This window comes from Bacillus sp. DC4300-2b2 (genome assembly GCF_049895685.1).
GTDB lineage: Bacteria > Bacillota > Bacilli > Bacillales > Bacillaceae > Bacillus > Bacillus safensis.
Window position 1 is genome coordinate 57,672 of record NZ_JAFCSW010000004.1, and the last position, 115,343, is coordinate 173,014.

General features: G+C 42.9%; 73 protein-coding genes and 1 riboswitch (2 of these 74 cut by a window edge). Of the genes, 28 read left to right on the plus strand and 45 right to left on the minus strand.

From position 1 onward, the window contains the following. On the plus strand, positions 1 to 140 hold the end of the coding sequence (locus ACP69X_RS14390; protein ID WP_041089082.1) for a GAF domain-containing protein. 706 nt of this gene lie to the left of the window's left edge; the window shows 140 of its 846 coding nt (coding positions 707–846); its start codon lies beyond the left edge, outside the window; its stop codon occupies positions 138 to 140. 38 nt (positions 141 to 178) lie between these two features. On the opposite strand, the gene ACP69X_RS14395 is transcribed toward ACP69X_RS14390, so the two are convergent. The 10 genes from ACP69X_RS14395 to ACP69X_RS14440 all read right to left on the minus strand — a co-directional run bounded on the left by ACP69X_RS14395 (position 179) and on the right by ACP69X_RS14440 (position 11,277). Beyond that, the gene (locus ACP69X_RS14395; protein ID WP_305960820.1) at positions 179 to 1,606 is read right to left on the minus strand and encodes a sensor histidine kinase; all 1,428 of its coding nucleotides are present in this window, start codon (positions 1,604 to 1,606) and stop codon (positions 179 to 181) included. Continuing rightward, positions 1,596 to 2,288, minus strand: coding sequence for a response regulator transcription factor (locus tag ACP69X_RS14400; RefSeq protein WP_269103816.1), 693 nt, complete (start codon positions 2,286 to 2,288; stop codon positions 1,596 to 1,598). The genes ACP69X_RS14395 and ACP69X_RS14400 overlap by 11 nt, the downstream gene beginning before the upstream one ends. Positions 2,289 to 2,655: 367 nt before the next feature. Continuing rightward, a complete protein-coding gene (locus ACP69X_RS14405; RefSeq protein WP_426052778.1) occupies positions 2,656 to 3,990 on the minus strand; it encodes an MmgE/PrpD family protein in 1,335 nt (444 codons plus the stop codon). Further along, positions 3,981 to 5,138, minus strand: coding sequence for an amidohydrolase (locus tag ACP69X_RS14410; RefSeq protein WP_426052779.1), 1,158 nt, complete (start codon positions 5,136 to 5,138; stop codon positions 3,981 to 3,983). Before ACP69X_RS14410 ends, ACP69X_RS14405 begins: the two co-directional genes overlap by 10 nt. 33 nt (positions 5,139 to 5,171) lie before the next feature. Further along, entirely contained in the window at positions 5,172 to 5,918 is a 747-nt protein-coding gene (locus tag ACP69X_RS14415; protein WP_039176505.1) for an amino acid ABC transporter ATP-binding protein, read from the minus strand. Positions 5,919 to 5,930: 12 nt separating this feature from the next. Then, on the minus strand, positions 5,931 to 6,605 hold the full coding sequence (locus ACP69X_RS14420; RefSeq protein ID WP_041089072.1) for an amino acid ABC transporter permease: 675 nt from the start codon (positions 6,603 to 6,605) through the stop codon (positions 5,931 to 5,933). A 24-nt stretch (positions 6,606 to 6,629) separates the two neighbouring features. Further along, entirely contained in the window at positions 6,630 to 7,424 is a 795-nt protein-coding gene (locus ACP69X_RS14425; RefSeq protein WP_041089070.1) for an amino acid ABC transporter substrate-binding protein, read from the minus strand. Positions 7,425 to 7,445: 21 nt separating this feature from the next. Continuing rightward, complete coding sequence (locus tag ACP69X_RS14430) at positions 7,446 to 7,949, minus strand: GNAT family N-acetyltransferase (protein ID WP_039176502.1); 504 nt, start codon at positions 7,947 to 7,949, stop codon at positions 7,446 to 7,448. 16 nt (positions 7,950 to 7,965) lie between these two features. Next, a complete protein-coding gene (locus tag ACP69X_RS14435; protein ID WP_218676949.1) occupies positions 7,966 to 9,291 on the minus strand; it encodes an LLM class flavin-dependent oxidoreductase in 1,326 nt (441 codons plus the stop codon). Between the two features lie 198 nt (positions 9,292 to 9,489). Next, on the minus strand, positions 9,490 to 11,277 hold the full coding sequence (locus ACP69X_RS14440) for a right-handed parallel beta-helix repeat-containing protein (protein WP_075610879.1): 1,788 nt from the start codon (positions 11,275 to 11,277) through the stop codon (positions 9,490 to 9,492). A 263-nt stretch (positions 11,278 to 11,540) separates the two neighbouring features. On the opposite strand from ACP69X_RS14440, the gene ACP69X_RS14445 reads away from it, so the two are divergent. Beyond that, positions 11,541 to 13,034 carry a peptide MFS transporter gene (locus ACP69X_RS14445; RefSeq protein ID WP_024425520.1) on the plus strand — a complete coding sequence of 498 codons (1,494 nt, stop codon included), beginning with the start codon at positions 11,541 to 11,543 and terminating at the stop codon, positions 13,032 to 13,034. A 71-nt stretch (positions 13,035 to 13,105) separates the two neighbouring features. Here the strand turns inward: ACP69X_RS14445 and uxaC are convergent, their stop codons facing one another. From uxaC to ACP69X_RS14460, 3 genes are all read right to left on the minus strand, one after another. After that, positions 13,106 to 14,557, minus strand: a complete 1,452-nt coding sequence (gene uxaC / locus ACP69X_RS14450; protein ID WP_426052780.1) for a glucuronate isomerase — start codon at positions 14,555 to 14,557, stop codon at positions 13,106 to 13,108. A gap of 82 nt (positions 14,558 to 14,639) precedes the next feature. Next, positions 14,640 to 15,737 (minus strand): Gfo/Idh/MocA family protein, encoded by a 1,098-nt coding sequence (locus ACP69X_RS14455; RefSeq protein WP_426052781.1) that lies wholly within the window; start codon positions 15,735 to 15,737, stop codon positions 14,640 to 14,642. Between the two features lie 58 nt (positions 15,738 to 15,795). Then, the gene (locus ACP69X_RS14460) at positions 15,796 to 16,962 is read right to left on the minus strand and encodes a Gfo/Idh/MocA family protein (protein ID WP_423359229.1); all 1,167 of its coding nucleotides are present in this window, start codon (positions 16,960 to 16,962) and stop codon (positions 15,796 to 15,798) included. Positions 16,963 to 17,320: 358 nt separating this feature from the next. On the opposite strand from ACP69X_RS14460, the gene ACP69X_RS14465 reads away from it, so the two are divergent. From ACP69X_RS14465 to ACP69X_RS14480, 4 genes are all read left to right on the plus strand, one after another. After that, on the plus strand, positions 17,321 to 17,998 hold the full coding sequence (locus ACP69X_RS14465) for a GntR family transcriptional regulator (protein ID WP_039176486.1): 678 nt from the start codon (positions 17,321 to 17,323) through the stop codon (positions 17,996 to 17,998). 38 nt (positions 17,999 to 18,036) lie between these two features. Next, on the plus strand, positions 18,037 to 19,134 hold the full coding sequence (uxuA, locus tag ACP69X_RS14470; protein WP_426052782.1) for a mannonate dehydratase: 1,098 nt from the start codon (positions 18,037 to 18,039) through the stop codon (positions 19,132 to 19,134). Next, positions 19,128 to 19,982 (plus strand): SDR family oxidoreductase, encoded by an 855-nt coding sequence (locus ACP69X_RS14475; protein WP_426052783.1) that lies wholly within the window; start codon positions 19,128 to 19,130, stop codon positions 19,980 to 19,982. Before uxuA ends, ACP69X_RS14475 begins: the two co-directional genes overlap by 7 nt. An 84-nt stretch (positions 19,983 to 20,066) precedes the next feature. Then, positions 20,067 to 21,620: an MFS transporter gene (locus ACP69X_RS14480; RefSeq protein WP_426052784.1), complete on the plus strand. Its 1,554-nt coding sequence runs from the start codon at positions 20,067 to 20,069 to the stop codon at positions 21,618 to 21,620. A gap of 123 nt (positions 21,621 to 21,743) precedes the next feature. Here ACP69X_RS14480 and ACP69X_RS14485 read toward each other — a convergent pair whose 3' ends face one another. Next, on the minus strand, positions 21,744 to 23,177 hold the full coding sequence (locus ACP69X_RS14485; protein ID WP_080967161.1) for an amino acid permease: 1,434 nt from the start codon (positions 23,175 to 23,177) through the stop codon (positions 21,744 to 21,746). A gap of 314 nt (positions 23,178 to 23,491) precedes the next feature. Between ACP69X_RS14485 and tcyA the strand changes: the two genes are divergently transcribed. The 6 genes from tcyA (at position 23,492) to ACP69X_RS14515 (ending at position 27,991) form a co-directional block, all read left to right on the plus strand. Continuing rightward, complete coding sequence (gene tcyA / locus ACP69X_RS14490; protein ID WP_426052785.1) at positions 23,492 to 24,307, plus strand: cystine ABC transporter substrate-binding lipoprotein TcyA; 816 nt, start codon at positions 23,492 to 23,494, stop codon at positions 24,305 to 24,307. Further along, entirely contained in the window at positions 24,294 to 24,986 is a 693-nt protein-coding gene (locus ACP69X_RS14495; protein WP_024424286.1) for an amino acid ABC transporter permease, read from the plus strand. Before tcyA ends, ACP69X_RS14495 begins: the two co-directional genes overlap by 14 nt. 12 nt (positions 24,987 to 24,998) lie before the next feature. Then, positions 24,999 to 25,742 carry an amino acid ABC transporter ATP-binding protein gene (locus ACP69X_RS14500; protein WP_041089051.1) on the plus strand — a complete coding sequence of 248 codons (744 nt, stop codon included), beginning with the start codon at positions 24,999 to 25,001 and terminating at the stop codon, positions 25,740 to 25,742. A gap of 144 nt (positions 25,743 to 25,886) precedes the next feature. Further along, positions 25,887 to 26,531: a YczE/YyaS/YitT family protein gene (locus ACP69X_RS14505; RefSeq protein ID WP_041089049.1), complete on the plus strand. Its 645-nt coding sequence runs from the start codon at positions 25,887 to 25,889 to the stop codon at positions 26,529 to 26,531. A 73-nt stretch (positions 26,532 to 26,604) separates the two neighbouring features. Then, positions 26,605 to 27,204: a hypothetical protein gene (locus tag ACP69X_RS14510; RefSeq protein ID WP_426052786.1), complete on the plus strand. Its 600-nt coding sequence runs from the start codon at positions 26,605 to 26,607 to the stop codon at positions 27,202 to 27,204. Between the two features lie 94 nt (positions 27,205 to 27,298). After that, the gene (locus ACP69X_RS14515; RefSeq protein WP_075610871.1) at positions 27,299 to 27,991 is read left to right on the plus strand and encodes a 4'-phosphopantetheinyl transferase family protein; all 693 of its coding nucleotides are present in this window, start codon (positions 27,299 to 27,301) and stop codon (positions 27,989 to 27,991) included. Here ACP69X_RS14515 and ACP69X_RS14520 read toward each other — a convergent pair. After that, a complete protein-coding gene (locus tag ACP69X_RS14520; protein ID WP_426052787.1) occupies positions 27,988 to 29,325 on the minus strand; it encodes a PLP-dependent aminotransferase family protein in 1,338 nt (445 codons plus the stop codon). The genes ACP69X_RS14515 and ACP69X_RS14520 overlap by 4 nt on opposite strands. 130 nt (positions 29,326 to 29,455) lie before the next feature. On the opposite strand from ACP69X_RS14520, the gene ACP69X_RS14525 reads away from it, so the two are divergent. The 6 genes from ACP69X_RS14525 to ACP69X_RS14550 all read left to right on the plus strand — a co-directional run bounded on the left by ACP69X_RS14525 (position 29,456) and on the right by ACP69X_RS14550 (position 34,233). Beyond that, positions 29,456 to 30,370 carry a DMT family transporter gene (locus tag ACP69X_RS14525; RefSeq protein WP_075610869.1) on the plus strand — a complete coding sequence of 305 codons (915 nt, stop codon included), beginning with the start codon at positions 29,456 to 29,458 and terminating at the stop codon, positions 30,368 to 30,370. A gap of 326 nt (positions 30,371 to 30,696) precedes the next feature. Beyond that, on the plus strand, positions 30,697 to 30,996 hold the full coding sequence (locus ACP69X_RS14530; RefSeq protein ID WP_126682192.1) for a hypothetical protein: 300 nt from the start codon (positions 30,697 to 30,699) through the stop codon (positions 30,994 to 30,996). Positions 30,997 to 31,060: 64 nt separating this feature from the next. Beyond that, positions 31,061 to 32,485 carry a hypothetical protein gene (locus ACP69X_RS14535; RefSeq protein ID WP_426052788.1) on the plus strand — a complete coding sequence of 475 codons (1,425 nt, stop codon included), beginning with the start codon at positions 31,061 to 31,063 and terminating at the stop codon, positions 32,483 to 32,485. 8 nt (positions 32,486 to 32,493) lie between these two features. Continuing rightward, positions 32,494 to 33,183 carry an ABC transporter ATP-binding protein gene (locus tag ACP69X_RS14540; protein WP_269103831.1) on the plus strand — a complete coding sequence of 230 codons (690 nt, stop codon included), beginning with the start codon at positions 32,494 to 32,496 and terminating at the stop codon, positions 33,181 to 33,183. Beyond that, positions 33,140 to 33,673: a stage II sporulation protein M gene (locus ACP69X_RS14545; protein ID WP_411243125.1), complete on the plus strand. Its 534-nt coding sequence runs from the start codon at positions 33,140 to 33,142 to the stop codon at positions 33,671 to 33,673. The genes ACP69X_RS14540 and ACP69X_RS14545 overlap by 44 nt, the downstream gene beginning before the upstream one ends. Before the next feature lie 20 nt (positions 33,674 to 33,693). Further along, positions 33,694 to 34,233 (plus strand): hypothetical protein, encoded by a 540-nt coding sequence (locus tag ACP69X_RS14550; protein ID WP_218676963.1) that lies wholly within the window; start codon positions 33,694 to 33,696, stop codon positions 34,231 to 34,233. Between the two features lie 30 nt (positions 34,234 to 34,263). Here ACP69X_RS14550 and ACP69X_RS14555 read toward each other — a convergent pair whose 3' ends face one another. The 12 genes from ACP69X_RS14555 to ACP69X_RS14610 all read right to left on the minus strand — a co-directional run bounded on the left by ACP69X_RS14555 (position 34,264) and on the right by ACP69X_RS14610 (position 87,219). Next, positions 34,264 to 35,004: a thioesterase II family protein gene (locus ACP69X_RS14555; protein WP_073979272.1), complete on the minus strand. Its 741-nt coding sequence runs from the start codon at positions 35,002 to 35,004 to the stop codon at positions 34,264 to 34,266. A 6-nt stretch (positions 35,005 to 35,010) separates the two neighbouring features. Further along, positions 35,011 to 43,206 carry an amino acid adenylation domain-containing protein gene (locus tag ACP69X_RS14560; RefSeq protein WP_426052789.1) on the minus strand — a complete coding sequence of 2,732 codons (8,196 nt, stop codon included), beginning with the start codon at positions 43,204 to 43,206 and terminating at the stop codon, positions 35,011 to 35,013. A gap of 13 nt (positions 43,207 to 43,219) precedes the next feature. Further along, the gene (locus ACP69X_RS14565) at positions 43,220 to 53,353 is read right to left on the minus strand and encodes an amino acid adenylation domain-containing protein (protein WP_426052790.1); all 10,134 of its coding nucleotides are present in this window, start codon (positions 53,351 to 53,353) and stop codon (positions 43,220 to 43,222) included. A 63-nt stretch (positions 53,354 to 53,416) separates the two neighbouring features. Continuing rightward, positions 53,417 to 57,250, minus strand: coding sequence for a non-ribosomal peptide synthetase (locus ACP69X_RS14570; protein ID WP_426052791.1), 3,834 nt, complete (start codon positions 57,248 to 57,250; stop codon positions 53,417 to 53,419). Between the two features lie 46 nt (positions 57,251 to 57,296). Continuing rightward, positions 57,297 to 67,991 (minus strand): amino acid adenylation domain-containing protein, encoded by a 10,695-nt coding sequence (locus ACP69X_RS14575; RefSeq protein ID WP_426052792.1) that lies wholly within the window; start codon positions 67,989 to 67,991, stop codon positions 57,297 to 57,299. A 21-nt stretch (positions 67,992 to 68,012) separates the two neighbouring features. Further along, positions 68,013 to 78,719 carry an amino acid adenylation domain-containing protein gene (locus ACP69X_RS14580; protein ID WP_426052793.1) on the minus strand — a complete coding sequence of 3,569 codons (10,707 nt, stop codon included), beginning with the start codon at positions 78,717 to 78,719 and terminating at the stop codon, positions 68,013 to 68,015. Between the two features lie 144 nt (positions 78,720 to 78,863). Next, positions 78,864 to 78,957: riboswitch (cyclic di-GMP riboswitch) on the minus strand. A 367-nt stretch (positions 78,958 to 79,324) separates the two neighbouring features. Then, positions 79,325 to 80,128 (minus strand): ABC transporter permease, encoded by an 804-nt coding sequence (locus ACP69X_RS14585; protein WP_041089016.1) that lies wholly within the window; start codon positions 80,126 to 80,128, stop codon positions 79,325 to 79,327. Continuing rightward, the gene (locus ACP69X_RS14590) at positions 80,121 to 80,990 is read right to left on the minus strand and encodes an ABC transporter permease (RefSeq protein ID WP_041089014.1); all 870 of its coding nucleotides are present in this window, start codon (positions 80,988 to 80,990) and stop codon (positions 80,121 to 80,123) included. The genes ACP69X_RS14585 and ACP69X_RS14590 overlap by 8 nt, the downstream gene beginning before the upstream one ends. Then, complete coding sequence (locus ACP69X_RS14595) at positions 80,990 to 82,081, minus strand: ABC transporter ATP-binding protein (RefSeq protein WP_426052794.1); 1,092 nt, start codon at positions 82,079 to 82,081, stop codon at positions 80,990 to 80,992. The genes ACP69X_RS14590 and ACP69X_RS14595 overlap by 1 nt, the downstream gene beginning before the upstream one ends. A gap of 8 nt (positions 82,082 to 82,089) precedes the next feature. Continuing rightward, on the minus strand, positions 82,090 to 83,175 hold the full coding sequence (locus ACP69X_RS14600) for an ABC transporter substrate-binding protein (protein WP_073979740.1): 1,086 nt from the start codon (positions 83,173 to 83,175) through the stop codon (positions 82,090 to 82,092). Next, positions 83,172 to 85,160, minus strand: a complete 1,989-nt coding sequence (locus tag ACP69X_RS14605; RefSeq protein WP_426052795.1) for a hydantoinase B/oxoprolinase family protein — start codon at positions 85,158 to 85,160, stop codon at positions 83,172 to 83,174. The genes ACP69X_RS14600 and ACP69X_RS14605 overlap by 4 nt, the downstream gene beginning before the upstream one ends. Continuing rightward, entirely contained in the window at positions 85,150 to 87,219 is a 2,070-nt protein-coding gene (locus ACP69X_RS14610; protein ID WP_426052796.1) for a hydantoinase/oxoprolinase family protein, read from the minus strand. The genes ACP69X_RS14605 and ACP69X_RS14610 overlap by 11 nt, the downstream gene beginning before the upstream one ends. 367 nt (positions 87,220 to 87,586) lie before the next feature. Between ACP69X_RS14610 and ACP69X_RS14615 the strand changes: the two genes are divergently transcribed. The 3 genes from ACP69X_RS14615 (at position 87,587) to ACP69X_RS14625 (ending at position 90,348) form a co-directional block, all read left to right on the plus strand. Next, positions 87,587 to 88,015, plus strand: a complete 429-nt coding sequence (locus tag ACP69X_RS14615; RefSeq protein ID WP_041089004.1) for a NucA/NucB deoxyribonuclease domain-containing protein — start codon at positions 87,587 to 87,589, stop codon at positions 88,013 to 88,015. A gap of 128 nt (positions 88,016 to 88,143) precedes the next feature. After that, the gene (locus ACP69X_RS14620) at positions 88,144 to 89,841 is read left to right on the plus strand and encodes a methyl-accepting chemotaxis protein (protein WP_426052797.1); all 1,698 of its coding nucleotides are present in this window, start codon (positions 88,144 to 88,146) and stop codon (positions 89,839 to 89,841) included. 120 nt (positions 89,842 to 89,961) lie between these two features. Further along, a complete protein-coding gene (locus ACP69X_RS14625) occupies positions 89,962 to 90,348 on the plus strand; it encodes a competence protein ComJ (protein WP_041088999.1) in 387 nt (128 codons plus the stop codon). 1 nt (position 90,349) lies between these two features. On the opposite strand, the gene ACP69X_RS14630 is transcribed toward ACP69X_RS14625, so the two are convergent. Together ACP69X_RS14630 and ACP69X_RS14635 are read right to left on the minus strand one after the other, a co-directional pair. Beyond that, on the minus strand, positions 90,350 to 91,156 hold the full coding sequence (locus ACP69X_RS14630; RefSeq protein WP_041088997.1) for an aminoglycoside N(3)-acetyltransferase: 807 nt from the start codon (positions 91,154 to 91,156) through the stop codon (positions 90,350 to 90,352). Positions 91,157 to 91,184: 28 nt separating this feature from the next. Next, positions 91,185 to 91,601, minus strand: coding sequence for an Lrp/AsnC family transcriptional regulator (locus ACP69X_RS14635; protein WP_039176401.1), 417 nt, complete (start codon positions 91,599 to 91,601; stop codon positions 91,185 to 91,187). A 115-nt stretch (positions 91,602 to 91,716) separates the two neighbouring features. Between ACP69X_RS14635 and ACP69X_RS14640 the strand changes: the two genes are divergently transcribed. Then, the gene (locus ACP69X_RS14640) at positions 91,717 to 92,481 is read left to right on the plus strand and encodes an MBL fold metallo-hydrolase (RefSeq protein WP_041088995.1); all 765 of its coding nucleotides are present in this window, start codon (positions 91,717 to 91,719) and stop codon (positions 92,479 to 92,481) included. 42 nt (positions 92,482 to 92,523) lie between these two features. Here ACP69X_RS14640 and ACP69X_RS14645 read toward each other — a convergent pair whose 3' ends face one another. Next, a complete protein-coding gene (locus ACP69X_RS14645; protein ID WP_041089315.1) occupies positions 92,524 to 92,853 on the minus strand; it encodes a YckD family protein in 330 nt (109 codons plus the stop codon). Positions 92,854 to 93,034: 181 nt separating this feature from the next. Between ACP69X_RS14645 and ACP69X_RS14650 the strand changes: the two genes are divergently transcribed. Continuing rightward, positions 93,035 to 93,907, plus strand: coding sequence for a transporter substrate-binding domain-containing protein (locus tag ACP69X_RS14650; protein WP_041088993.1), 873 nt, complete (start codon positions 93,035 to 93,037; stop codon positions 93,905 to 93,907). A 12-nt stretch (positions 93,908 to 93,919) separates the two neighbouring features. Further along, the gene (locus tag ACP69X_RS14655; RefSeq protein ID WP_041088991.1) at positions 93,920 to 94,597 is read left to right on the plus strand and encodes an amino acid ABC transporter permease; all 678 of its coding nucleotides are present in this window, start codon (positions 93,920 to 93,922) and stop codon (positions 94,595 to 94,597) included. 117 nt (positions 94,598 to 94,714) lie between these two features. On the opposite strand, the gene ACP69X_RS14660 is transcribed toward ACP69X_RS14655, so the two are convergent. The 5 genes from ACP69X_RS14660 to ACP69X_RS14680 all read right to left on the minus strand — a co-directional run bounded on the left by ACP69X_RS14660 (position 94,715) and on the right by ACP69X_RS14680 (position 100,925). Further along, positions 94,715 to 96,013: an arsenic transporter gene (locus ACP69X_RS14660; protein ID WP_039176390.1), complete on the minus strand. Its 1,299-nt coding sequence runs from the start codon at positions 96,011 to 96,013 to the stop codon at positions 94,715 to 94,717. 132 nt (positions 96,014 to 96,145) lie between these two features. After that, positions 96,146 to 97,378, minus strand: a complete 1,233-nt coding sequence (locus ACP69X_RS14665; RefSeq protein WP_426052798.1) for a PucR family transcriptional regulator — start codon at positions 97,376 to 97,378, stop codon at positions 96,146 to 96,148. A gap of 126 nt (positions 97,379 to 97,504) precedes the next feature. Beyond that, positions 97,505 to 99,052 carry an L-glutamate gamma-semialdehyde dehydrogenase gene (gene pruA, locus ACP69X_RS14670; protein WP_426052799.1) on the minus strand — a complete coding sequence of 516 codons (1,548 nt, stop codon included), beginning with the start codon at positions 99,050 to 99,052 and terminating at the stop codon, positions 97,505 to 97,507. 23 nt (positions 99,053 to 99,075) lie between these two features. After that, positions 99,076 to 99,993: a proline dehydrogenase family protein gene (locus ACP69X_RS14675; RefSeq protein ID WP_099662881.1), complete on the minus strand. Its 918-nt coding sequence runs from the start codon at positions 99,991 to 99,993 to the stop codon at positions 99,076 to 99,078. 161 nt (positions 99,994 to 100,154) lie between these two features. Continuing rightward, positions 100,155 to 100,925: a nucleotidyltransferase domain-containing protein gene (locus ACP69X_RS14680; RefSeq protein ID WP_426052800.1), complete on the minus strand. Its 771-nt coding sequence runs from the start codon at positions 100,923 to 100,925 to the stop codon at positions 100,155 to 100,157. Between the two features lie 92 nt (positions 100,926 to 101,017). On the opposite strand from ACP69X_RS14680, the gene ACP69X_RS14685 reads away from it, so the two are divergent. Continuing rightward, the gene (locus tag ACP69X_RS14685; protein ID WP_024424319.1) at positions 101,018 to 101,332 is read left to right on the plus strand and encodes a hypothetical protein; all 315 of its coding nucleotides are present in this window, start codon (positions 101,018 to 101,020) and stop codon (positions 101,330 to 101,332) included. A 35-nt stretch (positions 101,333 to 101,367) separates the two neighbouring features. Here the strand turns inward: ACP69X_RS14685 and ACP69X_RS14690 are convergent, their stop codons facing one another. Further along, a complete protein-coding gene (locus tag ACP69X_RS14690) occupies positions 101,368 to 102,324 on the minus strand; it encodes an acetylxylan esterase (protein WP_426052801.1) in 957 nt (318 codons plus the stop codon). 247 nt (positions 102,325 to 102,571) lie between these two features. On the opposite strand from ACP69X_RS14690, the gene ACP69X_RS14695 reads away from it, so the two are divergent. After that, positions 102,572 to 103,357: a carbon-nitrogen family hydrolase gene (locus tag ACP69X_RS14695; protein WP_426052802.1), complete on the plus strand. Its 786-nt coding sequence runs from the start codon at positions 102,572 to 102,574 to the stop codon at positions 103,355 to 103,357. A 243-nt stretch (positions 103,358 to 103,600) separates the two neighbouring features. Here ACP69X_RS14695 and ACP69X_RS14700 read toward each other — a convergent pair whose 3' ends face one another. After that, on the minus strand, positions 103,601 to 104,518 hold the full coding sequence (locus tag ACP69X_RS14700) for a LysR family transcriptional regulator (RefSeq protein ID WP_426052828.1): 918 nt from the start codon (positions 104,516 to 104,518) through the stop codon (positions 103,601 to 103,603). Between the two features lie 116 nt (positions 104,519 to 104,634). Here ACP69X_RS14700 and ACP69X_RS14705 point away from each other — a divergent pair, with 116 nt between their 5' ends. Further along, positions 104,635 to 105,408: a class I SAM-dependent methyltransferase gene (locus ACP69X_RS14705; RefSeq protein WP_039176365.1), complete on the plus strand. Its 774-nt coding sequence runs from the start codon at positions 104,635 to 104,637 to the stop codon at positions 105,406 to 105,408. A gap of 226 nt (positions 105,409 to 105,634) precedes the next feature. Here ACP69X_RS14705 and ACP69X_RS14710 read toward each other — a convergent pair whose 3' ends face one another. From ACP69X_RS14710 to ACP69X_RS14730, 5 genes are all read right to left on the minus strand, one after another. Beyond that, positions 105,635 to 107,011, minus strand: a complete 1,377-nt coding sequence (locus ACP69X_RS14710; RefSeq protein ID WP_410558878.1) for an MFS transporter — start codon at positions 107,009 to 107,011, stop codon at positions 105,635 to 105,637. Positions 107,012 to 107,131: 120 nt separating this feature from the next. Beyond that, positions 107,132 to 108,139, minus strand: a complete 1,008-nt coding sequence (locus ACP69X_RS14715) for a LacI family DNA-binding transcriptional regulator (RefSeq protein WP_039176360.1) — start codon at positions 108,137 to 108,139, stop codon at positions 107,132 to 107,134. Between the two features lie 77 nt (positions 108,140 to 108,216). Next, complete coding sequence (locus ACP69X_RS14720; RefSeq protein WP_144490702.1) at positions 108,217 to 109,164, minus strand: dihydrodipicolinate synthase family protein; 948 nt, start codon at positions 109,162 to 109,164, stop codon at positions 108,217 to 108,219. A 344-nt stretch (positions 109,165 to 109,508) separates the two neighbouring features. Next, a complete protein-coding gene (locus tag ACP69X_RS14725; RefSeq protein ID WP_003214270.1) occupies positions 109,509 to 110,066 on the minus strand; it encodes a shikimate kinase in 558 nt (185 codons plus the stop codon). 85 nt (positions 110,067 to 110,151) lie between these two features. Next, positions 110,152 to 110,925: an IclR family transcriptional regulator gene (locus ACP69X_RS14730; RefSeq protein ID WP_039176354.1), complete on the minus strand. Its 774-nt coding sequence runs from the start codon at positions 110,923 to 110,925 to the stop codon at positions 110,152 to 110,154. 148 nt (positions 110,926 to 111,073) lie between these two features. Here ACP69X_RS14730 and ACP69X_RS14735 point away from each other — a divergent pair, with 148 nt between their 5' ends. After that, complete coding sequence (locus ACP69X_RS14735; RefSeq protein ID WP_426052803.1) at positions 111,074 to 112,432, plus strand: hypothetical protein; 1,359 nt, start codon at positions 111,074 to 111,076, stop codon at positions 112,430 to 112,432. Between the two features lie 44 nt (positions 112,433 to 112,476). On the opposite strand, the gene ACP69X_RS14740 is transcribed toward ACP69X_RS14735, so the two are convergent. The 3 genes from ACP69X_RS14740 to ACP69X_RS14750 all read right to left on the minus strand — a co-directional run. Further along, positions 112,477 to 113,790: an MFS transporter gene (locus ACP69X_RS14740; RefSeq protein WP_039176349.1), complete on the minus strand. Its 1,314-nt coding sequence runs from the start codon at positions 113,788 to 113,790 to the stop codon at positions 112,477 to 112,479. A 45-nt stretch (positions 113,791 to 113,835) separates the two neighbouring features. Beyond that, positions 113,836 to 115,038 (minus strand): CaiB/BaiF CoA transferase family protein, encoded by a 1,203-nt coding sequence (locus ACP69X_RS14745; protein WP_080772300.1) that lies wholly within the window; start codon positions 115,036 to 115,038, stop codon positions 113,836 to 113,838. Positions 115,039 to 115,162: 124 nt separating this feature from the next. Continuing rightward, positions 115,163 to 115,343 carry the 3' end of a cupin domain-containing protein gene (locus ACP69X_RS14750; RefSeq protein WP_041116575.1) on the minus strand. Its footprint extends 200 nt past the window's final position, so 181 of the gene's 381 nt are visible here — the last part of the coding sequence; its start codon lies off the right edge, out of view; the stop codon is at positions 115,163 to 115,165.

The following is a 115,343-nucleotide window of genomic DNA, read 5'->3' on the forward strand; positions in this document are numbered from 1 at the left end:
CGGCAGTTTTAACAGGCATTAAACAAGACCTTGCTTTAAGTGCGATTCAATCTAATATATCGTTTAAAGACATCACCATCCGGAAAGATTTACCGCAGGCACTTGCTCATATTGGATTGACGTTTACAAAAAATGAATAAGTGGTGATTCACCAAAAAGGGCTAAAATGAACTTCATTTTAGCCCTTTTGTTCTGGAAACGGCAGTCGAATGGTAAATGTTGTTCCATTGTTTTTTTCACTTTTCATATCAATATGCCCTTCATGCAGGTCCACAAGCTGCTTCACGATGGACAAGCCCAATCCGTATTCTCCATACGGTGTATTCGTTCTTGAGATATCTGCTTTATAAAAACGTTCCCATATGTGTTTGACTTCGTCTGGCGCAATGCCAATGCCTGTGTCTTCCACTTCAATGATCGTCTCTTGATTTTCTTGTTTTCCTCTTAAGTAAATACGGCCGCCTTCTGTGAATTGAATCGCGTTCTTTGTGATATTGACAAGCATTTGAATGAGCCTGTCATAATCTGCATAAACCTTTAGCTTGGGATCAACGTCCACGATCAACTGATTGTTTTTCTCTTCGGCGATTCGGCTCAGCTGCTCTTTCATCACTTCAAATGTGTCAATGAGTGGATAGTGAAATTTCTGAAGGGTAATTTGATTCGATCTAATTTTCTCATAATCCATATTTTCATTGACGAGGCGCAGCATACGTTTTGTCTCGTCAGTGATTAAGGCATAGCATTTCTCTTTCTCTTCTGCTGACACATCCGCGGTGTTCAGCCATTCCACCAGTCCTCGAATGGTGGTCAGCGGTGTTTTCAATTCGTGAGACACATCTGCGATGAATTGGCGTCTGCGCTTTTCGAGCCGGTCAATTTCCTCTCTTGATTGCTGAAGACGCTTGGCCATCATATTAAAATCTTCACCAAGTGTGCCAATTTCATCAAGGTGTTTGTTTTCAAGCTTGATGTTGTAATCACCTTGCGCAATCTTTTCAGTCGCCTCTCTCAACTTTTTGATGCGGTTCACATGAAATTTAGACAAGAACAGGCTGAGAATAAAGGTGATCGTCAGTGCCACAAATACGATGATATACAGATAACGATTCATTTGGGCGATGAGCTGTTCAGCGCCTTGAATCGGGGCAATAAGGACGACTCCGCCCTTTAGCTTACCATCCTCCATGACAGGGAGTGCCACAAGTGATGCCTCTTGATCAAGGCGGCGTGAATCACTTCGCTTGTCAATGATTTGCTCTCCTTTTGAGAGTTTGGCCCATAAATCCTTTGTCAATAATACTTCATGCGGCGGCATCTCTTGCTGCTGAGAGAGAATATCTCCTTTTTCATCAAACACGAAAAAACGAATTTGCCTCGTCGAAAGAATATCTTCAAATGGACGCAGACGAAAGGTCATCTCGCTTTTAGGAAGTCGTTTATAATCTTGCAAGATTTCATTCCCATAGGAGCTCATTTCATTCACTCTGTTTTGATAGGCAATATCTTTCACAAAATGAGATAAAAGGGTGCTGATAATGACAATGGCGATGAGCAATAACCCAAGATGACTGATCAGCAGCTGATAAAAATATTTAATCTTCATCGAACTTATACCCTACGCCCCATACTGTATACAAAAAGGGCTTAGGCCCGTCCCCAATTTTTTGACGCAGCCGTTTAATATGAACATCTACCGTTCGTTCATCTCCATAAAATTGGTATCCCCAAATATGCTCAAGCAATTGTTCTCGTGAAAATACTTGCCGAGGATGCTGAATAAAAAAGCACAGCAGATCGTATTCCTTCGGTGTGAGGTTCTCTATTCGCTCTCCATCCAGGAAAACTTCCCTTGTTTTCTTATCCAACTGAAAATGTGCTGTCTCCAGCCGTTCGCCCTCATTCACCTTTTCTTGAGTCGTTGTATGATCAAAGCGTCGTTTCACCGCTTTAATTCTTGCCATCAAGGTTAGTGGACTAAAGGGCTTGGTCACATAATCATCTGCCCCAAGATCAAAACCAAGCACTTGATCAGATTCGGTTTCCTTTGCTGTCAGCATGATAATCGGAACATCACTGATCTGGCGCACCTTTTGACAAATGGTCAGACCATCCATTGAAGGAAGCATGACATCTAAGATGAGCAGATCCCAATCCTCCTCTTGCTGAAAGCGATTCAATCCTTCTAAACCATCATGGACGAATTCCGCTTGAAATCCCTCCCGTTGAAAAAACATATCCGTCATTGTACAAACACTCTGATTATCTTCAATCATTAATATTTTCATCATCAGCCTCCGCTGCTGCCATTGTTTTTCTTTATGTAGCTTTATTTTACATCTTCCCTCTCAAATCTCAATTGGATTCCACTGTTTTCATGAACTTATCATCGTTTGGTCATCTTTTATTCATACTTTTTGAAAGAACTAATACTGCGGTGAATCACCTGAGTTTTTTTATGATGGAATTGCAGAAGATGGTCAAGATGTTAGTTGAGTTATGATTCAACATTACTTTACAACATATCAAGATGAGGACAGTGTCATTTATGGTTCTTTAACTCATGAGGAAGTCTCATATATTTATATAAAGAACTTCCTGACAGTTTATGATAGATCTATTTAAAAAGCTCATCTCTATCGATGAGCTTTTTTATCATGCAAGCAACTTCAAATACGCAGCGTCGTTTCCCTCTTCAACCGCCTGTAAAATCTGCTGTGCTTGTGATGCGCTTCTGACGCTGCTTAACTTTTGTATGATATCTTCTTTCGATAACGCACAGCCTGGTGCTCCCTGAGGTACATCAACTCGTTTGCTGATGGTGGTGCCGTCAGATAAGGTGAGCTTCACAATCGTAAAGCGTCCTTTTGGAACAGCATCGGGATGGGGCTCTATCGTTTGATCATATCCTCTGCTCACCCGCTTCATCCATATCCGCATGTCTGATGGAATGCTTTTTTTCGTAAAGGCATCCAGCGTAAGCGTCTGTCCAAACACTGAAAGTGCGATGACGTATTCGACACTGAATCGTCCTTCTTCCCCGGTTAAAGGTGTCCGCTCAATAAGCGCTGCATCTCCGCCTGGCGGGAATATGACATCGACCTGTTTTACCTGCTCCGGCAAGAAAGACCGCTCTTTCATTAAAGATTGGATCGCATCTGCCGCATGGTGGGCTGCTGAGCAGAATGGATATACTTTGAACCACAGCCCAGGTGAAACGATACGCCATGTAGAACCATAGCCTTCTAGCAAACGGCTTTCCGCACGCTCCTGATCTCCATAGAGTGAAAAGAAACCAAGTGCGCCATCAAGAACCGAGTCATTCCCGCCAAAACCTGAACAAGCTAAATCCATAGACCAAACGGCTGTTTTAGCAGCTAAGCCGGCTTGTAATGGTTTCATATCAGAGCCAAATTGCTTTCGCATTCCGGCTGATTGCGCTCCGGCAAAGCCGATTGCTTTCATCAGTTCTTCTCGTGTGACCTGCTTCAAATAGCCAATCGCACACACTGCCGCAATGGCACCGAGTGTTCCCGTATTATGCCACCCCCGCTCATAATGTGCTTTGCCGATGGATTCGCCAAGTCTTGCCATCACTTCAACGCCTGTAATGTAGGCTGCTAAAAACCGCTCGCCATACCCTTTGCCGTCTGTCAGCTGTGATAGCAGCGCCGGAATGATGACCGCACTTGGATGTCCTCTCACATCTGAGTGCACATCATCATAATCAAGGGCATGGATGAGGTAGCCGTTCAGCATTGCTGCGGATTGGCGGCTCACCTCCCTCCCTTTTCCCATGACAGGAATCTGAGCGGCTCCGCCTTCCTTTTCAACAAGCGCCATCAGCTTCTGAATCCCTTCATCCTCTTTCGCAGCAAGCGCTGATGCCGCAGCATCCAACAGGCCATTTCTAGCCATCTGAATGGCCCGTTCATCTTGCAGCGGATCAGCAGAAAGCACTGCCTCTGCCAACTGTTTTGTTAATTCCATGATCGAGACTCCAATGCCCGAACGGCAAGCTCAGCAAAGAAGGCAGCAGCAACCGGAAGTGCGTCTTCATTTAAAGTAAACGCAGGGTGATGCCACTCCTTCGTACCACTGGTCCCCATCCATACAAAAAAGCCTGGAATGCGTTCTTGATAAAGGGCAAAATCTTCTCCGCCCGGTGACTGCTCTGCCTGCACGACATGTAAGTTAAGCGAGCCAGCCGTTTCTTCTACTATCTTTGTCAGACGCTCATCATTCATGACAGAAGGCAAATACGGATGCCATCTCACTTCAGCCTCTGCTCCAAATCCCTCTGCAATCCCGCTAACGATTTGTTTCATAAGCTCTGGAATCATCGCTCTTACTTCAGGCTCAAACGTCCGCACCGTTCCTTCCATCTCGACACGGTCGGGTATGACATTCCATGATGTACCGCCCTGAATACGTGTGATACTGACAACCGCATGATGCAAGGAGCTGATGCGGCGGCTGACGATTTGCTGAAGGGCACTTGTCATCTGCCCGCTGATGGCAATGGGGTCCACTGTGTGATTTGGAATTCCGGCATGACCTCCCGTTCCTTTAATATCGATTTCAAACCGATCCACACTCGCCATCAATGCTTTTTCTCTAATGCCAATCGTGCCAACTGGCAGGTCAGGTTTGTTGTGCATACCAAAAATCGCCTCGACTCCATCTAAAACGCCTGCTTCTATGACGTGCTTCGCTCCTTGAGCAACTTCCTCAGCCGGCTGGAACAAAATACGGACCGTTCCTTTGATTTCGTGTTTCCGCTCCTTTAATAAAAGTGCCGCTCCAAAAATAGAAGCTGTATGGAAATCATGACCGCATGCATGCATTTTGCCCGGTACCTTTGAAGAAAATGGTTCGCCAGATGCTTCTTCAATCGGAAGTGCGTCAATATCGGCTCTCAGAGCAATCGCCGGTCCTTCTTGTTCTCCTTTGATTTCACAGACAACGCCTGTTTGCAGGGCTGGGAAATCAAGTACAGTGATCCCTTCCTCTTCTAACCAGCGGCGCAGTTTCTTTGTCGTTTCATATTCTTCAAACGCCAGCTCTGGATGCTCATGAAGCGCTCGGCGAATGTTGATTAAACGTTTGTTTAAAGCTTCATTTCCTATTGATTTCACTATCAATCACCCCTCTAAAGAATAAAAAGCAGCTTATGCTTCTTCAGCCGCTGCTTCTTTTTGGATAAATCGTTTCGTCCGTTCATTCTTCGTTTCATCAAATAACTCAGTTGGCGTCCCCTGCTCAATAATATGACCATCTGCCATGAAAATCACATGGTCTGCCACTTCTCTTGCAAACGCCATTTCATGTGTAACGATGATCATCGTTGTTTCTTGAATCGCAATGGATTTAATGACTTGAAGCACACCTGAGACAAGCTCTGGATCAAGCGCTGACGTTGGTTCATCCAGCAAAATCGCATGTGGATCAACCGCTAACGCGCGGGCAATCCCAATCCGCTGCTGCTGCCCGCCAGATAATGTGACTGGATAGCTGTCAGCCTTTTGCTCTAGCCCTACCTGCTTCAGCAGTTTCATACCGATTTCATTCGCCTGCTGCTTTGTCATTTTTTTCGTCACAAGCAATGATTCTGTAATGTTTTGCAGTGCTGTCTTGTTTTTAAATAAATTATAGTTTTGAAACACCATAGCCGTTTGTTGACGCAGGTGATGGGCTTCTTTACGTGAATATTTAGACGCATCGAGCTTCGCATCGCCAATTTCAATCGTGCCTTCATCTGGTGTTTCTAATAAATTTAAGCAGCGCAGCAAGGTGGATTTACCGGAGCCAGAAGGTCCGATAATGGCCACAACCTGCCCTTTTTGCACGTCGAGATTGATTCCGTCTAAGACGACAAGGTCGCCGAATGATTTCTTCAAATTGGTGAGCTTGATCATGTCCACACCTCCTTAATTCCGGTAAGGTTTGCTGATTTTTCGTTCAAACAGGTCTTGCAGGAAGCTATAAATAATCGTCAGCACCCAATACACAATCCCTACGGCTAAATAGGTTTCAAAGTATTTATAGTTCGCCGATGCAATCATCTTCCCTTGTGCAAACATTTCTGCCACGCCAATCGTAAAGGCAAGAGATGTTTCTTTTAAAAGACCAATAAAGGTATTCCCCGTCGCTGGAATCGCATTTCTGATGGCCTGCGGGAAAATAATTCTGACGTAAGACTGCCATCTTGTCATGCCGACAGATAAGCATGCCTCAAGCTGCCCTTCATCCACTGAGTTCAGAGCCGCTCTGAAAATTTCTGCTAAGTATGCTGAGTTTTTAATACTTAATCCGATAATGACCGCTGTTAAAGCATCCATTGAGGTCATCGCAGGGAATAGCTGCGGGAGACCAAAATAAATGAGAAAGAGCTGAACCAAGGTTGGAACCGCTCTGAAGAAAGAAATATACAGCTTGGCAAATTGGTATAAAACAGGTATCCGGTTTTTCGTAATAAGAGCGAATACCACACCAATGATAATGGCAAATACCATGGAGACAATCGCCATGAAGATCGTTATCGGCAAGTATTGAAGCAGTGTCGGAAAAACCGTCACCATATACTGCCAATCAATTTTGTTCATGTCTGCTCTTCACCGCCGCTGCTGTTATTTTTTAATTGGCACTGTGACATCGTCTTTGAAATATTTCTCAGACAATTTCTTAAGTGTCCCGTCTTCTCTTAATTCTTTGATGGCTTTGTTAAATTCTTCTCTTAGTTTGTCATGCTTTTTATCTTTCGCAAATGGGTAGCCTACTTCTTCATACACAATTGGGTTGCCTACGATTTTCAGCGGCAGACCTGTTTTTTCAATTTGAGCAAGTAATACACTGCGTCCATTGACATAAGCATCTACGCGGCCATTTGCCACTTCATTTAATACGCCGTCTTGCGTTTCATATGTTTTAATCTTGATTTTCTTATCTGGGTCTTTGCTCTCTAAGTTTTTAGCATGGTTAGAGCCAAGAACCGCCGCCACTGTTTTTCCTTTTAAATCATCAAGACCTTTGATGTCGTTGTTGTCTTTTTTCACGATGATTTGTGTTCCTGCGTATGCGTACGTATCAGTAAAGTTAAATGTTTGTTTACGCTCGTCTGTAATGGCAACTTGGTTTGACACCGTATCGAGCTTACCAGATGTCAGCTGTCCCATTAGTCCGCTGAATTCACTCAGCTGCCAGTCTAGTTTGTAGCCAAGCTTTTTCGCAATGGCTTCTGTTACTTCAACATCGAATCCGACAAGCTTGCCATTGTCTTTATAAGCAAATGGATAGCTTTGTCCAGTAGCGCCTACTTTTAATACTTTTTCGTCTTTGCCTTCACTTTGATTGTTACCGCCGCAAGCTGCTAAAACTGCCAGCATTGCTGCAAAAAGAACGACTAGCCACTTTTTGTGTTTCATGTTCGAAACCCTTCTTTCGTCTTATGGTTGTGTGATATCTGATCTTAATTGTTTTTTTAAATAAACCGTGATATGACCTTTGCCTAAATCCTTTTCTCCTGCTCTGACATAGCCTTTGCGCTCATACATTTCTACGAGCCACGGGTGCTTATCAGCTGTACCGAGTGACACGTACGGTACCTTTAGTGTATCCCTTAGCACTTCGGTTTCAACCCATTCCAGCAAGGCAGAGCCTGTCCCTTTTTTGGCGGCTGGTTCTGAGGCAAACCACCAGATGTGAGGGACGCCGAACGGTCCTGGCTGCTCTCCCCAAGGCATACGGAGTGATAAGGTGGATAGAAGCTCTCCGTTCTCTTCCATCACATAGCAAAGATTCTTTTGTACATTATTCTGAACGAGAGCGAAATCGGCATGTGCTGCTTGGAACTGAATGCCGAGCTCACGAATTGGCTCATAGGCTCTTGTTGTTAGTTCAAGCAGCGCCTCTATATCTGCCTCTGTTGCCAGACGAAACGTGTATCCCAACGTTAGTCACCTCACCTTATGTCGTGTAGCGATTTTTTGGCTCTGTTAGTCCGAGATTTTCTCGTAAGGTTTGTCCTGTGTAATCGGTTTTGAATAAGCCTCGTTCCTGAAGGATTGGGACGACGCGGTCTACAAACACATCCAGCCCTTCTGGCAAGAGCGGCGGCATCACATTAAAGCCGTCTGCTGCTTCTTCAACCAGCCATGTTTCCATGACATCTGCCAGCTGCTCCGGCGTTCCAATGAAAATATTATGACCGCGTGAGCCGGCAACTGATTGATAGAGCTGGCGAATGGTCAGGTTATCCTTTCTCGCCATATTCATCACGAGATCAAAACGGCTTTTTACCGCATTTGACGTGCTCGGGTCAATCTCTGGAAGCGGTCCGTCTAACGGATACTGAGACAGATCAATCCCGCCTAAGTAATTTTGCAGAATGCTCAGTCCAATCTCAGGAACAATCAGCTCCTGTAATTCTTCATATTTCGCTCGGGCTTCTTCCTCTGTCTCAGCAATGATCGGGAAGATACCCGGCATGATGCTGACGTCCTCTCTAGCACGGCCAGCAGCCTCTACTTTCCCCTTCAAGCTTTGATAAAATTCCTTCGCTTTTTCGAGATCGTTTTGTGCAGTGAAAATGAGCTCTGCTGTTTTTGCTGCAAGCTTTTGACCATCTTCGGAAGATCCTGCTTGAATGATCACGGGCTGCCCTTGCGGCGTACGTGATACGTTGAGAGGCCCCCTGACTGAGAAGAACTCACCTTTATGCTGGAGCTCATGAAGCTTACTAGATTCGAAGAATTCTCCTGTTTCCTTGTTTCTGACAAGGGCGTCTTCCTCCCAAGAATCCCAGAGACCTTTGACGACTTCGACGAACTCCTCTGCCCGCTCATAACGTTTATGGTGTGCTAAATGCTCTTCTCCGCTAAAATTTTTCGCTGTTTCTTCAATAGAAGATGTGACCACATTCCATGCCGCTCTTCCGCCTGATAAATGATCAAGGGAGGCAAACTGTCTTGCAATATGGAAAGGCTCACTGTATGTAGTGGATGCTGTTGCTGCTAAACCAATGGTTGAAGTAGACTCAGCAATCGATGAAAGCAGCGTAAGCGGTTCAAATCTCGTTAATACGTTCGGATGAGAGGTTTGATTAATGGATAAACTGTCAGCTAAAAAGAGCAAATCCAGCTTTCCTTCCTCTGCCTTTTTCGCTAATTGTTTAAAATAATCTAGGTTCATGGCTGCGTCTGGTACTGCATTCGGATGTCTCCAAGAGGCAACGTGATGTCCAGTTCCTGCGATGAATACGCCTAGCTTGAGCTCCCTTTTCGGCTGTGACACTTGTTCTTCATCCTTTCTATATCCTACATGTATCAAACTGAAGTCCTTAGAAGATACATTTTTCTGATTGAATTAATCGGTTTTATTAATAAAAAAAGGGCAAATGTTGCGAAAAATGAAAAATAATTATTACTATATGCCCTTTTTACAGGATTGTCAACCGCCTTCTGAACCTCCAAAATAAGGGATTTCAAACGCTCATGACGGTGTATCAATCTCAATATTTCCGATGAGCCGGTCTGTGGTATGTGTCAACAATTGACTGCGTTCCAGCATGTTGTGAGCGATGACAGAATGAGTGGAATTTGCGGTGCGGACGGCAATCGCTTTTTGAGGAGATAGATTGATGATGTTATTGCGTAGCACACGAGCTGACGAAGCCTGGTCAATAAAGATTGCTGTCGGCTGTCCGATCGATCGATTCAAATAGAAGCGGTTATCTCCAATTTGTGGTGAACCATTTTTAATATACATCACCACATATAAGGATGTTTCTTCAAAGGAATTGTCTTTAATTTCTAATGCCCCTGTCGTGCTGCTGTATACAGCGTAGTTTTGATAGTTTTTAAAGCGATTCTGCCAGATGAAAGCCTTTGCATTTCCGGTGACACTGATCGTATAGGAAGAATCTAGCTCCGGGTGTCCTTCTTGAATAAAGTGGTTGCCGTTGATCCCCGCTTCCCCTTCCTGCACCCAGATTCCTCTGCTGAATTCTTTGAATTGATTGTGCTGGATGAGGATATTCGTTCCTCTCACCACGGCCGCATCGATAACAGAATAGACCGTATTGTTTGAAAAGACGACACTATCCGATTGATAGATACGCAGCGAGGCGCTCCTTTTTCCGGTATTCGTTCCTGATTCAATATGGTTTCCTTCTATTAGAATACGATTCGCCATATAAACGGACACAGCCGCATCTTCAAAAAGACTAATTTTATTACCCGTAATGTGTACGCTGTCTCCCCTCACGTCAATCCCTTTTTCAAACCCCTCAATCATATTGCCAATAATAATCACATTGTTTTCCGTTTGACCAAGTGAGACACCTAAGCTCGTAATCCCTGCTTTTGTAACACCTCCTCCTACTGCACGAATCAAATTGTTGGCAATGATCGTTTCGGTGGAGAAGCCGTAGGAGATACTGCTATCTGTATGATTGCCTTCAATGATCACACCATAACCGTTAAAGTTATAGATGGAGCTCGCAGCACCTCCTCTGACGATGTTGTTTCGAATCTGAATATTCAGCGGTTCTTCCATATTAACGGCATTTTCTCCATAGCCTTCAATATCAATGCCCATTCTTGGCTCGACCCCATTTACTCCTGCTCTTTCCAAGAGACAGTCCTCCACAATGACCCCATCACAGCCTGTAATCGAAATATTGTTGCGTCTCGAATCTGTGATGGTGCAGCCAGAAATATCAATAGATGCAGCAGGCGAGTATGGTTCACCCTCTGTCAGTAAACCATGGGGACTGACAATAATGCCGTCTCCCGTACAATTTTTTATGTGGACATGATTCACCTCGACATGGGAGGCACCTTCAATGCACACCCCAAAGCCCCATTCATGGGTTTTTCGTTCAGAGGGGAGCGGCTTGTATACATGCTCATGACGATCCCCTTCAATACGTCCGCCTCGGATGGTCACATTCTGAACCTTTCCTATATAAAAGGCTGCATACCCCCATGAATCATTTGGTTTTACCTTTATCACAGCGTCTGACGCCATCTCAATGCATATATGACTTGGCACCCGTATACCTGCACCTCGGAAAGGAAAAAATGAATCACCTCTATACACCGCATCTATTAAATATGTGCCGCTCGGCAGCCAGACATGGGAATACCCTTGTGCTTTTGTCCATTCTAAACATTCATTGAGCTTGGCCGTGCAATCCGTTTTCCCGTCAGCAATCACGCCAAAATCTAGTACATTGACAACAGGTTTTTTTAGATCAGCTTCATTCAATTCCCCCAACCTAAATCACTCCTTTTCACACATGTTCTCTCGTCATCCTATGCATGTGGTAAAGGTTTGCTTGTACATTGCTTCAAATTTTAAATAAATTCTTTCGGAATAACTTTCCGATAATTTTCACTTCAATGAATTTTCCATCTTTTTGAGTCTTTACACCTATTGAACTAACATTTTCCTGATTTAGAATAGTTTTATATTGACACAAGAACTATACAAGAATATCATTTTTCTCATATCTCTTTTTTTAAGAAAGGATCTATGCCATGTCTACAATTGACCACGATAAAATTGTTAAAAGTGTTCCTCAAAAAGGGTTTTTTGGGCATCCAAAAGGACTTTACACACTGTTTTTCACTGAATTTTGGGAGCGTTTCTCCTATTATGGCATGCGTGCACTGCTTATTTATTATATGTACACAGAGGTGACAAAAGGCGGTCTAGGCTTTGACCAGACGACAGCCAATTCGATCATGTCTGTCTACGGTGCGCTTGTCTATATGTCAGGAGTTATTGGCGGATGGCTCGCCGACCGGGTATTTGGTTCGTCCAGTACGGTGTTTTATGGCGGAGTTTTCATTATGCTTGGCCACGTGATTTTGGCTTTGCCAAGCGGAGCAACAGCGCTCTTTATTAGTATGGGACTGATTATTATTGGGACAGGTCTTCTTAAGCCAAACGTTTCAAACATTGTTGGTGACCTGTATACAAAAACAGATCCACGTAGGGACTCTGGATTTAGTATTTTCTACATGGGGATCAACATGGGTGGCTTTATCTCCCCATTAATTGTCGGAACACTCGGTCAAAAAGTGAATTTCCACCTCGGGTTCTCACTCGCTGCCGTTGGGATGCTTGTTGGACTCATTACATTTGTAGTCACAAAAAAACCGAACCTTGGTCTTGCCGGCACTTATGTGACAAATCCATTATCAGCTGCCGAACGTAAGAACTTCAAAATTTACGGATCATTGGTTGTGATTTTGCTCGCAGTTTTTGCTGTCATTGGCATTCAAACAGGCGCGCTCACAATTAATCTATTCACTTGGTTTGTCAGTGCCCTTGGTGTACTCATTCCGATTGTTTATTTCATTGTCATGTATTTCAGTAAAAAGACGAGTGCAGTGGAGCAATCCAGGGTTCTCGCTTATATTCCATTGTTCCTTGCTGCCGTGATGTTCTGGGCGATTCAAGAACAAGGCTCAAACATTTTAGCGACATATGCAGATCAACGAACAAACTTGAATTTCCTTGGGATGACACTAGCGTCTTCATGGTTCCAATCATTGAACCCAATCTTTATTGTGCTGCTGTCTCCAGTCTTTGCTTGGTTATGGGTCAGACTTGGGAAGAAACAGCCGTCTACCCCGATTAAATTCTCACTCGGCCTTCTGTTTGCAGGGTTATCCTTCATCATCATGATCATTCCTGCATACATGTCCGGTCCGAACACACTTGTGAGCCCATTATGGCTCGTTCTGAGCTTCTTCCTCGTCGTGATCGGAGAGCTCTGCCTATCACCAGTTGGACTGTCAGCGACAACAAAGCTCGCACCTGCTGCCTTCTCAGCGCAAACGATGAGCCTTTGGTTCCTTTCAAATGCGATGGCACAGGCGATCAATGCGCAAGTAGTCAAACTGTTTGATAAAGTGCCAGAAACCGTCTATTTCGGTATCATCGGATTGCTGGCCATCGTTTTATGCGTTGTGATGCTATTACTGACACCAGTGATTAAGAAAGCGATGAAAGGCGTTCATTAATAAAAAACTGGACATGAGTACATCATGTCCAGTTTTTCACTTTATTGATAATCATCCTTCATATAGAAATTTTATATCTTACTGCATGATTCATTCGTTTTCATTGGTACTGTCTCATTTATTTCAATATTAAAATAATTCACGGCATTGTGATAACAAATATCTTTGACTATTTTCCCTATAAATTCGTAATCCCTTGGAAGCTCCCCATTTTCTATCCAAGTCCCAAATAAATTGCATAAAATTCTTCTGAAATATTCATGACGAGGGAACGATAAAAAGCTCCTTGAGTCTGTAAGCATACCTACGAAAGTGCTAAGCAAACCTATATTAGATAATGTTTTCATTTGATCTAGCATGCCGTCTTTTTGATCATTAAACCACCACCCGGATCCAAATTGAATTTTTGCTCTGGCATCAGAAGATTGAAAATTCCCTATAGTAGAGGCCACAATCGCATTATGAACGGGATTTAAATTATAGATAATGGTTTTAGGTAAAAGGTTATCTTTGTCCAATTCATTCAAAAAACCATTTAAATGTCTTGCTAGGTGGAAGTCAGACATAGAGTCGTACCCACTATCTTTTCCCGTTAACTTGAACATTCGTGTGTTATTATTCCTTAAAGCACCTATGTGTAATTGCATGGTCCAATGAAGAGAATGATATTTTTTACTCAGGTGAAGAAGAGTGTTTGTTTTAAATTTATTGATATCCTCTTGGGATAGTGTTTTTCCTTGCAGCGCACGTACAAATATAGAAGACACTTCTTGTTCAGTAGCTGGTGAAAATGGAAATATTTCAAAACCATGATCAGAAATTCTGCATCCATTCGCGTGGAAATAATCAATTCGTGAATGTAATGAAGCGATAAAGTTTTCATATGTTAAAACAACGCCGTTGATTGACTCACCTAATTTTTCTATATAATTCACAAAATTTGATTGTTCAATATTTAAAGCTTGATCCGGTCTAAATGTAGGTAGGACCCTAGTAGTAATTCCTACATCTTTACGTATGATTTGATGAATTTCTAAAGTATCGATTGGATCATCAGTCGTACATACAACTTTTACATTAAATTTTTCTAAAATTCCATTTGTGGACATGTTACTTTCATTTAATCTCTCATTACAGATATCCCAAATTTTATGTGCATTTTTTTCTGAGAACAACTCATTTATATTGAAATAACGACTTAATTCTAAATGTGACCAATGATAAAGAGGGTTTCCTATTGTATATGGAACCGTTTGGGCCCAAGCTAAGAATTTTTCCTTGTCACTTGCATTCCCCGTGATCAATCTTTCTTCTACACCTAACCATCGCATAGCCCTCCATTTATAGTGATCTCCATTCAGCCAAATATCAGTCATATTTTCATATTTTTTGTTAGTAGCAATATCATCAGCCATTAAATGCGTATGAAAGTCATAGATTGGCATATTTTTCGCGTAATCATGATAAAGAACTTTTGAACTTTCGTGATTAAGCATCATATCTTCGCTTAGGAATGTAGACAATATAGTCACCTCTATACTTATGTTTAGAAAATCTCAATTAAATGAAATAAGGTGTTATTAACAAAAATAACACCTCACTTTTTTAGATCTTACTTAATTCAAACTCCGTATTTACATAGATTGCGTCTCGTTGTGCAATTAAGCATAGTTCTGCGGCTTTAAAAGTATGTTCTTGAGTCATAGCATTTTCAGTATCGTTTAAACAATCTAAAATAAGTTCACCAAAGTAAGGGAATCCTACTTCTCCATTTAGAGAAAAATGTTGCTCTGTCTGTTGATTTACTAAGTATAAATGGTCTCCTGTTTTATCCCTTGCTATGTCTACGTATTTGCGAATTTCAATATACCCATCTGTTCCAAGAATGAATGTACGCCCATCCCCCCAAGTGCTAAGGCCATCAGGAGTCAGCCAGTCTACTCTAAAGTAGTTTGTAGCTCCATTATCCGCAATTAAAGTAGCATCGCCGAAGTCTTCCAATTCTGGATATTGATGATGTTTGTAATTGCCCACTTTACTATGTACAACTTTTGCATCTTTTGCGCCAGAATAGTAAAGGAATTGTTCAATTTGGTGACTACCAATATCACATAGAATACCTCCATAATACTCCTTTTCAAAAAACCAGCTTGGTCTGCTTTCTACATTACTACGATGTGGGCCAGTTCCAAGAACTTGTACCACTTTTCCAATGGCTCCTTGTTCAATCAATTGTCCAGCAAATACGGCACTCTCCACGTGCAAACGTTCACTATAATAAACAGCCCATTTAAGCCCTGTTTCAGCTGTTTTTTTACAAGCAAGCTCCAATTGTTCTAACGTTGTAAAAGGTGATTTATCCGTAAAATAATGCTTACCATAATCTAAAACACGCAGCCCTAAATCACAGCGTTTAGATGTAATGGCTGCGCCTGCCACGAGCCTTACATCAGGATCTTCTAGAACTTCTTTCTCACTTTTGGCTGCCTGTACCTCCGGATATGCCTTACAAAATTCTTGTACTTTTTTCTGATCATGATCATACACCCATTTTAATGTAGCCCCAGCCTCGGTTAATCCATTGCACATTGCATAGATGTGTCCATGATCAAGACCTATAGCTGCCATTACGAATTGTCCTTCTGTAACGACAGGGGCACTTTTTCCCTTAGGAGCATAATTCATTCCATCACTTTTCTGCATGATTGTTCCTCCTCTAGCTAGCTTCCAGTTTATTTTTAATAATTTAATAACGTTAGACTCATAGTTTCTCGTAATTTCCTCCAACGGTTATCGTATCGTCTGAAAAATTTTCTACACTGCTTTGTTTTTCATAAAAATGCTTAACGTTCGCGAGCATGCCTTCACGTGTGTAAAAAGGATCATCTGCTAAAAGAGGAAGCTGCACATGAACACCTAGGTTTGCAGATTTATAGATGGCTGTAATAAGTTCTAGTGTATTTCTTCCTTCTGTTCCATCAATTAAAAGCTTCTGGTTACCCTTGATAGCCATTAAAAAATTATTTATTTGTCCTTTATGCCCTTCAAATAGCAATTCCGGATACTGATTAAAAGCTTCCTGAATACGATTTTCTAAATCCTCATCATTTTTCTCTTGAGGAAACCCATTTTCTTTAGCTATTTGAGCATTTACTTTCCACGGGACAGATACTCTAGCTTTTTCACCTTGAAAAATCAATTGTTGTTCTTCTCCATGATGAACAACAGAACTGGTTACTTGTGCTAAGCTGCCATTTCCATAGCGAAGTACCGCAATAGAAAGGTCTTCAACCTCTGCATTATCATGCAAGGTATTACTAGTTGCTGCAAAAATGTCAGTCGGCAATCCTAACATCCATTGCAACATATCAATATGATGGACAGCATGATTAAGTGTACAACCTCCACCTTCTTTTTCCCATGTACCGCGCCACCATAAATCATAGTAACTATGACCACGCCACCAAAAAGAATCAACTTGAGTATGAGCGATTTTTCCAATGAGGTTTTGATCAAGGACATGTTTTAATCTCATAATGGGCGTCATAAACCTGTTTTGAGCAACAACGGATAAAAGCTTTTGGCTTTCAATAGATGCTTTTATCATTTCGTCACATTCTTTTAGAGAAGAAGCCATAGGTTTTTCTACTAAGACATGTTTGCCTGCTTTAAGAAAATCGATGGCAATGGTTGCGTGCATATAAGGAGGTGTACAAATGGAAACGGCATCAATCGTAGGATCATTCAATAACTCTTGGTAGTTAGCGACAACTCGTGCTTCTAGGTTATATTTTGTTGCTGCAGACATTGCTTTTTCAGGATAAATATCAGCTAAAGCTACAATCTTACTGATTTCAGGCATTGCAAGATAAGCCTCGATATGGGCAGTTGCAATAGATCCAGTTCCTATAATTGCGATGTTGGTCATATCAATCTTTCCCTTCTGCAAGAAGATAAATTTTCACTTCTAATAATGAGATAGCGCTTTCAAAAAAATTAATGACTCACCTAACTGATAGATCAGAGTACCGTTCGTTCTATTAATATTCTAGTTATACTAGTATGGTAGCTCAAAAACATTATAACTCAATCTTTTTGAATTTTGTATAGTTTTTTGAATTTTCTTTTTAATCTCTCACACTTTTATGATTGATCATGGCTTACATAGTTAGATTCATCAAGAGTTATATAAATGCTCACAGGATAAATATTCAGAAAAATTAAATTAGTGTCTACCATTCTAATGCACTTGTATGGTAGTATGTTAGAGAAAGGAGATTAGAATAATGAATATCGATTTTAAAAACCAAAACCTCTCTACGAGGGAACAAGTTTACAATATGCTAAAAGATCAAATATTAAGCCTGAAGCTTCCACCTGGGACAAATATTTCTGAAAAAGAAATATCCATTCAATTTAATGTTAGTCGAACTCCTGTAAGAGAAAGCTTTTTAAAATTATCTCAAGAAGGATTATTAAGTATCTATCCTCAACGAGGTACATTTGTTTCTTTAATTGATTTGAACCTTGTGGAGGAAGCACGGTTTATGCGAGAACATCTCGAGAAGGCAGTGATTAGACTAGCCTGTCAGGAACCTTCTGAAGAGTTGATTAATGATTTAGATATGAATTTAAGTATGCAAAAAATTTGCGTTAAGAAAAAAGATTATAAAAAAATGTTTGAATTAGATGAGGAGTTTCATAGAACTATTTTCAAACGGTGTAAAAAAGAAAAAACATGGTTAGTTATTCAACAGATGAATGTACACTTTAATAGGAGTCGCATGTTAAGGCTAGTAACAGATTATAATTGGGATAATATTTTTTCTCAACATGTAAATATCTTCAAAGCTATACAAGATCAAGATGCTGATAAAGCTGAAACAATCATGGAAGAGCATTTGAAAATTGCACTTGTTGATAAAGAATTATTGAAGAAAGAATATCCAAATTATTTTAAATAAATATAGGTTGTTACTTATATTTTTAGGGGTGATGGTAGATGAGGATGACATTTAGATGGTTTGGCGAAGGAAACGACACGATAACACTGGAACAAATAAAGCAGATTCCAGGAGTGGAAGGAATTGTTTGGGCACTGCATGATGTGCCCGCAGGAGAAGAGTGGCCACTAGAAAGAATTGTAGAAATGAAAAAATTAGCTGATAAACATAACCTTCATATTGAAGTGGTTGAAAGCGTGAATGTTCATGAAGACATTAAGCTCGGACTTCCAACTAGAGATCGATACATAGAAAATTATAAGAAAACAATTCAGAAGCTAGCAAAGGTCGGTGTTAAAGTCATATGTTATAACTTTATGCCTGTATTTGATTGGATCCGTACAGACTTAAATAAAACACTTCCTGATGGCTCTACAGCTCTATTTTATGAACATAGTCGAATTAAAGATATTGATCCGAAAGACTTAGTAAATAAAATTAGTGAGAACTCCAGTTTAACCATGCCAGGCTGGGAACCAGAGCGGTTAAATCACCTCCACCACCTTTTTGAAGCCTACAGAAATGTAACAGACGATGATTTATGGGACAACTTGAAATATTTTTTAGATCAGGTTATTCCAATTGCAGAACTTCATGATATTAAAATGGCTATTCATCCTGACGATCCACCTTGGCCTGTCTTTGGTCTACCGCGAATAGTAACTAACCAAAATAACATCAGAAAAATTTTACAACTAAATAATAGCCCACATCATTGTATAACGCTCTGTACAGGATCTTTAGGAGCAAACTTAGAAAATGATTTAGTTTCTATGATTCACGAATTTATTGATAGAATCCCATTTACTCATATAAGAAATGTACGTGTATATGATAACGGGGACTTTGTTGAAACATCGCATCGATCAAAAGATGGATCAGTAGATGTTTCAGCCATTATACTTGCTTATTATGAAAGCGGATTCAAAGGTTATTGTAGACCCGATCATGGAAGACACATATGGGATGAACAATGCAGGCCTGGATATGGTCTTTATGATAGAGCACTTGGAATTATGTATTTGTGGGGAGCTTGGGATGCTTTACAAAATAAACATTCTGTACGAAAAGAAGCAAAGGAGGAAACTACATGGTAAACATACAAGAAAATAAAGATTTAGCTGGTAAAGTAGCTGTCATAACAGGAGGAAGTGGAGTACTTTGCAGCGCCATGGCAAAGGAACTTGCTAGACATGGCGTGTCTGTGGCTATTTTAAATAGAACCGTCGAAAAAGGTGAAAAGGTAGCCGAAGAAATTAACCTTATGGGCGGGAAAGCGATTGCGATTAAATGTGATGTTCTGAATAAAGAGAGTGTTGAACAAGCCGAGAAGATTGTAACAGAGGAATTAGGCAATTGTACAATATTGATAAATGGAGCTGGTGGTAACCACTCCAGTGCAAATACAACCAACGAAATATTTCAAACAGAAGACCTTACTAATCCTAAGGTAAATACTTTTTTTCATTTAAGTACAGATAGTGTGCAAAATGTATTTGATTTAAATTTTATGGGGACTTTCATTCCTACACAAATCTTCACTAAAAATATGGTTCATCAAAAGGGAGCAGTTGTCATCAACATGTCATCTATGAGTGCCCCTTCTCCAATGACCAAAGTGCCTGCTTATAGCGCGGCAAAAGCAGCAATTGAAAATTTCACCAAATGGTTAGCTGTTCATATGGCCGAGGCAGGAATTAGAGTAAATGCCATTGCACCGGGCTTCTTTTTAACCTCACAAAATAAAAACCTTCTCCTAAATGAAAATGGAGATTATACAGAAAGGTCTCATAAGATTATTTCGAACACACCAATGAGAAGGTTTGGTACGCCGGAAGATCTTCTTGGTACCCTATTATGGCTTGTTGATGATCATATGTCAGCATTTGTTACCGGCGTGACAATTCCTGTTGATGGAGGTTTTATGGCGTATTCAGGTGTTTAATATTTTTATTTTTTTCCTTGTCATACATCTTTATTTTATATGTTTTTTTAAATTTATAAGTAGGCTTGGAAAGGAGAAATAAGAATGCAGACTGAGAACAGGAAACTAACACTCAAAAATTATATTGGTTATGGAACAATGGATTTATTTGGAGGGGGAGCATTCGCTATCATAGGCGCATGGATGTTATATTTTTTCATTACATACTGTGGTCTTACCCCTGTTGAAGCAGGATCTATTATTGCAATTGCTCGTATTATTGATGCGATAGCAAGCCCAATTATGGGCCATATCACGGACAATTTTGGTCGTACAAAACTTGGGAAAAAATTTGGAAGACGCAGGTTCTTTTTACTAATTGGAAGCCCTTTGATGGTTATTTATTCTCTTCTTTGGATTTCTGATATGAATTACTGGTACTATTTAACGGTTTATATTTTGCTAGAATTCCTTGCAGCAATGGTATTAATTCCATTTGAAACACTTGGAGCTGAAATGACGAATGATTTTAATGCACGGACCAAGCTCTCAACAATAAGATTAATCTATTCAGGACTAGGAACATTTTTAGCTACCTTTATTCCAGGCAGATTATTCGAAATATTCGGAAAAGATTCACCTCAAGTTTTTCTTTACAATGGGATTATCTTCACCTTTATTTTTATGGCTGCATTATTAATTACACATAGAACAACATGGGAACGTAAAATAGAAGAAGACATGATAGAACCTGATGGTGTAGAAAAAGTACCTGCTATAGAATCCATAAAAAAAGTCATCATTGACTTAACATCTACTTTTAGAATTAGAAGTTTCCGTCAGCACCTCACGATGTATATTTGTTCGTTTACTGCCATGGATATTTTAAACGCTGTCTTTGTCTACTTTGTTGTGTTTTCTTTAAATAAAGATGCAGTGCTCGCAGCCGATTTATTATCTATTGGTTCATTACTTCAAATGGTATGTACCATATTGTTTGGTTGGCTCGTGATTAAAATAGGTCCTGCGCCATCTTTGAAAATATCTTATACTGCTATTATTACATGTATCAGTGGTTATATATTTTTATACTTCACACAACCAACTTATATGATTATAGCGCTGTATGCTTTCTCTGTTATCTTAGGCATCGGAAAGAGTGGATTATATTATATACCATGGAATATTTACACTTTCATTCCTGATGTAGATGAAATGGTCACTCGTAAAAGAAGAGAAGGAATATTTGCAGGTATTATGACGTTTACACGCAAGAGTACTACAGCTTTAGCCACATTCTTGGTAGGAGTTATTTTACAGGAAAGTGGGTTCGTTGCAAGCGCGTCGACACAGTCTACGACAGCAATAAATGGGATTGTAGGTATTCTGTTTTTCGGAACTGTAGGGCTAGTCGGTATTAGTTTAGTTATTTCATTTAAATTTAAATTATCTAAGAAAACTCATTCCATTATGATTAATGAAATTAATCGGTTAAAGAATAATGGTTCAATGGAACAGGCTGATGATGAAACAAGAAGTGTTTTGAAAGCGCTAACAGGATGGGATTACGAGAAGCTTTGGGGTAATAATAACGTAGGATATCAGAATAAGCTCCAACATTTTGAACAACAAGATTTTAAACAGCAGGATATGAACTAACTTTTGTTGTTAGTTGAGAACTGCAGCTCAGTTATGAGAAGTTCCAGAATCACTTCAAAAAAAACACCTTCAGATTGATATCAGAGGTGTTTTTAAATATCTTAAATTTAATGTTTTTTGATTTTAAAACCGGATCTCGTCATCTCCATGGATTTGCAGCTTCAGCGGCTCACTTTGTGCCTGATGCTTTTTCACATAGCGATGATAGACAACATATCCAATGATCATGAGCGGTACGCCGACATATAACCCGATGCGCTGCTCTTGATCAAAGGCAAGGCTGACCAACACGATGGTATTCAGTGTAATCGCAATGATTGGCAGCACCGGATAAAGAGGCGTTTTAAATTTTAAGTTTTCCAGTTTTCCGCCTGCTTTCAAATATTTTCTACGGAAAAGAAGCTGTGATAATGTAATCGTGATCCAGCCTGTCTGGGCACTCATTCCGGCAATGGACACGATCCAGGCAAATACCGTTTTCTCTGCAAAAAAACCGGATAACAGCGAAATCCCTGTAAACAGGAAGGTGAGCAGTAAGGCATTCATCGGTATGCCGCGCTGATTGACGCGTCTAAATGCTTTTCCTGCCATTCCTTCCTTCGATAAGGAATACAGCATTCTCGTCGATGCATACAAGCCAGAGTTCGCAACAGATAATAAAGCAATGATAATGACAAAGTTCATGATGTCTGCCGCAAAAGGAATGCCCGTTCTCTCAAACACAGTAACAAATGGGCTTTGCAGCACACTGGCTTCCTTCCAAGGCACCATACCGGCTAAGACGAAAATAGATAAGACGAAAAAGACAAGTGTACGCCATACGGTTTGATGAATCGAACGGGGAACGGTTTTCTCGGGGTTTTCACTTTCTCCTGCCGCAATACCGATCAGCTCTGTTCCCTGAAACGAAAAATTCACCGTAATCATCGTGACCACAACGGCCAGCAGGCCATTTGGAAACAGCCCATCATTCACAAAATGGCTGAAGTATGGGGCGGGTTCACCGCTCGTTGTATCAATAAACCCAAACATCGCCGCTCCGCCTACGCCAATAAATAGTAAAATTGCAATAATCTTAATGGTAGAAAAGAAAAACTCCGACTCCCCGAACGCTTTCGCTGACCGAGCATTTAATAAGAAAAGACAGAGTCCGAATATGAGACACCAAATCCACACATCTACTTGCGGCAGCCAGCGTCTCATCAGCTGTCCTGCTGATAAGAACTCAAGGGCGACCGTTGCCGCCCAGCCGAGCCAATAAATCCAGCCGACAGCAAAACCCGCTGCCGGGCTGACAAATTTCGTCGCATACGTATGAAACGACCCCGACACAGGAAGTGCAACCGACAGCTCCCCAAGACACAGCATGGTTAAATACATGATCAATCCGCCCACAATATATGAAAGAACGGCTCCGACTGGCCCTGCTTGTCCAATCGTATAGCCCGTTCCTAAGAAAAAGCCTGTCCCAATGACACCGCCAAGTGAAATCATAAATAAATGGCGGGAGGTCATCGCCCTTTTCAATTGATCAGGCTGATTTTGTCCAACATCCACAATGATGCCCTCCTTCTTCTAAGATGCTCTGTTATCAAAACATGTCTCCATGTGATTCATTCCATTTTCAAAACAACCTACTAATTATACATCTTTTATAATAAATATGCTTCCTTCTATGGTCACTGTCTCAAAGTCTTTATTTTAGTAATGTTCGCACAAATAAACTGAATGACTTTTTAGGTTTGAAAGAAATGGGTTGCGGGCATAAAGTTGGTGAGATTCGCTCAAGCTAGTTTCAAATGCTTTACTTTTAGGTTGCTTCTCTGTAAGATCATATGTTGTAAATACCAACAAGAAAAGTGGGGAATAAAATGAAAAAAATGTTCTTTGCCATTATTTTAGGCGCTTGTGTTGCATTGATCACGGCATGTGGATCTGGTGCAAGCGACAACGCGAATAAACAATCTGGGTCTAAGGAATCAGGAGACCTTTGGAAATCCATTCAGGATAAAGGTGTATTAACCATTGGAACTGAGGGTACTTATGCTCCTTTCACTTTCCATGACAAAAGGACAGATAAATTAACTGGCTACGATGTAGAAGTCATCACTGAAGTAGCAAAACGCCTTGACTTAAAACCTGAATTCAAAGAAACACAATGGGACAGTATGTTTGCTGGACTGAATGCAAAACGTTTTGACGTGGTAGCGAACCAAGTTGGGAAAACTGGCCGTGAAAATCAATACGATTTCTCTGATAAATACACGACATCTCAAGCTATTGTTGTGACAAAATCAGATAACAACGACATCAAGAAACTATCTGATGTTAAAGGTAAAAAAGCAGCACAATCGTTAACAAGTAACTACAACAAACTAGCAACAGATGCTGGTGCTAAGATCGAAGGCGTTGAAGGTCTTGCACAATCCATTCAATTGATTCAGCAAGGACGTGCTGATTTGACGTTCAATGACAAATTGGCTGTATTGAATTACTTGAAAACAAGCGGTAACAAAAACCTAAAAGTTGCATTTGAAACAGGAGATCCTCAAGAAACTTATTTCGCATTCAGAAAAGGCAGCGGCGAAGTCGTTGACAAAGTGAATGGCGCATTAAAAGAAATGAAAAAAGACGGTACACTCGCTAAGATTTCTAAGAAATGGTTTGGTGAAGATGTTACAAAATAACATCCTAGGAGTCGTCATTCCTTGGGATCTTCTTCAGCAATCTTTTTGGCCAATGGTGATGCAGGGGATTTATTATACAATTCCCCTCGCCATCATTGCCTTTATTATTGGTATTTTTATCGCGCTTGTGACAGCTCTTGCGAGAATGTCTAAAATTAAAGCCCTCAGATGGATTTTCTCCATCTATGTGTCGGCCGTTCGCGGAACGCCGCTTTTTGTGCAATTGTTTATTATTTTCTATTTCTTTCCGACATTTAATATCACACTGGATCCATATCCAAGTGCCATTATTGCTTTTTCCTTAAACGTAGGTGCGTATGCGTCGGAAATTATCCGTGCATCCGTCCTGTCTGTTCCAAAAGGACAATGGGAAGCAGGTTATTCCATTGGGATGACACATCGCAAAACGCTCGTCCGCGTGATTTTACCGCAGGCTGTGCGTGTATCGATTCCACCACTGTCTAATTCATTCATTAGTTTGGTGAAGGATACATCCCTTGCCTCCCAAATTCTCGTGGCAGAGATGTTCCGTAAATCACAGGAGATTGCTGCGGCGAACTTGGATCAGATCTTGTTTATTTATATGGAAGCAGCCCTCATCTATTGGGTATTCTGCTTCATTCTATCGCTCGTTCAGCATCAAATTGAAAAACGACTTGATCGATATGTCGCAAGGTAAGGAGGGAACGACATGCTAACAGTCAAAGGTCTCAAGAAATCCTTTGGTGAAAATGAGATTTTAAAGTCGATTGATTTTTCGATCAACAAAGGGCAGGTTGTGGCCATTCTCGGTCCATCTGGTTCTGGGAAAACAACGATGCTTCGCTGTTTAAATGCACTTGAAATACCAAATGGCGGCTCCTTTACCTTCGATGATTTCTCGATTGATTTTTCGAAAAAAAATAAATCAGCTGATCTGCTGAAGCTACGCCGTAAATCAGGAATGGTGTTTCAGGATTATCACCTGTTTCCTCACCGTACAGTGCTTGAAAATGTAATGGAAGGTCCTGTCCAGGTGCAGCGCCGTCCAAAGGAAATGGTTCGAAAAGAAGCCATTCAGCTCTTGCAAAAGGTCGGTCTTGAGGATAAAAAAGACCTGTATCCATTTCAGCTCTCAGGCGGTCAAAAGCAGCGTGTCGGGATTGCCCGTGCACTTGCCATTCAGCCAGAGCTTATGCTTTTTGATGAACCTACCTCTGCGCTTGACCCTGAGCTTGTCGGGGAAGTTTTAAAGGTCATGAAGGATCTAGCGAAGGAAGGCTGGACCATGGCGGTTGTCACACATGAAATCAAGTTTGCCCAAGAAGTAGCAGACGAAGTGATTTTTATTGATGGCGGCGTCATCGTCGAACAAGGTCCTCCGGAAGAAATCTTCAAACGACCAAAGGAAGAACGGACAAAACAATTCTTAAACCGGATTTTGAATCCAGTATGATGAAAAAAGGCTGTTCTCACGTGGTGAGGACAGCCTTTTTTCATCTTTTTAAAAGTAAGCGATTACAATTGAGCAAAGCCATTTAAAGGGGTGTGAGAGTATGTTACGATGGAAATCGAGTGTTTAAGAAAGAAGGGAATGCTTTTGAAGCGGGAACATCTTTTACGTTGGTTTTTTTATTTTGTTGGATTGATCGTACTAGCTTTTGGACTATCGCTGACAGTGAAAGGGAAGATCCTTGGGATTGGTCCTTGGGACGCTTTCCACTACGGACTGTTTCAGCATTTTGGACTCACAATTGGGCAATGGTCCATTATCATCGGTGCACTTATTGTGACACTGACTTCTATTTTCACGAAATCATTTCCAAAGATCGGCGCTTTACTGAATATGGTGCTGATTGGTGTGTTTATTGATTTCTTTAATGCGATATTACCTGCACCACATGGGTATTTACCGGCTTTATATGTATTTATTACGGGTGTTGTAGTTTCTGGATACGGTGTTGGCATTTATGTCTCAGCCAATCTTGGCGCTGGGCCAAGGGATTCATTAATGCTGCTCATCTCAGCGAAAACGGGACTGAACGTACAGTGGGTTCGAAATGGCATTGAGTTAACAGTGCTTTTATTTGCATGGATGCTCGGCGGACCGATTGGCATTGGAACGATTTTGACTGCGATCTTCACAGGTCTTGTCCTTCGTTTTTCCTTGCCGCAATCAACACGGCTCCTGCAGCTGCTTATTACTAAAACAGCCGAAAAACCTGTTCAAACCCTGACTAGATGATAACAAGCCATTCTATAAACAGAATGGCTTTTCTTGTGCTAAAATAAATAAACAGAATATTCACACACAGGAGATGAGACCTTTGCAGCTTTTCCACTATCATTACTGGACACCTTTTGTTGAAGAGACCGAACAAACATATCGTTCGCTGGGCTTTGAGGTAAAAGGACGTTTCACAAAGGATGGTTCCTTTCATCCCCCGCTCTCATGGGATGATTTTAGAGATAAGCAGCCGACCTTTCGAATCATCGAAATGAGAAAAGGTCAGATCAATATTACATTCGGATATAGTAAAAAAGTCTTGTTTGATCACATCGGCTTTCTTGTCTCAAACGAAGAATATGATCAGCTGCTTGCACAAGCTAAAGAATTCAACTGGCCTGTCCAAGAAGGGGAACGGAGAACGTTTCTTTCGACACCTCTTCGTTTAAGGATTGAATTACAACGGCGTACAGATGTCATTGAAACTGGAAACGATGCGCTGCATGCTATGACAATTGCTGCTGCTGATTTGTCGCAGACGCCTAAAGTCGATCAGCTGCTATCACCTTTGAATCAGCTCATTCACTGGCAAAGAGGAGAACGTCTTTCCCTACTCGACGTAGTCGTGACGGATATTGATAAAATGGAGACAATTGATCCGAATGGTGTACACATTATGAAACAGACGTAAAAGCAGCGAGGCTCGCTGTCTTTTTTACGTTAATGGACCCTTTTGCACGTCACTCTCCAATGGTACAATGAATGTAAAAAATTAGAGGTTCGTTATGAAGTTATTTGCTATCCAATTACAACACTTAGATGAAATCAATTCACAACAACAAATAGAGCGTTTGAAATCCTTTGTGTCATCTGAAAAGCGTGCAGCGGCTGAACGCTTTCGTTTTTTGATCGATGCAAGAAGAACCTTGTTAGGTGAGGTGCTGGTTCGTCAAACGATTCATGATATGTACGATCTACCTATGGATCAGATCCTTTTTGAAACTGAGGGAAATGGCAAGCCTGTCGTCCGGCATATTCCTTCTTTTCATTTTAATCTTTCTCATTCTGGCGATTGGGTCGTTTGCGCAGTAGATGATGCACCTGTTGGCATTGATATTGAGGAAATCAAACCTATTGATCTGGCGATTGCCAAGCGATTTTTTTCAGCGGATGAGTATCAGGATTTACTCTCACAACCGGCAGAGCGGCAGGAGGCCTATTTCTTTCATCTATGGTCAATGAAGGAGGCCTTTATCAAACTGACTGGAAAGGGATTATCCTATGGTCTTTCGTCCTTTACAGCCCGTCTTTCAGAGGATGGACAGGCTGCATTGACATTACCTGATCATGAAACGCCTTGCTTTGTTCAAACATATTCAATTGATCCTGCCTACCAAATGGCGGTATGCACACGAAAGTCTGCTGCGGCTGATAGCGTTGAGAGACTCACTTGCAGTGATGTACTGTCCCGCCTTTAATAACGCGTAATTTGCTGAAATATCGTCTTTAATAGATCGACTCCGCGTGTGATCTGCTCTTCTTTCACCTGCCAGATGTTCAGCTGAAGAATCGGGTCCTTTTGATAAGTCTGCAAGTAATGGCGGTCAATTGGTTGAATGGAAATAGATGCCTTTTTCAGCTGCTGAATGAGCTGGTTCATTGGAATCGACCGGTCGACACGTATATGTGTATGGGTAGCTGGCTCCTGTTCTCCCAGCTGATAAGCGCTCTGATCATTTTTTAAACTTGCCACGAGCTGCTTGGAGCGGTTTCGATAGCTCGCCCGCATTCTGTCTCTATGCCGCTCAAACATCCCGCTTTTTAAATATATTTCTAAAGCTGCCTGGGACAGCATGGAGCTGTCGATATCAATGAGCCGTTTGTGTTCGCTAAAAGGAGTAATCAGTTCTTCTGGTAAGACGACCGCTCCTGTTCGCAGCCCCGGAAAAATGATTTTCGAAAAGCTTTTCAAATAAATAACCTTTCCTGCCTGATCGTATGAATAAATCGGGTCTCTTTTTGTGTCGAATTCTAAATCTGCTATATAATCATCCTCAACAATGTAGACATCATATTTCTCAGCAAGGGCTGCTATCGCTCTTTTTTCTTGCTTTGATAAACTCGTTCCAAGCGGGTTTTGAAATCGTGGCATCGTATAGAAAAAACGAATCTCCTCTTCTCGAAAGATACGCTCTAATTCGATAAGATCGATCCCTTTTTCCGTCCGCTGAATTCCGCGCACAGGCAATTGGTTTTTCTCTAAATATTGGATATATAAGTGATAACCCGGCTGTTCGACTAGTATGGTTTGTTTTCCATTCGGAAAAGGGATGGTGCTTAAAATGGATAACGCGAGCTGAATACCAGAGGTCATGACGATCTGTTCTGGATGAGCAAACACTTGATAATCCATTAATCGCTTTGAAATGACTGGCAGCAGGGATGGTAAACCGTTGGCTGTGCCGTAAATAAATAAGTCGTTTTGATACAAATCGATCGCTTGGTTGATGCAGTGCTGAAAATCGACATACGGAAACACAACGGGATCAGGTGCAGAGGAAGCAAAATCAATCCATGTGCCATCCTGCTTACCTGCTGATTGCTTCGTTTTCACGACATAATAGCCGCTTCTTTCTACAGAATACAACAGATGTTCACGCTCCAATGTGTCTAGCGCTTTGATGACAGTGCTTTTACTCACTGCATATTGAGCCGCTAAGTGGCGAATGGAGGGAATTTTCATTCCAGCGCTGTACTCCCCTGAATCCATTTTTTCTTTTAAACTCAAGACAAGCTGATCATATTTCCTCACGCCTTTTCCTCCTTGTACCGGTACAGATATCATGTTCTCTTATTGTACACGTTAGATGATCCGATTACGATAAAAGAACAGAACCGGTCAATTCATTTGAAGCATGCATGCTCATGTAAGGAGTCACGTTATGAATATTTCAAAACAAAAAGCGTATGCTGCCGCGATCGCATACGCCTCTATCATTGGTTTTTCCTTTTTGTTTGTCAAAATAGCATTAGAATCAGCAAACCCAATCGATTTATTGGCACACCGCTTTACTGTTTCCTTTGCAGCCGCTCTATTGCTGTATCCATTTTTACGAAAGAAGAATCGCATATCCATTCAATGGCGTGATCTCATATACATCGTACCGTTTTCCTTGCTTTATCCTGTTTTGTTCTTTGCTTTTCAAGTGTGGGGTTTGATGTATACATCTTCTTCAGAGGCTGGCATCATTCAAGCGACGATTCCCATTTTAACGATGCTGCTGGCAGCCTGGTTTTTAAAGGAACGTGCGACATGGATACAAGTGCTGTTTACCCTTCTTTCTGTGTGCGGGGTGATGCTTCTCTTTGTCATGAAGGGAATTGATGTCCAGCATTCTCACTTCATCGGCTATGTGCTGATTTTACTTTCAGCCTTGTCATCCAGTGCATATAGTGTGTTTGCTAGAGTGATTACAAAACGATTCCATGTGATCGAACTCACCTTTGTGATGACCTTCTTTGGCTTTGTCTTTTTCAATGCCGCTGCGCTTATCCGGCATTCGATCAATGGCTCATTGCCGGAGTTTTTCAGCCCATTTACAGAAGCGTCCTTTGTATGGTCGATGCTCTTTTTAGGTATTCTTTCATCGCTTCTCACGGCGTATTTATCAAACTATGCACTCTCGCATCTAGAAGCGGCAAAGGTCAGCATCTTTAACAATTTATCCGCGTTTATCACGGTCGCCGCCGGGGTTCTCATTTTACACGAAACGATTGATTGGTATCATTTCCTCGGAGGGGTGCTGGTCATTGGCGGAGTGATTGGCGGAAATGTGGTAAAGAAACAGCATTCATAAGAAAAAGCGGCCTCTATAAAGAGAGCCGCTTTTCTTATGTCTTATTAATTGTTTATTGTCTTGTATAAGCTTTTTCGTCCAATTATATTTAGTGATTTTATCTTGTATTTCATAGCTAGTTACTGAAGTAATGTCATTATCAATATAAAAAATACGATTTATAAGCTATTAATTCTCGAGTAATTTTACTACCTTTCCTCATATTTCATCAAAATAATACTAAATCTTTCGTTGCAGAGAAATAAAATACAGTATAAAAAACCCATTTATTTAATATCCTTTTTTTGTATAATATGGGCATATAAGCAAGGGAGGGGGTGTTAATTATGGAATTGAGTTTAAAAAATAGATTTTTTGCACTTGTAGGCTTGAGTCTTATTTTCACTCTAACTTTAACAACTATGATTTTATTGACTCTTGAACCAGTTACACCTTTTGCAAATCTAGTAGCAAACTATCCTCAAATACCTGGCTGGGCTATAACTTCTGTTAGTGCAATTCTAAATGCAGCAGGTACAGTGGGTGCTGTTGCTGCTGTCTTAGGTACTTTTGGACTTGGTGCTATTGCTTCTCTGGTCATTAGTTATGCTAGAAAATACGGAGTGAAATACGCTATTTCTTTCTAAAAAAGATTTAATAGAGAAGGTGTAACAGCCTTCTCTATACACCTTTAAAATGGAAGTGTTGTAAATGCATAAATATTTAACATATACAAAAATGTTGTTAATCAATGATCTAAGAAGACACCAACGAAATAATGCTCTCATTTTTGTGTTTTTTGCTTTCTTATACATAATAACACCGCTATTACTAGGTATATTAACTCCTTTTTTCGTTAAGGATTTAACAATAATCTATTTATCGCTGTTTATATTTATGTTTACAGTTAATATTGATAAAAGTTTGATGAGAATACTTTTCTCTACTGATAAAAAACAGATGGCTATTTTAAAAGTTCATCTAGATCAATATATCTTCAGTAAAGATATGAGTAAGTTTTTCAGTACTATTGTGGGTGTATTATTCTTCATTTTAGGGTCTTACTTAGCAAATTTAATTATAAATGGGTATGAGGGATCTTTTACAATCGCTGCTTTGGCAGCCTCGTCTTTTATTATAGGTTACTTACTTAGATTACATGTCTTGTTGCTACTTTCTAACCCAAAGTTTTTCTCAATTTCATCGAGTATTGGTTATATAACTACTGGCCTCATTGCACTGTGGGTTTTCACTGTATTTAGATTCAATTTATTAACAAATTCTTTATCTAGTTATTCAATATATTTTATTTTAACCTTCACATTTATTAGCTTATTGTTATTGATGAATTGGAAGAAAAATGTTCGTAATGTACCAATTTTTAATTCCCAAAAAGAATTAAAAGAAAAACGAAAAAGAACATCTAGAGAGTTTAATCATATTTTATTTTATGAAATTACACTTCTCATGAGAAATCCTCCTATACAATGGTCAGTATTATTATTTATATTAACAATATCTGGGGGGTTGTTTGGTCTAATTCTTTATGGTGTTAATACAAATCAACTTGAAACATTGAATATAGAAAATGATTTTTTATTTATTTTTAGTGTGATTTTTCCAATGATTATTATATCGAACGCAATACAACCATATGTCTCTTTTGATATTGATGGCCCCATTCTTCCTTTAAAACAGAATTTACCTAACTTAGTGAAAAATAAAATTAAAAACAAGATTATTTTATCTATTATATTACACTTGTTTTTTTGTATTTTATATATCATTTTTTCAAGCTTTGTATTAAAACTAGATCAGCCTTTTTACGTGATGATTACTTTAATAAACACTTGTATTCTCGTCGGTATTTGTACTGTCGGTTCTACTGTTGTATTTCCTTATTTTAATTGGGAATTTGTTTATCAAGTTCCAAGTTCTCTTAGTAAATTGACTTTAAATATTTGTTATGGTTTCATTCTAGCTTTATCAGTGATTTCCTCATATAGCACAGTATATTTCATTTTAACAAATTCTATTATGGCTGCTTGTTCATTCATCATTTTATTTTTAATGATTAAATTTTGGGATAGAACAATCAACAAAAATTACAAATCATTTAAAACATTATTTGAGTGAGGGATTGTATGTTATCAATTCATGGTCTAATTAAAGAGTACAAAGAGTCTAACTTTAAAGTTATGATCCCTGAGATGCATTTCCAAGAGGGTAGAATTATCGGACTATTAGGTAAAAATGGTGCTGGAAAAACGACTATTTTAGAAATGGTAGCTGGATTGATAAACCCTGATGAAGGTCAAATATTAATAAATCATAGTAAGCAAAATTTTTCTTCTGTCGGATATATGGAAGACGATCCAACTCTATTTGAGAACTTAACCTGTTTTGAACTTGTAAAATATCAATCTATGCTTGTAGAACAACCTTTAGAAAATGAACATATCAAGGATTTATTGAGCAAATATGGATTAGAAGAACAAATTCACCGCCGTTCCTCTGCTCTTTCAAGAGGTATGAGACAAAGAATGTCTTTTATTTTAACAATATTACATCATCCAAACATTATTTTATTAGATGAGCCATTTACAGGTCTAGATCCTACAAACATGGCTGACATGAAAAAACATTTAAGAAATTTCAGAGATGCAAACAAAATCATTTTGCTCTCCACACATATCATTCAATTTGCTGCAGACTTATGTGATGAAATCCTTTTTATTGATAATGGTAGTATCATTCACTCAGAAAAAAAATCTTCAGGAGTGACTTTTCATGAAGATCAACTCGAAAAGAAATTTTTTGAAAAATTATCTTAAAAATTTTTCAGTTTTTATCATATTATTTTTAGGAGGTTTTAGTTTAAGTATTTTTGCTTCAACATTTATAGATAGTATAGATTTGAAAAACAACATTGAGATTCATAGCTATCTAGAAATTTTTTTTAATAACCTTTTTGTGTCACTCCTAATATTAATATCTGGCATTGTTAGTTTAGGTTTGTTATCTAGCATTATTATTTTTCTAAATGGTTTTTTCTTAGGTGCATTTTTTATATCGTATACCTATATATATGGAATTGATATAGCATTATACTATATTATTTTCCACGCTCCGATGGAGATTGTCGGTTTGTTCCTTTTTTATTTTGTCTCTTTTGATATATCAAGACAGATTACAGGATATATCATATCTAAAAACAAAATTTCATTTAAAACAAAAGGGAAAATCTATGCTAGTCAGCTTATAACCGGGGTTTTCTTATTATTTATTGCTTCGATGATTGAATTTTATTTTATAAAAATTTGATATTGTTAAAGGGTGCTATTATGAAAAAACACATTTTATTAGTATGTATGCTTTCTGGTATAATAGCTTTCATCCTTTCTATATTAAAAATGGGTGAAATAAATAAAAATCTATTAGAGCTACAACATGATGGGAATCAAGATTTAATTGAAGTTAGTAAGTGGATAGGTATTTCACTTGCTGTGATTGGAGAAATATTCAAGCCAATGATTGAAGTTTTATTTTTTTCATTAGTCATTTTTTTAAGTTTTATTATTTTCGGAGTAAAAGATTCCTTTAAAAGTATTTTTAAAAAGGGGATATTAGCTTACTATTACATTTTACTAGGCAACTTGATTGTTATTATTTTATACCTGTTAAAGGTATCTAATGCTGAACGCACGATTACACTTCCATTTTTATGGAACATCAACATTTTCGTTATAGTCGCATTTAGTGTGTGGTGCTATTCTTACTTAAAAGATCAAGAAAATAGAAGTTATAAATTTTACATCCCATTCGTTTTATTATTCTTATTTTCATTAGCTATATCAGCGTTTTCAAGTATTATTCCTCAGTAAAAAACGACCCTATTGATGGGTCGTTTTTTCTTAATTCTTGATCAATTGTTGCCTGGCTGCAAGCTCAATCACATGTCTCATCTGCTCTGCAAATGGCTCGGGATGTGTGTTGATGTACATGTGGCCTCCATCGAAATCGGTGCGTTCGATGGTTTTTGCCCATTTTAGCCAGCCGCTTGCATCCTTCATGCATTTCTCATCTTGCTTTCCATTGAATAAATAAACAGGTGTGTCGATAATCGATTGATCTGTGTGCTGAAAGGTTTCTAGTGCCCTGTAATCTGCACGCAAGGATGGTGTAAAGTAATCCATCATTGGTTTGTTCTCTAATAATTCCTTTGGAATCCCGCCCATTTCGGCAATATGCTGTACAAATTCTTCATTGGATAAATGCGTCAGCATCTGTCGTTTTGTTTGCGGGGGCTGAATGGCTGAGATCACCACTGCTGCCGGATAGATCCCTTCTTTTTCTAGCAGCTGGGTTAGTCTGTATACCACAAGTCCTCCCATTGAATGTCCGAACAGAATAAATGGGCGGTTCAATTTGTCCGTGAGCCCCTCTTTATACAGCTCTGCCAGCCTGTCAATGCTTGTTTCAAGCGGCATGAGATTGGTGCCGTGCCCTGGAGGCTCTGCTGCTGTGACTTCGGCCATGTCTTTTAGCTGTTCAAAGAGTGGACGGTATGAGGCGGAATATCCGCCGGCAAAAGGAAAACAAATAAGCTGAATGAAATCTGATTTTTTTTCAAAGGTTTTAAATAACTGATTCATACGTCTTTACCCCTTTATAATCGTTTGAAGAATCCGTGCCAGTTCATCTGCCTGCGGTTTTTTCATCATGGTGACATGGTCGCCTTTGATGTGGTAATACGAGCACGACCCTTTCGTATAAGCCTCCCAGTCTGAAAACTTCTTCTGGAAATCGCTTGCGTGATCACTGCTTTGGACAATATAAAATGGCACAGGGAATGGTTCTTTTTCTAATTCAATGGCTTGTGACATGATCGTATTATGCGTTTGCATTTGCAAATATTTATCTAAATATTGATCATTCATGAATTGATGAACAACTTCATCCTTTTCTGCCTCTTTGAGTATTTTCTGCTTCACTTCCTGGAAGCTCAATCCTTGTAAAGCTTCTGGCTGAATGCCGACCAGATTCCCCATTCCAAGGACAAGTGCGAGCATTTTCACTTCTTCTTCGTTCATATCGGCATGAAGTGCCTGATCTGCCTCATCTCTTAGCACTGGCACCGTATCTAAAATGATGAGTCCTTTCGGTGCTTTTCCTGCATGAGAGAGCCGCTGATTCATTCCGTAGGCAAGATGCCCGCCCATTGAATGCCCTGCAAGATAGTCAATGCCCGGACGGTAGAACGTTTCAATAGCTTCAATAAAAAGGGTCACAAGCTCCGTGTAATGGAGAAATTGCGGCTCTTCATCCTCATATAGGCCAGGAGACTGCAAGGCGTACACAGCACCTTGATGTGTCATGAGCTTAGCAACATCAATATAGCCCATCACCGTTCCACCAGCAGGCGGTGCAAAGAATATTCTTGGTTCGGCTGGATCGCCTTTTTTCAGCTCGATTACGTAGTCCTTCGGAGACCTTTCGACGTTCTCTGCGGCTTCTGGTACTCCGTCCAAATGTGCGGCTAATTGCGCAGGCGCAGGGTGCATGAAAATCCATTTTGGATCAACACGAACACCTTTTTCTTTTAATTTGGCGACAGCCTGAATACTCATAATGGAATCGCCGCCCAGATCAAAGAAGGAGTCATGCATACCTACTTGCTTCACACCAAGCACTTCCTTGAAAGCTGCGACAATCCGCTCCTCCGTTTCGGTGACCGGTTTGTCGTCATCATGGGAAAGGGAGATTGCTTCTGTTGGCTCTGGCAGTGCTTTTTGATCAACCTTCCCGTTCGTTGTCACCGGCATTTCATCCAGTACGACAAAGTAACTTGGAATCATATAGCCTGGCAGGCTTTCCTGCAAAAAGGCTTTCCAGCCCGGAACAGGATTGTCTCCGTTTGTCACAAGGTAGGCTGCCAGTCGTTTTGAGCTGCCATACGTTTTGGCGATGACTGTACATTCTTTGACTTGTGGATGCTTGAGCAGTGCTGTCTCAATTTCCCCGCATTCAATTCGGTAGCCTCTAATTTTCACTAGATGATCTTTTCGGCCGAGGTATTCAATGGTGCCATCTGACCGCCATGTACCAAGGTCGCCTGAACGATACAGCTTGTTTCCCTTTAGTTCAGGAAAAGGATTGTCAATAAACCGCTCCTTTGTCCGCTCTGGATCATGAAGGTAGCCTTTAGCAAGGCCAGTTCCACCGATATAAAGTTCTCCTTTGACGCCTGCTGGTACTGGGTTGAGCGCATCGTCCAGTATGACAACAGTTGAGTTCGACACCGGCACACCAATTGGAACTGATTTTGCGCCTGCTGGCACGTGTGTGACTTGATGTGTTGTGGCTAAGGTCGTGTTTTCTGTTGGACCGTAAGCATTGATGAGCACACCTTCCATATGCGGCAGTGCCTTTCGTGCATGCTCACTAGACATGGCTTCCCCGCCAACGAGTAATGTGCGGTAGCCTGCCACACTTTTTGGATCATGCTCCACCAATCGATTAAATAAAGCGGTTGGCAGACAGTTGGCTGTTACTTGATGTGTTTTGATGAACTGTGTTAATTCGTCCATATTCAGTGCTGCATATTTTGGGAGCAGAATCAGCTGACCGCCATTCAGCAGCATTCCCCATAATTCAAATGTAAAGGCATCAAAAGCATAGTTTGAGAGCTGAAGCATTTTGTCATCTGGACCGAGCTCTATATAATTTGTTTCTCTAACCAAGCGGACAACTCCTGCATGAGGAAGCATCACGCCTTTTGGTGTACCTGTTGAGCCTGATGTGTAATTAACATAGGCTATCTGGTCTTCACCTATGATCGATGATTCTCTTTGATACACTGCATTTGTTTCTGGTATTGGCTTGTCCATGACAATCTTTGTACATGTAAAGTCTACTAGACGGTCTGCAAAATGAGACTGGGTGATGATCACATCGCTTTGCGTATCACGAACGATGAGACGGATGCGTGCATCAGGATATTCAGGTGACATCGGAACATATGCAGCACCAGATTTGATGATTCCTAGGACCGACACAATCATGTCAAAGGAGCGATCAAAAAGCATCGGGACAAGGGAGCCTGGTCCAATTCCTTTTGACTGCAAGTAAGCAGCAAGCTTTGTCGCCTTCTTATCTAAGGCTTCATACGTCATATGCTCATCCATATAGGACAAGGCAATACGATGCGGATCACGCTGCACCTGTTCTTCAAACAATTCTTGAAGCGTACGCTTTGGATAAGGCGTATCCGTTTGATTTTTCCCTATAATCATGGCCGCCTGTTCCGCTTTGTCCATTAAGCAATAATCAGCAAATGTACGCTCAGGCTGAGCCGTCATGCCGTCTAGCACATGGAGATAATAGTTCATATAACGATGGATGGTCTCTTGATCAAATAAATCCGTATTGTATTCCACATGAATCGACAGCTTCTCTTCCTGTTCAAATACATGCAGGGTGAGATCAAATTTAGATACTGTATGATGGACCATCACATGTTCACTTGTCAGCCCTTTAAGGCTTATATCAAGCGAATTGGTGACATACCCCATGGCCGCCTGAAAAATAGGTGACCGGCTTAAATCTCGATCTAACGAAAGGTCATCGACAAGCTTATCAAATGGATAATGCTGATGCTCAAACGCTTTTAATGTCATCTCTTTCACGTTTTCCAAGAGATCGGCGAACGTCTCTGCTGTTGAGACGTCCTGTCTCAGCGCAAGTGTATTCACAAACATCCCAACGAGCTGCTCTGATTGCTTGGCATCCCGGCCTGCAATAGGCGATCCAACAATGATATCTGTCTGTCCGGACAGCTTGTGAAGCAGGACGTAGTACGCAGACAGCATCGTCATGAACAGTGTCGTGCCCTGCTGCTTGGACAAAGCCTGCAAGCGGCGGATAAGCGGTTCATCCAATACGATTTGCTCTGTAGCACCGTTAAATGTTTGAACCGGCGGACGAGGGCGGTCAAACGGCAGATCCAGCACTGGAAGTTCACCTTGTAACGTATTGAGCCAATAGGTTTTGTCTGCTTGATGATGCTTTAATTGTTCATTTTCCCAATGTACATAATCTGTCCATTCGATTTCTAAGGCTGGGAGCTGCGGCGTTTCATCTGCAAGCAGTGCGTCATATGCCACTTCTAATTCCTGAATGAGCAGGCTGAGTGACCATGCATCTGAAATGATGTGATGCTGCGCGCAAAGGAGATAATACTCCTCCTTCCCCATATCTACTATCGTCCACTGCGCAAGAGGGCCTCTTTTTAAATCATAGACGCGTTCTGCCTCTTGCTGAATGAGCTGCTTCAGTCTTCTCGCTCTTGTTTTTTCATTAAATAACGAGAAATTTGCCACAGTCACAGATGGCGGAAGGTCTTCTCGAATGAGTTGGACCGGCTTGCCGCCAAGTGATTCGAATGTTGCCCGAAGTGCTTCATGCCGCTTTGTTAAAAGGCCAATCGCTTTTGTTAATGCTTGAATGTGTAATGATCCTGTCAGCTTCCAAGCACCTAATATATTGTAATGATGGCTCTTTTCTAATGTGGATAAGAACCAAATGCGCTTCTGGGCATGTGACAGCTCATAGCTTGTTTTCTTTTCAAGCTTTGGAATTTTGGCTTCCTGAACGGCTGGCGCCCCTTTGATGTCATCAATCATTTGCGCCAAATGTGCCAAATGTTTGCTTTCAAATAATATTTTTAAAGGCGCCTTCATTGAAAATTCATGATTGATCCGAGAAATGGTTTGAGTCGCCTTTAGTGAATGTCCGCCAAGATCGAAGAATTGATCCTCTTTGTACACGCGATCTACATCTAAAATATCCTCCCATATGACGGCAAGAAGCTGCTCTGTCTTCGTTTCTGGCAATTGCTTTTCAAGGCTTTGTACGTTTTTGCCATGGTTCAATTTGAGAGCTTCATGATCAATTGAGCCATCTTGCTTTTTCGGTATTTCCTGTACTTGCTGAATGTCCCATTTGCCTTCTGCGACGCTCTTGATCTCTTCAACATGCACTTCTTTGCCAGGCTGAACAGTGTAAAAAAGCTTTTTTTCAAAGACCGGTATTGGAGCTGGCTGAAGATACCCGGCGATGTCTGGGTTTGCTCCGTCCAGTCCGATAAATAGATGCGCTTCATTCAGCCGAACACCTAGACATAATGAATGGAGACCTTGCTTCTTTCCAATCAATTGAAATCCCTTGCGAACGGTGAGAGCTGCTCCGGTATGCCCCTTAGACAAACCGAGATTATCCCACATACTGAAGTTCAAAGAGATTGCTCTTCTTCCTTCTTGAAAGGTGAGAGCGTGCGCGAGTCCATCTAAAAAGCTGTTGGCCGCAGAGTATGCCCCAAATGTCGTGCCGCCAAAAAAGCCATTGACCGATCCAAAAAAGACAAGAGGTACTGTCGGATCATACTTAAAGGCTTCCTGCAGCACCCATGCTCCGTCTGCTTTCCCTGACATTTCTTTTGTGAAATCCTCTTCTGTCGTATGAGCCAGTGTATACTTGTCCGCCTGCTGAAAATGCTCAGACACATTGCCAGCACCGGCCAAATGCAGCACACCTCGGATCGATTGTCCAAAATGCTTTTCTGCTTCATAAATCGCCTGTTCGATGTCACATAAGTTTGTCACATCCGCTTGGACATAAATGACGTCACCAAAACCTTTTAACTGTGAGAAGGCTTCTTTCTTTTCCAAGCTGTCTTCCAGAGATGTTCGTCCAATCAAGACGAGCTTTAAGCCAAATTGGAGCATCTGCTTAGACAGCTCAAACCCAATCCCGCCAAGTCCTCCAGTCAATAAATAAAGACCTTCATATTCTAAAAACCCTTCTGTTTGAGGTGCTTCCATCATATTGACTTTTTCCAGCTTTGGTACGAACCTGTCCCCATTTCGGTAAGACACCTCTGTTTTTATATGAATCGCAGACAATTCCTCCGCAATATGCTTGGCATCCTGTTCTACATTCTCCGCTTCAATATCAAGATGAGACACCTCTGCTCCTTCCCATTCTTGCGGAATGGTTTTTAGCAGGCCTACAAGCGGCGTTTTCTCCACATGAAGATCGTCTTCAGGCTGCACAAATTGACCACCTTTTGTCACAACGACAAAACGGATGGGCTCTTTATTTGCTTGTCTCAATGCTTGATACAAGTACAAAATGGATTGATTGGTGCTGGCATGTAGCTCTTTGAAATGCGCAGGATCAACGATGTCTTCCTTGCCTGACACATTCCACAGATGGAGCATGCGCCCGGTCTTTAATTCATCTGCTTCAAGTGCTGCAATGAGCCTGACGTAATCCCCCTTGATTCTCGGGTTTATCTGATACATCCCTTTAGACAGACGCAAAAATTCATGCCCTTTTCTCACAGAAATATATGGCTGATTCTTTTGCTCAAATTGGGCGTAAAGCGATTGATAAAGTCCTTTTTCATCCTCGAAAACGAGTACATGGTCAGCAAAAGGCTGAGCTGGACCGATTTTCTCCTTAGCCCAAATGCGTTTAAAAAACCAATCTGGGAGTGTTTGTTCATTTTCAGAAGCAAGATCCAGTGCCTGTTCTATGTCACGGAAGGCTCCATCTTTTAGTGCTGCACCAAGCTGAGCACGCTGGATTTTCCCACTCTCCGTCTTCGGAAATTGATCTTTTTTCACCGGAATGATGTGATCAGGCTCTATGCCGATTTTTCGAATGATGGCCTCTCTAATCTGTTGAATCATCGTGATTTGTTCCTCTAATGAATCCCTTTGTGAGACAAAAAAGACAGCAAGCGTGTCGTTGCTTGATTCGGGATTATAAATGCCGTACGCAGCGGCAAAGGTGACTTCAACCCCGTCCACCTCTTCTACAACCGCTTCAATTTCGTAATTTAAATAGTTAGCGCCGTTGATGACAATGATGTCTTTTTCTCGACCTGTCAGAACGAGACGCCCTTCGTGAATAAAGCCTAAATCCCCCGTGTGAAACCAGCCGTTTTCTGCAAATACCTCTTGATTCGCTTCTTCATTTTGATAGTAGCCCATCATAATTGTTGGACTCTTCACCTGCAAGCGCCCAACCTGATCTTCTGGCAGCACCTCGTGATGCTCATCTACAATTCGAATCCATACAGACGGAATCGGCGTGCCGACTTCTGTAAACGTCATCTTGTTCGGATGATCGTGCGTCACATATTCGATCTCACTTGTTAATGAATTTTGATCAATCGTCAGCTGTCCATCCTGTTCACTGTTCCGCATAAATTTCTTTGACTGAACAATGGCTGAGGATGTTTCTGACATACCGTAAGCAGGTACCATCGCATGACGGCTTAATCCGTGCTGCCCCATAATGTGCATGAAGCGCTGCGTGACTTTCGGAACAACTGCTTCAGCTGCATTCATGATATAAGTCAGAGTGGACAGGTCCCAGCTCCCTTTACGAATGTCCTCCTCATATTCATTCATCATCGCAAAAGCAAAGTTTGGCGCCCATGTTCTTGTCACACCGTATGTTTCTACCCAATCGAGCCACACCATCGGCCGCTCGATAAATTGATCGATGGATGGACTAATCTGCTGGCATCCAAGGTAGACGTCATGTACATGAAACATAACAATTCCACCAACATGATCAAGCGGCATCCAGTTAAGCGACACATCCTCATGTGTAAAGCCGTTTACCTGCTCAAAAGCCATAATTCTAGATAAAATGCTTTGATGATGATGACGGATACACTTTGGTACACCCGTACTTCCTGAAGACAGCAGCTGCAGCACAGGCTCATCCGGCTCCGGCTCATAATGCTGTTCATCTGGTTCATACGCCAGCAATGCTTCAATTGTTAAGATAGGCATGGTCTTTGCTTCAAATGTCTCACGCAGCCCCGCAATGTCCTCAGCGCTTGCTTCATTCGTAATAATGAAAGGTTCATTTTGCAGCTGAAACACGCCCTTCAGCTTATATACACCTTGATTCGTTTCATCATAAACAGGCGGCACAGAGACCGGGGTCGGAATGATTCCTCCGAGAATACAGCCCCAGAATACCGTGATAAAATCTTGATGATCTTTCAATTGAAGTAACACTTGATCACCGTTCGTCAGTCCTGCTGCCCTTAAACCGGACAGAACCCGTTCAGCGCTTGTTAGTAATTCAGGATAGGTTTGGGTCAACGTACGTCCGCCTTCTTTCAAATAAGTCACCCCGCGGTCTGGTGACATAAAAGCTGATCGAATCAGCACCTCTGTCAGTGTGACAGGTGTGCCTGGCTTTTTGATCACATCTCCGCCATACACAAGTGCGGGCGGCTTCTCATGTACAGATGATTGCTTTGACACGCTCGCTTCATTTTTCGAAAGCGGTCCGTTTCCTTGAGTACGCTGTCGATTAGGAAACAAATCATCTAAGTGATAGGGCGTTCGTTTTTCTGACTGACTTTCAATGAAAGCGGCCGCTGCCTCTACTCCATCTATAGCTTTGGTGCGCTCTTCTATCTTTCTTAATTCCTCTTGATCTATGATTTCAATTGAAAGCAGTGCCTCTGTGTCGACTGCTCCACTTTCTGTCTTTGGCAAAGAAGGTAATAAGACAAGAGCGGCTGGCACTTCATGAGGATGAAGTGGACCTTTCATCAGATCCTCCCTTGTCAGCGAAGGGTCCTTCGCCTGTGCAAATAGCACAAGCGATAGACTGCCTTCTTGATTTTTCTTTGGAATGATTGCACATTCCTTAAGCGGAAAATGAAGCATCATGACTTGCTCTAATGCTTTGAGATCCATCCGTTTTCCGTTGATTCTGACGATATGATTTGCTGCATGTCCTTTTCGTCTACTCACTAACATCGTTCTTCTCCTCCTACATCCAATCCAAAATCTGAATCTTGTTTTTTTCAGTCCAAACGCCGACATCCCCTGTCGGATAGAGGTATTCGCCAGTTTGATGTTTGAATGGATGTGGAATTTTATGCGTCTCCATCCAATCAGCAAGCTCCCCGCAAAGTGCTTTGATATCCTTTGCGCCGATAAAAATATCTCCAGGGAATCCTATAGGCATGAGCTGATGCTCTTCGCTCAGGACATATATTTCCGTCTCACAGGAAGGATCATGTACACCTGAATAGACCTCTTCTTGATCTGGGTACAGCACACTGACTTGTGCGTTTTTCGCCCAATCGGTAATCATCCGCTCTTTTTCTTCATTCGTGACGATTGTGAAGGAAGAAAGGGGTGTCTCCATTTGTTCTGTCATCGCTTCAAGTGTGTGGATCAGCTGCTGCATCAGCGCTTGTATTTGCTTTTCTGTATATTGATTCAAGCGATATGTGACCCGAAGCTCTAGCGTATCTCCCGGAACTGCCACAAGGGTCAGGTCATAGTTCGTTTCTTCATGACTCGCAATGTCTAAAATGCGCACTCCGTATGGCTCGATAGATTCAATCGGATAGTTTTCAAACACGACAATGCTGTTAAACAATGAATCTCCATTCGGGATGTGGGTCAGCTGCTGAATATCTGGCAGTACGGTATATTCGAATTCCCGCATCTGAAAAACTGTGTCCTGCGTATGTGCCAGCAGCTTGGAAATGGTCCACTCTGGCGTAATCGACAAACGGAGCGGCAATGTGTTAATAAAGAGCCCTGTCATGCTTTCAACCTGTGGTAAATCCGCCGGCCGTCCTGATACTGTCACTCCGAACACGACATCATCAGATCCTGAATGAAGATGCAAAAGCAGCCCCCATGCTGTCTGAATCAGGGTGCTCATTGTCACCTTCTGCTTGCCTGTCATCTTTTCGAGTTTCTCCTGCATCTCGGGCGTTAGTCTGATACTTAGCTGATCAACACCTGCATCTTCATCCGAAGCATGCCCGTCGTCTCCTGGAAGCGGCGTGGCCTCCTCTACTCCTGACATATAATGTTTCCAGAACGCTAGCGCCTTCTCTTGATCCTGCTTTTGCAGCCACTCGATAAAATCTTTATATGGACGGACAGCAGGAAGATCCACCTCCCGTTCATCCACAAGAGAGCGGTACAAAGAAAAGGATTCTTCAATAAAGCTGAACAAGCTCCAGCCATCGATTAAAATATGATGAAAGCTAAAAACAAACGTGCATGTGTTTTCATCACGATGGAATAAAGCAATACGAATCAGCGGTTCATCCGTATCTTCTAGTTTGAAATCCTTTAAACGATCTGTTTGCAAATATTGCTCGATGGCTTCCTTCTGATCCGTTTCACTCAGGTGGCGCACATCGTGCTGAGTGAGGTGAATGCTTTCTTCTGATTGAATCAACTGAACAGGCTCCTTTAGCCCTTCCCAAGCAAATGTTGTCCGCAAAATCGAATGACGCTCCACAAGCAGATTCCAGGCTTTTTCATAGGCTGTGCCGTCCGTTAAGCCTTCGAGCGTCATATGCACTTGACCAAAATACGCCTGTGACGCTTGATCTAATAAAGCATGAAACAGCATCCCTTGCTGCATTGGAGATAGTGGATACACATCCACTACATTGTCTGTGAGATCATCGATTTGCTTTTGTGTCAGCTGAACCATTGGAAAATCAGATGGCGTAAAACCGCCTTTTGTCTCTACACAATGCGTCAGAATATCCTCCATTTTTTCTTTGAACCGTTCAGGTAACAGGCGCACCTCTTCATACTGAAGCAGTTCACGATTGATCATAAAATTCATCTGAAGCTGACCGTTCACAACATATCCGTACACATCGATCAAATGCTGTCTTTCTGCTTTTGGATCATGTACATGTCCATTTCGTTCATCAGCTATATAAAGGTGTGTCTCACCGTCTATTTGATCTAACTGTCCAAGGTAATTAAAGCTCATCTGCGGCGCTGCCTTTTTGAGTAAACGAGTTGCTGTCATGTATTGAAGCAAGCCATAGCCGATTCCCTTTTGCGGCACAGCTCTTAAGGTTTCTTTGACATCTTTGATTTGTCTCTCAACATCGGTTTGAATAAAAGGAATAAAAATAGGATAAGAGCTTGTAAACCATCCGACTGTTCGTGACAAATCCATTTGTTCAAATAAATCCTCGCGTCCGTGCCCTTCTAACGTAATAAGTAGTGGCTTTCCAACGGCTTGCGTGAGTCCTGATAAAAGTAAATCGTTTACCTCTGTTCGGTACGCTTGAGATGCCTGTCTTAATAAAATATCTGTTTGATCCTTCGTCAATTGAATAGACAGGATTTCTGCATGTTCTTCTATATTGAAAAGCGCAGGTGTTTGAAAAGGAGAACCCTCTTCCTCTAGGCTCGTGATCTTTTGCCAAAAAGGAACCTGCTCTTGTAATTGATCGGTTTGTGCATATTCATAAAGAGCCTCTGCCCACTGCTGATAGGACGCAGTTTTCTTCGCAAGCGCGATTTCCTGCCCTGCCGCAAGCTGCTTCAGTCCATTTAATAGGTCTTCCTGTATGATGCGCCATGAGATTCCATCCATCACAAGATGATGGGCAGCGATAAAGAGTTCTGACGTACCATCACTTGTGTGAAAAAGAACGGCTTTGATGACTTCTCCTCGCTCTAATGACAGCGTTCCTTGACAAGCGGCGGTCTCCATACGGATTTGTTCCAGCGCTTCCTCCTGAGAAACACTCGTCAGATCAAAGAAGGTGACACAAGGGGTGATGCCAGGCGCACGAATGGTTTGAATCCACGAGCCATCTGCTGCTTTTGTATAAATCGCTCTCAGCATATCGTGATGATCGACAATGTTTGAGAGAACCTGTGTCAGCTGCTTGAGCTGTATGGATTGCTTGAATTCCATATGGGCAGATAAATTCCAGTAATCTTGGTTTATCAATGATTGCTCAAAGAACCATGATTGGATCGGAAGCAGACGAACAGCTCCTGTGACAGGCGACTGATCATAGAACGCAGCAGCATCTGACTTTTTCATAGCGAGTGCCAGTTGTGAAATCGTCTGTTTTTCAAATACATCTCTCGGCTGAATGACGTAGCCTTCCTGTGCTAAGCGCGCCACCATTTGTATGACAATAATCGAATCTCCGCCAAGCTCAAAGTAGTTATCATGTACGCCAATCGAAGGAGTGCCGAGCAGCTGAGTCCACACTTTTTCCAGTACACGTTCTTCCTCACTGAGTGCCCTGTCAGCCGGTTTGTCCACTTCTTCCTGTCTCCACTCTGGCGGCGGGAGACGTTTTTGGTCTACCTTGCCATTTGCCGTGAGCGGGAGTTCCTCCAGCTCTATTAATAGGCTTGGCACCATATAATCTGGCAGTATTTCTTTTAATTGATGGCGAATGTCTTGCGTGGTCACGCTGCCCTTTTGGACAAAATAACCGATCAACCGCTTGTGGCCACTCTCATGCTGGTGCGGAATGACTGCACATTCTATGATGTCTTCAAAGCGCAGCATAGCGGCTTCAATTTCCCCGCATTCGACGCGGTGTCCGCGAATTTTCACCTGATGATCGATTCTTCCTAGGCAGTCGATGATGCCGTTTGGCAGCCAGCGGCCCATATCGCCTGTTTTATATAAACGCGCTCCTTCTTGGAAAGGATGCGGGATAAATGATTGTGATGTTTTTTCTTCATCTCCAAGGTAACCGAGTGCAAGCCCTGTACCGCCTACATAGATCTCTCCAATGACACCTTGCGGAACCGGCTGCAGCTGGTCGTCTAGTACATAAGCTTGTGAATACGCAATTGGCTGACCGATAGGAACCGCCACCTGCCCCTCATCCACTGCCCGAATGTGATGCACACAGGAGAACGTCGTATTCTCAGTTGGTCCATAGCCGTTTAAAAGGCCTTCAGGTAAATACGGCAGCGCTTTACGGATATGAGCAGCTGACAAAGCATCACCACCGACCAATAAGGCATCGAATCCAGATAAAGCTTCTGGATGTTCCTCTGTTAATCGGTTAAACAGCGGCACTGTCAGAAATCCTGTTGTGATCTTGTAAGATGTCAGCGTGTCAGCCAGCGTATCCATTGATAAAATCGTATTTCGATCGGTCAGTATCAGCCTTCCTCCGTTGAGCAGGGCTCCCCATATTTCATACGTAAAGGCATCAAAGGAAAAGCTAGCGATTTGTAAAATACGCGTATGTTCATCAAGGGTGACATAATCTGTTTCACATACAAGCCGGATGACCGCTTGATGCGGAATCAAAACCCCTTTTGGCTGGCCGGTTGATCCTGATGTGTAATTGATATAAGCGAGTCCATCAGGTTTTAAGGCAGCAGGTTTGAGTTCTCCCTCTGATAAAAACTCTTCATATCCCTGATCAAGACAAATGAGCTCGGTTTGACTGATCGAGACTTGTTTCAGCCATTCATTTTTTGTTAGTAACAGCTGAATACCTGTATCCCTCAGCATATAATCAATTCGTGCATCTGGATATTCAGGATCAATTGGGACGTAGGCCCCGCCTGCTTTCACAATCGCCAGCACCCCAAAAATCATTTCAGGCGACCTGTCGATCAGAAGCCCTACAGGTTCATGCGGCTTCACTCCTCGCTGCTGCAGATAAGCGGCAAGCCGATTGACTTTCTCTTGTAACTCCTGATACGTCCACTGGTCTTCCCCAGATTCGAGGGCGATCGCATGAGGTGTCTTTTTCACCTGTGCTTCAAACCGTTCTGTGATGAGAAGCGGGCCCGCTGGTTGTTCTGTTTTGCCGCTCCATTCATAGAGCAGCTGCTGCTTCTCTTTCTCTGGCAGGTAATTCATTTGTCTGATTGGCTGTGCTGGATTTTCACAAATACATGCAAGCAGCTTCTCGTAGTAAAGAAGGAACCGTTCCATTGTGTCGTCAGAAAATAAGTCTGTATCATACTCTAGTTTTAATTGAAGACCTTCCGCCCCTTCAAAAACAAACAGGGATAGATCGAATTTGGCCGTATCATTATCTTCAATGGCTAAAACGGATGTCGCCTCACCCATCGGAGAAGCTTCAAGGGGCAGGTTTTGCAGAACGAACATGACCTGAAACAGCGGCTGCTTCCCAGCCTCACGTACAATATTCAGTTCATCTACGACCATCTCAAACGGCACATCCTGATGCGCATAGGCACCCATTGTTGTTTCCTTCACTCGCTCTAATAGCTCTGTGAAAGCCGGATTCCCGCTATGATCGATCCGAAGTGCCAGCGTATTCACGAAAAATCCGATGAGCTGCTCCATCTCCGTCCGATTTCTCCCGGCAATGACGGATCCAATGACAATCTCATCCTGTGAAGACAATCGATGCAGCAAGGTAGAGAAAGCCGAAAGTAATGTCATATAAAGGGTGCTGTCTGTTTTCTTAGAAAGAACCGCCAGCTGCTCAGATAACGGCTTCGACAAGCGGTATTTTTTCGTTTTTCCCCTATAGGATTGAACGGCTGGACGCGTGTAGTCATACGGCAGCATCAACTCTTCCACAGGTACCGCAAATTGCTCCTTCCAATAGGAAAGCTGCTTCTGAAGTATTTCTCCCGTCAAATACTCCTTCTGCCATAGTGCGTAATCTGCATATTGAATTGACAGTGGTGAGAGATCAGGCTCCCTCCCCTCGATCATCGCTGTATACCATTCGGATAGCTCCCTTGCGGCAATGCCAATCGACCAGCCATCTGACACGATGTGGTGAATGGACATGAGCAGCAAATGATCTGTTTCTGACAGCCGAATTAATTTCGCGCGAAAAAGTGCATCTTGCTCTAAGCGGAAAGGTGTGCCCGCTTCTTTTTTCGCCCATTCAGCCGCTTTTTGTTCTTTTTCTTCCTGTGATGCCAGCTCTGATACATCTACCACCTCAAGCGCTGGAAGAGTCATATGCTCATGTATGATCTGTACCGGTTCATCGCCGTTCATCGCAAAGGATGTTCTGAGCGATTCATGCCTTTGCACCATTTGCTGCAGGCTGTGCTGAAGCACCTTTACATCTAAAGGTCCATTCATCCGAAAGGAAATCGTATTATTGTATAATGCTAGATCGGGCTGTAATTGATAGAGAAACCACTGTCTTTGCTGAGCATAGGACATCGGAAGCTCCTGCCCCTTTTCTATTTTCCGTATCGGAATCGCTTCATCGGCTTTGGCATATGAATCAATCCAGTCCGCTAACTCTCCAAGTCTCGTATGCTCAAAAAGAACGGCGAGCGGCACGTCAAATCCCGTTTTCTGCCTAACAGCTGACAGCATTTGCGTTGCCTTGAGCGAATGACCTCCGAGTAAAAAGAAGTGATCACCACAGCTGATGTTTGAAACATCAAGCAGTTCGGACCAAATGCGCGCCAAGAGTTTTTCCGTCTCAGTTTGAGGTGCTCTGTCCTCTGAACCCTGTCCATTTTCCTCTATTAATTCATTGAAATGCACTTCGTCCGGCATCCCATCCTCTGTTTCTTTCCAGTATTCTTCAGGATATAGATGTACGGAACATTCCCCAGATAGACGAGACTGTATACACGTATAAATGGACTGATACAGCCTTTCTTCAATAGCTTTTGTTTGATCGGTCTTGAAAAAGACATATACGGCCTGTTCTGTTTGAATATCCCCCTGTATCATTTCTTGAATATCCTGCTTCGACCGATCCAGCCCGATATAAATGAGAGGAGCATCTGTCATCAAGCATGCCAGCATTGTTTGAATGCCCGCCCGTTTTGGAATCGGGAGATAGCCTCTTTCTTTTAGCATGCCTTTGATCATTGAGCCTTCACTCATTCCCGTCTCATCCCACATACTAAAGCTAAAGCAATACGGCTTTACTGTAGAGGTCAGCCTCTGATAATGAGCAAATTGTTCAACGAACTCATTGGCCGCGCAATAAGCGCCAACGGTCATCCCGCCCTTTAACGTTCGAGCTGAGGAGCTAGAAAGGAATAAGACATTCTGCCGTTTAGAAGCTGCTTCATGTAGCGCAATCGTGCCATATACCTTCGCTTCGTACATCGCATGTAATGACACAGACGTCATGTCACGAAGCAGCTCTTCTTGAATGATGCCAGCGAAATGAATAACGCCATGCAGCCTTTTGCCTAAAGCCGCCTCCTGTTTTGAGATCAAGGCTTCAATGGCTTTTGCGTCAGTGATGTCCACCTTTTCATAAAGAACTATACCGCCACGCTTTTCCGCTAGTTTCTCAAGTGAAATCAATACGTCTTGCTGCTCCACAGATAAAGCCTCTCTCGCCTTTCTTCCAACCAGCACAAGTTGCGCTTGATAGGATGTCAGCAGGTGCTCACTCAGCAACCGTCCAATGCCGCCAAGCCCGCCTGTCATCATGTAAAGCCCGAATGATTCAAATGGCGGCTTCTTCCTCCTTTGTTCTTTTTCCAGATGAAGCGGCGTTAAAAGAGGAGTATAACGAACACCTTCGCGATAAGCGGCGATATGATGGCTTGTGTCATGTGTAAGCTCTGTCATGATCGATGATGCATGAGAACGGACTGCATCTGATTCTGCCAGAGAAAAATCAAGACACCGCACCTTGATAAACGGCCATTCATGCTGAACAGCTGTCATCAATCCTGCTGTCGTTGCTTTCTCCACATCATGTGTTTGATCTTCCGGCAAATTCATCGCATGAGCAGAGACAAAGGTGATCTCTACCGGCTCCTCATAGGCAGCGATCGCTTTTGTTGCATATAATGCACTCATGCTGCCAGTTTTCTGCGCTTCTTTCGCCATCGCTGCATGAAGTGTGTCTTCTTGAGTTGTGTAGTTCCAAAGGTGAATGATTTGTTTCACCGAAACGCCATACGAACGGAGCGTCTCAAAGAGTTGTTCGTAGTCAGACGGCCGATTCGGGTGGATGATGAAGTGTGTATGTGTGAGTTGTGTGAATGCTTGACCCGGTTCAACCGTAATAAAGGTTTGTTCATTGCTTGAAAGGGATCTCAATTGATCTGCCAGTCCTAATGTATCTGCAAAGATCACCGTGTTCCCTAAAGTTTGTTTTTCAGCTTCATGGAGCGGATCAGGTATCCACTTCTTTTGTAAACTCCAATCAGGCAAGGTGTGTTCATTTTCAAGTCTGATGTCCAGCTCCTTGATGATTTCATCGAATTCGCCTTCCTGCCATCGCTTCTTGAGCTGTGCCCTCTCTATTTTTCCAGAGCTTGTTTTCGGAAAGGCATGCTTCTGGACAGGGATCACGCGCGATGCATATAGACCCATTTTTGTTGCAATTTGGGATTTAATATTTTGACTTGCCCTCATGATATAAGAAGGTTCATACAGCTTCGGTGTAAAAAAGAGAATCAGCTCGTCGGATGCAGATGCTTCCATCCGAGCGGAACAAGCGGCTACAAAGCTCGTTTCGACGCCGGGTACTTCCTCTGCAATGACTTCAATTTCATAGTTGTGATAATTTTTCCCGTTGATGATGATCATGTCTTTTTCTCTACCGGTTAATGTCAGCCTTCCTTCGTGCAGGAAACCTAAATCCCCCGTGTGGAACCAGCCGTCTGTTTGAAAAACTTCTTGATTCGCTTCGTCATTCTTGTAATAGCCCTTCATTGTCGTCGGCCCTTTAATTTGCACACTGCCAATATGATCTTCGGGAAGAAGCTCATGCTGATGGTTAACGATACGAATCGTAATACCCGGAATTGGTCTTCCCAGCTCTGTAAAGCTGACGGTTCCTGTCTCACGTGCCTCCGCTGGTCTTAGCTGCTCTGTGAGTGATGTTTCCTCAAAGGTTAGGACTCCGCTGCTTTCATCTCCCCGCTCTATCGCAAAAGAGAAGACAACGGCTGAAGAGATTTCAGACATGCCGAATGCTGGTCTAATGACGTCTCCCTTTAAGCCGTGCGGAGCCAGCAAGTGTAAAAATCGGTGAATCGTCTTCGGTACGACCGCTTCTGCCCCATTGATCATACAGGTCATAGCAGAAAGGTCCCAAGATCCTGATGAAATGTCTTTCTCATAATCATTGATCATCGCAAATGCGAAGTTAGGCGCCCATGTCTTCGTTGCACGGTAGCGGTCCATCCAGTCAAGCCAGCGCAGCGACTGAGCGATAAAATCATCTGTTCTTGCCCGAACCTGCTCACAGCCCGTGTACACATTGACAAGGTGAAACATCACAATACCGCCAATATGATCTAAAGGCATCCAGTCTAACGATACATCCTCTTGTGTAAACCCATTGGCTGCCACTGTTCCTTTGACATTCGCCAGCACGCTTCGATGAGAATGCTCTACGCATTTGGGCATCCCTGTACTTCCAGACGTTAAGATAAAAAAGACTGAATCATCCGGTGATGCTGGATAAGCTTCTATATCTCTTTCTAAAGAAAGCATCGGCTCAACGGCTGCGACACGTAACTTGTCTGTATGCCACAATAAAGCTAAGCCTTGCACCTCATCAATCAGCGAGTCATCTGTTAAAATGATCGGATGCTCCAGCAGGTTCCACGCATGATGAAGCTTCTTCACGGAGGCGTTCATTTCCCGGTAGGTTGGTGCAGCGGACACTAGCGTTGGAACAAATCCGCCTAACACACACGCCCAGAAGGCTGTTACCATCGCTTGATTGGATGAAAACTGAAAGAATACAGGATCACCCGGTTCAAGTCCTAACGCCCTCAAACCTGTCAGAACCCGCTCGGCGTCCTCCTTTAACTGCGCGTAGGATTGTGTGAGTTCATTTTCACTATTGACGATATAAGTCAGACCATTTTTCGTTTTTGCCGCCTCTGTTAAGGCGTCCTGCAAGGTTTGGGCTCCTGCCTTAACATCTAGATCCCCTCCATAGGAAAGGGCGGGCGGCATGTCCGCTAAAGCAGGGGAAGCCGTTTGCATCTGTATCGATTCAGCTGCGGCCTCCTGCTCCATGTGATTGTCGAGAAATAAATGAGAGAGGTGATATGGCCGCGGTCGAATGGTTTTTTCATGAGAAAAAACAGCGAAGCGTTCGATTTCGTTGGTTTGTAAAATCGTTCTCTGTACATCTTGTAAAATCGTATCCATTGATTCATGTACATTTGATTTATTTATAATTGATGGTTTCATATGAGTTCCTTTCCTTTTTTGACAGGCAGGGCTGTCAACATGCACCCCTGCCTGAACTAAAGTTCACAAAACGGCTTCTCTATTTTTTTGATTCACGATCTTTTGGATCAGCTGGGCATTTTGGGCTGCACATTCTTTGTTTTTGAACATGTCAGCGTGTTGACCGTAGCCTTGATAATAGCGATAAGCACCGGTCGTCGCCTTTTCCCAATGATCCATCCAGTCTGGAATCTCAATTTGCTCTTCCGATTGGATGAAATCAATATCTGCTTGTATCTTTCCTTGATTCACCCCCTTAACAAATGTTTCATAATAGGCCCGCGTTTTTTGAGCAAGCGCTTCTTGAACGAGCTCTTCTTGGGCAAATTCACTTTGCTTCGATTGATGGACAATCGCTGCGATATCGTCATCAATGGATCGTCCCTCTAAATCACTTTCTCCAATTTTCTTATAGGAATCGATCATGATGACCTTATCCACCGTCCGCCCTGCTTGCTCAAGTGATTGAACGAGCTCAAAGGCCATATAGCAGCCGCCAGAGTAGCCCATCAAAGTCAGCGGCCCTTCAGGCTGAAGGTGCTGAATATGCTGAACATATTGCGTCATGCGGTGATCAGCTTCAATAAAATCAAAGGCGATCAAACGAACACTATCAAGCGTTTTGGCGGCTTCCTGATAGATAAAGCCATAGCCCGGTAATGGCGGCAGCGCAAAGACCGTTGAAGACTGAGATTCATTGAATACAAGATAGCCGGCAGCTTCATGATCCTGCTGTTGAATATAACGGCTGATGGCTTCAATTGTAGGCGTCTCAAACAGCAAGTGAATAGGCACCTGAACCTCGAATTCCTTCGACACCTTTGATAAAAGCGACATCGCTTTTAAAGAATGTCCACCAAGCTCAAAGAAATGGTCATCTGTACTGATATCATCTCGTTCAAGCACTTCACGCCACATGACAAGCAGCTTTTGTTCTACCTCATTTGCCGGAAGTTTCACATGGCGGTTTCCTTGAGGCGTTTCTGGCTTTGGCAGCTGACGTTTATCAACTTTTCCATTTGGTGTCAGCGGCATTTTCTCAAGTCTGATCAGCTCATGAGGCTGCATGTAAGCAGGAAGTTTCTCCTTCAGCCCTGACTTAATCACATCAACTTTGTCCTTCCACTCCTCCTCACACGTCATATAGGCGAGCAGTCTTGTATGCTGCGAGCCATGCTGATCAGTTATAAGGGCAGCTTGCTTTACGCCCGGATGCATGAGAAGGTGGGCTTCAATTTCTGTCAGCTCAATTCGGTGGCCGCGAATTTTCACCTGATCATCCACTCTGCCTGCATACTCAATCAGACCGTCTGCTCGAAAATAAGCCAAATCTCCCGTACGATACAGCCTTTCTCCCGCAGCAAATGGATGCGTGAGAAAGACTTCTTTTGTCAGATCAGGACGATTCAAATACCCCTTCGCAAGTCCTTTGCCGCTGAGACAAAGTTCTCCAACCATTCCAATCGGCTGAAGCTGTCCTTGCTGGCTCAATATATAAGCACCCGTTTGGTTTATCGGCTTTCCTATTGGAATAGAATGCGCTTCTATCGGCGGAGCTTCATCTACAGGATAATAGGTGGCGAAAACCGTTGATTCGGTTGGGCCGTAGACATTGATTAGTCTGCCTTTTCCCATGACATCAAAGGCTTTTCTCACATGCTGTACAGATGCACGCTCCCCTCCGAACAGCACCTTGCGCACACTGCGCATCCAATCGGTTTCTTCATCAACGAGAAGATTAAATAAAGCAGTTGGAACAAACATGACAGAAATGCTTTCTCTTTTAATCAGCTCCGTCAACTCGTGCATATCTAAAATGGTGTCTTTTTTCGGCAGGACAAGCTTCGCCCCGTTTAAAAGCGCACCATATACATCAAAGGTAAAGCCATCAAATACGCTGTTGGATAGCGACAGCAATGTATCTGTGTCTGAAATGGTTAAGTAGTTCGTATTTTTGACCACGCGGGCAATATTGGAATGGGTTGTCATGATGCCTTTTGGCTGACCCGTTGTGCCTGATGTATACATGATATAAGCCGTATCGTGTAAACCCGCTTCTTGCGGCAGATTATCTGAGCTCATCAGTGAAATTTCCTGATCATCTGCAAACAGATACGTGCCAGCAAACGCAAGTCCCTTTGCTTGACCAATAAAGGATGAGTGAGTCAGAAGATGCGTCGCTCCGCTGTCTTTGAGCATATATTGAATGCGACTTTCAGGATAATCGGGATCAATTGGCACATAGACTGCGCCTGCTTTTAAGACAGCAAGCAGACTGACAATGAGTTCAGGCGTTCGATCGGCTAAAATGCCGATGACCGTTTGATGTTCGGCCCCATTTTTTTGCAAATGCCTTGCCAATCGATTGGCCTGTTCATTCAGCTCGGCATATGTCATCGTTTGCTCTTCTGCTGATAGTGCCACTGCATTTGGCTGTTTGCGGACATTATGCTCAAACCATTTTGACAAATACAATTGGTCATGCTCAAGCTCAGGTGCATTCCATTCCTCAAGAATCAGCTGTTTTTCCTGTTTCGTGACGAGTGGGAGTGTATGAACCGATTGATCGGGATGCTTGACCGCCTCATTTATCAATAGACTGAGCTGTTCCTTTAACTTGTGAACAAATTGAGGATCAAACGCTCTTTTGTTAAAGGCCAGCTTCAATAGTAATTCTTCTCCAGGCGATGAAAGCAAATTGAGATCATAGTTTGATTTTTCATAGACATTCATGTTCTCCACCGTGAACCCTAACCGTGCCTCTTGCTCGTCCTTCTTTGCGGCTGGGACATTTTCAAACACGACAATATGATCAATGAGCTGCTGCTGACCTGTCTTTGCCTGAATATCATAAATCGGAATATATTGGTGCGGCTCGGCTGCAAGAGACTGCTGCTGTGTTTCTGACAGGAGTGCACGAAATGTCATATGATCCGTCAGCTGAATTCTTCTTGGGATGACATTGATGAACAATCCAACCATCCTGTCAACGCCAGCCAAGTCTGCCGGGCGTCCTGACACAACTGTTCCAAACAACACATCATTTGACCGCTGATACCTGCTCAGCAGAACTGACCAAACGGATTGAAGCGCACTGCTTAACGTCGCATTTTGCTGCAGCGCTAACTCTGATAAAGCGGCCGTTTCTTCTTTGCTCATAGACCATTCAATTTCGCCTAATTCATGTTCATTCGTTTGTTTTCGCTGTTCTTTAAAGGTTGATTGTCCATCAAACCCTGCTAATGATTGCTGCCAATATTGAAGTGATGCTTGTTTATCTTGTTTTTCCAGCCACTTTATATATTCTTTATATGGTTTGACCGGTTCTAGCTTATAAGGGACGTCATGTAAAAGTGCATGGTAAATCGCAAACAACTCCTGCACCACAAGTCCAAAGCACCAGCCATCCAGAAGGATATGATGATAGCTCCATATCCAGCGATAGCTGGCAGAACCCGTTTGGAAAACAGATGCCCGCATGAGAGAATCCTTCGAGAGGTCAAATCCTCTCAGCTGATCCTGTTGTTTGAATTTCTCGATACGTTCAAGCTGTTCGTCTTCAGAAAGATCTTGCAAGTCCACAACATGAAGTGTAAAAGGACGCTCCTTTAGCACAACTTGGACAGGGCGCTTTACTTTTTCGTGGAGAAACACGGTACGAAAAATATCGTACCGCTCCACGATGATATTCATGCTTTTCTCAAGTAAGTCATGACCCAGTGTGCCCTTAACGTTCATATCCATTTGCTCTACATAGAAGCCCTTTTCTTGATGATGGAGGGTATGAAACAGCATTCCTTCTTGCATCGGTGACAGATAATACATGTCTTGAACTTGATCCCTTTTAAATTGACTCATCTATTTCATCCTCCCTTCCTATTTTTATGACTGATCTCGTGTGTTGTTAAGTCAATTTCTCCTCAAGCATGTCAAAAATGTCGTCCATTTCATCCATTTCAAGGTCAGCCGCAGAGAAGTCACTTGGCGTAAATTCCCGTTCGTGCTGCGTTAAGCAATGGGTGATGATGGATTGGATTTTTTCCTTCAACAATGCCATGAACTGCTGTATCGTCTGTTTTTCATATTCACTTGCACAATAGGAGCAAGACAAAATGAATCGATTGTGTTGAACAAGACCACTAAGGTTCAGCTTATAAACAGCTTCCGAATCTGGGCTTGCTTGTCTTCCCATATCATGGGTAGACGGCCCAAAGAGTTCTGTCGTCACTTCCTGATCAATCTGTCCTAGATAGTTCAAGCTGATTTCAGGATGTACGTGGTGTCCTGATGGTTCAGTGGCTGTCATGTATTTTAAGATCCCGTAGCCAATCCCTTTATTTGGCACACGGCGCAGCATTTCTTTCGTTCCTTTAATAGCATCAGCTATGGTCTGATCCGGCTTCGCCTCAAGAACAACTGGATACATACTCGTAAACCAGCCAATTGTGCGAGAGACATCCAGCCCTGATAAAATATCCTCTCTTCCATGACCTTCAAGCTGCACATGTACATGGGACTCACCTGTCCACTCTTGAACAGCAAGACCGAGAGCACATAAAAGAATATCGTTCATTTCCGTTGTGTACGGCAGATGAATATCGGTCAAAAGATGCTCAGTTTCTGTTTCTGTCAGCTGCATTTGAACCGATTTGGTTTCGGCAACTCTTCTTTTCGTCACTTCATGATCAACAGGTAATGCGGTTAATGGTTTGCTTTCAATTTCTGCCCAATACTCCCGCTGACTTTTTAATGGCTGTGACTGTGCATAACGTTCAATGGCCTCTGCCCATTCTTTAAAGGAATGAGTTTTCAGCGGCAGGACAAGGGCTTGTCCCTGAGATGCCTGCTGATATAGAGACATAAAGTCCTCTAGTAAAATTCGGCATGAGACACCGTCAATAACTAAATGGTGTGTCACGATGAGTAAATGATCGCCATCTTCTGCATGGAAACAAATCACTTTCATCAATGGACCTGTTTCGAGGTTCAGCTGACGCTGATACTCATTGGCAATTGTGGAAATTGCCTTTTTCACATCGTGCTCTTTTGAGACATCATGAGAAATAATCGCTATCGGTTCCGGTAGCTCCCGCTGGTTGTATTGCAGGATGCCGCCATGCTCCTGCCTGTATACCATACGCAGTGCATCATGATGTGAAAGTAGTTTTTGCATGACTTGTTCTGTAATGGAAAGGTCAAATCCATTTGGTGCATGAAGCATCATCGAGAGATTCCAATGGTGCTGATCGCTGAATGCTCGTTCAAAGAACCAGCGCTGAATCGGTGTTAAAATGACTTCTCCTTCGACAGATGATTGGTCGGCTGTGAGAAGATCAGCTTCCTCGATATATGGGCGCAGCTCCGCAATCGTCGGGTACTGGAATAGAAGTTTCATATCGAGCTTCCAGCCTGCTTGCGTGAGTCTGCTTGCCATTTGGATGCCTTTAATCGAATCTCCGCCAAGGAAAAAGAAGTGATCGTGAATGCCGACTTGGCTGACGCCAAGGACATCTTCCCAAATGCCGCAAAGAAGTGTCTCAACTTCGTCTCTTGGTGCTTCGTATACCGTTTGGTTCGCTTCGATATCAGGAGCTGGCAAGGCTTTCAGATCAACTTTTCCATTGGCCGTCATTGGAAATTGGTCTAGCTTGATGATCCATGATGGCACCATGTATTCAGGCAACGTTCGTTTCAGACTTTCTTTTAAGTCCTCTGTATCGTTCTCCGTGATCACGTAAGCGGCAAGGGCATCTTGATCACTCGCATCTTTGACTGTTGTCACGACGGCTTCTTTGACCGAATCCAGCGTCAGGAGCTGGGCTTCAATTTCTGACAGCTCAATTCGGAAGCCGCGGATGTTGACCTGATGGTCTATTCTGCCGAGATAGATCAGCTCACCATCCTCTGTCCATTTCACTAAATCGCCTGTGCGATACATGCGCTCGCCTGGATAAAATGGATCTGGGACAAATCGTTTGTCTGTTTCCTCTGGAAGATTCCAGTAGCCTCTTGCCAGTCCTTTTCCTGCAATCACGAGCTCGCCCGGTACGCCTGGCGGCGATAGGTCATATAACGAACCCATGATGTAGAAACGTGTATTGGCAATGGCTGTTCCAATCGGAAGCGTGCCTTGATCTGGATCGATCATTCCACTTGTCGCTACGACTGTATTTTCAGTTGGACCGTAGTTATTGACGAGTTCATATGGTACTGGCTTCACCTGTTTCAGCTTGTCTCCACCTGTTAGTAAATAGCGTAGAGAATGGTTGTCCATTGACATAAACTGCTCGCATAACTGCGTTGGCAGGAAGGCAATCGTGATGCTTTCTTCATTGAAATACGCATTAAGCTTGATCATATCGAGGCGAATTGCTTCGTCGATGATATGCAGCTCTGCGCCGGCGATCCACGTCGGGAACATCTCCCAAATGGAGGCGTCAAAGCCAAAGCCGGCATATTTCGCAGTTCGATCCTTGTTCGTCACTTGGAACGCATCATTATGCCAGAATGCAAGATTTACAAGAGACTGGTGCTCGACCATGACACCCTTCGGCTGTCCCGTTGTCCCAGACGTGTAAATCATGTAGGCAAGGTCCGTTGGTTTGATCTGAATCTGAATCTCGTGAGCTTCTCCCTCTACCGCATCTTCTATGAACAGGACATGACCTGTGAATGAAGGTGGTGCAGTAAGTCCTTTCTGCATCAGAAGTATCTCTGCCCCGCAGTCTTCCAGCATGTACGCAATACGCTGCGCTGGATAATCCGCATCAATTGGAACGAATGCCGCACCTGCCTTGAGGACACCAAGGACAGCAGCTGTCATATCAAGGGATGGGCGAGTGAGAATGCCGACGCGGTCTCCTGGTTTTGTGCTGTTTGCGATGAGCCTTGAAGCGGCTACATTCGCCCGGCTGTTCAGCTCTTTATACGTCCAGCTCGTTCCGCAGAAGGTCGCTGCTTTTTGATGCGGTGCTTCTTGTGCCTTCGCCTCAATCAGGGCATGAACGGTTTGATTTGACGGAACATCAAGGCCTGGTCCTGACCACTCATTGATCAGCTCTCGTTTTTCCTCTTCAGTTATGAGAGATAGCGCTGAAATCGGCTGATTCAGCTTATTCACCATATCGTCTATGATTTTTTCAATATATCGGCTCCAGCGCTGAATGGTGCTCTTTTTAAACAGAGCCGCTGCATACTCAAAGCGCAAGCCCACTTGATCATTTTCTTCAAATACACCAAGCGTTATATCAAATTTTGCATGAACGGTATCTTGCTGCTTTTGTGACAGCTTGAGTCCATTCAAATCCGGTAACGTCAGGTCACGGTCATCTGTAGTCAGCATGACACTAAACAATGGATTGCGGCTCGTGTCTTTCGGAAGATCTAACTGAGCCACCAATTCCTCAAACGGGAATTCTTGATGTTCATAGGCTGATAGGCTGCGATCTTTCATTTTTTCAAGCAGCTGTGATGTCGTTTCTTCTGGCTGCACTTCGTTTCGAAGAGCCAGCGTATTGACAAACATGCCTGGAACCCGTTCGATTGAAGCATGCGTACGTCCTGCGGTTACAGCGCCTATGACGATATCTGTCTGCCCAGTTAATTTGGAAAGGAAAATGGCAAATGCCGTTTGCATCACCATGTTCAAGCTCACACCTTTTTCCGCCATGAGCGTTTTGATGGATTGCACCTTTTCAGCAGACAACCATCTATCGACTCGCCCTCCTTCAAATGACTGAACTTGAGGACGCGGAAAATCAAGGGGCAGCGCTAAGTCTTCTGGCGGCTGTGCATATTGCTCCAGCCAATACTGTCGCTGCTTCTCAAGCAGCGCCTGCTGATTTTCTTCCTGCTGCCATACCGCAAAATCCTTGTAATGCAGCTGAACTGGCGGTAACGTCTTTTTCTCATACAGCTCTGCCAGTTCTTGAATGAGCAGGCTGCGTGTGACACCATCTGCAATGATATGGTGCATATCCATCATGAATACATATTTCTCATCAGAAAGCTTCGCCACTTTTGCCCTCATTAATGGTGCTTGATGTAATGAGAATGGTGTAATGAATGACTCGATGACAGACTGCTCCTGATCGCCCTCTATTTCATCAACCTCTAATGTAAACGGCACTTGGCGATAGACTTTTTGAACGGGTACGCCGTCAATTTCTACAAAGGCTGTACGCAATGATTCATGTCTGTCGATCAAGGCTTGAAGCGCTGCTTCTAGCTGCTTCACATCAAGGCTGCCTTCCATCATTAAAACGGCTGGCATATGATAAGTGACTGCTTCTGGATGCAGCTGCTGCAGTACATACATCCGCTTTTGAGCCGAAGAGACGGGATAGAAATCTTGCTTTTCCGCCGGCTGAATGGATGTAACCACCGAAGAATCCGTTTCGCCCAAGTAGGCAGCCATCGCTCGTATAGTTGGTTTTTCAAAAAGGACTTTGAGCGGCACATGCTTGTTCAGCTTTGCTTGCACTTTCGAAATAAGCACCATGCCCTTGAGGGAATGACCTCCCAATTCAAAGAAGTGGTCAAGAACACCCATTTGTTCCACCCCAAGAACTTCTGACCAAATGTCACACAGCGTCCGCTCAAGTTCCGTTTCTGGTGCCACAAGCGCCGTACGGTTCATATGCACTTCATGTGGAAGCGGCAAAGACTTCGCATCCACCTTTCCGTTTTGGGTAAGTGGAATGTGATCGACTTTCACAAAGTACGTTGGAATCATATAATCCGGCAGTGTCTCCGCAAGATTTTCTCTAAACGTCAGTGTTCCAATGTGTTCAGGCGCTGTGTAATAGAGTGCAAGCTCCGGCAAACCGGACAGGTGCAGAACTTTCACATAGACTTCTTGAATAGATGCCAGAGCACGTGCGGCATGCTCAATTTCCTGTTTTTCAATGCGATAGCCGCGGATTTTCACTTGATCATCGACTCTTCCAAGAAACTCAATATCTCCATTTGCATGCTGTCTGACCAAATCCCCTGTTCGATACATCCGCTCTTGAGGGTCATATGGATTTTCAAGAAAACGTTCCGCTGTTAACTCAGGCTGATTCAAATATCCTCTAGACACGCCTTCTCCAGATATATAAAGCTCTCCCGGCGCGCCGTAAGGGACAAGACGCTGCTGCTGATTGCATACGAGTGCTCTTGTGTAAGCAATTGGCTGCCCGATCAAAGATCGTTCCTTCAAAGCGTCCAGCTCTTTCGGTGTGATCAGCTTGGTTACTGTACCAATGGTTGTCTCAGTCGGACCGTAATGGTTCATTACAGCCACGCATGGATGCTGCATCATAAATGTTTCAACATCCTCAGGAATGATCGGTTCTCCTCCAAGTACCACTAGGCGTAAAGCGTTAAATGAATGTTCCTTAGAATCCGCCATCATATGAAATAAGGATGGTGTCATTTTGATATAAGTCAGCTCTTGTTCCTCAATCAAACGCATCAGACGTACAGGGTCTGTATACACCTCTTCACGAGGAACATAGAGTGTCCCTCCTGCTTTTAAAACAGGGAAAATGCTAGTGTAACCAAGATCATATGCATAAGAAGAAAGCAGTGCTGTCCGATCACATTCTTGCAATGTCACCTCATTTGTCAGCCAGTTGACATAGTGTGATAGATTACGATGCGTGAGCTGTACTCCCTTCGGCTTCCCTGTTGTCCCAGATGTGTAAATCACATAAGCAAGCTGATCAACTGATACTTCCGGCAATTCTAACGGATGGCTTTGATGCACTGCTTGTTCAACCTGAACCACTTGAATCGACTTGCGATTTTGATAGGAATCAGCAAGAGACTCATTTGTCACGATGACTTGTGCACCTGAATCCTCTAATGTGTAGCGGATTCGTTCAGCCGGAAAAGCTGGATCAATCGGGACAAACGCTCCTCCTGCTTTCATCACACCAAGCATGGAGACGATCACATAGACAGAGCGGTCAAGAATCAGTGCCACAGTTTTTTCTTTCTCGACGCCTCGTTTCTTAAGTTCACAGCTAAGTGCATGTGACAAGTCTTCCAGCTCGCGGTAGGTGAGTTTTCTTTGATCATCCATGACGGCGATAGCATCCGGTGTTTCCTTTGCCTGACGTGAAAATTGGACATGGAATGGCTCATGACGATTCGTTGGCCCTTCGGCTTTTTTCTCCAGACGCTCTATTTGCTCATGCTGATCCAGTATACGGAGCAAGCCGATCTGTTCCTCCGGATGACGAACCGCCTCACGAATAATTGCTAGGAGGTGAGTTCCGAACTGGCGGACGGTCTCTTCTTTAAATAAAGCCGCTGCATAGTCAAAGCTCAGCTTTAATGCTCCCTCGCGTTCAAATGCTTCTAAAGATAAATCAAATTTGACCGAGTGATGCTGAATGGCATAAGGCGAAATGTGCAGATCGCCGAGCTTTAGCGCTGGAACCTCCATGTTCTGCATGTTAAATGACACGCTAAAAAGCGGGCTCCGAGTTGTATCACGGTCTAATGGAAGATGTGCAATTAACTCTTCGAGTGGATAGCTTTGATGTGCAAAAGCGTCAACACTTGTTTCTTTTATTTCTTCAAGCAGCTGTAAAAATGTTTTGGTTTGTTCTGGTTTTCCACGCATCGCAATGGTGTTGATAAACATCCCCGGCATGTCCTGGATATCAGGGTGTGTACGTCCAGCAACAGGCGAACCCACAATGATATATTCCTGACCGCTATAGGATGCAAGCAGCACTTGAAAGGCGGATAACAAGAACATATACATGGTCGTATCAGTTTTTTGAAGCAGTTCATGAATGCGCTGAGTCGTTGCTTGATCACAGCCAAACATGAATCGTTCTCCAGAAAAATCACGTTCTGCTGGACGCGGATAATCAGTTGGCAGCTCTAAAACCGGTAAATCTCCTTCAAATTGCTTCAGCCAATATGCTTCATGCTCCTTCAGTTTCTCCGTTTCTTCTTCACTTAGCTGCCAGACAGCGTAATCTTTATAATGAATGGCTCTTTCAGCAAGAGCTTCTCCATCATAGGCCTTCGCTAAATCTTGAATGAACGTCTTCATGGAGCTTCCATCTGTAATGAGATGATGTGCTTCCAAAACGAGAAGATGACGATTCTCACTGACCTTTAGCAGCTGAGCTCGCAAAAGGGGTGCCGCTGTTAAATCAAATGGCGATTGACGTTCAGCAAGAAATGACTCAGCTTCTTCTTCCTTGATGTCATGCACAGGAAGGTCAAATGCAGACCATTCATGCACCCTTTGGACAATGTCTTCTCCATTCATATGAAAACTCGTTCTTAAGATTTCATGCGTTTGGATTAACTGATTAAATGCTGATTTTAGCCGCTCATATTCGAGTGTTCCTTCAAGCGTTAAGACGATCGGAATATGATAATTCGTGCTGTCAGGTTCGAGTGTCTGTAAAATGTATAAACGGCGCTGAGCTGGTGATACCGGATATTCGCCCGCCTGCTCTGCTGGTAAAATAGGATGTACGGCTTCTTCTTGACCATCCTGATCGATGTAAGCCGCTAATGAGCGAATCGTCGGCTTCTCAAAAATCACTTGAATCGGCACTTCCTTTTGAAGCACTTCTTGAACCTTCGCAGACATCATCATCGCCTTGAGCGAGTGCCCGCCAGCCATGAAGAAATGCTCGTCTATCCCAATCGTTTTCCCAAGAAGCTCCTCCCAAATGTCAGCGAGTGCCTTTTCTGTCTCGGTCTCAGGCGGAATGACTTTGATCTCCTCGCGATGCACTTCGTCCGGTTTTGGTAAAGCTTTTCGATCTACCTTCCCGTTCGTTGTCAGCGCAAAGGTATCCAGCTTCATTACATGGTGTGGCACCATATAAGCTGGCAGTTTTTGATTGAATACCTCTCGTACCTCTTCTTCTGTGAGCGTCCCTGTAAAGTAGGCGATGATTTCCTTTTCATCTGAAGACAGTTGCTGAATAAGTACAACCGCATCATCTATACCAGCTTCTTGGCGAAGTACCGTTTCAATTTCACCAAGCTCAATACGGAAGCCTCGAATTTTCACCTGATCATCTGCACGGCCAAGGAATTCGATCTGACCATCCGCACCATATCTAGCCAAGTCACCTGTTCGATACATCCGTCCTGATGGCTTAAAAGGATCTGCCATGAATACTTGATCAGTCAAATCTGGACGTTTGATGTACCCTCTTGAAACACCGTCCCCGCCTACATACAGCTCTCCTGGCGCTCCAATTGGCTGAAGTCTTTGATAGTCATCTAAAATATAAGCTGATGTGTGATTGATCGGCTGACCAATTGGGATCGGACCCGTTTCATCTCCTTTTACTTCGTAAATGGTCGAGATGGTTGTATTTTCTGTTGGTCCATAGACATTCAGCAAGGTAAGTGCTGGATGATGCTTTTTCACAAGCTCTGCACTTTTCTCATTGATCACATCACCGCCGGTGAATAATGTTTTTAACCCTTTGAACATTTGGGGCCGCTGCTGAGCGAGCTGATTAAATAAACCAGTCGTTAAAAAGAGCGCTGTGATCTGATTTGTTTGGATAAATTGATCGAATCGGTGTATATCCAATAAAGTATCACGGTCAACAGGATAAAGCGTCGCCCCATTCAGAAGCGTAGTGAAGATTTCAAGGGTAATCGCATCAAAGCTGACAGCTCCTGTATGCGCCATACGATCCGACGTGTTCAAGCCCAATTTCTCCTGAGAGCATGCTAACCTCACAATATGCTGATGCTCAATTTGCACTCCTTTAGGCCGTCCAGTTGATCCCGATGTGAACATGATATATGCCAATTGAGATGGAGACGTCTCGACTGATAACTCCGCTTGTGAGTGATGAGTCATGCCGGTCACATGAATTGCTTTGATGCTTTCATCAACCGGCGGCTGGCTGTCAGCATAGAGCAAAATGGCTACGCCGCTGTCTTCAAGCATCCAACGGATTCTCTCCTCAGGCTGAGCTGGATCAATCGGTACATAAGCAGCCCCTGCGTGTAAAATGGCTAAAATGGCGATCACCGCATCCGCTGATCGGTTCATATACACCGCGACAGCATCCCCCGGCTGAACACCGTTTTCTACAAGGCTGCTGGCTAAACGACGGATTTCTTGTCCAAGCTCTTCGTATGTGAATGTTCGCTCGCCTTCGACTAATGCCAGGTGGTTTGGCTGCGCTTTGATACGTTCATTGAACAGCTCAGGAATGGACAGATGCTTCGGATAATCTCGATCCGTCTGGTTCCACGCTGCAATCTGCTGCTTTTCTTCTTCTGTGATACATGTCACTTCATGAAGACGCATGTCAGGATTTTGAATGATTTGCTTTATGAGATTGGTCAGATGTTTCGATATATTTTCAATGACTTTTTCTTCAAACGCCTTGGCGTTGTATTTGATTTTCAATGTCCACGTTTCACCCGGATAGACAAGAAGATTCAGATCGAAATTCGTTTGTTCAAATCCGTCCTTTACATCAATGGCAAAACCGAGACGTGCAGACATGGTGTCACCAGACAGCTCCTGATCTAAAGGATAGTTTTCAAACCCAACCAAATGATCAAAGAGCTTTCCTCCAGCAGCTGTTTTCTGCTGAATGTCATATAGCGGCATAAAATCATAGTTTTCCGCTTCCAGAGCATGCTGCTGAACCTTTTGAAACAGCTGTTTGAAGGTCTGTTCCTGATCCAATGTCACCCGAACAGGTATCGTATTGATAAACAGCCCTGCCATTCGCTCAATCCCAGACACACTTGGAGGTCTGCCCGATACGACTGTTCCGAACGTGACATCATCTGCTGCATGATAGGTGCTTAAAAGAACGGACCAGACAGCCTGAAAAAGGTTCGGTGCTGTCACTTGGCATTGTCTTGCCGCATCTTGAATGGCTTGTACCGTTTGTGCATCCCATGTAAACGTCCATTCCTGATGGTCATATTGTCCGTTTGCTTCTTTTTGCTGCAGCAGCCCTTGTTGCTGAACAGCACCATCCAGCCGCTCCTTCCAATAGTCTTCCGCTTCTTGTTTGTTTTGCTTTCCAAGCCACTGGATATAATCCGCATAAGGCTTACCTTGTGATCGATCCGGCGTTCGGTCGTTCCGATAAGATTCATAGTAATGAAACAGTTTTTTCATCAAAACACCCATGGACCAACCATCCATGATGATGTGATGGTTGCTCCAAATCAGGTGCCAGTTTGTTTCATTTAATTGAAAAACAGCGACTTTCAACAACAGATCATTCGTTAAGTGAAATCCTTGTTTTCTCACTTGTTTTTTATATTGATCCAATACCTTTTTCTGCTCTTGATCATTCAGATGAGATAGATCCTCTCTATACACATCTAAATGACGTTCAGCCAATACAACCTGACGAGGCTTTTGTAATTGCTGATAGACAAAGGCTGTACGCAGAATGTCATATGTCCGTACGAGTTCATTGAGGCTCTTTTCAAAAAGATCGAGATCAAAATCTCCGCTTATTCCAAGCTCAAGCTGTGTGAAATAAGAGGAGGAATCAGGGTCTAGCATGGCATGATACAGCATGCCCTCTTGCATTGGTGTTAAAGGATATACCTTTTGAATTTTCTGCTTGCTCATAAGTCCACCTCTTCATTTTGCTTAAAATAGATCCATTAGCTTTTCAAGTTCATCCATGGTAAGATCATCATCCCCCACATCACTAGGTGTGATCTGACTCTCAGCCTGTGATAGGCAATGTGAGATCAATGTCTTCACATTCTTTTCTAGGAGTTCCTTGAACTGTTCCATCGTCCGCTCTTCGAATTCAAGGTGATGATAGGAAATCGTCACATGGAGCATTGCTTGTTCTACGAAACCAACAATATCTAGCGCATGAGGTTTCTCGGATTCAGGGCTCAGCGATTGTCCTGCATGCCATGCAGAGCGTCTCATTTCACCGCCACCGATCTGTTCATCAAACTGGCCAAGATAGTTAAAGCTGATATCTGGTGTGACTTGAAAATCAATATCGTCCTTCATCTTGTCAGGCGTTAAGTATTTTAAAACGCCATAGCCGATCCCCTTGTTCGGAATGTGTCTGAGTTCCTCTTTTAAATGCTTGATTTGATAAGAAAGATCGTCTGCATGCGACATATCCAGTAACACAGGATACATGCTAGTAAACCAGCCGACGGTCCGTGATACATTAACCGCAGGGAGGATGTCCTCTCTCCCGTGCCCTTCAAGATGAATAAAGTGCCTGTCTTCACCTGTCCACTCTTTCATGGACAATCCTAATGCCGTCAGCAAAATATCATTGATTTCTGTTTGGTAGGCTTCATGTACATCCGTCAGCAGCCTGTGCGTTTCCTCTTTAGACAATGTAAAACGAATGGTCTCTGTATGAATCATTCGTTGATCCTCCGTGACATGATCCTTTTGAAGCGGAGGAACGGGATGCGCAAGTACCTTTTTCCAATACTCTCTTTCCGATAGCAGCTCATCTGACACAGCGTATTCAGTCAGCTTCTGGGCATATTCTTGGAAGGAGTGTGTTTTTTCAGGGAGGGTAAGAGTTTCCCCGCGCTTCAACTGTTCATAAAGAGCCATGAAATCTTCAAGGAAAATGCGCCATGACACCCCATCAATGACAAGATGGTGTACAGCAAGCAATAAATGATCCCCTTGATCCGTTCGGAAAATAGCAGGTCTCACTAAAGGCCCCTCTGCTAGCGATATACTCGCCTGCACTTCATTTGCCAGCTTTTCTACCTGCTTGATTTGCTGCGACAGCTCTCCTTTTACTTCCACCACGTCAATTGCCACATTCTTTTCCTCGACTCCTCGATGACGCTGGATGACGCGCCCTTCTTCGAGCGGATACACCAGTCGCAAGGCATCATGATGAATCATGAGCTGTTCCAGTACTTGCTGAACGACTTCCTCATCCAAACCATTTGGTGCTTGGAGCATAACCGATTGGTTCCAATGATGCTGATTCGTAAAGTTTCGTTCAAAGAACCAGCGTTGAATCGGTGTTAAAATGACTTCTCCTTCGACAGATGATTGGTCGGCTGTGAGAAGGTCGGCTTCCTCGATATATGGGCGCAGCTCCGCAATCGTCGGGTACTGGAATAGAAGTTTCATATCGAGCTTCCAGCCTGCTTGCGTGAGTCTGCTTGCCATTTGGATGCCTTTAATCGAATCTCCTCCAAGGAAGAAGAAGTGATCGTGAATACCGACTTGGCTGACGCCAAGGACATCTTCCCAAATGCCGCAAAGCAGCGTTTCAACTTCATCTCTTGGTGCTTCGTATACCGTTTGGTTCGCTTCGATATCAGGAGCTGGCAATGCTTTCAGATCAACTTTTCCATTTGCCGTCATTGGAAATTGGTCTAGCTTGATGATCCATGATGGCACCATGTATTCAGGCAGCGTTCGTTTTAGGCTTTCTTTCAGGGCTGTTGTTTCTTCAGCCGCGATGACATAAGCGATAAGTGCATCTTGATCACTCGCATCTTTGACTGTTGTCACGACGGCTTCTTTGACCGAATCCAGCGTCAGGAGCTGGGCTTCAATTTCTGACAGCTCAATTCGGAAGCCACGAATGTTGACCTGATGGTCTATTCTGCCGAGATAGATCAGCTCGCCATCCTCTGTCCATTTCACTAAATCGCCTGTGCGGTACATGCGCTCGCCTGGATAAAATGGATCTGGGACAAATCGTTTATCTGTTTCCTCTGGAAGATTCCAGTAGCCTCTTGCCAGTCCTTTTCCTGCAATCACGAGCTCGCCCGGTACGCCTGGCGGCGATAGGTCATATAACGAACCCATGATGTAGAAACGAGTATTGGCAATGGCTGTTCCAATCGGAATCGCGCCTTGTTCTGGGTCGATGACTCCACTTGTCGCTACAACCGTATTTTCTGTTGGACCGTAGTTATTGACGAGTTCATATGGTACTGGCTTCACCTGTTTCAGCTTGTCTCCACCTGTTAGTAAATAACGCAGAGAATGGTTGTCCATTGACATAAACTGCTCACATAACTGCGTTGGCAGGAAGGCAATCGTGATGCCTGCTTCATTGAAATACGCATTGAGCTTGATCATATCGAGGCGAATCTCTTCGTCGATGATATGCAGCTCAGCGCCGGCGATCCACGTCGGGAACATCTCCCAAATGGAGGCATCAAAGCCAAAACCGGCATATTTCGCAGTTCGATCCTTGTTCGTCACTTGGAACGCATCATTGTGCCAGAATGCAAGATTCACAAGGGACTGGTGCTCGACCATGACACCCTTCGGCTGTCCCGTCGTCCCAGACGTGTAAATCATGTAGGCAAGATCCGTTGGTTTGATCTGACTCTGAATCTCGTGAGCTTCTCCCTCTACCGCATCTTCTATGAACAGGACATGACCTGTGAATGAAGGTGGTGCAGTGAGTCCTTTCTGCATCAGAAGCACCTCTGCCCCGCAGTCTTCCAGCATGTACGCGATACGCTTCGCTGGATAATCTGCATCAATGGGAACGAATGCCGCACCTGCCTTGAGAACGCCGAGGACAGCAGCTGTCATGTCAAGGGATGGGCGGGTAAGAATACCGACGCGGTCTCCTGGTTTTGTGCCGCTTGCGATGAGCCTTGAAGCGACTACATTCGCCCGGCTGTTCAGCTCTTTATACGTCCAGCTCGTTCCGCAGAAGGTCGCTGCTTTTTGATGCGGTGCTTCTTGTGCCTTCGCCTCAATCAGGGCATGAACGGTTTGATTTGACGGGACGTCTAGGATAGGTCCTGACCATTCGTTCAGCTGTTTTTGCTGCTGCTGCGGTGACAATAATTTCATTTGATCTAACGATTGATCTGGTGCTGATACCATTTGTTCCAGCAAATGAAGGAAATATTCTTTCCATTTTTCAATTGACGTCTTTTGAAAGATAGAACAATTAAAATCAAACACGAGCTCAATTTGATCTGCGGATTCGTTTCCAGTTAAGGTCAAATCAAATTTGGCGATATTCTCCTCGAATGGCTGTGGAACAATGTGAAGCCCATCCATTGATAAATCACGAATATCCGCATTTTCCATTGAGAAGACCACATCAAAAATTGGATGACGGCTTGTGTCTCGAACCGTTTGCACCTGATCTACCAATTCTTCAAATGGGTACAGCTGATGCTCGTTTGCCTCTAACACAAGCTGATGGACAATTGACGCAAATTCAGCAGCTGTCTGATGTCCTGCTGGTCTTGTTCTAAGTGCCAGCGTGTTCACAAACATGCCGATCACAGATTGAATATCAGGATGGGTTCTACCCACAACCGGAGAACCAATGATGATATCCTCTTGTCTTGAAAGCTTGCTTAGAAGAATACTGTAGCCAGCAAGCAGGACTGTATAGGTCGTACTGTTCAGCGCTCTAACGAGTTCGTCCAATTTCGCTTTAAGCGAACCTCCAATTGTAAATGAGACACGATCTCCAGCGAATGTTTGAACTTTTGGCCTTGGCAGGTCTTCCGGCAGTGCCAGTACAGGCAGCTCTCCTTGTAATTGATCCAGCCAGAATGCCTCTTCAGCTGCTTTTTGCGCAGCAGATGCCTCACTTTTTGACCAAACTGCATAATCCTTATATTGAACAGGCAATTCCTCTAGTTTGTCTCCTCGATACAGGGCTGAAAGCTCCTCAATTAAAATGCCAACAGACGCCCCATCTGAAATGATATGATGCATATCAATCAGTAAATAATGGACATTTACGGAGACGGAAACTAGACCTATTCTGAGCAAAGGCGCTTTTTCTACATCAAATGGCCTGATAAAGTCATTCATCAATTGCTGTATGTCTCGGCCGTTCTGTTCAATTTTTTCAATGTCTATTGAGACATTTGTTTCAATCCGTTGAACAGGTTCATTCTGAATAAAATCAAAGCTTGTTCGGAAAGCTTCATGACGTTGGACTAGCTGATCAATTGCCTTTTCAAATCGTCTTTCATCAAAGACGCCTTCTAGCTTTAAGGCAGCCGGCATATGGTAGCTTTGCTCCGCATCAGTCATTTTCTCCAAAACAAACAGTCTTTTCTGAGCAGATGTCACTGGATAATAGGCCGCCTCTTTGGCAACTTCCACTCGCTTGATCTCCGTTTGATCCGCTTGATCTACCGCAAGCGCGAACGCTTCTAATGTTGCGGATTCAAATAAAGACTTCAAAGTGAGCTCCACCTGCATCTCTTCATATAGCCTGTTCAGCATTTTCATGCCGCGCAGCGAATGGCCCCCGCATTCAAAGAAATGATCGTGCCTGCCGATTCGCGGCACTTCAAGAACTTCCTCCCAAATGTTCGCCAGAAGACGCTCTGTTTCTGTTTGAGGAGAGGTGTATTCATTTGCCCCTTGCTCACTGAGATCAGGTGCCGGCAGCGCCCGCCTATCGACCTTGCCATTATTCGTCAAAGGAAGCTCGTCTAATTGCATGAAAAATGCCGGCATCATATATACAGGCAGTTCACGTCCTGCTTGCTCGCGCAAATCAGTTAATGAGACAGATCCTTCTGCTGTGAAATACGCACATAACGTGTCATTTGGAGCAGCAATCACGACAGCTTCCTTCACCTGAGGATGCCGCAGCAGCTGATGTTCAATTTCCCCAAGCTCGATACGCTGTCCGCGAATCTTCACTTGATGATCGATCCGTCCAATGAATTCGATATCTCCATTTGACAGCCAGCGTGCAAGATCGCCCGTTTTATACATGGTCTCTCCAGGGCGGAAAGGATTTTTGACAAACTTTTCGCTCGTTAGTTCTGGCTTCTTATAATATCCTTTCACCAGTCCATCACCAGCGACACAAAGCTCTCCTGCAACGCCCGGCGGCTGTACATGTCCAAACTCATCTACAATATAAACAGCCGTTTGACTCACTGGCTTTCCGATTGGGATGGATAACGCCTGCTTCTCAATGTGGTTCACAGGATAATATGTGGTGAAAATTGTGCTCTCAGAAGGGCCGTACATATGAACAAGCTTGTCTTTCCCCACTGTCTCAAGTGCAGTCACCACATGAGGCACGGAAGCACGTTCTCCGCCAAACAGCACTTTTCTTACGTTCTTCAGACTGTCTTTTTTCATATCGATGAGTAAGTGAAAAAGAGCTGTCGTGATCATTAAAATACTGACTTTTTCCTTCTCAATCGCTCCAGAAAGCTCATTCATGTTTAAAATATGGTCCTTTGGCAGAACAATGAGTTTTGCTCCGTTCAATAAAGCACCAAACACATCAAACATAAAGGCATCAAATACATAGTTTGAGATGCTCATCACCGTATCTTCATGATGAATGGTGAGATAATTCGATTGCTTCACCGTTCTCAAAATGTTCCGGTGTGTCACCATATTTCCTTTAGGTTTACCGGTTGTACCAGATGTATAGGTCAAATTCGCCAAGTCCTCAGGTAAAATATGAGCATCTATTGGGCTGTCTGACTGCTGAGCAATCGCTTGATTTTCTGTTTCTATGATGATTCCCTCAAATGCAGTGAGCACCGAGCGATGGCGCAGCACTTGATGTGTCAATAAGAATTGTGCACCGCTGTCTGTTAAAAAGTGCTTCACGCGCTCATCAGGGAAATCGGGGTCAATTGGTACATAGACGCCCCCCGCCTTAAGCACAGCTAGAACAGAGAGCACCATTTCATTGGATCGTTCAAAGAATAAGGCTGCTTTCATTCCTTTTTCAAAACCATTTTCACGCAAATAATGTGCCAGCTGATTCACTCGGTCATTCAGCTCTTGATAAGAAAGAACCACATCTTCACATTGCAATGCAGGCTGATGACCATGCTGCTGCACCTGTGCTTCAAACTGCGTCACAATGGTTTCTTCTGCTGGATAAGGCGCAGGTAACGGATTCCACCTATTTAGCTGAGCTTCTGCTTCTTGTTCAGACAATAATCGATAGGATTGGATAGCTTCCTGCGGCGTTTGAACCATCTGTTCCAGCAGATAAACATAATGTTTGAGCATCTGCTCTGCTGTACTTCGTTTAAATAGCGCCGTACTGTAATCGAGTACAAAGGATAAACCTTGATCTGACTCCATCGCTTGCAGTGTTAAATCAAACTTTGCAATATGGAAATTGGTTTCTTCGACTTCGACCAGCATGTCTCCAATATGCTGTGCTGTTGAATGATCCGGTGCGAGTGTAAAGACGGTATCAAACAATGGATGACGGCTAAAATCTCTTGGCACATTCAGCTTTTCAAGCAGCCGCTCAAATGGATATTGCTGATGCTCAAATGCCTGCATCGTCTTTTCCTTTACTTGCTCAATCAACTGAGACATGGTTCCATTCGGATCTACCTCTGACCGCAAAGCAAGTGTCTGGACAAACATACCGATCATGTCATTCAAATCTGTATGCACACGCCCTGCTGCCGGTGTTCCGACCACAAATTCCTTTTGACCCGTATATTTCGCAAGCAATGTGTAGTAAGCAGAAAGCAGCACCGTATACAGTGTCGTGTGATGGTTTGCTGCAAGCTCCTGTAATTGATTCTTTAACGTCTCATCGATTTCTTTGATGACACGATCACCTGCGAAAGACTGGACAGCTGGACGCTGATAATCGGTCAGCAGCTGTAAAGCAGGGATATCCCCCGAAAATTCTTGCAGCCAGAATGCCTCTTCTTTTTGAAAGTCTTGGTGCTGTTGCCAAACAGCATAATCTTGATATTGAAGCTTCAATGGTTCTTTCACCGATCCCTCGTAAGCATCTGACAGCTCACGCAGTATTAAATCGATCGAAAGACCATCTGAAATCAGATGATGCATATCGAAAAAGAGCAAATGCTCCTGATCATGCAATGACTTCAATCCAATTCGAAGAAGTGGCGCACACTCAAGATCAAAAGGTCTGACAAAGTGCTGCATGTTTTCTTCCATCGTACCGCCTGTCAGCTGTTCTATTTCAAAGAAAACGGATGAAGCGATCCGCTGACGAGGGACACCTTTTATCGTATGAAAAGAAGTACGCAGCATATCATGACGTGAGATCAGTCTGTCAAAGGCTTCAGTCAGCTTCTCAAGCTGCAGAGCTCCTTTTAACCTCACAACAGCAGGCATATGATAGGCAGTGCTTTGCTCCAATTGACTCACCATATAGACGCGCTGCTGTGGAGGCGATAACGGATAATGATCTGCAGCCGGCGCTTTTGGTATCTCCGTTTCAGAAGACTTTTCTGCTTGCTCAATATAAGCAGCAAGAGCAGCAATCGTCTGCTGTTCAAATAAAACAGAGAGTGGCACCTCCACTTGAAAGTCTCGCTGAACCTTTGTAAGTACGGTCATCGCTTTGAGCGAATGCCCGCCTCGATCGAAGAAAGAATCATATACACCGATTTGCTCTTGATCAAGAATGTCTTCCCACAAATGAACAAGCTTCGTTTCTATATCGTTTCTAGGTGCCGTATAAACAGCATGAACCGCTCTATCACCTTTTAAGGCAGCAAGTGCACGACGGTCGACTTTGCCGCTGACTGTGAGTGGAAAAGCATCGAGCTCTTTGAAATAAAGAGGCATCATGTAAGCTGGGAGCTGATGTTTGATAGCCGCTTGCAGCATGTCAACAGACACACCATCATGACGAGCTTGATAGTAAGCACTTAACGCCTTTTCCCCATCCGCTTCATCAACTACTAGCACGACAGCCTTATCAACTCCATCTACCTGCTCCATCACCGCTTCAATCTCGCCTGTTTCTATGCGGTAACCCCTTATTTTCACTTGATCGTCCATTCTGCCAAGATAATCAATCGTGCCATCTGGAAGCCATCTGACTAGATCCCCTGTTCGATACATCCGCTCATGCGGAGAAAACGGATCTGCCGTGAATACCTTCTTCGTCAATTCAGGCTGATTCACATAGCCTCGCCCAACACCTATACCGGCAATGCAAAGTTCTCCTGCAGCCCCAGGCACTTGTAATTGATCATGTTCATTTAAAATATAAATACGATGATGACCAAGTGGTTTTCCAATTGATACATAGCGCTGTTCAGTTGATTCGCTCAGCTCACTGAGATTCAGACGATGAACCGCCGCATCCACACACGTCTCAGTTGGACCATACACATTCCATAGAGTAAAATCAGGCTGACTCATACGAACCGCTTCGATAAGTGAACGTGCTGCTTTCGCAGGCAGCGCTTCTCCCCCAATCAGCATGTGCGTCAATGACAGACCGTCCAAATCCGCTGCAAGTAAAAGCTGCACATGCGCCGGAGTTCCATCTGCCGCTTCAATGTGATGTTTTCTGTAATAAGCCGCTAGCTGCATGCCATTTCTCGTCGTTTCTCGCGGGATGATATGAAGCGTATGTCCAAATAAAAGGGCAGCAAAGATTTGTTTCACCGATGCATCGAAATGGAATGGGGCTAGAAGCGCCATTTGAAGCTCATTCGCCCCTTGATACATCTCATGATGCAAAGCATGGACCAAATGATGAAGCTGAAGATGCTCAATCATGACGCCCTTCGGCTTTCCAGTCGTACCCGATGTATAAATCATGTAGGCTAAATCTTCGGGCGCCGTCTGATCGACAAGCTCAGGCAGCCGTCCATCATCTAGTAATATTTGCTGCTGCACGATCAATTTTTCCGAGAGGGCTGGGTACTCTTGAATGAACGATTCCTCTGTTAACACAATAGAAGCACCTGAATCCTCCACAATAAATTGAATGCGCTCCTCAGGTAATGCCGGATCAATTGGTACATATGCCCCGCCAGCCTTTAGTATGCCGAAGACTGCTACCATGGCATCTACCTTCCGCTCCATCAAAACAGCAACAGGCACATCACGTGAGATACCTTTCATTTGTAGAAAACGTGCCAGCTTTTCTGCCTGTTGTTGCAGCTCTCCATAAGTAATTGTTCCATTTTCTGCTACAATGGCTGTCCGATCTGCATATTTGTTGGCTGTCTCATCAAACATGTGATGGACCGGTTTTGCTGCCGGTTTTTCAAAAGATTCTCCCTCAGATAATTGCAGCAGTTCCTTTTGTTCACCTGCTGAAAGTAAAGGCAGTGTCCCGATCAGCTGATCAGGCTGAGTGACCGCCGCTTCTAGTAAAATCAAGAATCGATCAAACATCTTACTCATTTCTTCTTCTGTGAATACATCTGTACGGTAATCCAAATCAATGGTCAATGTATCAGTATCCCAGCGGTCTTTCACATGTATTGAAATATCATTCATTCCGCTCCCGCTAAAAATCGGTTCAGTAATGAACGACAGGTTCTCTTTTTTCTGCCACTGCATGACCTGATATTCTAAAGAAATATCAAAAAGGCGTCCTGTAAACCCTTCTCTTTCCCGCAAATCATTCATGAGCAGATTGTAAGGGTATTTTTGGTGTCGCAAGATCTTCATTTGATCCGCCATGACCTGCTTTACGAAATCAACAAACGATTGCGACCCTTGAACAGATGCACGCATTGGAATCGTCGATACAAACATCCCAATCATCTTTTTCTCTTTGGCATTCGTCCGGTTACCCATAAAGGTTCCAAGAACAACATCCTCCATACCGCTAAAACGATGTAAGTAAATATAGACAGTGGACATAAACATCGAAAGCATACTGACTTTCTGTTCTTCACAAAAGATACGAAGCTTCTCCTTTAAAGAATCTGGAACATCCCCTGAAAATCGCTCCGCATGTAAACTCATCTCATATCCCTTATGCGGTTTTAAAGATGCGAAGTCTGGAATATGAGCAAATTGCTCATTCCAAAAAGCCTGGTCTTTTTGAAAACGTTTAGAAGATTCATAGGTCTGCTCACTCATAATGTGATCAACGAAGGAAATCTCCTCAACTGGCGAGATGTCTACTCCTTGTAGCATGTCATGATATAAATCAATAATGCGATTTCCCATTAAAATGATAGAAATCCCATCCGCGACAATATGATGTGCTTTACAGAACAGCCAGCACTCTTGATCACTGATTTGAAATACCGTAAATTCAATCAAGGGGCTGTCAATCAACGGCATCGGCTCACGAATTTGCTCGTTTGCCCAAGCCCTTACTTCCTCTTCACTCCAGCCCTTCTCCATGCGAATCGGCTGTTTTTCATATGATTTGATATATTGAACAGGCTCCTCCTGTTCATCTCGATACACGAGCCTAAGCCTAAGAGAGTCAGTTTGTCGAATATACGCTTGAAGCACATCGACGACCAAAGAAGGATCGAGACCTGAAGCTGATCTCAACCTGGCGAATCCACCCAAATTAGAAATACTTGTACCTGGATAAAATCTTTCCGTGTAGAATACTCGCTTTTGCGCATGTGTTAAGGGGTAATAAACTGTATTCATTCTCATCCTCCGCCTCTTCTATGATTTCTCCACCAATTTCACCCTGCACCCTCTATATCAAAAGAACCAAGTCTATTTCATTAAAATAGACGCTTTACAGAAAAGGAGCCCACCCCGAATAAAACGGAGGGACTCCCATTTTCATTCGGTAGCCTGCCGACCTTAGCAAAAAAAGAAACATTTACCTTAGGACATGGCTTTGCGTCTCTATGTTTCCATAGATTTGCCTTTTTCTTCTTTTCTTTTAGATATTTTCTATTTACGTCCACTTTATATGAAAATATTGTTTTTTTCACCGAAAAATGGGTGTAAAGATTCATGCGTTATACCGAAGGGACGCCATGATAATTGACGATATTTACCGAAAATAACTAATAATAGTTGCGTTCAACCGAAAATAATCGACTAAATACCGCAAAAATTTCATATTTTCCCTTAAATTTTGAAAATATGACCGAAAATGTAGGATAGAGGTCTCCTTTCGTTCCCCGCAAATTCTTAAATCTTAAGAACTACATTCCCTAAAAAAATGAATTTTTTTACTGTAAAAACAACAAAAAAAGAGCTGTCATTTCAAATGACAACTCCTTGTTTCTTCATTATATTTACATCACCTTAGACAGACCAATCGTTTTTTCAATAATGAGCAGCGCAATGATAGAAATGATAATAAATATGACAGATATCGCATTGACACTTGGATCAAAGGTCTGCTCAATGTAATTAAAGGTCCTGACGGGAATTGTGATGGTTTGAGGAGAGGAAACGAACAAACTGATCGATATTTCTCCAAATGACGTCACAGCTGAAAACACCCCGCCTGCAATGATTCCCGGCTTAATCAAAGGCAATGTGACTCGAAAAAACGTGCGAATGGGTCCTGCACCAAGATTCATTGAAGCTAGCTCAAGCCGCGGATCTAAATTCGAAACACTCACGCCTACCGTGCGAACCACATAGGGAAAACCAATGATGACATGACCAATGACGAGCGCCCACAAAGACCCTGTAAAGCCCATAGCCGTAAACAAGTAAAGCATCGCAATCCCTAATACCACCTGAGGAATCATGAGAGGTGACAGAATGAAAGCTTGGACAGCCTCCTTTCCCTTAAAGGAAAGCCTTGCTAAAGCATACGAGGCCATTGTCCCTAAAAGAACCGTGAGAGGCGTCACGATGAATAGCAGAATCACACTGATCCGAAGCGATTCCATCCATTCTGGATTTGACACGACCTCATGAAACCAACGAACAGAGAACGAAGTCGGTGGAAATTCAGGAAAGGCATTTGGACTAAAAGCAGATAGAACGATCACAAGAACAGGAATGGTTAAAAAAAGATAAACCAATGACCCAGCAGTCCAAATCAGAATAGAAATCAAGCGATCACCTATTGACTTTTTACGCATGCATCCTCGCCTCCCAACGCTTCAATAAATAGCTTAATAGACTGACCACCACAAGCACACAAACCAATAATGTAAAGGACATAGCTGCAGCAAGAGGCAGGTTATACACCTGCATCACCTGCTGATAAATTGACAGCGGCAGCAGCGGCTGCATCCGTCCGCCGACTAACAGCGGAGTGATATAACTTCCTGCTGCCAGTGAGAAGACAATAATCGCGCCAGTCACCATACCTGGAATGGTCAGTGGTAAGGTGACATGAAAAAAGGTTCGAATCCGGCCAGCTCCAAGACTCATAGAAGCCGGTTTTAAGTGACGATCCATATCGGTTAAGCTTGTTGCGATCGGCAGTACTGCAAATGGCAGCATGACCTGGACATAGGCAATAATGACCGCATTCATATTCCACAGCATCGAGAGCGGCTTCTCAATCACATGTAAATCTAGTAACATACCATTGATCAGACCATTTTGCGAAAGAAGAACAATCCATGCAAACGTCCGAATCACAACACTTGTCAAAAGCGGCGACACAAGTAAGATATAGAAAAATGCCCGAAGACGCGGATTAGGTGCCTTAACGAGCACATATGCTGCTGGGTATGCCATCAATAAACAAATCACCGTTGTCTGTAAAGCCACCCACACAGTACTTCCAATCGCCTTTACATAAGCATCTGTCGTGAACACATGAATATATTGAGAAAAGCTATACGTTTGTAATGTATTCATCATCGAATCGACATCGCGAAAACTGAGAACGAGCATCATCACAAGCGGAGCTAGTAAAAATACAACAAGAAACAAACAGGCTGGCAGCAGCATAAACCAATGAAATCGTTGATTCATTTTCTTGATTCGCATCACGTATGCACCTTCGAATCTAAGAAAACGATATCCTCAGGCTGCCAATGGATATGGACGGTTTCTCCAACTTCAGGCAGCTCGGGAAATGCAGCATCAGAAGCATGGACAATGATTTCACCATTATCAAGCCCCACAACCAAACGTAATGAATGTCCAATATAACTCACATCTGACAGCGCGCCTGATACATGGTTTGGCTGAACTTTCTCTTTCTCAGAAGAGATGCTGATTCTTTCAGGACGCAGCATAAGCAGTTGCTTTTCCCTTTTCTCTTGATATGCCGCAGCCTGCAGCTGAAGATGCTGACCGTTTGAATGGGTTACATGCGGAACCGTAAATGCAGCATCAGCTTCATTGTACACGGCCTCAAAGATATTCACCTGTCCGATAAATTCAGCTACAAATCGATTGTTTGGCTGGCGGTACACCTCTAAAGGCGTCCCAATCTGCTGAATTCTACCCTCTCCTAAAATTCCAACTCGATCAGAAAGGCTTAAGGCCTCCTCTTGATCATGTGTCACAAGAATGGTTGTAATCCCGACATTTCTTTGAATATTTCGCAGCTCTGTCTGCATGTTTTTTCTTAGTTTGGCATCTAGGTTGCTGAGCGGTTCATCAAGAAGGAGAACAGACGGCTGAATCGCCAGCGCTCTTGCTATCGCTACCCGCTGCTGCTGACCACCGCTTAATTGGTGGGGCATCCGTTTCGCAAATGCCTCTAATTGAACAAGAGACAAGCTTTCCATCACTTTCTCTTTGATTTCCGCCTTCTTTTTCTTTTGAACCTTAAGCCCGTACGCCACATTATCAAATACAGTCAGATGCGGAAAGAGTGCATAGCTTTGAAAGACCATACCTGTTTTTCTTTGGTAAGGCGGCAAAGCTGTCACATCCTGATCACCAATATAGACGACGCCTTTTGTTGGTTCTAAAAAACCGCCAATGATGTTTAATAACGTTGATTTCCCGCAGCCGCTAGGACCAAGAAGGGAGAAAAACTCTCCCTCATTCACAGTAAGACTGACATCGTTGAGAGCAATCTGCTCACCGAAGTGCTGACTGATGTGTTCTAAATGAATTCCACTCATGCGATCACCTATTTTCCTCCGCCTAATACTTCGTTCCATCGATTTGTCCAATTGCCAAGCTCAGAGGTTGCTGTTTCATAATCTACCCAAGTCAGCTTGCTGTAATAATTTTCTCCAACTTTCACTTTCCCCTTAATCTTGTCATCGTATTTCACATCAGAATTCGACATGCCATAATAAGATTTTTCCGAGAAAGCCTCCTGAGCTTCTTTTCCACTCAAGTAGTTTAATAGTTTGTATGCCGCTTCTTCGTGCTGACTTCCCTTCGTTAAAGCCCAGCTCGCTACAGCTGCAACAGCGCCTTCTTTCGGATATGAGAAACCAATATCCATTCCTTCTTCTTCAAGTGCAAATACTCGCCCGTCCCAATACGGAACAGCTGCGACATCCCCACGTTCTAACAAGGTTTGAATCGATCCTGGGTTATCCGGAAAAGCAGCGACATGACCTTTTAGTTGCGCGAGACTTTTAAATGCTTTATCAATATCCTTAGGATTTGATTCTGTTCCCCCTTGTGCATGAACAAGTGCAGAGAAAAATTGCAAACCAGCTGAATAAGTCGGAGATGAAATGGCTACCTTCCCTTTCAGCTGACTGCTCCATAGATCAGTCCAGCTGTTTGGTTCCTGCTTGACGAGGTCTTTTCTATAAGCAATTCCAAGCTGCCCCATACTAAAGCCTGCTGCATATTGTTTTCCATTCACAGTCAGCTTCTTTTGGACAGAACGGTAAAGCTTTTTGACATTCGGCGCTTGATCTTCATCGATTGGCGCAAGAACGTTTGCTGCAATTCCTCTTTGAATCGTATCAGGCTGCAAGATAAGTAAGTCATATGGTGGATTTTTCCCATTTGACGCTTTTAATTTTGTAAACCATTCAGAATCCGCTCCAGAGACGGTCTGCACTTTAATTCCGGTATCTTTTTCAAACTTTTCAAGGATTGGTTTGATATTCTTTTCCCAATCGCCTCCATATACGCCAACAATCACAGTCTGCTGCTGTTTGCCTTGATCCTTTCCATTTCCACCACAAGCGGTCAGCAGTACAACGATGGATAGGATGCCTGCAACAATAGCGATTAATCTTCTTTTCATGATTCATTTCCCCCTTTTTGTCCATTCATTTGACGAAGTGCTTGAGTAATATCTTCCTTTGTTAACGGCTCATTTCTATGACTGAAATATTGATGAACTGCATGTTTATAGTGCGTACGTTCATTAGCCGGATAGGAACGCAGCTGAACGGCTAGCTCACTGCTGGCTTCGTCCGTCCATACTTTCTCATAAGCTGCTCTTTGCTCTCCAAAATCCCACACGTTAGTAGATACAGGATCATCAGCCTTTTCACGCACCCAGCTCGTCTGCTCCTCATCAATCTTCCATTCATTTTCGTCTAAATACACTTTAACACCATATTGCTGCAGCGCTCTTTCTTCACTTAATAGACCTGCTTCCACTTCCTGAAGGACTTTTTCTTTCTTTCTGGCAAATGGATTCCCCCAGCCGCCTCCACTTGGTGAAACCAATTGAACGATATCGCCTTTTTCAAGTCGCAGAACATCTATTTTGGGCTGGTCTTGTTTCTCACCGTTAGCTGTGATCAGCTTGACCTCACCAACTGCTCCTGCTCGGCCGCCCATTAAACCCCAAGGCTGAAACTTTATCCGTTCCATTCCTCGAGCTGTCACCATCGATTCAGGCTTCATCATTTCAAATTCCAAACCAATCGCATGTCCGCCTCGATTTTCACCAGCTCCACCTGTATTCGGCAGAAGCTCATATCGGTGAACATGAATATCAATATGCTGTTCCAAACTCTCAATTGGGGTATTCTTCAAAAAGCCTGACGAATGATCAATACCGTCCACTCCATCAGTACCATTTTGAGCACCTCCGCCTCCGCCTAATGGTTCGACAACGGACATTTTCCTGCCACTCGTTTGATCATCAGGTACAGAGAGAACAACAATGGCAGATTGACCTGCACCTGCTGCCGGTACTGCTTCAGGCAGCAGCTTACCAATCGCGCCTAGCACGACATTGTACAGCCTCATCGTAATCGAATGACGAATCCCGACAGAGGCCGGATATTCTGGATGCACAAGCGTTCCTTTAGGAGAGATCACGTCAATCGGATACGTTATTCCACCATTAATCGGTATAAAAGGATCCTTACTAATGATGTAATTAATCAACCCTTGATAAAGAAAGGAATGCTTCTGACCATTGGTAACAAGGTTAAAGGCTGTTTTTACTTGCGGGTCACACTCAGAAAAATCGAGCGTCAGCCGTTTCCCTTTGATCGTTAGCTTGATTTTTAACCGAATCGGGACGTCTGAGATCATATCATCATCTAAATAATCAGCAAATTCACTCGTTCCATCCGGTATAGCTTCAATGACCTTTCCAGCACGATCCTCGGCTTGCTTCAGCAAGTCTATCATTCCTTGTTTCACTTCGTTTTTTCCAAATTTCTCAATCATTTCTTTTAACCGAATATCTGCTGTATTAACTGCAGCAATCATCGCATTGATATCACCATCATTTAAATGACTTGCTCGGCTGTTAGCTCTTAAAAAGGTACGTACGACATGATTCTCTTTCCCGCCCTCATAAATTTTTACTGGCGGAATTCTTAATCCTTCTTGATGAACATCCGTTGCTGTGGGTGAAATACTCGAAGGCACAAGTCCACCCACATCACTGACATGAACAAAAGACCAAGCAAAGCTTACGATTTCACCATCTACAAAAATCGGCTTAATAATATGGACATCTGGCAGATGAGTTGCCAAACCATCTGTCGTATAAGGATCATTAGTGATGATAATGTCTCCCTGCTGCATCGGCCCGATTTCTTCAATCGCTTTTTTTAGACTCAGCCCTAAAAAGATCGTCACACCCACTGTCTTCGGATAAACAAAGAAATCTCCAGAAGGCGTGGCTAATGCTGTCGCAAAGTCAGCAGATTCTTTGACGAAGGTCGTAAATGACGTCCGTTCAATGACATGCCCCATACCTGATGCAATCGCATTAAAATAACTGCGCATCATCTCAAGCTTTGCTGGGTCAGTTCTCATGTAAAGCCGCCTCCTTTGAAATCACTAAGTTACCTGATGGATCAATGCTGCCTGTCCAGTTTGGCAAAATCAATGTTGTTGTATCATCCTGCTCAATAACGGCAGGCCCATTGATAATAGAGCCTACTGACAGCGTATCCCGGTTATAAACCGATGCTTTGTATTCTTTTTCTTCTATAAAAATTCGTCTATATTCATTTGGTTTCAAAGACTGTCCGCTGCTTTCATGAACAGGTGAAAAAGGCAGCGGAGGCGTCTCGCCTATGACTCGAACGCGTAAATGAGTAAACTCGATTCTTGCCTGATCATCCCTATGACCATATTGACGCTGATGCAATTTGTGAAAGGCTTCAATGAGTTGGTGGATGTCTTGTTCTTGCTTTAGCCAATTAATCGATAATGGCAATTCAATCTCAAATGCCTGCCCTTGATAACGTGCATCTGCTAATAAGAGAATGGATGTCTGATTGATATGCTGAATGTTCTGCTGGCTGACCCAATCAGTCGCTTTTCGTGACAGCTTCTCATAATCTTGTTTTAGTTGGTTGATCGAATAGTCTTGTAAACATATTTTCTTCGACAGCACCGCATCATGGATAAAATCAGCTGTTAAAGCACCTAACGCACATAATGTACCAGGACTTGGAGGAACAACTACATTTTTCGCATGAATTTCTCTCGCAAGGAAATTCGCCACAACCGGCCCTGCTCCGCCAAATGCCAACAAACTAAAATCTCTAGGGTCAAATCCTTGCTGCTCCATCACATTGCTTAATTCTGTGTACATATTGGCTACGGCTACTTGAATGAGCTGGTCAGCCGCCTCTTCAACCGTTTTGTTGAGCTGATCAGCAATTGGCTGAAAGGCCTTTTTCGCCGCAGACAGTTGTAATTGTAAATGTCCTCCGGCAAAACGTTCTTGATTGAGATAACCGCATATGAGAAACGCATCAGTTAAAGCTGCTTTTTCTCCCTTTCCATACGAAGCTGGTCCCGGGTTTGACCCAACTGATTCCGGTCCTGCTTTTAGAAGTCCGCCTTGATCAATCCATGCTATCGAACCTCCTCCTGCCCCTATTGAATACATCGCAACAGATGGAAGAATAATTGGGAAACCTGAAAGCTGATTCGATTGAGCCATTGTAGGCTGTCCATTTTGAATAATCGATATATCTGCACTCGTCCCCCCGACATCAAAAGTGATCAGGTTAGGTTCACTCGCTGATGCTGCAATTCTTGCCGCACCGATGACACCAGCTGCCGGACCAGAAAAGAGAGTCTTAACAGGCGAGGTTGCCGCACTTTCTGCATCCATTAAACCACCATTTGATTGTGTAATGTATGGAGAAATTGGTACACCTTCTTCCTTTAAACGGCTTTTCAATGTTTGCAAATACTGTTTCACCTTAGGTTGAATGTACAAATTAACAACAGACATCACTGTACGCTCGTATTCCCTCATTTGAGGCCATAATTCAGATGAGGTAAGGACTTCTAACTGTGGATAATGATGATTGATATAAGCTTTTGCCTGTAATTCATGAACTGGGTTTTGATAGCTATGTAAAAAAGAAATGACGATACCTGCTAGCTTTTTAGATATAACATGCTGGACTGCATCATCTAATTGCTGCAGATGGAGAGGTTTTTTGATCGTACCATCGTGTATCAACCTTTCAGAGATTGGATAAACATGCTTCCGTGGTATCAATGGTTCTGGCAAACGAGAATTGAAGTCATAAGGAATGGGTAGTCGTAAACGTTGAAGTGACAATATATCTTGAAATCCTTCTGTCACAAAAAGGGCTAGATCTGCTCCTTTTCGCTGCAATAATGTATTAAGACCGATTGTCATTCCGTGAACGAGGTATTGGATGTTGGATAAATCAACACCTCTTTTTTTTAGAAGATTTAACCCATTGATAATTCCTTGAGCAGGGTCATCAGTCACTGTGGGTGTCTTGAGTTCAGTCAGCTCCCCTGTTGCTTCATTTATCAGCGATAAATCAGTAAATGTTCCGCCTATGTCTATTCCGAGCCGGTATGAGACATCCGCCATTTGTACTCCCCTCCTACAATGTAATTAGAATCATATTTTGATAAATTACGACATTTTTTGATATTTGACTCCATATTATTAAAGCATATCGGTCTAGTCAATTTTATTTTTTTGAAATTTCTGTGTGTTAAATTCTTGAAATTAGCCAAAAAAGCAATGATAAAGCCATTTTGAATGAGCATATTCGTTTTCTGACTCACAAAATTAAAATTTTTATGATTTTCTACAAAAGTGAAAAGCAAGAAATTAAGTAAAATCCGTTTTTTGAATTTTAAAAGACGTTTTTTCAAAACCAGGAGAAATTGGTAAGTAATTCTGCTATACTTCTGTTTACAAAATAAACAAACAAGAAAGAGAGCCAGCATCTATGAAACTTCTTAAAATGATTCTCTTGCTTTTATTGATTGTTATTGGTGTAGCAACAGGCTATATCCAGCTGGAGCAAGGGAAACAAGAGACAGCGAATTCATCTTATGACAAAACGATTCATTTTCCATCAGACCGCTATCCCGAAACAGCCAAGCACATAGAAGAAGCCATTGATGAAGGTCATTCTTCCATTTGTACAATTGACCGTAAACATAGTGATGAGCAGAGAGATCGATCACTACATGGCATTCCAACAAAGCACGGGTATGACCGAGACGAATGGCCAATGGCGATGTGCAAAGAAGGAGGCAGTGGAGCTTCTGTCAAATATGTACGCCCTTCTGATAATAGAGGCGCAGGCTCGTGGGTAAGTCATCAATTATCGGATGATCCTGACGGCACAAGAATTCAATTTATCATCGATTAGCCCGCCTTTCCCTTTTCTATATTAAAAAAATTTTCACATGACTGCTTGCAAGTATTTTAAACACTTTTTTCATGCCGATAATCCTTAAGGAGGGATATCCTACCTTATACCTAAAGGAGTCAAAAAGCATGAAGAAAAAGGGAAAACTGAGGCTTGGTGCCAAAATTTTGCTGATCTTTTTAAGTGTCCTCATCATCTTTTCCGCAGTTGTTGGTTATGTGGTGAATCGCGAAATGACGGAAAACATCAAGCAAATGGCAACTGAAAAAGCAAAAGGTGATTTAAAGCTAGGCTACGCCTACCTAAATGAAAAAGTGGCAGGCTCGTGGCAGATAAAAGAGGACAAGCTATACAAAGGAAATACGCAAATCAATGATCATGACCAATTGGTTGATCAATTAGCCGAATATACCGGTGATACCATCACGATTTTCCAAGGAAATACCCGTGTTGCTACGAATGTCATGTTAAACGGGAAACGAGCTGTAGGTACAGAAGTCTCTCCTGAAGTGAAAACCACTGTTTTAGATAAAGGAGAACACTATTACGGCACAGCAAATGTTGCCGGGAAAGATTATCAAACGGCTTATATGCCGATCAAAAATGAAGCAGGCGAAACAATTGGTATTTTTTATACTGGCGCCAATCAAAGCATGATTTCACAAATGCTTCAGTCATTCTATATACAATTTGTCATCGTCCTTTTGTTAAGTCTGATCGTTTCGGCCATCATTATTTCTATTTTCACTAAACGGATTCAGGCACGTCTCAAGCATATCGCTTCTGCCATTAAGAGTGCAGGCGAAGGTCATTTAACCATCAATGTGACAGATACTGCCGGTGATGAATTGTCTGACCTTGCTGGTCATTTCAATAAGATGCGTGAAAAACTAAATCAAACCATTCTAAATGTCATGAACACGTCTGAAGCAGTGGCCACATCCTCTGAGCAGCTGTCAGCTAGCGCAGAAGAAACAAGTGCAGCATCAGAAAAAATCACCCACACGATCCAAGAAGTGGCACAATCTTCAGAAGAACAGTCAGCTCAAATGACAGCCAGTGAACACACGATGATTCAAGTATCAAACGAGCTGGCAAACATTACTGAAAATGCAGGACAAATGGCTTCAAGAAGTCACTCCGCACAAGAAATGGCCCAAAAAGGTGTACACGATATCGGTGAAGTTCATTCACAAATGACGTCTATTGCAAAATCAATTGAAGAAAACGGTACAGCAATTCAAGCATTGGAAACACGTTCAGCTGAAATTGATCATATTTCCAAAGTCATTACTGATATCGCCAGCCAGACAAACCTGCTTGCTCTTAATGCAGCAATCGAAGCAGCACGGGCAGGTGAGCATGGAAAAGGCTTTGCTGTTGTCGCAGACGAAGTGAGAAAGCTCGCTGAAGAATCTCAAGCATCATCAAACATGATTTCCCATCTCATTTCTGAAATACAAAAAGAGATGACTCATTCGACGAATGCCATCAAACGAGTAAGAGAGGAAGCGGCTCAAGGGGCTGTCCTTATCTCTCATACAGAGGAATCATTTCATGATATCCAGCAGTCCATGAGAGAAATGGCAGATGGCATTAAGCATTTATCGAGTGCATCACAAAAAATCGCAGCTTATACAAACGATGCGAAACAATCTTTTGCGTCTATTACAGAAGACGTTAAACGAACGAGTGAACATTCACAGCAAGTAGCCGGTTTAACAGAAGAACAATTTGCTGCAATGGAAGAAGTAACAGCTTCATCAGAAGCGCTTGCCCATTTAGCAGGAGATTTAAAAGCAATGGTCTCACAATTTCACATCTAGATCCCACAACAAATAGCGCAAGACGGCGACAATCGTCTTGCTGCCTAACTTTCTCCTCAAGAATGACTCTTTCAACCATTTACATTTCATCGAAAATCCATGAATAAAGGAGTTTTTTATATGAATCACTTAAATCAAGCCTATTCTCTATCTATCTCCTACCACCAAATCACGGTATACACCGGAAGCGAAACACCACCTGTCATTGATTGGACAGATGAGGACATTTTTCAAGGATTTGCAACTGGAGATCAAGGAGTTTCCTTTGAAGGAATCAATAATGGAAAGGCGTCTATTATTGTGACATTAAATAGCGATGAGCCCCAAGTCTCTATTGATAGAGCCATAACAGTGCCCTTTACGCATACAAGTGATCAAGTTTATATCACAAGCGTCATGGCTCATGTACTGTCTTTCTCCATTCCAAAAGGAGACTATCAGCTTACCTGCTATACCTCACAGCAGCCTGATCAAGACGTTTATTATGTAAATTTCCAAACAGTGTAGATTACGACTGATCGTATAAATCAAGCCACTTTTCCGCATAGTCTACCGATTCTCTCACTGGCAATAAATATGAACTGGCAAGTCCGATTTGATTGTGCTGATGGAGGCCTCCTGATTGCAGAAAATCACGGCCAATCTGTTCAAATAGTTCTTCTCTTGTGATGATATCTTGGTACTCTTTCCATACCCTCCACCCATTTTCTAAAATAGGGGCTCCTCTTGTCATGAGGTCCTGCTGAGGGATTCGGTATTCAGCTAGATGAAAAGCTGTCATGCTCTCAAATGTTGTACCAAGCAGCAGCACTTGAGCATGAAGATCATACATACGGCCAAGAGGTGAATGCTCTCCTAATCCGAAGGAAAGTGCATGGTGTTTCAGAATTTCATGTTTTCTTTTCCCCCAGGCTGTGAATGAAAAATGAGGATGATTGCTTCTCGCCACGCCTGGGTATTTCCAAAATGTTTCCGCTACCTTTCCCATTGCTGTTGGCGTCGTGTAGGCTGGGTCAAATGCGGGCATTGTTTCTTTGATCGATTTCCACCATGAATAAGGAACAGGCGGATCAATCCAATCGGCAGGATCAGAAAGCTCTAACGTTTGTGCCGGCATAATCAGTGTCCCCTCTTCTGTTAAGGTTTCCATCAATGCTTGTATGACGGCTACAGCACCTCCGTTTACCCAGCCGATGGATGATAAAGATGAGTGAACACATAAAATCATGCCCTTTTTCACACCAAGTTGTTCCAAGTCTGCTTTGATTCTTTCCTTTGTCATCGGTTCAGCTTGATTTTCTATTAATTTTTGCATCGTTCTTTTTCCTCCTGCGTCTCTTCGATTATTGATGAATGAGACGTTTAACCGCAATAGACAGTTTGTAATTTGCGTAATTTGTCAGCTCCGTTAAAAACTGATCAAGCTCATCATGACTCGAGAAATGTCCTTCAGCCATATAACAGCCCTCACCACTTATTTTGAACAAATTCTTGATTTCTTCCTTTTCATAGAGAAACGACAGAAGTGGTTCATGATGATGACTACGGGTATAGAGCTGCAAAAATGTTTGAATCGTCTTTTGCGTCTGCCAATCAATTGAAATGGTATATGCTTCGATCACGCCTTCTTCTTCTAGCTTTAACACCCGATTTGCAACAGCTTGGCCGGTTAAATGAACTTTTTCACCTAGAGCTTTCATCGTTAATCGGCTATTCTTTGATAGTTCTTTTAAAATATTCATATCTGTTTGGTCTAGCATTGGCTCACCTCTTTCAAAAATCAAGCCCTTCCGATAAAAGACTTTCATGATCCTCTGTCACATAGAACTCTTTTAATATACTGTAAACTTAATCAGAAAAAAAGGAGGCCTTTTTATGAAAATTACACTCATTCGCAATGCTACTTTATACCTTCACTATGGTCATTCAACTTTTTTAATCGATCCCTTTTTGGCAGCAAAAGGAACATATCCACCGTTCCCTCATACAGCAAATCAACATTTGAACAACCCTATTGTGGAGCTACCTGTAAACATTGATTTAGACAGTCTATTACATCCAGATGCTGTCTTACTCACTCATTTACATGTGGACCATTTTGACGATGAGGCCAAAAGGAAATTAGCTCAAGATGGGCCAATTTATACTCAATCGGAGAAGGATCGAAAAGAAGTTGAAGAAGCTGGATTTCAGCATGTCACATGCATTGAAGATGAAATGGACATTTGCGGCGTTCATATTAAACGTACAGGTGGACAGCACGGAACGGGAGACACGGCGAAGCGGATGGGGCAGGTGAGCGGTTTTGTTTTCTCTCACCCTGATGAACCTACCCTTTATATTGCAGGTGATACCATTTGGTGTGATGAACCGAAAGAGGTTGTGAATACATGCAAGCCAGACGTCATTGTGGTCAATAGCGGAGCTGCTCAATTTTTAGAAGGCGATCCGATTACCATGACTAAGGAAGAAATTTTAGACATTCACCGTTCTCAGCCAAAAGCTCAAATAGTCGCCTGTCATCTTGAAGCTGTGAATCATTGCTTGTTAACAAGAGCTGCTTTAGAAGCTTACATTCAAGAGCATCATGCAGATCAAGCCATTTTTGTCCCTCAAGATGGGGAAAGTCTCACCTTCTGATCACAATAAAAAACCGGCACCTCGCTGCCGGTTTTATCATTATTATGGGCGATGGTGCTGTGGTTTTTTCAGCAATGGAACAAATCCGTTCTTTTTCAAATGAGTGTAATGCTCATCCATTCGTTTCGTGATGTGTGTGCCTTGTTCCTTTGTTAACACGCCATACTGTACATATTTCTCAATGACTTCTTTTCGCTTAGAAAGAATTTGCTGCTCAAGGATTTCAATTTGTTTTTGTTGTTCTGCTGTTAATTTCACTTGGTGTGTCACCGGACGCTTTTCCATTTGAGGTGTTTCTCCATGAGCCGTTTCTATCTGAAAACCAAATAACAGCAACATCGACAAGATGATCAAACCACTTATTTTTTTCATCATTGTTGTTCCCTCCTTTATTCGCCTTTATTTTGCGCTCACTTTCCTTTTTTATACATTATTTCAACACGCGAATTGCTTATAATATTCTTACTTTTTCACTTTTCTTCTGAAAACGTTGTCCTTACAGAAAAAGCATGCTATGTTTTGTTTTGTATCAAAAATAGAGGAGGATTCTTAAATGAGTCGTTTTTATCATAAAAAACCTATATGGATCATGCTAGTTGTATCTGCTTTTATCCTTATCATGTCTGCTTGCAGTCAATCAGGCCCATCTCAATCCGGAGACACAAAGTGGGATGAGATTAAAAAGAAGGGAAAAATCGTGGTTGCAACTTCAGGCACCCTTTATCCAACTTCTTATCATGATACTTCTAATGGCAAGGATCGATTAACTGGCTATGAAGTAGAAGTTGTCAAAGAAGCGTTTAAACGTCTTGATGTGAAAGTAGAATTTAAAGAAATGGGTTATGACGGGATGCTGAGCGCCATTAATTCTGGTCAAGTTGATGCCGCTGCAAATGATATTGACATCACAGATGATAGAAAAGACAAGTTTGCCTTTTCAACCCCTTATAAATATTCCTACGGAACGGCTATCGTACGGAAAGATGATTTATCTGGCATTAAAACTTTAAAAGACCTAAAAGGAAAGAAAGCAGCAGGTGCTGCCACGACGATTTACATGGATGTCGCTCGTAAGTACGGTGCAAAGGAAGTCATTTATGATAATGCGACAAACGAGCAATACTTAAAGGATGTTGCAAACGGCCGAACAGATGTCATTTTAAATGATTATTACTTGCAGACACTAGCTCTTGCTGCATTTCCTAAATTAAATATTACGATTCATCCTGACTTGAAATACATGCCGAATGAACAAGGTTTTGTCATGAAGAAGGACAACAAAGAGCTTCAAAAAGAATTGAATCGTGTATTAAGCGACATGAAAAAAGACGGAACAATGAAAAAGATTTCTGAGAAATTCTTTAATCATGCAGACGTCTCAAAGAAAATTGATGCTGATGTCGAAGATGTCGACATTTCCAAATAAGGAGCCGCAACCGTGGGAGATATTCATTTAGAATATATATTTAATCCTGCACTGGCAAAGGCGTCATTTCCGTTTGTCATGAAAGGCATCTGGCTGACGCTGCTCATTTCCTTTGTGAGCATGTTTTTTGGTACCATTCTTGGTTTTTTTATCGCTCTTGCCAGGATGGCGAATTCATGGATTCTTAAGCTGCCTGCACGGCTGTATATCTCATTCATGCGAGGCGTGCCCATTCTGGTGATTTTGTTTATTCTTTATTTTGGGTTCCCTTATATCGGCATTGAGTTTACAGCAGTCACTGCCGCCATTATTGGGTTCAGCTTCAATAGTGCTGCCTATATTGCAGAAATTAATCGGGCGGCCCTCTCCTCTGTTCCAAATGGACAGGTGGAAGCCGCTAAATCATTAGGTCTCAGCTATTGGCAAACGATGCGCGGTGTCATTTTGCCTCAATCCGTCCGCATCGCCTTGCCGCCATTGACCAATGTCATGCTTGATTTAATCAAAGCTTCCTCACTGGCAGCGATGATTACTGTACCAGAGCTCTTCCAGCAAGCAAAAATTGTAGGCGGACGAGAATTTGATTATATGACCATGTATATTTTGGTCGCACTCATTTACTGGGGCATTTGCAGTGTCGTCTCATTGCTTCAGGACTTTTTAGAAAAACGCTATGCGAAATATCTGTAGCAAAAAAAGAGCAGATCTCATGGATCTGCTCTTTTTCAGCGTGATAGAAAACCTTTGCAGCCCTAAGCACCGGAGCGCAGACCTGCGGGCGAATGCGAGGGTTTGTCTACACGATGATTAATGAATAAGCCATAACCACACATATAATCCGAGTAAAGTGAGGATCAAGGTTGGGATGGTCAGGATGATTCCGGCTTTCATGTAAGCCCCCCAAGAGATATGAACGCCTTTTTTCTTTAAGACATGAAGCCACAGCAATGTCGCCAATGAGCCGATTGGGGTCATTTTCGGTCCAAGATTGGAGCCGATAACATTGGCATAAATCAGTCCGTCTCTCATGACACCTGCTGTATCTGTATGTCCAATGGCAATCGCATCAATTAAAACGGTCGGCAGATTGTTCATCACAGAGGACAGCACTGCGGCAAGTACACCCATAAACATCGTTCCTGCAAGCAAGCCATGTGAAGCCCCTTGTTCAATCCATGCCGCCAAAATTTCAGTAAGGCCAACATTTTTCAGTCCATATACGACGACATACATACCGATCGAGAAAAACACAATGGACCACGGCGCTTCTTTAATTACTCGCTTTGTCGCCACTTGCGGACTTCTTCTCGCCAGCCACAAGAAAGCAAGGGCAATCCCGCCTACAATAATGGACACTGGAACACCGATCAGCTCGCCCGCAAAATAACCAACAAGCAGACAGCCAAGCACATACCAAGACAAACGGAACATACGGATATCTCGAATAGCTGATGCCGGCTCTTTCGCCTGTGACAGATCGTAGGTTTTTGGGATAAGCTTTCGGTAAAACACATACAGAACCAGCATGCTCGCCCCAAGCGACACAAGGTTTGGCACGAACATATTCGCTGTATATTCTAGAAAACCAATATGAAAATAGTCGGCTGATACGATATTGACCAGGTTACTAATGACAAATGGCAAGGAGGTTGTATCTGCAATAAAGCCGCTTGCCATCACAAAAGGCAGCACCATGCGCTCATCCAGCTTCAACGCTCTCACGACAGATAAGACGATTGGGGTCAAAATCAGTGCCGCTCCATCGTTGGCAAAAAAAGCAGCCACAACAGCGCCGAGCAATGTTAAATAGATAAACATGCGGACACCGTTGCCTCTTGCGGCTTTTGCCATATGCAGTGCAGCCCATTCAAAAAAACCGATCTCATCTAAAATTAACGAAATGATAATAATACCAATAAAAGCAAAGGTGGCGTTCCATACAATTTGCGTGACTTCCCACACATCGCCCAGATGAACGACGCCAAAGGCAAGCGCAAGAATGGCGCCCCCACATGCTGACCATCCTATGGTGACACGTCCTGGCTGCCAAATGACAAGGACGAGGGTCATGATGAAAATCAAAATGGCTAAGGTGACTGAACCCAAAGGTGGCCCCCCTTTCATTTTTCTCATAAAATCTTTATCTATCATACAACGAAATACATCAGTTGTATGCCATTTTCGCATTTCACATGAAAATCCGCAGGTGATCCGTGCACCTGCGGATTCCATCATATATTATTGATCTTTTTTCATCAGCATCAATTCAATAAATAACTCACATCGCTGGCTAAAATGACTTAAGTCGATCGACGTCATGTCAAAAATTTGTTTCATTCGATAGTTTAATGTATTTTGATGAATAAACAACTGCTCCGCTGCTGGCTTTAGCTTGCAGTTATTCAATAAGTAGACTTCAAGCGTTTTTAAAAACGAGGTTTGACTTTCGCGGTCTTTTTCCTTCAAACGTAACAAATCTGGATTGAAGTCATTTTTCTTTTTTTGATGGCTGTAAATGGAGTCTAAAAACCGGAAGACCCCTAAATTCTCATAATCATATGGAATCAGGTCTTGTCCTCCAACAATTTTCACTGCCTTGACGACCTCTATCGCTTCAAATCGACTTGTACTCATTTTCATGACATCACGATACTCTCTTCCCATTCCGATATACAAAGGGGAGGGATGTGCATGCGTTTTTGATTGCAGATGTGCGATGACATCAGCGGCAGTCGCTTTCGGTGAGTGCCGATCTGACAGGCTGCCTAATATAACCACGATATCTGCTTGAACCGAATAGACGTGATTCACTTTATCCTCTAGCTGCAAATACGTTCGAATGACATCCTTCACATCTTCTGCCGTCTCACTTTTGTTATCGGCAGCGTGCACGACCATAACGGTAAATACGGCTGGCAGTGGAATGCTTAAGTTCTCAGCCTCCCATTTCAGCTCTTCTTCTGTATAAAAATGATCATCCATGACCTTTTTGAAAAACTCTTCAATCTTGCCTTCCTTTTTCTCAAGCTGTTTCTTATTCTTATAAATCACTTTTCCAACCTGAAAGGAAGCTTCGTGTAAAAATTTCAGCTCTTCCTGAGTGAGGGAGTCCTCAATGTCCTGCACCCAAATAAAGCCTACTACCTCTTGTTTATGCTTGGCGCTCACAGCCACCCGCCGATTAAATCCGAGCTCGTCATGACCGCTCACATAAAAAGGCTTTGATTCCGCGAAAAGCCGCTCGATTACCCCTGTTTTCTTTAACCAATCGACCACAGCCCCCGGACATTCCTTGGAGAAAATCGTTTGCTGATTGACTGGGTCAAACTGCTGAATGCTGTAAGAATTATAAGCAAGGAGCTGACACTCTGTGCTTTCTAAAATGACTGGCTTCTTTAAATACCCGCTAATAAATGCAATTAATTTATCGACATCAAAAAATGTATGCAGCTTTTCTAATATCTCTTCCATCCCGATTGCTCCCTGATTAAGTGATACATTTATCATACTTCTTTCCAGTCAGATTTGTATAGAAACAAGTCGCAGACAGGCAAAAAAAGCATGAACCCATCAGTGCAGGTTCATGCTTTTTCCATATTAAAACATTTCACTAATCGTTTTTGCCTGCATGTGCAGAGCTAGGTAATCTGGACCGCCTGCTTTTGAATCCGTTCCTGACATTTTGAAGCCGCCGAATGGGTGGTAACCAACGATGGCACCTGTGCAGTTACGGTTAAAGTAAAGGTTCCCCACATGGAACTCCTGCTTCGCACGGTTGATGTGATCACGATTATTCGTAATGACAGCCCCTGTTAAACCGTATTCTGTGTTATTGGCTACCTCAAGTGCTTCATCAAAGCTTGAGACTTTCGAGAAAGCCAACACTGGTCCAAAGATTTCTTCTTGCATTAAACGGGAAGTCGGCTCAAGATCTGCAAAAATGGTCGGGTGGATAAAGTATCCTTCCGAATCATCACTCGTTCCGCCAGTGACTAAGCGGCCTTCCTGTTTGCCAACCTCGATATAATCCGTGATCTTGTCAAAGGACGCTTGATCAATGACAGGTCCCATGTAGACATCCGCAGAAAGCGGATTGGCTGTTGTTTTCGTTTCTGTGATTTCCTTCACTCGCTCAACCACTTGGTCATACAGCTTCTCGTGGACGACTGCCCGCGATCCAGCTGAACATTTCTGACCTGAAAACCCGAAGGCTGATGTGAAAATGGCATTAGCCGCTAATTCAACATCTGCATCCGCATCAACAACTACTGTATCCTTACCGCCCATTTCAGCAATGACACGTTTTAAATGCTGCTGGCCTGGCTGCACTTTTGCCGCGCGTTCAAAGATACGTGTCCCTACTTCTCTTGATCCAGTGAATGTAATCAGACTTGTTTTCGGATGATCTACTAAGTAATCCCCAACTTCTGCTCCGCTTCCAGGGACAAAGTTGACAACACCCTTTGGAAGACCGGCTCGCTCAAGCTCTTCCACAAAACGGGCTGCAATGACAGGCGTCGCACTTGCTGGTTTTAAAACAACTGTATTCCCAGTGACGATTGGCGCTACTGTTGTTCCTGCCATGATGGCAAATAAGAAGTTCCACGGCGGAATGACGAGTGTCACGCCAGTTGGTGTGTACACATATTGATTGCGTTCCCCTTCGCGGCTGTTCACTGGTTTGCCTTTCGCCAGCTCCAGCATTTGACGAGCGTAATACTCTAGGAAATCAATCGCTTCTGCTGTATCTGCATCTGCTTCATTCCAAGGCTTTCCTGCTTCTTTTACAAGAAGGGCTGAATACTCGTGCTTTTTACGGCGAATGCTTGCCGCAGCACGGAATAATACGCCTGCTCTTTCTTCAGGAGACGTATAGCGCCATGTTTCAAATGCTTTCGCTGCTGCTTGAACCGCTTGTTCTGCCTCTTCCTTCCCGGCCTTTGATACAGTTCCAACCACTTCATCCTTTTTCGCTGGATTGATTGAAACAATCTTGTCCTTCGTTTCAATTCTTTCTCCATTAATCACGAGCGGATAGGTTTGACCAAGTGATTCTGTTACTTTAGCTAATGCTTGTTCAAACGCTTTGCGGTTTTCTTCCTGGCTAAAATCCGTGAATGGTTCATGCTTGTAAGGTGTTGTCATTTTTGTCACGCTCCCGTTTCAAATTATTTTTTCGTCATCCCTTTTAAAGCAAAGGCAATGTTTGCCGGCCGTTCCGCAAGACGTCTCATGTAGTAGCCATACCACTCTCGTCCATACGGCGTATAGACCCTCATTTGATAGCCTTCTTTCACAAGTGCTTGCTGCGTTTCTGATCTCATGCCGTACAGCATTTGAAATTCGAACTGACTTGTCTGTATATTGTGTTTTTTCACAATATTTTTCGTGAACTCAATCATTCGATCGTCATGTGTCGCAATGGCTGTATAGTTCCCTGAGAGCAATTGCTTTTCGATCAGCTTTTGATAATTCTGATCGACGTCTTTTTTGTTTGGATACGCCACTTCGGCGGATTCCTTATAGGCACCCTTTACAAGTCTTAAAAATGGATGCAGCTTATTTAGGTCATCAAGATCCTTTTCTGTTCTGTACAAATACGCCTGCAAGACCGTACTGACATACTCATATTGAGATTTCATCTCTTTAAAAATGTCCAGCGTTTTTTGACAGCGCTGTTCATCCTCCATATCGATTGTCACCATGATACGGTGCTTCTCTGCCGTATCTAAAATCCTTTTCATATTGCGATACACAAGGTCATCGTCAATATCCAGGCCAAGTGATGTCATTTTGAGTGACACGTGAGAATTGAGTCCCGCCTCTGCAATCCGCTGAATGGTTTGAATACACTCAGTCGTCCGTTCATTTGCAATCTCTGCCTTTGTGACAAACTCACCAAGGTGATCAACTGTCACAGCCATTCCTTGGTCATTTAATCGTTTGATGACAGGGATGGCACTCTCAAAGTCCTTCCCTCCGATGATTTTCTTAGATGCAACAGCACTTCCCCAATTACGAGCAATATGGTTCAAGAGACTGCTCTTTGACAAAAACAAGAAGAAATTTCTTGTGACCGACTCCATAAAGGGCACCTCCCACTCTTTGTAAGCTATGTCTTTATTGTAAGGCTCATAAGCTGTCCGCTACAATATTTGAAGATGACAAAAATTCTGACTTTTTTTGTGGTTTTATCACAATAACAGATAAAAAAGAGCCTGCCGCGATCCGGCTGGCTCTTCCCTGCTTACGCCCACACCTCATCAAGGGTAGACTGCAGCAGCTCATTTAATTCTTGCATCAGGTTGTCTTTCGGCTGATTGTAGCTTTTCACCAATTCATCAAATCGCTCGAGCTCTTTGTCGATAAATGGATGGACATAAGCGAGGCGGTTTTCTATATCCATTTCTTCGCCGTCCATTTTACGTTTGAGCAGCTCATGGATTTCCGCTAAAAGCGGTCCTTCCTCCACTAGTTCCTCGAGCAGTTCATGAAAGTCCATCGGCGGAACCGTCCGGTAGCGTTCAATCCACTGACAGGCAAGCAGCGGACGAAGCACATAGAAATACTTCTTGATTCGCACCTGCTCTCCTCGTAAATGCCTGCTTTCATTCCGCTTCGCCATATTGAGGTAATGATACATCAATGCTGCAGGATAAAACGCTCGATCCTTTAATTCTCTTAGCTGCTTTGCCAAAGAGAAGGATTCAGCATAGATGATGTCAGAAGACAGCCATTCCATGATGGACGGATTCGATTTATTGAATAAGCGAAGTGCCTTTCTAAGCTCCCAGCCGCTGATATCAAGCATGTCATCAATCGGCCGTTCAATGACATCACGATGCTCTTCCATCGCCCAATACCATTCTTTTCGAGGCACATATAAAAAACGAACATCGTAGTCACTATCAGTCGAGGGGAATCCCCATGCTCTGCTGCCTGATTCGACCGCGAGGCAAATCTTGACGTCATACGTTTCTTCGATGATTTTCAGCTCTTCCTTGATTCTCTCTCTCATCAACCATCAACTCTTTCTATAGAAATCTGCATGACTTCATCACGATTTGGTAAAATACGAATAAGACATATATGAAAAAGGAGTTGGATCTCATGTCTATATCTCGCATCATGAAATGGATCACCGGGATTTTTGAAGCCTGTCTTGCCATCCCTGTCATCGGAGGACTATTTATTATTAGCAATGGCTATTCACCGCTCATGGTCATGCTTATTCTGCATATTATCACACTCGTCTTATCGAAGCGAGACCAAGGACCAATGATTGGCAGCATCATTGGGATTATCACATCCTGCCTCGCCTGGATTCCGATACTCGGATTCATCCTGCATATCATCACAGCTCTTGCCCTCATTATCACAGCGTTAGTGCCTGATGAAAAAACGAGGCAGAATACGAGTTATTAAAAAAGAGGCCCTCCTAGAGCGGCCTCTTTGTTCTTTTATTTGAGCAAATGCTTTTGTAAGAAGGCGAGCTTCTCTGTTTGAAACGCCGGGATAAATTCGTGTCCAAAATAGCGATATATCTTCAGGTCTTTTTCTGTTTCTAAATGGTTGTATGCCGCAAACACAGTAGATGGCGGGGTTATTTTGTCAATCAGCCCGATCGCCATCAATGTTGGCTGTTTGACCCATCCAGCTAAATTGATTAAATCAAAATAGCTTAATGTCTCAAATGCCTTTTCTTCCACTTTTGGATCACTATTTCTTCGAAAGTATGAATTGATTTCTAAATAAGGCTGCTCCAATGCCACATCCACTGCACGCTCGAAGTTTGATAAGTAAGGGTAATCTGCCACGACGACCTTCGGAATGTCTGAAAGGGCTGCGGCGGCTACCGCTAATGCACCTCCTTGGCTTCCACCAATCACGCCGATTCGGTGTTCATCTACTTCGGGGAAGGATTGAACCACTTCGAGTGCACGGACGGCATCTAAATAAACGCCGCGATAATAGTAAGTCTCCTTGGATAAAATACCTTTTGTCATCCATCCCAAAGCGTGACCGCCTGGTGTCACTGACGTATCTTCACTGCCGCCTTGACCGCGGACGAGCATACCAAATGTCGCATAGCCATGCAGCGCCCAGTTGACAATGTCGTGAATGCCGCCATCATAGCTGGCATTATAGCCATGAAAACGAACGAGCGCTGGATGCGGACCTGATTGATCTGGTACCGCGTACCAGCCTTCAATTCGAGAATGCCCAAAGCTTTGATACGTCAGGCGGTACACCTTGACCCCTTTCACTGGATAGTCATAAGGTTCAAGCGCTGGATCTGCCTTCACTTGACGCAGTTCTTCAAGAGATGCCTTCCAAAAGTCTGAGAAATCAGGACGTGCTGTTTTCTTTGGTTTATATTTTTTTAGATCTTCTAATGATAAATCGAACAATTGCATATCCTACTATTCCCCTTTGTTTTATTAGTTATATATATCATACCACTCATTTCTTGATTGAGAAAGTCATTTAACAAAACCTTCTGACATTTCTATTGGCAAAGATGATGGAAACCTTTATGATAAAGAAACTGACCATAAAGACTAGATGTTCTCAGACAGAATCATCCTTTACAATATATTCATGAAGATGATCGATCGTTCATGAATTTTCACATGACATATAGCGAAAAAAGGAGGAATCCCTATGAAAATCGCCCTTGTCCAAATGGACGTACAAATTGGAGAACCTGAAGTGAATTTTAAAAAAGCAGAAGCGTTTTTAGAAGAAGCGGTCCGCGAGCAGCCGGATCTGATCATTTTACCCGAAATGTGGAATACCGGCTACGCCCTTGAGCAAGCCGATCAGCTTGCGGATGTAAACGGTGAACGCACAATACAGCTCTTTTCCTCCTTTGCCCGTAAGCATCAAGTGTATCTCATCGCAGGCAGTGTATTAAATAAGCGGACAGAAGATGAAAACATCACCAACACGATGTATGTCTTTAACCGCCAAGGTGAGCTTGTGTTAGATTATGATAAAATTCATTTATTCCGCTTAATGGATGAGCACAACTATTTAACCGCTGGTGATCAGCTTGGTTTATTTGACTATAGTGAAGATGTGAAAATTGGCGCGATGATCTGCTATGACCTCCGCTTCCCGCAGCTTTCTAGAACACTTGTGAACAAAGGGGCGAAGATCCTCGTCAATACAGCGCAATGGCCGTCAGCCAGAGTGGATCATTGGCGCAGCCTGCTCATTGCAAGAGCGATTGAAAACCAGTCATTTATGATTGCTGTAAACAGAACAGGCACAAGCAGAGACACAGAATTCCCTGGACACTCCATGGTGATTGACCCACTCGGCCGCATACTGCTTGAAACACGCGGTGACGAAGACATTTATTATGCTGAAATTGATCTTCAGCTTGTGGATGAAGTCAGGAAGCAAATTCCAGTTATGACGGATCAGCGTCTGGACTTATATTAAAAAGCAGGGTCCTCCCCTGCTTTCAGCGTGTAGACAAACCCTCGCATTCTTTGTCAGGTCTGCGCGCCGGTACTCACGAATGTCAAATTCGCTCCGTTCCGGTGCTCGTCCTTCCTAGACTGCAAAGGTTTTCTATCACGCTGAAAAGAAGACAAAGGGCTAAAATCAAGATCATTTTAGCCCTTTGTCACCAATCTTAAAGCAGGGTGCCCCCCTGCTTTTTGCGTTTAATTAAACGTTTGTTTAAGCTTTCCCTTGATTCTGATATAGGTCCATGAAGGCTTGAGCGGCGTTCGTTAAATACCTTTCTTCCACATATGCAAACACAAGTGTGCGGGTTGGGCATGAATCAATTTGCAAATAAGTGACTTGGTTCCTATCCTCTTGTGCCACCATTTTCGGCACAACGGTCACTCCTAATTCGTTTTTGACCATTGCCTGTGCTGTTTGAATATGGCTTGTTTCAAAAGCCACTTTTGGCTGAAAACCGTGATGACGGCACAGTTCTGTGACCACTTGCCGAAAACCGTATCCCTCTTTCAACAAAATAAATGGGATACCTTCAAGAAGCCGAAAGGGAACGATTTCGTGACCGGTCTCTTTTTGCCCTGCCTGCTCAATGATCTCGTTCAATGCCTCTGATAACCAGGGCTGAGCAGCTTGCGGAACTGCAAGAAGGAGCGGCTCTGTCAGCATTTGTTTCGTTTTCAATGATTCGTGCTCGACAGGCATCGATAAAATAGCCAAATCCAGCTTTCCAGCCAATAGAAGTTTTTCGAGCTCACGCGGAGACTCTTCTATCAGTTGAACGTGAACATGAGGATACGTTTGACAAAAGGTTTTTAATAAACCGGGCAAGACATATCCCCCTGTCACTGCTGGCGCTCCAATGTTCAGCTCTTTCCCGATTTCATAAGCTGCTTCTCCCATTTCACGCAGCAAATCATCTCTTTCCTTCAAAATATTCTCAGCCCTTTTAATGAATCGTCTCCCTTGAGGTGTGGGCGTTACTTGTCCATATTTTCGAATAAATAGTGGTGTGTCTAATTCCTCTTCCAGCTTCTTTATTTGCTGGCTTAGAGAAGGCTGTGCAATATGAAGTTGATCCGCTGCTTTTGTAAAACTTTGCTGCCGGTACACTTCTATGACATATTCCATCATTCGTATATCCACTTTCATCACCTCATAGGTTTTAACTATTCATGCCATATCTTTTATGTCTTAGACAAATAACAGAAGGAATTCTACGATAAAGAGACCACAAAGGGGGAAAAGAAATGAATCCATATGCTAAAGCAGAGAACCAATTCTCACAAAATGCCGAGAACTATCGAGATTCACCTATATTTGCAGCCGGAGAAGAGCTGGAATGGATGAAAACAGCAGCAAATGCGACGGGACATGAGCATTTACTTGATATTGGCTGTGCGGCAGGACATACCGTTTTTTCCTTTTCAGACGTCATCTCTAAAGGAATCGGTATTGATGTCACACAAAAGATGATCGAGGTTGCTGAAGCACTTGCTGAAGAACGCCAGCTGACCCACATTACTTTTGAGCAGGCAGCCGCAGAAGCATTGCCCTTCTCTGATGAATCATTTGATTTAGTGACGTGCCGATTTGCCGCTCACCATTTTCCAGACCTTCCGGCAGCCATGTCTGAAATCAGCCGAGTCTTAAAAAAAGGCGGCCAATTTCTGCTCGTCGATCATTATGCACCTGAAAACACTGCACAGGATTCATTTATTAATCACTTAAATAGACTGAGAGATCCCTCTCATGTGCGGGAAAGCTCGTTATCAGAATGGAAAGAGCTTTTCGCAGCAAACCAATTGACTCAAAACGAGATTCGTTACTGGGATCTGCACATTGATTATCAGGACTGGATTATACGTGGACGCGCACCAGAGAACGTTCAAAAGGAGATCGTTTCCCACCTTCAAGCCGCAGACCCTGACACAAAGCAGCTGTTTCAGCTTCAATTCGATGCACAGCATCAGCCCATTTCTTTCTGTTTAAAAGCTGCATTGCTTCAAGGAATCAAGCATTAAACTGATAGAAAAAGTCTACCATCGTCGGTAGACTTTTTTATTTCAAATATACATCTTCACAGGTATTGCTTTTTACGTTTGTGACACGTCCCTTCTCACGACAAGAAGGGCTACATCATGTTTCTATTATATGATAAATGAACGGAGATAGGTGAGGCATTTTAGATTCTCTGAATAAAAAAAGAACCTACCCTCTTTGGAATAAGTTCTTTACTGCAAACGTAACTTACGGTGCAATATCCTCTAATACTTTCTCGCGCGTTTCTATCATTTTAAAAGCAAGAATTGCTCCCACTACAGTCACACTTGCAAAAAGAATAAAAATAGTTGAAACACCGCTTACCTCTAAAATAAAACCTATCATAATAGGAGCGATCGCTGAGGCCAGCCTAAGCCACGCTGTAGCAAATGCCGTTCCAATCACCCTCATACGTGTTGGATAAATTTCGGGTGTATATAGATAGAGAAGAACTGTAATTGTTCCCATCATTCCGTAAGCAGCAGACCCTAAATAAATGACGCTTTCTGGAGAAGTCGCTCCGCTGATCCATAAAGCCGTTAATAAAACACCTGTTAATACAAATGCAATGGTTGCCCAGCGCTTCCGTCCTACTTTATCAATTAAGAATGCACAAGCGAATACCCCTATGGTCTGTAAAATATTTGTGAGAGATGCTGCCCTTAATGAATCTCCGACTGGCAAATGGTAAACAGTATTATAAAGACTCGGTAACCAGTTATTTAAACCATTCGATACAAAGTAGGCAGAAAACCATAGTCCCCATACGATCAATGTTCTTTTGCGATAAAAAGTTGAAAATAGCTCTTTCCAGTCGCCCTTTTCAGTACTGCTGGATACTTGATTTGCGACAGGCATTCGTTTGTCAGTACTAGCTTCAATTTCTTCAATAATTCTTTCGGCTTCATCTAACCTGCCTTTCGAAATAAGCCACCTTGGCGATTCACGCAGCATGAAAAAGAATACAAAGACGATTAAACCTCCAATGCCTCCAATCAAGAACATCCATTTCCACCCAAAGCTAGGTACGACAAATGCGCCAATTTGAGCTGAGATCATTAATCCTAAAGGAAAAATCATCTCATAAAGCATAAAAAATCTACCTCTTCCTTGGGCTCTGGACAACTCATTAATATATGAGGCTGCTACCGGCACCTCTCCTCCAACTCCAATTCCTTGTATAAAGCGGAAAATAAAAAGGGCCATAAAATTACCTGAAAATACACATGCGATACTCATAATAGACATGAGGAACACCGTCCACTTTGCACTAAATACACGGCCGCGCCTTTCTGCTAACCATCCAAAGAAAATAGCACCTATCGCTTGTCCGATATAACCAGACCCAATAAGAAGGCCAATTTGAGCAGGTGACAAATTCCACATTCCGATGAGAACCGGGAGAACAAACGCTAAAGATAGCGCATCAAACGCATCAAAAAAGGTAGCAGATCCCATAATGATCCGAGGTTTTAAATGCCACCTCGAAAAAGGTACACTTTCCATCCTAGTCAATAGTTGTGAAGCTCTATCAACAACTTGCCCACCTTGAGAATTTGAATTTCCGCTGAGTTCTAACGTCATAGTATCTCCTCCTTATTAGAGGAAATGATGCAAAAGTACATGCCGAAGACCGCTAAAGAAATCGCTTACATTTTAAATCAAGAGAAATTCTGTAGCGTTCATACGAGTTTTCAGCATCTATCAATTCTTTTTTGGCGTTCCAGTGGTGCCACGATCTATATAATACATAGGGAAGATATGCTCCATCGCTTCTAACTGTTCTCCTTCCAATAACTGTGTGAGTAAAGAAACAGCTTTTCTTCCCATTCCAACTAAATCAACATGAACAGAAGATAAAGAAGGGGTTAGAAAACTTGCAATAGGCACATCATCAGCACCAACGACAGACAAATCATGAGGTATTGACACATTTGCGTTATCTGCCGCTTTCATGACCCCCATCGCCAAAAAATCTGAAGAGCAAACAACTCCAGTCATGTGCTGGTTTCCTTGAAGAAATTGAGAAACCACTTCTACTACTTTTCCCCCATCAAATTCATCTAACTCAAACACAAGCTCTTTGTTCATTGTTAATCCTAAACTTTTCAGTGTACGCTCGTACCCCTTGTAATACCTCACACTATGCATCGAACTCATTGGACCATTGACCAGCCCAATGGTTCGATGACCTTTATCAAATAAGGCCGTTACAGATTGACAAACACCTTCTTCATCATCTGGCCTGACACATGGAAATGGAGAATCCTCTAAGTAACTTCCGACAACGATAATGGGAATAGCCAAACTTTTTAACCAATCCATGCTCAATTCTTCATTTCTTGGAGAAAATAAAATGGCACCATCTACAGCCTGCGTCTCAAGTAATCGCTGCTGTTGTACAGATGTAAATGACATCAGCATATTGAATTCGGTCTCATCTAATTCCTTCGCTATTCCATCTAAAATCGTTGAAAAAAATGGATTATTCAAAATATATGAACCGCGGGGAACCACTACAGCGATATTCCCAGTCTTTCTTTTAACGAGCCCTCTCGCTCCTAAATTAGGACGGTAGCCTAACTCATCAATCACTTGTTTGATTCTTTCAGCCGTTTGAGCACCTACTCCTGGTTTACCACTTAATACTCGGGAAACAGAGGCTATAGATACTCCTGCTTTCAATGCGACATCTTTAATACTTACTGACACATTTCATACCTCCGGGAGTCTGTTGTTTTATACTCTATTATAACCTGACTCACCTTCATCATGAAATCAATGGTCTGTTATCTACTGACGTTTTCCTTAAGCAAACCAACACTTTGAAGGCCCTGACGAATCTCTTCTTTTTCCTTTTGAGTTAAAGGTAATACCGGCTTCCTCGCAAGCGAACTGCTGATCAAACCTCTCTGGAACATTGCTTCCTTCATTCGCAGATGAGAGGTAGAGGAAGGTTCATCCATTTTATACACAGCATGCTTTAATTCAAAGATTCTATCGTACACTTTATTAGCCGCTGCAAGGTCTTGTTCTTCCACACAGTTGACAAGTTCAGCGATCAAATCCGGCACAAAACAGCCGAAACCGACAAGCGCACCATCAATCCCTTGAACTAATGTTGGCAATAAATATTCATCGTGACATGTGAGCAACGATACATCTGGTGCATGCTTTTTTAGTGCGCGCACATCGACTTCATATTGTGCCATGTCTCTTTGACCGATTTTAAATGAGACAACGTTTGGAATCTCGGACATTTCTAATAATTGACTGGTTGTATAAGAGGTTTTTGTCCATGTTGGATATTGATGGACGATGATTGAAATGTCAATTGCTTCTGCAACATCTTTAAAGAATTGGACAGGTGATTCAGGCTGCATACCGAATCTCAGCCATGAATGCGGCGGCATGAGAAGAATACCTTCTCCGCCAGCTTCTTGAACTGCTTTTGCATGTTGGATCGCTTCAATTGTCCCTTCAGCTGAAACCCCTGAAATGACAGGTACCTCTCCCTTTAATTCGTCGGCTGCAATGCGCACAGCCTCAGCTCGTTCATGTGGCAGCAAAGTCATAATCTCTCCAGTATGTCCATTGACAACAATCCCGTTAATCCCTTCGTGCTCCGCCACCCAGCGAACAAGCTTACGAAAAGCAGGTTCATCAATTGAATAATCATCTTTAAAAGGAATTAAGACTGCCGGGAATACACCGCTCCATTTTTCTTTATTTTTCATCAACAAATTCCTCCCCATTCGATTATAGTAAACGTTTACGGTAAGCGTTTACGTAAACAATCATAGAATGTCATCAGCAAAGATGTCAACACTATTTTTTTAATATTATAATAATTCAAAAAACTATTATGGAATTTTAGATACTATTTTATTTTTTCAAAAAAGAAAAAGATCTATATCAAAAACCTCATCATCATGAACTGATTGAAGTAGGATCACCGCTTTTTCCGAACGGCCATACACCAAATAAAGGATAAAAATATTTTGATTGTCAAAACATCATCATATGTACAAAGAGGAAAGGAATCAATAGAAAAAAGTCTACCCTAAACGGTAGACTTTTTTTATTTCGAATATAAATCCCAGCCAAGCTTGAGTGTGTCCACAATATAATTGGCGACTTCCTCAGCCTCTAAATGATCTGTTTCCACTCTGGAGTTATGAAGAGAATAAATTTCCCGGCGTTCTTCAAACAGCTCTTTCATCTCATCAAGCGTCCGGTTGTGAAGAACAGGGCGATTTTCGATTAAAATATCCAGCCGCTGCTTCCAATTCTCCCAAGACAGGTCTAGGAAAAGAACGGTACAATGCTTCAAGCAGGCGCGTTTGATTTCCTCCTGTTTGAATGCACCGCCTCCAAGGGAAACGATCTTGAGCTGTGTATGTTCACATAAATCGACGATATAATCCTTTTCAGCCTGCCTGAAGAATGCTTCTCCTTTTTGCTGAAACATCTCTGGAATCGTCATGTTGTACTTTTTCTCAATCTCCTGATCGACATCAATAAAATCTCTATATAGCTTTTTGGCAACCAGCTGCCCAATGGTTGTTTTTCCAACACCCATAAAGCCAATGAGGACAATATTCCGCTGTCTTACAGGAATTTCTCTATTGATTTTCATGGTCGTGACACGTCCTCCCTACGACAAGGAATGCTACATAATGTTTCTATTATATGATAAATGGAGCGCGAAAAGATAGACCATCTTAAAAATTGTGTTTAACGACGTAGCCGAGCTGTTCAGAGAGCCTCTGTGCCTGTTCTTTCACTTTTTGCTGCAGTTGGGGAATGACTTCTTCAGTAAACCGATGGGTTGGACCAGATATGGATAAACAAGCTTTCACTTCCCCATGAATATTAAAGATTGGTGCCGCTACTGCCGCAGATCCTACCTCTCGTTCATCGATACTGCAAGAAGTATACGTGTCAAGAATATGTTTACGTTCCTTTTTCCAGTCGTCTCCCATCACATGATCAGCCTCAGCCGCAAATACTTTTTGTTGAAATTCTTCACTTTGAAATGCCAATAATACCTTTCCGCCTGCACCTGCGTATAATGGCAGCTTCTCACCAATCTTGACAAGATGCCGAATCGATTGCAGCCCTTCCGCTTGTTCAATACAAACCCTGCTTGTTGAATCGAGTACATACAGGTTGACGGTTTCCTTTGTTTCATCACGAAGTGCGTACATGAGTGGTTTAGCCAGTTCTCTCAATTGAATGGACTTCCCTGCAATGTACCCGAGGAGATAAAGCCTTTGACCCAATCGGTATTTCATTGTTTCTTGATTCTTTTCCACAAAATGATTCATTTCAAGTGCCTTGAGCAGTCTCGTTGTCGTAGACATTGCTAAATTCATCTCTTTTGAAATATCCGTTAGCGTCAGCTCTTGACGTTCTTCACTAAAACAAGAAAGAATATCCAAAGCGCGCTGAACCGTACGCAGTCCTGATTCTTCTTTTGACTTCTTATCAGCCATGTTCACTTTCTCCTTTTCCCCTTTGATTTCTTATCGACATAAACGATCGATTTTGCTATAATCCATTTTAAATGTTCCACTAAAAGAAAACAAATTCTACTAGACGGAATAAAATCAATTGAAGATGTTTGATGGAGGAGATATTTGAATGTACCTGGTCGTTTTTACACTTCTGATTAGCTTATATATTGTTCATCAACTATTTCCTGCTCCCATACTCTCCTACTTTGTTGGTCTGCTGGCCGCTATCTCGCTCACCATTTCTTTTAAGAAAGCCAGTGGGCTTTATTTGAAAACAGGTGCTGTGTTTCTCATCATTGGTTTGATCTTATTCTTCTTATCCGGCCAGCCATTGCATACGTTTGTTCTTCACTTTCATTCCATGCTAGGCTTGCTTTCTCTATTTTTCATGCTGCCTTTTATTCATTCTCTCATACATGTTGGACATTTCGATACACAATTAAATAAACTGCTCACACTGCATACAACGAGTCCAAACCAGCTTTATCGCAAGAGTTCATTTGTCACTCATATTCTTGGCATGTTTTTAAATATCGCGACGATCCCCTTACTATATACATCACTCAAACCGTCGCTGGAATCCCTAAAAAAACAGGTGCAGCAACATCTTTATACACGCAACCTCTTAAGGTCATATGCATTATGTTTAAGCTGGAGTCCTGTTGAAGTGCTAGTCAGCGTCACCATTGATGCAACCAAACTAAAATATTATCAAATTGCACCCATTACTTTTGGTTTAATGATCGTGGTGCTGGCGGCAGATTGGATGCTTTTTTCTCGGCAAAGCAAACGATTACCAAACATCATTCAGTCAGCACAAACAAACTCCAATCCTCATCGAATTAAGCGAAAAACCCTTCAGCTCGCTTTCATGCTGCTTAGTTTTATGACAGCCGTCTCACTTGTCGATGCATGGATTGGAAAAGGCTATCTATTTGCTGTTGTGCTGACAATTATTCCATTTGCTCTATTATTCTCATCTGTTATCAAAAAAAGAAAACAATATATAGCGGTCTCTGTGCCTCATTGGAAAGAAAGAACCAATCAGCTCTCCAACTATATGTGTCTATTTTTAAGTGCCGGCTTCTTTGTCGATATGCTGCTTGCCACAAACAGTATGCAGCCGATTCAAGCATTTATTGTCAGTATAGCAGACCATGCCATTTGGGTTTATTGTGTCATCGGGTTGTATTTTCTGATCACCGCTCTTTGCGGTTTTCACCCGCTCGTCTCGCTTGCTTTATTAGTCAGCATGATGACACCTGTCATTCATGAACTGCCTGCTCTTCCCATTGCTATCATGCTGATCGTTGCTGGCACATCAACTGTTATGTTTAGCCCTTTTAATGTTTCTGTCTCCTTATTGGCAGATTTGATGAAGGTCAACCCTTACCGTATCACTCGGTGGAATATTTGGTTTGCTGGCTTTTATATCAGCATGGGTATCACATGTGCAACAGTTATCACCGTTATTTTTTATTCATAAAAAAAGAGAACTCGTCTTGATATGAGTTCTCTTTTGCTTTCCCACTACGGTTTTAATTGGATACGTTCAATTTTACCTACAATGAAAATGTACGACAATGCCCCGCCTAATGCGACTAAACTAACGAATAAAATTCCCCCGTTGTAAGAGCCTGTCGCCGACACGATGAATCCGATAATCAGCGGAGTGATGATCCCAGCTAAATTAGCAAAAAAGTTAAATACACCGCCAGCCAGCCCAACCATTTCCCTCGGTGCCACCTCGGACAGCATCGTCCAAGAGATATTAGACAGTCCTTGCGCAAATGAAGCGATGGATAAAATGGTCAGCACAAGCGGGATATTCGTTGTAAAGTTTGCTAAAACAATGGTACTCGTCATCAGCAAGCCAACCACTACCGGCAGCTTTCTCGCTACATTCACTGATACGCCCTTTTTAAGCAGCCAATCAGACACATAACCTCCAAACAAGACCCCAAAGAATGCAGCAATATAAGGAAGAGAAGCAGCAAAACCTACCTTGAGAAACGCCATGTTTTTCGCCTCTGCTAAATAGGTCGGAAACCATGTTAAAAAGAAAAAAAGTGTAGACGCAACAGAGAATTGGCCAATATAGAGCCCGATCAATTTACGATATTTCAGAAGGGCGGCAAAGTCTGCCCATTTCAGCTTCTCCTGTGATGCGACGGTCAGCCCTTCGCCTTGCCGGATTAATTCTAACTCATCTTCATTTATCTTCGGATGCTCTTTCGGTTCGTGATAATACTTGTACCAAAAGAAAGCAAATATGATACCGAGCGCACCTGCCGTAATAAAGACGGTTCTCCAATCGAAAGTCGTCATGATCCAAAAAAGAAGAGGTGTCGCAAATGCAAGACCCACATACTCTCCAGCTGTGTATACTCCTGTTGCAAAAGCCCGTTCCCGCCTTGGAAACCATGTAGTGACAATACGATTATTTGCAGGAAATGCGGGAGATTCTGTAATTCCAATAAACAAACGGCAGCCGAATAAAAAGGCAAAGCTATTCGCAAACGCCTGTAAGCCTGTAAAAATAGACCAGGTAACGAGTGATATCCCATACGTTACCTTTGAGCCAAATTTATCGAGAATAAAACCGCCTGGTATTTGCATCGCTGTATATGTCCAGCTAAATGCCGAAAAAATCAGACCTAATAAGGCAGGATTTAATTGCAATGAAGATTGAATAGCAGGCGCAACAATGGACACACTGGCTCGATCAATATAATTAATAGCGGTAATAAAAAACAACAGAATCAATATGCCAAAACGGGCTTTCGTTGGTTTCACATATGCGGGCTGCAATTCATTCCCCTTCAGTTCTGAATGCACTTTCATAACCATCCTCCTTTGTTTCCGCAGCGTGCGGTTCGGTTGAACGTCTTAAATAACCCCTTTTTCTTCTAACTGCTTACACTCTTCTTCTGTTAAGCCAAGCATATTTGTTAAAATCTCATAATTATGTTCGCCTAAATCAGGTGCAATGTGACGGATACTTCCAGGTGTTTTTTCAAATTTCGGAATGATCCCAGGCACCTTCACTTTTCCAAGTCGAGGGTGATGCACTTCGACGATATTCTCTCTTGCTTTAAATTGTGGATGTTCAAAAATATCCCGAATACTTAAGATCGGGCTCACAGGGACACCGTGAGTATCTAGAATTTCTAATACGTCATCCCTTGTTTTCGACGCGATCCATTGCGAAACAATCGCATCCATTTCTTTGTTATGCTTCAGCCTAGATGCATTAACCGCGAATTTTTCATTCTCTAATAAATCTAATCGATTCATCGCCTCAGCCAATCGATTGAAGGTCGAATCTGTACTTGTCACAAGAACCAAATAATACCCATCCTTTGTCTCATAGGTACCAGCAGGGCTTGAATGACCGCTTAGCCCCGGTGAACGCTCACGCACCTTCCCAAGCTTGTCATATTCTGCAACCAAAAACTCTAACATACGAAACACAGATTCATAGAGGGCCAAATCCACCATTTGCCCCGTTCCTTCTGGATGTGTATCCCTGTAATACATCGCTGTCACAGTAGCAAATGCCACATAGATGCCAGCAATATAATCAGTTAGAGAAAAGGAAGGACTGACTGGATGCCGGTCTGGAAACCCTTGAATATATGTAAAGCCGCTAAACGCCGTCGCTGGTGTTCCAAATCCGGCCTTGTCCTTAAACGGGCCCGTTTGACCATAACCCGATACACGAATCATAATTAAACGAGGGTTGATTTGTTTTAACACATCGTACCCAACGCCCCATTTTTCGAGTGTGCCAGGACGGAAATTTTCGATCAGTACATCGACCTGAGCTGCAAGCTTTTTAAAAATGTCTTTTGCTTCGTCTTTGTGCAGATCAAGTGTAAGGGATTTCTTATTCCGTGAGAGACCTGACCATCTAAGTGGTTCCCCATCTGCAAAAGGGCCGACATGCCGCAGCGTATCGCCTTTACCAGGAATCTCGACTTTGATGACTTCTGCTCCAAAATCCCCTAGAAGCACCGCGCCATAGGGTGCAGCGATCATTGTAGAGACGTCTAATATTTTTATTCCTTCAAGCGGTGTATTCATATTCATTGCTTGACTCCCTTTCATTCAAGTGATGAAGGGCTAAAATCATTTTTAATTTAGCCCTTTTCATCTTTCTGATTGACCCGTAAGGCCCTGATGATTCTAAAGAAGGGCTCACCGGTGCAGGTTTTTAATCCTTCGGAAGCTGCCCTTGCGGCGTGTAGAGCCAAATGAGCCATAAAGGTTCATCGCCTGTATTCACATGCTGGTGCGGGACACCGTCTGGAATGAACATGAAATCATTTTGTTTAAACGACTGCCGTTCTCCATCACAAATGACTTCGCCAGAACCTTTAATTACATAATCAAAT

Coding starts and splice junctions, on each gene's coding strand:
- ACP69X_RS14500 (WP_041089051.1), top strand. CDS start 24,999: ATGCTAACAGTCAAAGGTCTCAAGAAATCCTTTGGTGAAAATGAGATT.
- ACP69X_RS14465 (WP_039176486.1), top strand. CDS start 17,321: ATGAATATCGATTTTAAAAACCAAAACCTCTCTACGAGGGAACAAGTT.
- ACP69X_RS14730 (WP_039176354.1), bottom strand. CDS start 110,925: ATGGCTGATAAGAAGTCAAAAGAAGAATCAGGACTGCGTACGGTTCAG.
- ACP69X_RS14530 (WP_126682192.1), top strand. CDS start 30,697: ATGGAATTGAGTTTAAAAAATAGATTTTTTGCACTTGTAGGCTTGAGT.
- ACP69X_RS14580 (WP_426052793.1), bottom strand. CDS start 78,719: ATGAATACAGTTTATTACCCCTTAACACATGCGCAAAAGCGAGTATTC.
- ACP69X_RS14725 (WP_003214270.1), bottom strand. CDS start 110,066: ATGAAAATCAATAGAGAAATTCCTGTAAGACAGCGGAATATTGTCCTC.
- ACP69X_RS14510 (WP_426052786.1), top strand. CDS start 26,605: ATGAGACCTTTGCAGCTTTTCCACTATCATTACTGGACACCTTTTGTT.
- ACP69X_RS14445 (WP_024425520.1), top strand. CDS start 11,541: ATGTCTACAATTGACCACGATAAAATTGTTAAAAGTGTTCCTCAAAAA.
- ACP69X_RS14555 (WP_073979272.1), bottom strand. CDS start 35,004: ATGAATCAGTTATTTAAAACCTTTGAAAAAAAATCAGATTTCATTCAG.
- ACP69X_RS14570 (WP_426052791.1), bottom strand. CDS start 57,250: ATGAGTCAATTTAAAAGGGATCAAGTTCAAGACATGTATTATCTGTCA.
- ACP69X_RS14425 (WP_041089070.1), bottom strand. CDS start 7,424: ATGAAACACAAAAAGTGGCTAGTCGTTCTTTTTGCAGCAATGCTGGCA.
- ACP69X_RS14495 (WP_024424286.1), top strand. CDS start 24,294: ATGTTACAAAATAACATCCTAGGAGTCGTCATTCCTTGGGATCTTCTT.
- ACP69X_RS14700 (WP_426052828.1), bottom strand. CDS start 104,518: ATGATGGAATATGTCATAGAAGTGTACCGGCAGCAAAGTTTTACAAAA.
- ACP69X_RS14545 (WP_411243125.1), top strand. CDS start 33,140: ATGAAGATCAACTCGAAAAGAAATTTTTTGAAAAATTATCTTAAAAAT.
- ACP69X_RS14695 (WP_426052802.1), top strand. CDS start 102,572: ATGAAAATCGCCCTTGTCCAAATGGACGTACAAATTGGAGAACCTGAA.
- ACP69X_RS14595 (WP_426052794.1), bottom strand. CDS start 82,081: ATGAGTGGAATTCATTTAGAACACATCAGTCAGCACTTCGGTGAGCAG.
- ACP69X_RS14615 (WP_041089004.1), top strand. CDS start 87,587: ATGAAACTTCTTAAAATGATTCTCTTGCTTTTATTGATTGTTATTGGT.
- ACP69X_RS14565 (WP_426052790.1), bottom strand. CDS start 53,353: ATGAAACCATCAATTATAAATAAATCAAATGTACATGAATCAATGGAT.
- ACP69X_RS14605 (WP_426052795.1), bottom strand. CDS start 85,160: ATGAGAACTGACCCAGCAAAGCTTGAGATGATGCGCAGTTATTTTAAT.
- ACP69X_RS14415 (WP_039176505.1), bottom strand. CDS start 5,918: ATGATCAAGCTCACCAATTTGAAGAAATCATTCGGCGACCTTGTCGTC.
- ACP69X_RS14625 (WP_041088999.1), top strand. CDS start 89,962: ATGAATCACTTAAATCAAGCCTATTCTCTATCTATCTCCTACCACCAA.
- ACP69X_RS14705 (WP_039176365.1), top strand. CDS start 104,635: ATGAATCCATATGCTAAAGCAGAGAACCAATTCTCACAAAATGCCGAG.
- ACP69X_RS14740 (WP_039176349.1), bottom strand. CDS start 113,790: ATGAAAGTGCATTCAGAACTGAAGGGGAATGAATTGCAGCCCGCATAT.
- ACP69X_RS14535 (WP_426052788.1), top strand. CDS start 31,061: ATGCATAAATATTTAACATATACAAAAATGTTGTTAATCAATGATCTA.
- ACP69X_RS14610 (WP_426052796.1), bottom strand. CDS start 87,219: ATGGCGGATGTCTCATACCGGCTCGGAATAGACATAGGCGGAACATTT.
- ACP69X_RS14665 (WP_426052798.1), bottom strand. CDS start 97,378: ATGGAAGAGATATTAGAAAAGCTGCATACATTTTTTGATGTCGATAAA.
- ACP69X_RS14690 (WP_426052801.1), bottom strand. CDS start 102,324: ATGCAATTGTTCGATTTATCATTAGAAGATCTAAAAAAATATAAACCA.
- ACP69X_RS14420 (WP_041089072.1), bottom strand. CDS start 6,605: ATGAACAAAATTGATTGGCAGTATATGGTGACGGTTTTTCCGACACTG.
- ACP69X_RS14475 (WP_426052783.1), top strand. CDS start 19,128: ATGGTAAACATACAAGAAAATAAAGATTTAGCTGGTAAAGTAGCTGTC.
- ACP69X_RS14575 (WP_426052792.1), bottom strand. CDS start 67,991: ATGAGCAAGCAGAAAATTCAAAAGGTATATCCTTTAACACCAATGCAA.
- ACP69X_RS14600 (WP_073979740.1), bottom strand. CDS start 83,175: ATGAAAAGAAGATTAATCGCTATTGTTGCAGGCATCCTATCCATCGTT.
- ACP69X_RS14635 (WP_039176401.1), bottom strand. CDS start 91,601: ATGCTAGACCAAACAGATATGAATATTTTAAAAGAACTATCAAAGAAT.
- ACP69X_RS14560 (WP_426052789.1), bottom strand. CDS start 43,206: ATGTTAGTGAGTAGACGAAAAGGACATGCAGCAAATCATATCGTCAGA.
- ACP69X_RS14745 (WP_080772300.1), bottom strand. CDS start 115,038: ATGAATATGAATACACCGCTTGAAGGAATAAAAATATTAGACGTCTCT.
- ACP69X_RS14540 (WP_269103831.1), top strand. CDS start 32,494: ATGTTATCAATTCATGGTCTAATTAAAGAGTACAAAGAGTCTAACTTT.
- ACP69X_RS14710 (WP_410558878.1), bottom strand. CDS start 107,011: ATGACGTTAGAACTCAGCGGAAATTCAAATTCTCAAGGTGGGCAAGTT.
- ACP69X_RS14630 (WP_041088997.1), bottom strand. CDS start 91,156: ATGCAAAAATTAATAGAAAATCAAGCTGAACCGATGACAAAGGAAAGA.
- ACP69X_RS14675 (WP_099662881.1), bottom strand. CDS start 99,993: ATGGAGTCGGTCACAAGAAATTTCTTCTTGTTTTTGTCAAAGAGCAGT.
- ACP69X_RS14460 (WP_423359229.1), bottom strand. CDS start 16,962: ATGACCAACATCGCAATTATAGGAACTGGATCTATTGCAACTGCCCAT.
- ACP69X_RS14480 (WP_426052784.1), top strand. CDS start 20,067: ATGCAGACTGAGAACAGGAAACTAACACTCAAAAATTATATTGGTTAT.
- ACP69X_RS14525 (WP_075610869.1), top strand. CDS start 29,456: ATGAATATTTCAAAACAAAAAGCGTATGCTGCCGCGATCGCATACGCC.
- ACP69X_RS14550 (WP_218676963.1), top strand. CDS start 33,694: ATGAAAAAACACATTTTATTAGTATGTATGCTTTCTGGTATAATAGCT.
- ACP69X_RS14680 (WP_426052800.1), bottom strand. CDS start 100,925: ATGAGAGAGAGAATCAAGGAAGAGCTGAAAATCATCGAAGAAACGTAT.
- ACP69X_RS14455 (WP_426052781.1), bottom strand. CDS start 15,737: ATGCAGAAAAGTGATGGAATGAATTATGCTCCTAAGGGAAAAAGTGCC.
- ACP69X_RS14585 (WP_041089016.1), bottom strand. CDS start 80,128: ATGCGTAAAAAGTCAATAGGTGATCGCTTGATTTCTATTCTGATTTGG.
- ACP69X_RS14400 (WP_269103816.1), bottom strand. CDS start 2,288: ATGAAAATATTAATGATTGAAGATAATCAGAGTGTTTGTACAATGACG.
- ACP69X_RS14735 (WP_426052803.1), top strand. CDS start 111,074: ATGTACCTGGTCGTTTTTACACTTCTGATTAGCTTATATATTGTTCAT.
- ACP69X_RS14640 (WP_041088995.1), top strand. CDS start 91,717: ATGAAAATTACACTCATTCGCAATGCTACTTTATACCTTCACTATGGT.
- ACP69X_RS14685 (WP_024424319.1), top strand. CDS start 101,018: ATGTCTATATCTCGCATCATGAAATGGATCACCGGGATTTTTGAAGCC.
- ACP69X_RS14405 (WP_426052778.1), bottom strand. CDS start 3,990: ATGGAATTAACAAAACAGTTGGCAGAGGCAGTGCTTTCTGCTGATCCG.
- uxuA (WP_426052782.1), top strand. CDS start 18,037: ATGAGGATGACATTTAGATGGTTTGGCGAAGGAAACGACACGATAACA.
- ACP69X_RS14395 (WP_305960820.1), bottom strand. CDS start 1,606: ATGAAGATTAAATATTTTTATCAGCTGCTGATCAGTCATCTTGGGTTA.
- ACP69X_RS14720 (WP_144490702.1), bottom strand. CDS start 109,164: ATGAAAAATAAAGAAAAATGGAGCGGTGTATTCCCGGCAGTCTTAATT.
- ACP69X_RS14620 (WP_426052797.1), top strand. CDS start 88,144: ATGAAGAAAAAGGGAAAACTGAGGCTTGGTGCCAAAATTTTGCTGATC.
- ACP69X_RS14590 (WP_041089014.1), bottom strand. CDS start 80,990: ATGCGAATCAAGAAAATGAATCAACGATTTCATTGGTTTATGCTGCTG.
- tcyA (WP_426052785.1), top strand. CDS start 23,492: ATGAAAAAAATGTTCTTTGCCATTATTTTAGGCGCTTGTGTTGCATTG.
- ACP69X_RS14645 (WP_041089315.1), bottom strand. CDS start 92,853: ATGAAAAAAATAAGTGGTTTGATCATCTTGTCGATGTTGCTGTTATTT.
- pruA (WP_426052799.1), bottom strand. CDS start 99,052: ATGACAACACCTTACAAGCATGAACCATTCACGGATTTTAGCCAGGAA.
- ACP69X_RS14515 (WP_075610871.1), top strand. CDS start 27,299: ATGAAGTTATTTGCTATCCAATTACAACACTTAGATGAAATCAATTCA.
- ACP69X_RS14650 (WP_041088993.1), top strand. CDS start 93,035: ATGAGTCGTTTTTATCATAAAAAACCTATATGGATCATGCTAGTTGTA.